This is a genomic window from Mucilaginibacter sp. PAMB04274 (genome assembly GCF_039634385.2).
GTDB lineage: Bacteria > Bacteroidota > Bacteroidia > Sphingobacteriales > Sphingobacteriaceae > Mucilaginibacter.
The window spans coordinates 980,131-1,095,473 of sequence record NZ_CP155081.2 but is presented as its reverse complement, the minus strand read 5'-3'; the positions used below and the strand labels follow the sequence as shown (position 1 = coordinate 1,095,473).

72 protein-coding genes (2 of these 72 only partly in view) are annotated in these 115,343 nt (G+C 44.8%); 16 read left to right on the top strand and 56 right to left on the bottom strand.

All coding sequences use genetic code 11. The features are described 5' to 3' along the window. From ABDD95_RS04445 to ABDD95_RS04410, 8 genes are all read right to left on the bottom strand, one after another. On the bottom strand, nt 1-253 hold the beginning of the coding sequence (locus tag ABDD95_RS04445) for a Gfo/Idh/MocA family oxidoreductase (protein WP_345950700.1). It extends 827 nt beyond the left edge of the window; 253 of the gene's 1,080 nt are visible here — the first part of the coding sequence; the start codon lies at nt 251-253; the stop codon falls past the left edge of the window. A 1-nt stretch (nt 254) separates the two neighbouring features. After that, nucleotides 255-1,493 (bottom strand): extracellular solute-binding protein, encoded by a 1,239-nt coding sequence (locus ABDD95_RS04440; RefSeq protein ID WP_345950699.1) that lies wholly within the window; start codon nt 1,491-1,493, stop codon nt 255-257. Further along, complete coding sequence (locus tag ABDD95_RS04435; protein ID WP_345950698.1) at nt 1,490-2,626, bottom strand: CaiB/BaiF CoA-transferase family protein; 1,137 nt, start codon at nt 2,624-2,626, stop codon at nt 1,490-1,492. Before ABDD95_RS04435 ends, ABDD95_RS04440 begins: the two co-directional genes overlap by 4 nt. After that, a complete protein-coding gene (locus ABDD95_RS04430) occupies nt 2,623-3,777 on the bottom strand; it encodes a CaiB/BaiF CoA-transferase family protein (protein ID WP_345950697.1) in 1,155 nt (384 codons plus the stop codon). The genes ABDD95_RS04435 and ABDD95_RS04430 overlap by 4 nt, the downstream gene beginning before the upstream one ends. Next, nucleotides 3,770-4,933, bottom strand: a complete 1,164-nt coding sequence (locus ABDD95_RS04425; RefSeq protein WP_345950696.1) for an extracellular solute-binding protein — start codon at nt 4,931-4,933, stop codon at nt 3,770-3,772. Before ABDD95_RS04425 ends, ABDD95_RS04430 begins: the two co-directional genes overlap by 8 nt. A gap of 305 nt (nt 4,934-5,238) precedes the next feature. After that, a complete protein-coding gene (gene glgB / locus ABDD95_RS04420) occupies nt 5,239-7,206 on the bottom strand; it encodes a 1,4-alpha-glucan branching protein GlgB (protein ID WP_345950695.1) in 1,968 nt (655 codons plus the stop codon). Nucleotides 7,207-7,208: 2 nt separating this feature from the next. After that, nucleotides 7,209-10,553 (bottom strand): maltose alpha-D-glucosyltransferase, encoded by a 3,345-nt coding sequence (treS, locus tag ABDD95_RS04415; protein ID WP_345950694.1) that lies wholly within the window; start codon nt 10,551-10,553, stop codon nt 7,209-7,211. A gap of 2 nt (nt 10,554-10,555) precedes the next feature. Next, nucleotides 10,556-12,511, bottom strand: a complete 1,956-nt coding sequence (locus ABDD95_RS04410; RefSeq protein WP_345950693.1) for an alpha-1,4-glucan--maltose-1-phosphate maltosyltransferase — start codon at nt 12,509-12,511, stop codon at nt 10,556-10,558. A gap of 403 nt (nt 12,512-12,914) precedes the next feature. Here ABDD95_RS04410 and ABDD95_RS04405 point away from each other — a divergent pair, with 403 nt between their 5' ends. Then, nucleotides 12,915-13,727 (top strand): hypothetical protein, encoded by an 813-nt coding sequence (locus ABDD95_RS04405; protein ID WP_345950692.1) that lies wholly within the window; start codon nt 12,915-12,917, stop codon nt 13,725-13,727. Between the two features lie 65 nt (nt 13,728-13,792). On the opposite strand, the gene ABDD95_RS04400 is transcribed toward ABDD95_RS04405, so the two are convergent. After that, nucleotides 13,793-14,554, bottom strand: a complete 762-nt coding sequence (locus tag ABDD95_RS04400; RefSeq protein ID WP_345950691.1) for a DUF72 domain-containing protein — start codon at nt 14,552-14,554, stop codon at nt 13,793-13,795. Between the two features lie 369 nt (nt 14,555-14,923). On the opposite strand from ABDD95_RS04400, the gene ABDD95_RS04395 reads away from it, so the two are divergent. Together ABDD95_RS04395 and ABDD95_RS04390 are read left to right on the top strand one after the other, a co-directional pair. Continuing rightward, nucleotides 14,924-19,237, top strand: coding sequence for a two-component regulator propeller domain-containing protein (locus tag ABDD95_RS04395; RefSeq protein ID WP_345950690.1), 4,314 nt, complete (start codon nt 14,924-14,926; stop codon nt 19,235-19,237). A 59-nt stretch (nt 19,238-19,296) separates the two neighbouring features. Then, entirely contained in the window at nt 19,297-21,678 is a 2,382-nt protein-coding gene (locus ABDD95_RS04390; RefSeq protein WP_345950689.1) for a TonB-dependent receptor, read from the top strand. A gap of 5 nt (nt 21,679-21,683) precedes the next feature. Here ABDD95_RS04390 and ABDD95_RS04385 read toward each other — a convergent pair whose 3' ends face one another. From ABDD95_RS04385 to ABDD95_RS04365, 5 genes are all read right to left on the bottom strand, one after another. Further along, the gene (locus ABDD95_RS04385; RefSeq protein WP_345950688.1) at nt 21,684-22,718 is read right to left on the bottom strand and encodes an arabinan endo-1,5-alpha-L-arabinosidase; all 1,035 of its coding nucleotides are present in this window, start codon (nt 22,716-22,718) and stop codon (nt 21,684-21,686) included. Nucleotides 22,719-22,728: 10 nt separating this feature from the next. Continuing rightward, nucleotides 22,729-24,306 carry a glycoside hydrolase 43 family protein gene (locus ABDD95_RS04380; RefSeq protein WP_345950687.1) on the bottom strand — a complete coding sequence of 526 codons (1,578 nt, stop codon included), beginning with the start codon at nt 24,304-24,306 and terminating at the stop codon, nt 22,729-22,731. A 136-nt stretch (nt 24,307-24,442) separates the two neighbouring features. Beyond that, a complete protein-coding gene (locus tag ABDD95_RS04375; RefSeq protein WP_345950686.1) occupies nt 24,443-24,880 on the bottom strand; it encodes a hypothetical protein in 438 nt (145 codons plus the stop codon). 11 nt (nt 24,881-24,891) lie between these two features. Then, entirely contained in the window at nt 24,892-25,752 is an 861-nt protein-coding gene (locus ABDD95_RS04370; RefSeq protein ID WP_345950685.1) for a transporter, read from the bottom strand. A gap of 21 nt (nt 25,753-25,773) precedes the next feature. Next, entirely contained in the window at nt 25,774-26,445 is a 672-nt protein-coding gene (locus tag ABDD95_RS04365; RefSeq protein WP_345950684.1) for a DUF6766 family protein, read from the bottom strand. A 229-nt stretch (nt 26,446-26,674) separates the two neighbouring features. Between ABDD95_RS04365 and ABDD95_RS04360 the strand changes: the two genes are divergently transcribed. From ABDD95_RS04360 to ABDD95_RS04350, 3 genes are read left to right on the top strand one after another with little or no spacing between them, the layout of a single operon-like run. Then, nucleotides 26,675-27,379, top strand: a complete 705-nt coding sequence (locus ABDD95_RS04360) for a YetF domain-containing protein (protein ID WP_345950683.1) — start codon at nt 26,675-26,677, stop codon at nt 27,377-27,379. A gap of 8 nt (nt 27,380-27,387) precedes the next feature. Then, on the top strand, nt 27,388-28,077 hold the full coding sequence (locus ABDD95_RS04355; protein WP_345950682.1) for a YetF domain-containing protein: 690 nt from the start codon (nt 27,388-27,390) through the stop codon (nt 28,075-28,077). Between the two features lie 31 nt (nt 28,078-28,108). Further along, a complete protein-coding gene (locus ABDD95_RS04350; RefSeq protein ID WP_345950681.1) occupies nt 28,109-28,339 on the top strand; it encodes a hypothetical protein in 231 nt (76 codons plus the stop codon). Between the two features lie 77 nt (nt 28,340-28,416). Here the strand turns inward: ABDD95_RS04350 and ABDD95_RS04345 are convergent, their stop codons facing one another. From ABDD95_RS04345 to ABDD95_RS04335, 3 genes are all read right to left on the bottom strand, one after another. Beyond that, a complete protein-coding gene (locus ABDD95_RS04345; RefSeq protein ID WP_345950680.1) occupies nt 28,417-28,653 on the bottom strand; it encodes a hypothetical protein in 237 nt (78 codons plus the stop codon). Nucleotides 28,654-28,714: 61 nt separating this feature from the next. Further along, a complete protein-coding gene (locus ABDD95_RS04340) occupies nt 28,715-29,869 on the bottom strand; it encodes a hypothetical protein (protein WP_345950679.1) in 1,155 nt (384 codons plus the stop codon). A gap of 15 nt (nt 29,870-29,884) precedes the next feature. Next, the gene (locus tag ABDD95_RS04335) at nt 29,885-30,130 is read right to left on the bottom strand and encodes a hypothetical protein (protein ID WP_345950678.1); all 246 of its coding nucleotides are present in this window, start codon (nt 30,128-30,130) and stop codon (nt 29,885-29,887) included. A gap of 380 nt (nt 30,131-30,510) precedes the next feature. On the opposite strand from ABDD95_RS04335, the gene ABDD95_RS04330 reads away from it, so the two are divergent. The 3 genes from ABDD95_RS04330 to ABDD95_RS04320 are packed head-to-tail and all read left to right on the top strand — an operon-like array spanning nt 30,511 to nt 31,376. After that, the gene (locus ABDD95_RS04330) at nt 30,511-30,834 is read left to right on the top strand and encodes an SPW repeat protein (protein ID WP_345950677.1); all 324 of its coding nucleotides are present in this window, start codon (nt 30,511-30,513) and stop codon (nt 30,832-30,834) included. A 27-nt stretch (nt 30,835-30,861) separates the two neighbouring features. Continuing rightward, on the top strand, nt 30,862-31,203 hold the full coding sequence (locus ABDD95_RS04325) for a hypothetical protein (RefSeq protein ID WP_345950676.1): 342 nt from the start codon (nt 30,862-30,864) through the stop codon (nt 31,201-31,203). Nucleotides 31,204-31,226: 23 nt separating this feature from the next. After that, nucleotides 31,227-31,376, top strand: coding sequence for a 2Fe-2S iron-sulfur cluster-binding protein (locus ABDD95_RS04320; RefSeq protein ID WP_345950675.1), 150 nt, complete (start codon nt 31,227-31,229; stop codon nt 31,374-31,376). Nucleotides 31,377-31,513: 137 nt separating this feature from the next. Here ABDD95_RS04320 and ABDD95_RS04315 read toward each other — a convergent pair whose 3' ends face one another. Beyond that, on the bottom strand, nt 31,514-32,380 hold the full coding sequence (locus ABDD95_RS04315) for a cyanophycinase (RefSeq protein WP_345950674.1): 867 nt from the start codon (nt 32,378-32,380) through the stop codon (nt 31,514-31,516). Nucleotides 32,381-32,657: 277 nt separating this feature from the next. Here ABDD95_RS04315 and ABDD95_RS04310 point away from each other — a divergent pair, with 277 nt between their 5' ends. The 4 genes from ABDD95_RS04310 (at nt 32,658) to ABDD95_RS04295 (ending at nt 38,057) form a co-directional block, all read left to right on the top strand. After that, nucleotides 32,658-33,806, top strand: coding sequence for a glycosyltransferase family 1 protein (locus ABDD95_RS04310; RefSeq protein ID WP_345950673.1), 1,149 nt, complete (start codon nt 32,658-32,660; stop codon nt 33,804-33,806). 111 nt (nt 33,807-33,917) lie between these two features. After that, complete coding sequence (locus ABDD95_RS04305) at nt 33,918-36,068, top strand: family 1 glycosylhydrolase (RefSeq protein WP_345950672.1); 2,151 nt, start codon at nt 33,918-33,920, stop codon at nt 36,066-36,068. Between the two features lie 66 nt (nt 36,069-36,134). After that, nucleotides 36,135-37,319 (top strand): nicotinate phosphoribosyltransferase, encoded by a 1,185-nt coding sequence (pncB, locus tag ABDD95_RS04300; RefSeq protein ID WP_345950671.1) that lies wholly within the window; start codon nt 36,135-36,137, stop codon nt 37,317-37,319. A gap of 12 nt (nt 37,320-37,331) precedes the next feature. Beyond that, a complete protein-coding gene (locus tag ABDD95_RS04295) occupies nt 37,332-38,057 on the top strand; it encodes an FRG domain-containing protein (RefSeq protein WP_345950670.1) in 726 nt (241 codons plus the stop codon). Between the two features lie 242 nt (nt 38,058-38,299). On the opposite strand, the gene ABDD95_RS04290 is transcribed toward ABDD95_RS04295, so the two are convergent. From ABDD95_RS04290 to rhaT, 7 genes are all read right to left on the bottom strand, one after another. After that, on the bottom strand, nt 38,300-38,902 hold the full coding sequence (locus tag ABDD95_RS04290) for an LUD domain-containing protein (protein WP_345950669.1): 603 nt from the start codon (nt 38,900-38,902) through the stop codon (nt 38,300-38,302). Between the two features lie 112 nt (nt 38,903-39,014). Further along, nucleotides 39,015-40,394 (bottom strand): lactate utilization protein B, encoded by a 1,380-nt coding sequence (locus ABDD95_RS04285; RefSeq protein WP_345950668.1) that lies wholly within the window; start codon nt 40,392-40,394, stop codon nt 39,015-39,017. Nucleotides 40,395-40,489: 95 nt separating this feature from the next. Further along, nucleotides 40,490-41,227 (bottom strand): (Fe-S)-binding protein, encoded by a 738-nt coding sequence (locus ABDD95_RS04280; protein WP_345950667.1) that lies wholly within the window; start codon nt 41,225-41,227, stop codon nt 40,490-40,492. Continuing rightward, nucleotides 41,224-42,618 (bottom strand): FGGY family carbohydrate kinase, encoded by a 1,395-nt coding sequence (locus ABDD95_RS04275; RefSeq protein WP_345950666.1) that lies wholly within the window; start codon nt 42,616-42,618, stop codon nt 41,224-41,226. Before ABDD95_RS04275 ends, ABDD95_RS04280 begins: the two co-directional genes overlap by 4 nt. A 2-nt stretch (nt 42,619-42,620) precedes the next feature. Next, a complete protein-coding gene (locus ABDD95_RS04270; RefSeq protein ID WP_345950665.1) occupies nt 42,621-43,895 on the bottom strand; it encodes a TIM barrel protein in 1,275 nt (424 codons plus the stop codon). A 110-nt stretch (nt 43,896-44,005) separates the two neighbouring features. Next, complete coding sequence (locus tag ABDD95_RS04265; protein WP_345950664.1) at nt 44,006-46,126, bottom strand: bifunctional aldolase/short-chain dehydrogenase; 2,121 nt, start codon at nt 46,124-46,126, stop codon at nt 44,006-44,008. Nucleotides 46,127-46,154: 28 nt separating this feature from the next. Continuing rightward, entirely contained in the window at nt 46,155-47,234 is a 1,080-nt protein-coding gene (rhaT, locus tag ABDD95_RS04260) for an L-rhamnose/proton symporter RhaT (protein ID WP_345950663.1), read from the bottom strand. Between the two features lie 366 nt (nt 47,235-47,600). Here rhaT and ABDD95_RS04255 point away from each other — a divergent pair, with 366 nt between their 5' ends. From ABDD95_RS04255 to ABDD95_RS04245, 3 genes are read left to right on the top strand one after another with little or no spacing between them, the layout of a single operon-like run. Next, the gene (locus tag ABDD95_RS04255) at nt 47,601-48,632 is read left to right on the top strand and encodes a GntR family transcriptional regulator (protein ID WP_345950662.1); all 1,032 of its coding nucleotides are present in this window, start codon (nt 47,601-47,603) and stop codon (nt 48,630-48,632) included. Nucleotides 48,633-48,650: 18 nt separating this feature from the next. After that, nucleotides 48,651-50,090 (top strand): sialate O-acetylesterase, encoded by a 1,440-nt coding sequence (locus ABDD95_RS04250; protein WP_345950661.1) that lies wholly within the window; start codon nt 48,651-48,653, stop codon nt 50,088-50,090. Next, entirely contained in the window at nt 50,090-52,405 is a 2,316-nt protein-coding gene (locus tag ABDD95_RS04245; RefSeq protein WP_345950660.1) for a DUF5703 domain-containing protein, read from the top strand. Before ABDD95_RS04250 ends, ABDD95_RS04245 begins: the two co-directional genes overlap by 1 nt. A 263-nt stretch (nt 52,406-52,668) precedes the next feature. Here ABDD95_RS04245 and ABDD95_RS04240 read toward each other — a convergent pair whose 3' ends face one another. The 31 genes from ABDD95_RS04240 to ABDD95_RS04090 all read right to left on the bottom strand — a co-directional run. Next, on the bottom strand, nt 52,669-54,708 hold the full coding sequence (locus tag ABDD95_RS04240; RefSeq protein ID WP_345950659.1) for a glycoside hydrolase family 127 protein: 2,040 nt from the start codon (nt 54,706-54,708) through the stop codon (nt 52,669-52,671). A 109-nt stretch (nt 54,709-54,817) separates the two neighbouring features. After that, nucleotides 54,818-58,186, bottom strand: a complete 3,369-nt coding sequence (locus ABDD95_RS04235) for a glycosyl hydrolase (RefSeq protein WP_345950658.1) — start codon at nt 58,184-58,186, stop codon at nt 54,818-54,820. A 122-nt stretch (nt 58,187-58,308) separates the two neighbouring features. Further along, the gene (locus tag ABDD95_RS04230; protein ID WP_345950657.1) at nt 58,309-61,551 is read right to left on the bottom strand and encodes a glycoside hydrolase family 2 TIM barrel-domain containing protein; all 3,243 of its coding nucleotides are present in this window, start codon (nt 61,549-61,551) and stop codon (nt 58,309-58,311) included. A 141-nt stretch (nt 61,552-61,692) separates the two neighbouring features. Next, entirely contained in the window at nt 61,693-63,906 is a 2,214-nt protein-coding gene (locus ABDD95_RS04225) for an alpha-L-rhamnosidase C-terminal domain-containing protein (RefSeq protein WP_345950656.1), read from the bottom strand. A 1-nt stretch (nt 63,907) separates the two neighbouring features. Further along, entirely contained in the window at nt 63,908-65,497 is a 1,590-nt protein-coding gene (locus tag ABDD95_RS04220) for a sodium/solute symporter (RefSeq protein WP_345950655.1), read from the bottom strand. Between the two features lie 5 nt (nt 65,498-65,502). After that, nucleotides 65,503-66,588 carry a Gfo/Idh/MocA family oxidoreductase gene (locus ABDD95_RS04215; RefSeq protein WP_345950654.1) on the bottom strand — a complete coding sequence of 362 codons (1,086 nt, stop codon included), beginning with the start codon at nt 66,586-66,588 and terminating at the stop codon, nt 65,503-65,505. 24 nt (nt 66,589-66,612) lie between these two features. Beyond that, on the bottom strand, nt 66,613-69,168 hold the full coding sequence (locus ABDD95_RS04210; protein ID WP_345950653.1) for an L-rhamnose mutarotase: 2,556 nt from the start codon (nt 69,166-69,168) through the stop codon (nt 66,613-66,615). Nucleotides 69,169-69,288: 120 nt separating this feature from the next. After that, complete coding sequence (locus ABDD95_RS04205; protein WP_345950652.1) at nt 69,289-70,197, bottom strand: sugar phosphate isomerase/epimerase family protein; 909 nt, start codon at nt 70,195-70,197, stop codon at nt 69,289-69,291. Between the two features lie 184 nt (nt 70,198-70,381). Beyond that, entirely contained in the window at nt 70,382-71,785 is a 1,404-nt protein-coding gene (locus tag ABDD95_RS04200) for an acetylxylan esterase (RefSeq protein ID WP_345950651.1), read from the bottom strand. 127 nt (nt 71,786-71,912) lie between these two features. Next, the gene (locus ABDD95_RS04195; protein WP_345950650.1) at nt 71,913-73,064 is read right to left on the bottom strand and encodes a sialidase family protein; all 1,152 of its coding nucleotides are present in this window, start codon (nt 73,062-73,064) and stop codon (nt 71,913-71,915) included. Nucleotides 73,065-73,075: 11 nt separating this feature from the next. Then, complete coding sequence (locus tag ABDD95_RS04190; protein WP_345950649.1) at nt 73,076-73,807, bottom strand: DUF3826 domain-containing protein; 732 nt, start codon at nt 73,805-73,807, stop codon at nt 73,076-73,078. 37 nt (nt 73,808-73,844) lie between these two features. Next, the gene (locus ABDD95_RS04185; RefSeq protein WP_345950648.1) at nt 73,845-76,604 is read right to left on the bottom strand and encodes a family 78 glycoside hydrolase catalytic domain; all 2,760 of its coding nucleotides are present in this window, start codon (nt 76,602-76,604) and stop codon (nt 73,845-73,847) included. Further along, entirely contained in the window at nt 76,601-79,387 is a 2,787-nt protein-coding gene (locus ABDD95_RS04180) for a glycoside hydrolase family 2 TIM barrel-domain containing protein (protein ID WP_345950647.1), read from the bottom strand. The genes ABDD95_RS04185 and ABDD95_RS04180 overlap by 4 nt, the downstream gene beginning before the upstream one ends. Before the next feature lie 9 nt (nt 79,388-79,396). Then, nucleotides 79,397-80,836 carry a sialate O-acetylesterase gene (locus tag ABDD95_RS04175; RefSeq protein WP_345950646.1) on the bottom strand — a complete coding sequence of 480 codons (1,440 nt, stop codon included), beginning with the start codon at nt 80,834-80,836 and terminating at the stop codon, nt 79,397-79,399. Continuing rightward, nucleotides 80,836-82,686, bottom strand: coding sequence for a six-hairpin glycosidase (locus ABDD95_RS04170; RefSeq protein ID WP_345950645.1), 1,851 nt, complete (start codon nt 82,684-82,686; stop codon nt 80,836-80,838). The genes ABDD95_RS04175 and ABDD95_RS04170 overlap by 1 nt, the downstream gene beginning before the upstream one ends. A 19-nt stretch (nt 82,687-82,705) precedes the next feature. Beyond that, on the bottom strand, nt 82,706-83,692 hold the full coding sequence (locus ABDD95_RS04165; protein WP_345950644.1) for a glycoside hydrolase family 43 protein: 987 nt from the start codon (nt 83,690-83,692) through the stop codon (nt 82,706-82,708). Nucleotides 83,693-83,755: 63 nt separating this feature from the next. After that, nucleotides 83,756-85,153: a glycoside hydrolase family 140 protein gene (locus ABDD95_RS04160; protein ID WP_345950643.1), complete on the bottom strand. Its 1,398-nt coding sequence runs from the start codon at nt 85,151-85,153 to the stop codon at nt 83,756-83,758. A 4-nt stretch (nt 85,154-85,157) separates the two neighbouring features. After that, complete coding sequence (locus ABDD95_RS04155; protein ID WP_345950642.1) at nt 85,158-88,316, bottom strand: DUF6298 domain-containing protein; 3,159 nt, start codon at nt 88,314-88,316, stop codon at nt 85,158-85,160. After that, nucleotides 88,300-89,922: a polysaccharide lyase gene (locus ABDD95_RS04150; protein ID WP_345952093.1), complete on the bottom strand. Its 1,623-nt coding sequence runs from the start codon at nt 89,920-89,922 to the stop codon at nt 88,300-88,302. The genes ABDD95_RS04155 and ABDD95_RS04150 overlap by 17 nt, the downstream gene beginning before the upstream one ends. A 436-nt stretch (nt 89,923-90,358) precedes the next feature. Continuing rightward, a complete protein-coding gene (locus tag ABDD95_RS04145) occupies nt 90,359-92,173 on the bottom strand; it encodes a RagB/SusD family nutrient uptake outer membrane protein (protein WP_345950641.1) in 1,815 nt (604 codons plus the stop codon). Between the two features lie 11 nt (nt 92,174-92,184). Continuing rightward, a complete protein-coding gene (locus tag ABDD95_RS04140) occupies nt 92,185-95,376 on the bottom strand; it encodes a SusC/RagA family TonB-linked outer membrane protein (protein ID WP_345950640.1) in 3,192 nt (1,063 codons plus the stop codon). Between the two features lie 138 nt (nt 95,377-95,514). Continuing rightward, the gene (locus tag ABDD95_RS04135; protein ID WP_345950639.1) at nt 95,515-96,207 is read right to left on the bottom strand and encodes a DUF3826 domain-containing protein; all 693 of its coding nucleotides are present in this window, start codon (nt 96,205-96,207) and stop codon (nt 95,515-95,517) included. Nucleotides 96,208-96,221: 14 nt separating this feature from the next. Continuing rightward, nucleotides 96,222-97,856: a fucose isomerase gene (locus ABDD95_RS04130; protein ID WP_345950638.1), complete on the bottom strand. Its 1,635-nt coding sequence runs from the start codon at nt 97,854-97,856 to the stop codon at nt 96,222-96,224. A 495-nt stretch (nt 97,857-98,351) separates the two neighbouring features. Next, nucleotides 98,352-99,299 carry a dihydrodipicolinate synthase family protein gene (locus ABDD95_RS04125; protein WP_345950637.1) on the bottom strand — a complete coding sequence of 316 codons (948 nt, stop codon included), beginning with the start codon at nt 99,297-99,299 and terminating at the stop codon, nt 98,352-98,354. A 22-nt stretch (nt 99,300-99,321) separates the two neighbouring features. Beyond that, on the bottom strand, nt 99,322-100,899 hold the full coding sequence (locus ABDD95_RS04120; protein ID WP_345950636.1) for a sodium:solute symporter: 1,578 nt from the start codon (nt 100,897-100,899) through the stop codon (nt 99,322-99,324). Between the two features lie 137 nt (nt 100,900-101,036). Continuing rightward, the gene (locus ABDD95_RS04115) at nt 101,037-103,445 is read right to left on the bottom strand and encodes a sugar-binding domain-containing protein (RefSeq protein WP_345950635.1); all 2,409 of its coding nucleotides are present in this window, start codon (nt 103,443-103,445) and stop codon (nt 101,037-101,039) included. Between the two features lie 40 nt (nt 103,446-103,485). Next, entirely contained in the window at nt 103,486-104,622 is a 1,137-nt protein-coding gene (locus ABDD95_RS04110) for a glycosylase (RefSeq protein ID WP_345950634.1), read from the bottom strand. A 221-nt stretch (nt 104,623-104,843) separates the two neighbouring features. Next, the gene (locus ABDD95_RS04105; protein ID WP_345950633.1) at nt 104,844-107,642 is read right to left on the bottom strand and encodes a family 78 glycoside hydrolase catalytic domain; all 2,799 of its coding nucleotides are present in this window, start codon (nt 107,640-107,642) and stop codon (nt 104,844-104,846) included. Between the two features lie 20 nt (nt 107,643-107,662). Continuing rightward, entirely contained in the window at nt 107,663-111,286 is a 3,624-nt protein-coding gene (locus ABDD95_RS04100) for a malectin domain-containing carbohydrate-binding protein (protein ID WP_345950632.1), read from the bottom strand. A gap of 3 nt (nt 111,287-111,289) precedes the next feature. Beyond that, entirely contained in the window at nt 111,290-114,187 is a 2,898-nt protein-coding gene (locus ABDD95_RS04095) for a glycoside hydrolase N-terminal domain-containing protein (RefSeq protein WP_345950631.1), read from the bottom strand. A 302-nt stretch (nt 114,188-114,489) separates the two neighbouring features. Then, on the bottom strand, nt 114,490-115,343 hold the 3' portion of the coding sequence (locus ABDD95_RS04090; protein WP_345950630.1) for an alpha-glucuronidase family glycosyl hydrolase. The gene runs 1,927 nt beyond the window's last position; only the last 854 of its 2,781 coding nucleotides appear in the window; its start codon lies off the right edge, out of view; the stop codon is at nt 114,490-114,492.

The following is a 115,343-nucleotide window of genomic DNA, read 5'->3' as shown; positions in this document are numbered from 1 at the left end:
TAATAGTAACATCGTATACAGTACCGGCAGGAGCATGCGCTACAGCATCAGCTACGGTATCAAAAACGTTTGGTATATTCCAGTCGGTAGCCAGTTTTTCGGCCTTGGCGCGCGTACGGTTGGTAATGCCAAAAACCTGAAAACCTGCTTTTTTGTAGGCAGGCAGGTGTGCATCGCCCACAATGCCGCCGGCACCTATTATGATGATAGGTTGCGGGTTTTGCGGCAGTATGGGTTTATAAGGTATTTGCATGTTAGTCTTTACTTAATTGGTTTATCTTTTGCTGGCCTTGCTGCAGTAAGCGTTCAGCCGGTATTTGCGTATTAACAGCAGCTAATACTACCTCATCAATAATGTGTGCTATCTGAGCCCAGTTACGTTTTTGAGGAAGCGAACGAGCTACCTCATGCAGCATGCCCAGCTTGTGGTAGTAAGGTATGGTATGATTTATATCTGCATCGTTCCAGGTAGAAAGCCGACAACCTATGCCACCTTCAAGTGTTAGCAGCTTATCATTTTGCCGGTTAGTGGCAAAGCGCAGAAAATCGTAAGCTTTTTGTTTATGCCGGCTACCTGAACCTATTGTATAAAGCCAGTAAACATTTAATGATGCCGGTTGGCTACCCAGTTCAGCAGGTATGTTTGCTATATCTACCTTGCCTTTAACGTTCGACTCAGCTACTACCTCACACATAGAGGCAAAACCAAACCAATTCACCATCATAGCCGCCTCGCCACGGGCAAAGGCCATGCCCATAGCTACCGATTCGTATTGTGATGATTGCGGGTGAATAGCGGTATCATCATTCAGAATATTACGGTAGAACTCAAGAGCTTTTACAGCCTGCGGGGTGTCAATATTTACCCTACCGCTGGCATCGGTCAGTTCTCCACCGCGTGTCCACAGTTGGAGCACAAAATCAAATACGGTATTGTGTCCGTCGGGATAACCTGCAAAGATGGTTCCGTACAGGTTTTGCTCAGGCCGGTTAAAAAACCGGGCAACGGCTAAGAAGTCATCCCAGGTTTGAGGCACCTGCAACGGCCTGCCATATTGAGCTTGAAATGCTTGTTGTTCGTTTAGGTCTTCAAACAAATCTTTACGGTAGATGAAACATTCAGGGCCATCATGAAACGGCAAGCCCGCAACGGATTCGCCGTATTGCTGCGCAGACAGTAATGAAGAGCTCCATCCATCAGGATACCCTTCAGGCGGGTTCCGTTTTATATAAGGCGTTAAGTCTTCCAGTAAGCCATCAGTCCAGGCTTCGTACAGCCAATCGGTTACCACGTGTGCTATATCCCAGTCGCCGTTTTGCAAGCCTTTGTTTTGTATGATGGTTTCATAAAGCAGATCCAGGTCCATGGGCACCATTTCGGCTTTTAAGGTACAGCCGGTTTCGGCACAGTAACTATCCCAAAGCTTTTGCAGGGCACTTTCAAAAGGACCAAACTTACGTACAGCTATTCTTATCGTATCGGGGGTGCTCATTTACTCATCTCATTTAATATAGCTTGAGTATCCTGCCCTAAAGCAGGCGATCCTTTGAATGACGTAAGTATTTCACCATCTATGCGTATAGGGCATCGAGTGGTACGGTACTGGTAGCCATCGTTCATGGTTACTTCCTGTATCATATCTAGTGCCTTAAAGCCTTCCTGCTGCATGAGGGTTTTCCAATCCAGCACCTCTGCACACCATATATCGGCAGGTTGTAAAACAGCCAGCCAGCTTTCGGTGGTGTTAGTTTGCAAGTGATCGGCCAGTAGAGTCTTAATTTCGTCACGCTGATGAAACGCCTGTGCTACCTCGGTATAGGGCAAAAGCGCATCGCATTGGAGTAATTGTGCCAGTTGAGGTATAGAGCCCATTGCCAAAGCCATATAACCGTTGGCTGTTTTATATACCCCATAAGGTGCCCCTAAATAAGCATGCGCGTTGTTTTTGGCAGAACGCTCAGGCAGCAGGCCATCATAGTAATAGGTGGTTATGGCCTCAAACTGTAAGTCATAAGCCGACTCCAGCATACTTACCTGCACCAATGCGCCTTCATTCTTTAATGTGCGCCTAACCAGACAGGCTAAAATGCCTTGCGTTAAATGCGTACCGGCCAGCATATCTATAATGGACAAACCCATAGGCACCGGGCCACCAGCATTGCCAGTTAGCCAGGTTAAACCCGTTAGTGACTGCAACAGCAAATCCTGCCCTGGCTTATCCTTCCACGGACCAACATTGCCGTAGCCTGAAATTTCGCCATAAATAACGGTTGGGTTCACGGCTTTTACACTTTCATAATCAAAACCTAAACGTTCCATTACGCCAGGGCGGTAATTATGCATTACCACGTCAGCTTTTTTTACCAGCTCCCAAACGTTTTGTACGTCATCATCATTTTTCAAATCAGCCGTAAAGCTTTCTTTATTACGGTTAATGGCATGAAATACCGACGACTCGCCATTCATAATGACGTTTGACGTATATAAATGCCGGCAAATATCGCCGGTATCAGGTCGTTCTATTTTGATAACGCGCGCGCCTAAATCTGCCAACCGTAAACCTGCCGATGGGCCGGATAGAAACTGGCTAAAATCTACCACTAAATAATCTTCTAAAGGCCTCATGCTTTGGTTAAATTAAATTGTTGGTTGATAATTTCGGTTTGAGCGCCTGGTCGTGGGGCGGCTACGGATGAGTATAATCTTGTATGATCAATGCGGATAGGGCAACGTGTGGTACTTAGTTGCTTGCCATCGGGTAGCATAACATGCTGCTGTATGCCCATCGCTTCGAAAGCCTCATGGTGCAGGCTTTGTGCATAGTTTAATACATCAGAACACCATATGTTTAACGGCTCCAGTAAAGCCAGCCATTCAGCAGTATTTCTATTTTGTAATTGCCCGGCCAACAACTGCATAATCTCATCACGCTGTTCAAACCAGGATGCTTTTTCGGCGTAGGCTGTTAAATCTATGTCAACAGCCTCTCCTATCTTATGCAAATTGCCCATGGCTAATGAAACGTAACCATCGGCCGTACGGTAAATGCCGTAAGGTGCGCTTAGATAGGGATGACCGGTACCTTTTATGCGACTGCGTTGCGGCAGCTTTTCGCCATCGTTCAGATGCGTTGTGAGGAACTCGAATTGCAAGTCAAGTACTGATTCGAGCAAACTTACCTCAACTAATACACTTTTTTGTGTTTTATGGCGCTTAATTAAAGCAGCCAGAATGCCCTGTACAAAGTGTGCACCGCACATAATATCAGCAACGGCCAAGCCAAACGGCACCGGACCAGCATCCTGCGTGTCTGACAGATAAGTTAAACCAGATAATGATTGGATGAGCAAATCCTGCCCTGGCCTTGATGCCCAAGGGCCTTTGCTGCCATAACCGGTAACTACGCCATATATAATTTTAGGATTTATGGCTTGTACAGCCCCGTAATCCAACCCAATCTTTTCCATTACACCCGGACGGAAGTTATGGGTCATTACATCAGCCTGTGCAATCAGTTTCTTTACGCGCTCTAAATCCTCCGGATCTTTCAAGTCGGCCGCGTATGATTCTTTGTTACGGTTAATGGTATGAAAAACCAGGCTGTCACCATTTACAAAGATGTTGCGGATAGCAATTTGCCGACCTGCCTCACCTTTTACCGGACGCTCAATCTTAATAACGCGCGCACCCAAGTCGGCCAGGCGCAGACCCGCTGTTGGTCCGGCCATAAACTGGCTGAACTCCAGCACCAATAATCCTTCTAAGGGCTTAACCATGCTGCACATTTTCTCTTGAAGTTTGATACAATTTATCCAGATCAGCCAACACCTGCATTTCGCTACCACCATTCATGAGGTAGTTGCGCACTACATCGCCGCCATGATCCTGAAAATACATAGAGCCATTGTATCGCGGTCGCAAAAATGCGCGTTGTAAGGCGGGCAATGTATTTGAGAAGTAGTTGTGCGTTTTACTGTTGGTTGCGCTGCTCGTCCAGGCACTTAAGTGGCCGGGCTGCCCGCCATTATCGGTGTACAAACCTTGCTGACAAGCCGGCGAGGCTACATACTCCGCATACTTCATAGCCACATCAATGTGCTGGCATTGCGATGAAACGGCTAACCCTGTACCGCCCAATGTGGAACGCAGATTGGTTTTGCCGTTTAGCGTTACCATATCATGAAAATGCAGTACACGGCGAGCATAACCCTCACGTGAGTAGTTAGAATAGCCGTAAGCAAACGGGCAGTAGGCAATATCATCAGTAAGCGTCATGCGCTCATATACTTTAATGGGATTGTAACCGAAGCAAGCCGGATCAACAAGTTGCGCCAGCTGGCGGTACATCTGCAGGGCTTGTATGCCTGTCTCACGACTTACCACCTCGCCTTCCTGCTGAAAAGGATCTTCACCTAATGAACAGCAGAAGGTGTAGAAAGTCATCAGTGAATCTATTGGTATAAGTGGACAAGCAACCAACCCGCGTTTAGCCAGGTCAATCAGTTCATCATAAGTTGATGGCTTGTCGGTACCGTGTGCAGTCAATAAATCAGGGCGACTTGCAGCCACCGGTGTGGCGGCATCAATAGGCAAAGCCCATTGCTGGCCATGAAAGTTATAGCTGATGTAAGATTCGCCAACTGTATTTACTTCCTGATCTTTCAAAAATTCTGGCGATAAAAACTCATCAAAAGGCAATATAGTACGGGTGTTAGCCGCAAAACCAGCCCAAGGGTGATCAATTACCAGCAGATCATAACGGGCAGCTAACTGCTCGATAGACAGATCGGCAAATTGTTGCAGGGAGCGTTTTTCCCATATAATTTCCACACCGGGATTTAATTCAGAAAAACGCTGGGCAGTCGCTGTCATGGGTACAAAACCACGACTATGGTTCCAGGTAATTCCCTTTAATATAATTTGATCAGACATATAGGTAACAAGCATCGCAGTACATCAGTTTATCTGTATTTTATCCTTCCGGATATCGTACTATACTTTGATGTATACTATGCGGTATGTTAATTGGTAAGATAGCAAATGTATTGCCCTAAGCCTATTATTGTTTATACAATATATGCAAGGAATTATGACATCTTACCATCAAGCAATAGCATGCTGTTGAAATATATGCTAAGAAGGTAGCCAAGTATGTTTATTATTTGGCTATCTCAATGGCACAAGAAAAAAGCCGCCCGTAAATTGGGGCGGCTTTAGTACCTATTTCCTAATTCGTATTATGCGGTATAAAGCCAATCAAAAGAAGTATCATATTTTAATATAGTTATACCCAATGGCGGCAAGGTCAGCAACAGCGAATGTTGTTTACCATGCATAGGAATGGGGTAAGTTTCCAAATTACCCGAATTAAGTACGTCGCTACCGCCATAACTCAGGTTATCCGAGTTAAGTATCTCTTGGTATACACCCAATTGTGGCACACCAATACGATAATTGTGCCTTACTACTGGTGTAAAGTTTGCTACAAACAGCAGCCTGTCTTGTTCATTAAAACCCTTACGCACCCATGATAGCACACTATTTACACTATCATTCATATCAATCCACTCAAAGCCATCGGGCGAGTAACTGTTTTCATAAAAAGCAGGATACTGCTTGTATAGTGTGTTTAGCTGTTTAAGCCACTGCTGTACACCCTTGTGCAGCGGATCATGTGTTTCGTGCCAGTCCATGCTATAATCATGCGCCCACTCATGTCGCTGAGCGAAATCACCGCCCATGAAGATCATTTTTGCTCCTGGGTGTCCGTACATGTAGCCGTAAAGCAATCTGAGGTTGGCAAACTGCTGCCAGTTATCACCCGGCATTTTGTTAATTAATGAATGCTTGCCGTACACCACTTCGTCATGTGAAAGCGGCAGTACAAATTTTTCGGTAAAGGCATAAACCAAGCTAAAAGTTAATTGGCCCTGGTGATAGCTACGGTACAAAGGCTCATTTTCAAAATAGCTTAAGGTATCATGCATCCAGCCCATCATCCACTTCAAATCAAACCCTAAGCCACCCCAGCTGGTTGGTTGGGTAACGCCTGGCCATGCGGTCGATTCTTCGGCAATGGTAATTACATCAGGGTGATGTTGATGAACAGCGTCATTAAATTCCTGTAGAAAGCTGATAGCCTCCAGGTTCTCCCGCCCACCATGTTCATTAGGTATCCACTCCCCTTCTTTGCGAGAGTAATCTAAATAAAGCATTGAAGCTACGGCGTCAACACGTAAACCATCTATATGATATTTATCAAGCCAATACAGGGCATTTGATATTAAGAATGCTCTAACCTCGTTACGGCAAAAATTGAATATTAAACTTTTCCAATCGGGATGAAAACCCTTCCGAGGATCGGCATACTCATACAGGTGGGTGCCGTCAAAATAACCCAGGCCATGTTCATCAGTGGGAAAGTGCGATGGAACCCAATCCAATATTACACCAATACCTGCCTGATGCAACTGGTCAATTAGATACATGAAATCCTGCGCATTGCCGTACCGACTTGACGGCGCAAAGTAGCCGGTTAACTGGTAACCCCAGGAGCCATAGAATGGATGCTCCATAACGGGCATGAACTCCACATGCGTAAAATTCATGTCCTTACAATATGCAGTCAACTCAACGGCCATTTCCCTATAGGTCATAAACCGGCTTTCGGGATCGAGCACACGGCGCCATGAACCCAAATGCACTTCGTAAACAGATAAGGGCTTTTGTAATGGCTTTGACTGGTGCCTGTTGGTCATCCATTGCTCATCGGCCCAGGCATAGCTTAAATCGGAAGTTATGGTGGCCGTATGCGGAGGCGTTTCCCAATGATAAGCGTATGGGTCGCCTTTTTCTACCTTATAACCGTTGTGCGATTCGATAAAGTATTTATAACACTCGCCCACTGCCACTTCCGGAATAAAAAGCTCCCATATACCCGAATGGTCCCAGCGTACATGCATGGCATGTGCGGTGCGGTTCCAGCCATTAAAGTTACCAATCACCGATACATTTTTGGCGTTAGGTGCCCAGACGGCAAAATAAGTACCTGTTTTACCCAAGTGTTGTACCTGATGCGAACCTAACTTATTGTATAGCTGATAATGCTTACCCGCTTTAAACAAGCTTATATCAAACTCGCTGAATAACGAGAACCATGGTAATGTTTCTTGTGTAGGGGCGGTATCTTCCACTGTATATTCCATGCTTATACTATTGTTGCTCCTGCGAGTCTGTTTTTCATTACTATTGATTTAATGCCTCTTAAAGGCACTACCACCCAGTCGGGCCGGTTATTAAGCTCATAGTTTAACTCATACACTGCCTTTTGCAGCAGGAAGGTTTGTAACATGATCTCCAGATCTTCAACTTGTTTTGGCACAAAGGATGAACCTTTAACGGTGTCGAGGTACGATCTCATGAAGAAGCCCGACATGTAATGATACCATTGTTCCACATGCGGAATCAATTGCTCAATATCTTCAGGCCTGATCTGATTATCCAAGAACAAACTGCCAAATGCAGCATAATGGAAAGACCGTATCATGCCTGCCACATCACGTAATGGCGAATATTTTAGTCTGCGCTCGCTGTAACTGCGTGCCGGTTCACCTTCAAAGTCTAGTATAATAAAGTCCTTTCCCGTAAACAGCACCTGCCCCAGGTGGTAATCGCCATGTATGCGTATCTTGGTTACATCAATCTTGCGGCTATATATCTTTTTAAGGATAGTTAGTATCTCTTCTTTCATGCCGAGTACCTCTTCGGCCTCTTTCCGGACACTGTCGGGCAGCTTTTTCAAATTTCTGCTGAGGCTTTGGAATGCTACTCTTACAGAAGATTGCAGTCCCGAAAATAAAGAACGCTGGTAATGCAAAGAATACTCCTCTGGCTTAAATGCCGGATTATTTTGCTCTGATGCCAAAGCCAGGTGCATTTCACCGGTCCTTTCGCCTAATAGCCTAACCTGTTCTGCTACGGTTGCATCAAACTTAGCCTTTAGCGTTTCGGGAATCTGCTCGTAAGCTACGGGCTGTGTTAAACTGCCAACTACTTCAACATTGGTTTGGTTAGGGTTAGTATTAGTAAGTAACTCGTCGTTGTAGTCATTCAAACGATCGAGCATGTACTCCCAGCTATCACTGTTGGCTTTTACAATTTCCTGCATCATACCCAAAACCATGGTACCTTTGCCAAAATCCCATTCAATGGCGCCCACAAAACCCGGTATATTTTTGAACTGAGCCTCGTTACTCAAAAACTTGGTCAGTTCCATATCGGGGTTAATGGCCCTGTCAACCTTACGGTAAATTTTAAGATAAAAAGCGTTATCGTAAGTGATGGAAGTATTGCTTTGCTCAGCCGAAAGCATTTTCGGCTTAGTTTCCGGATGCTCCGTTATGTGCGCTTTCAATTCGCGGTTGCCGCTAAATACCAGTTCGCCGCGCGATTGTGGTATAGTATGACGGTGGCCCATATTAGTTATAATGGCCTGCTGAAAATCAATGCCGTATATCGCATCGTACAACACCCCGTCCTCTCCATTAACAGTAACATTAGCTATAATGGCTTGCGGATATTCGGTTTGCAGCTTACGCGCCTGCTGATCTGTAGCAAAAGCAACCGATAATTGGTACAGGTCTGGTAGTCCCTCGCGGTAAGACACTTCCATTAACAAAGTGTAAGCACTGCCTTGTGCAAGTGGAATATTAGCTGCATCAACAATGGCTACAGTTTCCATTCCACGCGCCTTGCCGCCAAACCACCGCATACGCATGAGGTATTCTGGCAGTATGGCGTTGCTTAATCCCTCAAACAATTCACGGCTAATCAGATCTTTCCAGCGCTGCAGGGTAAGGTTACGTAATTGCTGATCTTCCCCTATTTCGGGATTGACCTTTTCTAAAACAAAAGCCTGCGTACCGTATGAACCAAGCGTTACAAAGTATGGTGCATCCTCTTTAATAATAGGGAAACGGTTACGGCTCAATATCTCAACCGGAACATAGCCTTTATACTCGGCCAGTTCCAGCTCAAGCGGCTGCGGAAAACGCGACAGGTTACAGATAATAAGCATGGTTTGATCCTCATAAGTACGGGTAAAGGCCAGTACTTTTGAGTTTTCGCTCTGCACAAACTTCATATCACCCCGACTGAAGGCTTTGTACTTTTTGCGTGTAGCAATGATGCGCTTCATCCACCATAGCAATGATGATGTGTTACGTGATTGCAGATCAACATTTACTGCTTCATAATGAAACTGCGGATCCAGGATCATTGGCAGGTACAAACGTTGCGGGTTTGCTTCTGAGAAACCGCCATTACGATCGGAATCCCATTGCATAGGCGTACGTACACCATCGCGGTCGCCCAGGTAAAAATTGTCGCCCATGCCTATTTCATCGCCATAATACATCACCGGTGTACCCGGAAGTGAAAACAACAGCACGTTTAACAACTCTATCTTCCGGCGGTTATTTTCCAGCAGTGGCGCCAGGCGGTGCCTTATACCTAAGTTGATACGGGCTTTGGGATCTTTAACATATACTTTGTACATGTAATCGCGTTCTTCATCAGTCACCATCTCCAGCGTCAGCTCATCATGGTTACGCAGAAAGATTGCCCATTGACAGGTATTGGGTATTTCGGGGGTTTGGTCAAAAATATCGGTAATAGGATATTTGTCTTCCATTTGTAAGGCCATAAACATACGCGGCATTACCGGGAAGTGATAATTCATCTGACACTCATCACCATCACCAAAGTAGGCGGCCGAATCCTCCGGCCACATATTAGCCTCGGCTAATAACAAAGTGCCCGGATAACGGTCATCTATATATTTACGAAGGCTTTTTAGAAAATCGTGTGTCTCGGGAAGGTTTTCACAATTGGTGCCGTCTCGCTCAAATAAATAAGGTACGGCATCGAGCCTGAAGCCGTCTACCCCCATTTTACACCAGTAATCCAATATCTTAAATATTTCCTGCTGTACCTGCGGGTTATCGTAGTTCAGATCGGGCTGGTGGTGAAAGAAACGGTGCCAGTAGTATTGTTGCGCCACAGGGTCCCAGGTCCAGTTCGAGGCTTCGTAATCCTGAAATATAATACGGGCATCTTTAAATTGCTGCGGATCATCGGTCCAAACGTAATAATTACGCTTATCAGAACCCTTAGGCGCTTTACGCGCACGCTGAAACCAAGGGTGCTGATCGGATGTGTGATTAATAACAAGCTCAGTAATCACCTTTAACCCCCTTTTATGGGCCTCCTTTAAAAACAGCCTAAATTCTTTTATATCACCGTATGAAGGATTGATGTTATAGTAGTCAGAAATATCATACCCATCATCACGCAAAGGCGATGGATAAAAGGGTAGCAGCCAAATAGCAGTTATACCTAAATCCTGCAGGTAATCCAGCTTTTCCATAAGGCCTTTAAAATCGCCTATACCGTCGCAGTTACCATCGCGGAACGCCTTAATATGCAGTTCGTAAATGATGGCATCTTTATACCAGTGTAATTTGTCGTCTAATTGGTTTATATCCTGAGGCATGGTTAGTAAATTTTTTCAACTTTAAAAATGTGGGCAGGCATTTGGTACGGGTTCAGTTCCACGTAATTGTAATCGCCGGTCCATTGATAGGTGCTACCGCTTAAAAGGTCGGTTACCTGGTAAGGCTCATCATAACCAATACCCAGTTTGGGTAGAGGTATTTTTACATGTGCGCCCTGTGTGTTAAATACATCAAGATTTACAGCTATAACGAGGTTATTATGGGTTGCCTTGTCAGTTTTAACGTAACAGATAATCTGTTCGTTACTGGTAGTGGCAAACTCGATGTTCCAGGTAGTTTGCAATGCAGGGTTTTGTTTCCGGATGCGGTTTACACGGGTAATGATATCGCCTATGCGGGTATACCGGTTCCAGTCCCAATTCTTGATCTCGTATTTTTCGTTATCAATGTATTCTTCCTTAGCACCATGAGGCGCATTGATACCAAACTCATAAACCGGGCCGTATAAGCCATAATTGGATGAAAGCGTTGCTGCCAGAATAACCCGCGTAATATGGGCATTGTCGCCACCTTGCGTTAAGGCCGGTGGCAGGATGTCAGGCGTATTGGGCCAAAAGTTAGGACGGTAGAAATACCGCATTTCTGTTTTGGTCAGTTCCGTTAGATACTCTTCCAATTCTTGCTTGGTGTTACGCCAGGTAAAGTAACTGTAAGATTGATTGAACCCAGCTTTGCCTAACCGCTCCATAATACGCGGACGGGTAAAGGCTTCGGCCAAAAAGATAACTTCAGGATTTTTTGTCCGTACTTCGCCAATCATCCACTGCCAAAAACCAAACGCCTTGGTGTGCGGATTATCAATACGAAATACCCGTATACCGGCATCTACCCAGTAATCGATCACGCTTTTTAGCTCTTGCCATAAATTCTCCCAATCTTCGGTTTCGAAGTTAAAGGGTAGTATATCTTCATATTTTTTAGGCGGATTTTCGGCATACTGTACAGTACCATCAGGCCGCCACTTAAACCACTGCGGGTGTTCTTTCACATATGGGTGATCGGGCGCACACTGGTAAGCGATATCCATGGCAATTTCAACACCCAGCTTTTCTGCTTCCTTAATTAAGCTTTTAAAATCTTTTAAAGTTCCCAGCTGCGGATGAATGGCTTTGTGGCCGCCCAAACGGTTACCTATTGCCCAAGGCGATCCGGGATCATCAGGTCCGGCGGTTAAAGAATTGTTCTTGCCCTTACGGTTCTTCTCTCCTATTGGATGAATAGGCGGAAAGTAAAGCACGTCAAAACCCATTTTGGCTACCCGTGGCAGAAGCCTTACCACATCTTTAAACGTACCATGCTTTCCGGGCCCATCAGCAGCCGAACGGGGGAACAGTTCATACCAGGTACTAAAAGCGGCTTTAAGACGCTCAACCTCTATACGGTAAGTAACCGGGAATTGCGTAACCAATTCGGGGTGCCGGTGCTTGTACATCACACCAGCTATATCGGGGCTTAAAGCCAATGCAACTGCTTCTTTCGGATCTGTTAGCCGCTTAATTTGACTAGCCCAAGATAATAGCGACGCTTTATCATCAACGTTATGAGCAGCAGCTTCTTCCAGTAACTCGATACCTATCAGCAGCTCCACAGCTATATCCTGCCCAGCGTCAAACTTCTTTTTTAAACCTTTTTTCCAGGTGGTATAATGGTCTACCCAACCTTCAATCTTAAAATCATAAAAGCCCAGCTTTCCAGTTTTTAAGATGGCCTCCCAGTGGTCGTTTATCACAAAGGTCATGGGAATTTCAGACCATGCTGTATCATCTGCGTGTTTAATATAGGCGCTGGCAGCAATTTCATCATGGCCATCACTAAAAATATCGGCAGATAAGGTGACGTCTTCATTCACTACAACTTTGGCAGGAAATCGTCCTTCCTCAACACGGGGAGATACGTTGGTAATGATAACTCTTTTTTGGCCGCTCGATTGGATCATTAACTTGTATTTTATGTATGGCTTGGCTACTTGTACTGTAACCGAAGGTACTTTAATAGTTTCCGTATATGCTAACCTATGAGCTGCATAAAATGTTTAACAGATCATGAAATTAGGACTATTAAGATTTACAAATAAGAAATATTGCTAATAGCGAAGACGATATAAATCTCTCAAGAGTATACTTTAAACTCTAAGTGCTAGATTTTCTGCTGTTTAAATAACATAATAATAGCCAACGCTCAAATTGTTTGAAAAATCTGAAAAAAGTGGCGTTTTCTGTAAACCATTTCCCATCACAGATTGTTAACTAATCATTAACCACAACAATCATTCTAACTACTGACCCCCGTCATTCATTATAATGATTTGTTTCACTGACCATTATGGTCGAAGCAACTGCATGAAAAACATTTTATTATTAAACGATTTTTCGCCTGAGGCAGCGCATGCGCTTGCTTATGGCCAACTGCTGGCCGCCCACCTGCAAGTAAATTTGCTGGTGTGGGATATAGATGAACCCAAAAAAGCAACAACTGCAAAAGTATTGGTTCATGTGGCCGCTAAAAACTCTACTACCCACCACCCTACGTCTGCTGCAACATCCAAGAGTGTGCAGCACTCGCCTGTACCAGCTACAAACGCAAAAACTTTGCAGCTTATGGAAACGGTAAATAAAACGGTACACGAAATTGTGCTTGAACAAAATGTGCAACTAATAATTAAAGGCACTAAAAGTATTTTTTCGGAAGTGGATGAATTTGCTTCACGGGTTTTATGCACCACCTATTGCCCGGTGTTGCTTGTACCAAAGGATGCCGCGTTTAGGCCATTAAAACGTATGGTGTACATGGCCGATTTGAGATACTGCCGTTACCAGATAAGCAGTTATCTAAGAAGTATGGCGCATGTATTTAAATCGAGTTACAGCATAGCGCACATTTCGGCTTCGGGTTTGCCTGAGCCTGAGGAAAACTACGCTATATCTCTTTTTCAAAATATTGCAGGACGCAGAAACGACGGTATAAAGATTACTTTTAATCACATTAAAGAAAGAAATGTTAAAAAGGCTGCCGACGTTTTAATAAACACTATGCATAACGATTTAATCGCCATGGCTTATCGCCGCTTCCACTTTAAGTCGCTTACCGATCAGCAAGTTCAGGTGGCCGGAACAGACGCCTTGCCTGTGCCTTTGTTATTGTTTCCTTCATAAGCAAAGCTATAATCAAAAAAGCCCTTGCATGTTTATGCAAGGGCTTTTTTGATTATAGCAGTTTTTCAATACGCTTCTTTAACAAAGTCATTCAACGTTATCAGGTTCTGTACAGCAGCGCCCATGGTGTTGTTAAAGTAAGCATAAACGGCTTTGCCGTCCTCCAGCCATTCTTTTACGTAAGAGGCATACTCACTTAAAAAATCGTCGGTGTAACTGCCTCTATAACCACCCTCGGGGCCGTGAAAACGTAGATAAACAAAATCAGCCTCCCCTACCTGTAATGGCGCCGCCGATGCTGGCATATCATGCAACACTATACCAGCCTTGTACTGGTCTAACAGTTCAAAAACAGTATCATTATACCATGACTTGTTCCTGAACTCGACTGCTACGTGCCATAATTCACCAGGATCAGCCAACCTTATTTGCGATAAAATACCGGTAAGTGTTACTATACTAATGGTTACACTGGGCGGGAACTGGATAAGCAAACTGCCTTTCTTTTCGCCTGCATGATTAACAATATGCATAAAACGGTCAATGTTCTCCGGATCAAAGACCCTCCCTTTACAGTGCGTTACTTCCTGCCAAAGCTTAAAAGTAAATTTGAAATTATCGGGCACTTCGGTCGCCCATCGCTCAATAGTACGGGCCAGGGGCAATTTATAAAAGGTACTATTTACCTCTACACTATTAAACAGGGAGCCGTAATAGCATAACCTGCTCTTGCTTTTAAACTCCTCAGGAAAACATTCTTTATTGGGTACTGGCAACACCACGTTGCTGGTGCCTGCATAAAATGGAACGGAGTTGATAAAGCTCATGATTTTTCTATTACCTGTTAGTAACAAGTTTGCCGTAATGTTGTTCAAGGGTCTCCATACGGCTTATCTAATAGTGTGCTTATAGTTACCACATTTCCAATCTCATCAAGCGCCTTTCAAATTGAAGTTAGCGTAATTGATTAGAAGTAGTTTTGTAAAATTTTTATAACAAATTCATTAATGCTTAATTAGACTAATTGTGCATAACAAACATTTCTTCCACTTAGTCTATAATTTCTATAGGTTTGCTAAGCAGTAAGTTGCCGTTCAGATCTTATGGAACGCCTTGTGAGGCAAATCTGCTTTCAACCTAACCCCCGTCCTATAACTTTAAGGCGTTACTTTCGTATACCAATTTTTACCTTATAAATGAGCAAATTATACAATTTTGTATTATTACTTCTTGCTGTCTACTTTGCTCATCTAACCGGTGTATATGCCCAACAATCGCAAATAAGCTTAACTACATTTAATAGTTACAACGGCTTATCACAAAATACCATAAATTGCTGCTTTAAAGACCGTTATGGGTTCATGTGGTTTGGCACACAGGATGGCTTGAATAAATATGATGGTTATAACGTAACTGTATACAAGCACCACAGTGAGGATAAAAAAACATTGCCGGCTAATCACATCACTTCTTTGGGTGAAGATGCAGACGGAAATTTGTGGATAGGGACACGCTTAGGAGGACTTAGTAAGTATGACCGCTCACTCGACTCATTTGTTAATTATAAGTACGCTTCAGCCAACCCCTACTCGCTCAGCAATAATACCGTTAATTGCATATATAAAGACAAAAGCGCCAACTTATGGATAGGTACCGAAAACGGCCTTAATCTATTTAATAAAAAAGCAAATAATTTCGAGCATTTCCTGCCCAGTGCAAATGAATCGGCAACCATCAGTCATGCAAATGTGTATGCTGTTTTTGAAGGGGCTGATAAACAGCTTTGGGTTGGCACCGCCAACGGTTTAAACCTGCTTAACAAGCGCACACATCGCTTTGAGCGAATTTTAGATACAGGCGCCAATCGGCAATCGGGTCACCAATTAATTTATGTTATAGCCGAAGATGTTAAACATAATTTATGGATGGGTACTGGTGCAGGCCTAAAGGTGCTTAACCGACAAAAGAAAACGTTTACCTATTATGCAACAGAACCAGACCACAACTCTGTTGACGGCACCAATCCGGTATTTTGTATTGCTCAAGCCAATGGTAATCAATTTTGGTTGGGGACGAATACGACGTTGCAGCTGTTTGATGTAGACTCGAGAAGGTTATTACCCGTAAGTGATAGAACTGCTGACAACAACCTAATGCCCAATGATGCCGTTTATTCTCTTTTGCAGGATAATACAGGCACTTTATGGATAGGTACATCAAGCCAGGGCATACTTAAGTATGATAAACATCTGACTATATTTCCATTTTACAGATCTGCCCTGGGCAGCATTCCATCAGCCAAAAACATTATCCGGTCGGTAGCTGAAGATAAAGCAGGGAATCTATACCTGGCGACTGATGCAGGACTGGAGTATTTTGACTTTACCAAAAAGAACTCCTTATTATATCAGCACAAAAGTAATTCTAGTAACAGCCTTTCTAGTAATTATACCACCGATGTATTAGTTACCCGTGATAACAAAGGCGTATGGATTGGTACATCGAGCAGTGGTCTTGATTATTTGGACCTTAAGTCGGGGAAATTTAAACACTATTCAACCGGCAACGGCCCGCAGCAGTTAAATTGCGGTTCCATTTGCATGCTAATGGAAGACAAAGAGGGCAATATATGGGTAGCTACCAATTACGGTGGCGTAAACGTGTTTAATACAAAAACTCAAACATTCATCAAAATTACCCATAACCCTAAAAACCCCAATAGTTTATGTGATAATGTGGTGCAAACACTATACGAAGATCATTTGGGTAACATCTGGATCGGCGGTTATTCTAATGGGATAAGTATTTATAATCGGGGCTCAAAATCATTTTCGCACCTTAATACGCGCAACAGCAACCTAAACAGCGATGTAATCAGCGATTTTTATGAGGACCCGAAGGGCAATATGTGGGTAGCTACAATGGAAGGCGGCTTAAATTGCTACAATGCTCGGACTAAAAGATTCACAGCTCTAACAGAAGAGCGGGGGTTGATTGATAACACCGTCAATTCAGTTTTAGGAGATATGCATGGTTTTTTATGGCTAAGCACAAACCAGGGCATTACCCGTTTTGATCCTGTTAAAAATACGCTTAAAAGCTTTGGTCTCTATAACGGCCTAAACAGTTTAGAATTTAATATTGGTTCGGGCATTACCATGCGCAATGGCAATTTGGTTATGGGTAGCATCAACGGCTTTACCATTATTAACCCCAACACCATCCCCTTTAATGCCAACAAGCCAATTGTTGTGCTATCAGGCTTTGATCTCTTTAACAAGCCGGTTAAAATCGGTGATAAGAAATCACCTTTAAAGCGTTCCATAATATCGTCTAATCAGGTAGAGCTCAATTACAGGCAATCAGTTTTTAGTATTCATTTTGCTGCACTTAATTACACCGTTCCTGAAAAAAACCAGTATGCCTATATGCTCGAAGGTTTCGATAAAGAATGGCGGCAGGCAGGCAGTTTACGACGGGCTACCTATACTAATTTGGACCCTGGCACCTACACTTTTAGAGTTAAAGCAGCTAATAACGATGGTGTTTGGAACAATACTCCCACAACACTTACCATCATCATTAAACCGCCGTATTGGAAAACGTGGTGGTTCCGCACTTTAGCTATAATGTTTGTTATTGGTTTAAGTTATGCCTTGTACCGGCAACGGGTAAGCTTTCTGCATCAGCAAAGGGTTCAGTTAAAGAAACAGGTAAGACAACGTACGCGGGAGATCAGGAAACAGTCGGAAGAGTTGAAGATGTTGAACAATGATCTGCAGTCGCAGGCTGAAGAGTTACAGGTGCAGTCTGAGGAACTACAGGCCCAGTCTGAAGAACTACAATCGCAAGCGGAAGAGCTGTTGTCTAAAACCAACACCCTCGAAGCGCTTAATGACCAGCTGAAAGCACAAAAAGATCAGGAAGAAAGAGCAAGGGTAATGGCCGAACAGGCCAAATTGGAGGCAGATAAAGCTAATAAAGCAAAGAGTACATTCCTGGCTACTATGAGCCATGAAATCCGGACACCCATGAACGGTGTTTTAGGAATGGCCTCTCTGTTATCAGAAACAGAACTGGATACAGAGCAGCGTGAATACACAGAGGCTATACTGAATAGCGGCGAAGCCTTGTTGAATGTCATTAATGATGTGCTCGACTTCTCAAAAATTGAATCGGGTAATATGGAACTCGACCCGCACGATTTTGAGCTACGCAAATGCGTTGAGGATGTTTTAGATTTATTTAGCTCCAAGATTGCCGAAACCGGTATAGACCTATTATATCATATAGCAGATGATATACCGCAGCATATCTATACGGATAGCTTCAGGTTACGCCAGGTGCTCATAAATTTAGTGGGTAATGCCGTAAAGTTTACGCACAAGGGTGAGGTGTATGTTGACATATTTAAAGAAAAGACCAGCGGAGATTGCATTACCCTGCGCTTCGACGTACGTGACACTGGGATTGGCATACCAGAGCATCAACTTAAAAACCTTTTTCAAGCCTTTAACCAGATCGATTCTTCCGTTACGCGTAGATATGGCGGCTCGGGCTTAGGCTTGGCTATATGCGAGCGGCTGGTAAAACTTTTAAGCGGCACCATACAGGTAAAAAGCAAAGCAGGTGAGGGTAGTGCGTTTACGTTTACTTTAGCTTGTAAAGAAGGCGTTAAGCCTCATAGCAATGCTGCTGATACCGATACGGCACTTTGTGCGGGCAAAAAGGTTGTTATTGTTGATGATAACGCCACCAATTTGCGTATTTTACAAACGCAGTTGCATAAGCGCAAAATGATGGTAAATGCAGTATCATCGGGCAAAGATGCTTTAGATCTGCTACGCAGCAAACCTGACATTGATCTAATCATAACCGACATGCAAATGCCTGATATGGATGGCATTAGCCTGAGCAAACATATCAGGGACATTAATCAAAGTACACCTATTATCTTGCTCAGTTCAACCGGCGACCACAGAAGCAATGCACCAAAAGACTTATTTTCCTCTATCTTAACAAAGCCTGTAAAGCAGCAACATTTATTTGAGGTTGTTGAGTCGGCATTGAAACATAACCCTGATGTTCATGATGGCAAAAAAAAGAACATCCTGTCGGAACACTTTGCAGCCACCTATCCTTTCAGTATACTGGTTGCCGAAGACAATTTAATGAACCAAAAACTCATCTTGAGAGTACTGCACAAGCTTGGTTACGAGCCAGACCTGGCTAATGATGGCAGGGAGGTACTTGAAAAAGTGCGTGAAAATACGTATGATATTATATTAATGGACGTTCAAATGCCACACCTGGATGGTTTGGAAGCTACACGACAAATAAGGCAGTTGTATGGAAGCAAACCTGCAATTTTAGCTATGACTGCCAATGCGCTAAGCGAAGATAAAGATAGCTGTTTTATAGCCGGTATGGATGGCTACCTTTCTAAGCCAATTAATTTGGAACTGTTAGTAAGTGAGTTAAAAGAAATGTATCTCAAAATTCAGTCCTGACAGCTTCAACCCAATTTTCACTACTAAAATCAATCTTATTAGCAATCTCTACTTATTTCATGAAGCCTTTACTAACTGCAATTGCGGTAATACTTTTAAATTCTTTTGTCCATGCCCAAGATCACAAAGGTTTAATATCAGGTAAAATCACCGATGCTCAAAACCAACCGTTATCCTATGTTGTCTTATCGCTAAAAGGCACACCTTATGAGACTACCACCAACGAAAAGGGCAACTATCTCTTAAAAATCCCTACGAGTAGATACACCGTTTTAGCCAAGCTCATGGGTTATTTACCAGTGGAGCGGAATATAAATGTGACTGACGGCAAGTCTATCAATATACCTTTTACCCTACTGCGCGATAGCAGCCTGTTAAAGGAGGTTATTGTATCAGGTGTAAAAGTAAAAAGTGCTACTGCCACACGCATGGTTACACAAATACAGGATATACCACAAGCTATAACAGTAATTGGGCAAAAAACCATTAACCAGCAAGCAGCTTTTGATTTACCTACCATTACCCGCAATATAAGCGGACTAAATTTTACCGGCAGCTATGCTGGTACCGGCTCCTCGCAGTTCTTTAATGCCCGTGGCTTTGATTTAAACGATGCGCAGAATTACAGGCTTAACGGGTCAATGATATGGAACTGGGGTAATAACTATGCCGATAATATTGAGCAGGTGGAGTTTTTAAAGGGGCCCACGTCAATCCTCTTTGGTGATGTTGCCCCCGGTGGTGTGCTAAACTTTGTAACCAAAAAACCACTGGCTACCTTCATGGCCAATTTAAATTTCAAAACAGGCTCCTGGGGGCTTTTAAGGCCAGCTTTAGACATAACCGGTCCACTCAATAGCGCACGCTCACTTCGCTTCCGTTTAAATACATCTTTTGAACGCAGCGACAGTTTCAGGGACTTTGTATCATCTGAACGCGCATTTATTGCACCTGCCCTGGCATGGGATATTACGCCCAAGCTGTCTGTAAACGTAGAAGCTGTATTCAAAAAATCTAAGTCTACAGATGATGCTGGACTAGTGTCTCCTGATGGCACCATTGAAGGTTTAAAGAAGCTAAGCTCGTCACTTTACCTGGGGGAACCATCGCGTAAATATTTATATAATGATCAAAGTTATTTAACTACCATTAGTTACGAACTGGGTAAAACATGGCGCTTAAAGGCTACCGGCTTTTACGGCCACAGCACAAACCGCCCGTTCGGTATGTGGTTTGACCAGCCCGATGAAAACGGAGATTTTCAGCGCCGGGAATATGATTTCTATCAAAAAGCCAACAACGGCACAATATCTGCCGATGTAAACGGCACTTTTTATACCGGAACACTAAAGCATAACTTATTAGTGGGTTTTGAATATCAATCTACTCATTACCGTTACACGTACGCCGGCGCATTAATCCCTTTTGATATAAACAATATTTACGCACCTGTTTACGGCGTAACGCCAAGCCCCGAGCCTGCAACATTTCCTTACCGCCCCTACGAGTCAATAATAGCGCGGTCAGGTATCTATTTGCAGGATCAGGTAATGTTTTTCAATGAAAAGCTGCATCTCCTTTTAGGGTTGCGCGCCGGAAAAACACGGCAAGGCAACCACTATTACCAGGATGAACTGCCCGGAACGGTGTATGAGGGTTATACTGATAATATTATCTCCAAAAACGTATTAACGCCACGTGTGGGTTTAGTTTATAAGCCGCAAACCTGGATCTCGTATTACGGTTCTTATTCCAAGGGCTTTGAGATAAACTCACCTGATATTTTTGCGACAAACTTTGAACAATATGCCACACCACCTGCTACCAGCAGTACCCAGGTCGAATTCGGCACCAAAGCAAACCTGCTTAACAACAGTCTGGGAGTAACGCTCAGTATTTACGAAATAAACAAGCATAACCCATACGGCTATGTATACCTTGATGCGGTTAATCCTAATTACGATGAATATAACGTTTACTACCAGGGCCATCATCGCAGCTGCGGAGTAGAACTGGATATGGATGGTAAACTGTCTCCGGCATTGTCAATAACGGCCGGCGCGGCCTATACGCAAACCCGGGTAATTGAAGACCCAGGCTATCCTACCGGAAACAGGCTGCCCAATGCACCTAAGTACACTGCTAACGGTTGGTTAAATTATGAGCCTGTGAAGTTGCTTAAGGGATTCAACTTTGGCGCCGGCGTGTTCTATAAAGACAGCTTCTTTTCCAGTTTAACCAATGATGCTAATTTAAAGATACCAGCCAGTTATACCGTCGATGTTGCAGCGGGCTACAAATTTAAACAGATTAGTGCCCAGTTAAATGTAATGAATTTAACCAACCAGGTAAGCTATCTTAATCCGTGGCAGTTTAACCTGTTTGATGTAAGGCCCCTCAGGCAGTTTGTGGTTACTTTAAATTACCGGATATCTAAATAAAGCGCCTAATTAACAATTGGTATTTTAGCCTCGGGCCAGCCATTGAGCCAGGTTATCTTACTAATGAGGAGCTTTGACCGACCTTTATCGGCAGCATCATAACCATGATAAACCAAGTAATCGGCGCCGTCAAATTTGCAGACGGCGTTGTGCCCTACGCCGTACCAATTCTGGTCCCCTTCAAGCAACAGGGTGCCGCCACCCTTGTCCATCCGCTCTCCGCTCTTGTCTAAATAAGGGCCGGCTAACTTTTTAGACCGGCCTACAATCATCTTATAAGTACTTTTAGGACCTTTACAGCAATAATCGGCCGAGGCAAAAAGGTAAAAGTACTTACCTTTCTTAAATATAAACGGCGCTTCTATGGCGTTACCACCTGCATCTTTAGGGTTGTCATCAATGGCTGCTGGATTATTGCCTTGCTTAATCCTTATCCTTGAAGCAATGGTTGGCAGGTTATCTGTATTTTGCGCTAATGATAACCGGTTCTTAGTTAGTTTTACCATTTTTAAACCGGCCCAAAAGGATCCGAAAGCCAGGTAGGCGGCACCTTTTTTGTCAATGGCTAAATTCGGGTCTATCGCATTCCAATTGGTTTTTCCGGGTATAGATTGTATAACCTTTCCGTGATCGATCCATTGGTATTCAACGTTTGACGTATTCAAGGTTTTATTAGTGGCTACTCCAATACAAGAAGTATTCTTGCCAAAAGCCGAAACCGAATAGTAAAGGTAGTACAAGCCATTATAAAATGATATGTCGGGCGCCCATATATGCCCTTTAAAGGAGGGTACAGCTTCGATTGCCCATGCAGGCGGCTTGTCAAACACCGGCTTTTCGGCTCTCCAGTGCACCATATCTATCGACGACCAGTGCGCTATGCCCTGCCCTGTACAAAATAAGTGATAAACCGAATCCTGCTTTATCATCACCGGATCATGAACAGATATGCCGGTTTTTATATCCTGCCCAAGCCCTTTGGTAATCATCATTACCATTACGGCTAATAGCAATAAGGCACTCCGAAGTGGGTATTTCATATTCAATGTGTCAGGGATTTACTTTAAAGAAATCGAAATCTGCATAGCCTGCTGATCGCACCAAACTTGGGGATAAACATACAACACCAACCTTAGCGCCAATCCAGGTACCTTTTTCGGCCTGGTAAGTTTGCCCGATACTTTCATAGGCTTTGCCATCCAGGCTATAAGCATATTGATATTTAGCATCATCGTTCACTGTAACTTTAAACCATACGGTTCGCTTGTTAACAGGAAGTGCAACCAATTTTACAGGCATCAAAAACTTACGATTTTCACGCTTACCACTATAAATAACCAAGCTATTGCCAGTGGCCAGCTTTTCGATACAGAGCAAAGTATAAGCGTTGCCGGTTATTGTAAGGCCCGCCCTATCTCCTACCATTTGCGGGTTAAACTGCAGTTTGGTAGTAACGCTAAATGAAGGAGCCATAAACTTTTGCAACAATATACCAGGCGTATAAAACAAACTGCCGCTATCTGTAGGATTAGCAACAGCGCTTAAGCGCATAAAGCCTCTACGCACGGTCAAGCTATACCAATTACTTTGCGGCGCTGCCTGCCATTGCCATTGTAGGCCCATCTTTGGTAATGAAAACTCATCAGATTCCTGCATATTTACCTGCACATGAGCATCGCCAACATCGGGCTTTTTGTGTACTAAGACAGGTTCGCCGGTTCCATCGCCATCCGCATCACTGCCTATAACGGGCCAGCCATCTTTCCATATTGCTGGCTGCAGATGCACTATGCGACCGTATGCATCTTTATCCTGAAAATGAATAAACCACCACTGTCCGGTTTGCGTTTGTACCAGCCCACCCTGATGTGGCCCATTCACTATTGTATTTCCTTGCTGCAAAACAACCTTATCGTCATAAGGCCCGTAAATATTCTTTGAGCGAAAAACAGATTGCCAGCCCGTGGCTACACCGCCTGCCGGCGCCGAAAAATAGTAGTAGCCATTACGTTTATCCATAAACTTAAACCCTTCCAATACCGGTTGCTTTTTATCATTGCGATAAATTATCTGGCCATTGTCAAGCAGATGCTTACCATCAGCCGACATTTTATGCAGAACGGCCGGACCTGCCCCTACCACACCATGTAACAAATAAGCCTGCCCATCATCATCCCAAAACGGACAAGGATCTTCCCAATTACCTACCTGCTGTACCAGTTGCATGGTCCACTTACCGGCAGGGTTTGTGGCTGTAGCCATAAATAAGCCATCTTCGGGTGTGCAGAAATAAACGTAATATAAGCCATTATGATAACGAATGGATGGAGCCCATGAGCCTTGCCCTGGCTGCATTTTATTATATCGCTGCAACGGCAGGCGATTATAAACATGGTTAATGATGTGCCAGTTTACCAAGTCTTTAGAATGCAAAACCGGCACACCGGGCTGGCAATTAAAACTGGATGCCACCATGTAATAATCATTGTGCACCCTTATTACATCCGGGTCGGAGTAGTCGGCATAGATGATCGGATTTTTATAAGTTCCATCACCCTTATCGGCTTTCCATACCTGGGCAGCAGCGCTTGTACAAAGGCATACAAAAACGAAGATGATTTTATACATGGTTGCTTATAGGTAAGCCAATTGCTCCGGAAAGCACTTACAATTGGTTACCTAAGTAAACAACAAATACTCAAATTTACAAATTACGTGGCAGGTATAAACAGTTAATAAATTATGTACATTAACCAGCTACTGTTCATTTTTCCAGCTTTTTTAAAACCACCGCGGCCGATAAGCCAAACACAATATGGGCTAACACAAGCTGTTTATAATAGGTTTTCAGGTTAACGCCGGGCGGGTTAGGGTGCGCCTTAAATGTGGCATGCCATATGAATGCACCTGCTAATCCACTTAAAGCACCATAAGCTAATCCGTTTACCAAGGTTGGCTTTGCTTTTGCCTTTTCCAGATAGGCGGCATAAACGCCTGCAAAGCCAACACCTACACTGTAATGCCCAATCCAACCCGCTATTTGTGCTTGCCGCTTATTTAACGGTGTAATACGATTTAATAACTCGCCCAATATCTTAGCCTCGTTATAGGTATTGCCATCTGCCTTAGACACCGCCTCACTAAAAAGTGTCATTAGCGTAGTACTTACAAGGTTGGCCGTTAAAACGTCTTTTATTTTCATAACAATAAGTGCTAATACCTGAATGCCAGCCCCACAAAGTAATCCTTATGTGCCGATTTTTGAATACCGTAGTTTAGACCTGCATCTACCTTAAAGTCGGGGGTTATTTCTAATTCCAGAGCAGTGTTAATAAAGTTGTTCATTTTATGCTCTTTAAAGTTGTAGGTATAAAACGTCTCTCCGAATACCTCCAGCTTTTTAAAAAGTACATGGCTTATCACGAACGATTGCAGTAGCTCGGCATGGCGGGCCTGCTCGTCCTCGTCATTCATGTAGTCGCCCTCTACCTGTAGTCCAATCTTCCAATCGTGAGGTAGTTTTATCAGCATAGGCACCAGCAAACCTTCTTCATATTTTTGCTGGTCTGAATAACGGTTAGTAGGAAATTTAACGTAAGGCATAAGCGCCATGCTGAACGTACCTTCATAATTGTTAAATAAACATTGCTTTAGGCGCACCGTTATGTTGCCGAAACCCGACATTGTTTCTTTATCACCGCCTATTAGTTCTGTGTTTGTTTCCTTACCATAACTTTGTACAATCACCTGCAAGGCTGTGTTCTTCAGTAGGCCAAATTTTAAATTAGCCTGGTTTACCAACCAGCGGCGTTGCTTACTCTCTTCCGTAGTTTCGCGTGTAAGCTTAACCAAATCGGTTTCATACTGGAAATGGCCCGCATCAACAGTATGGGGCGTTTCGGTTACGTTCGGTCTGTCAGTTTCCATTTCTTCCCGCTCTAATTGCTTAGGCATGGGTTTAAAAATAGAATATGACTTACGGGTAGTATCAAGTGCTTGCGCGTTAGCTGTACTTACAAAGCTTGCACAGCACAAGCTAAGTACTAAGAATGGAAAAAAGTACGTTTGATTCATAGTTTATACAATAGTTATTGGTTATTTACCTGTTTTCATATGTGGTGCATCAACCGGTTTCGACTCTGACGACCCCTTCTGACGCAGGTAAATGGTTAGGAATACGATAGAAACAATAGATAAAAATTCACTTTGCCAGTTTTGGAAAGTCTCAAACCAAAAGGTAGGCTCTGTCAAAAACTTGGCTAAACTGTCCTGCGGTTTATGCATTAGCAATTGGTGATCGTTGTGGTCAACCCAACTGCCGTACAAATGCAGCGCCCAACTTATCAGGAACAGTATCAGAAAGCATAGTGATAAAGAGTTGCTATAGAGCTTTAGAATAAATCCGCCCTTTTTGACCGGTCCGGGCGCATCGGGCGCTGGTTGTGGCTCCTTATCTACATCTTCCTCCTCATCCAAGCTTTTAGATTCGGCCGAGCCTATCTGCCTTAGGCTAACAGTCAATAGCACATACATCCCCATCTGCAAAAATTCACTCTGGAAATTTTCGAACGTGGCCGACAGGAAATGGCCGGTTCCTAAGTAAGAAACGAACCCGATTTCTTGTCCGCCTATATCTTTCATTTCCTGATTGTTCTCCTTCCAGCCTGTTAAGGCCTGCGCCCCTAAGGTGACAATAAACAGCGCCATAAAAAATAAGGTTAAGCCGTTGCGGTATAGGAACGAGTGTTTGGTTTTATTAGTTGGCATAGGTATGTTAATTGGTAATTGACTTGAATTATAAGTCAACTTTTAATCGTCTCAAATTGTTTCATTCCTTAGGGTTGTATTCAACACCATTCCTGAATTAATAAGAAACTTAATAGTTTAATTATTAAGAAACCATAACAAATCACTGTTGTTAATCTTACACGTCTCTTATCGATCCTTTTTCATACTTACTGCAATTTAAATAGCCCGTTACGAGAATAAGTGTTATATGAAAAAAGAGGAAATACATCTGGCAGACATTCAGCGTATCCTTTTTGGGCAGGCACCTCCTGAGTTTTTGCTGGAAGTATTTATCCGTACGCTGGTTATATACATTGTACTGTTGTTTATTGTACGGTGGCTGGGTAAGCGCATGAGCGGACAACTGACCATTATGGAAATGTCGGTAATGCTCACATTGGGTGCCATTGTATCGGTACCGATGCAAATGCCCGACCGTGGTATAATACAGGGCGTGGTATTGCTATTGTGTGCTGTGGGCTTTCAACGAGGTATTAGCCTGCTGGGTTTCAGGAACGGGAGAATAGAAGATATACTACAAGGTAAAAGCAGCTTGCTGGTTAAAGATGGCGTTATGCAAATTGACCAGATGGCGAAAGACAGGGTATCAAAACAGCAGCTATTTTCTGAACTCAGGCAGCAGGAAATATTTAACCTGGGCATTGTTGATCGAATTTACCTGGAAGCGTGTGGCCTGTTCAGCATTATTAAATCAGATGGACCACGGCCAGGCTTACCTGTGTTACCACCAGACGATCAGGATATTTTAAAAAGTACAAACCAGGCTACAACAGCAACACCACAACAGGTTATGCTATTAGCCTGTGTAAACTGCGGCTACGTTAAGCCAAAAGACTCAGCTGCTCCATGTGAAGATTGCGGGCATGATGAATGGGTTAATGCTGTAAACTGACATTTAAAATGAACTCTCAAGATTTTAAATTAACAGACTGGACCCGCATACTGGTAGGCGATGTGCCGGCAGGATTTTATATTGAGCTGGTTATTAGGGCCGCTTTTTTCTATTTGTTGTTGATGGTGTGCATGCGCCTGCTGGGCAAGCGTATGTCATCACAGCTTGGGCGAGTTGAACTAGCTGCTATGGTTACACTTGCTGCAGGCATTGGTGTACCACTGCAAGCACCCGACCGCGGATTGCTGCCAGCGCTCGTGATAGGCATTGTGGTGGTATATATTGGCCGTTGGGTGGCGGGTAAGGCGTTTAATAATCAGGAATTTGAGCAGTTTACAAATGGTAATATCGACGTTGTGGTTAAGGATTCGGTGATGGATTTAAAGACTATGAAAAAAGTGCGGTTAACCCGCGAACGTTTGGTAGCTCAGCTGCGCTCATCCGGAATTAAACATTTAGGTAAGGTAAAAAGACTTTATATTGAAGCTAATGGTGCCTTTACGCTAATACAGGAGGCCAATGCTAAGCCTGGCCTATCTATCATACCCAGATGGGATGAAGACTTTAACAAGCTTTTTAAAAAGCATGATGAGATACTGGTTTGCCAAACCTGTGGTTTAACACAAAACAAGCCTTTTGATGAAAAAGCTGAATGCCCAAATTGCCACGACTGTAAATGGACTAACGCGGTTGAATAACATTAATAAAAGTTTAAATAAGTAATATTACATGAAGCATAAATTAAACATTGATATTAACGGCGCAATTAAGGCCATTACTATAGAGCCCAGTATTTACCAGGGCAAGCACTTATATGAAATAGGTATTGACGGCAAATACGCAGTTTTTTACGAACAAGACGGAGAGTGGAAACAAGATGCCGACGAAAAGCTGGACGACGATGTACTGCCGCAAATTGTTGATGCAATTGACCAATTAAACAGAAAGCTACAAGCGTAACGAACAATAAGCCTCCCAAAAAAAGGACCAGAGCGAATGTGCTCTAGTCCTTTACGTTATATGGATCTACTTCCCAACTACTCTTCCGGGTTCTCTTCAGAAGACAGGTACGTATTAGGTGGCGTGCCGGCCTGTTGCTCCGGATAAGCATCGCGCCCGCCTTTAGGCACCGATGCTTTTATCTTATCTAACTGGTCTTCATTGCGTGCACCGTCTCTAATTTCCTGCCCGCTTTGATGGGCGTCCTGCAAACCTTCCTTTTCATTATAAGGGTTGGCACCTTGCTCGTTTAATTGATCGTTTTCTTGTTCCACAATTCCTCTCCTTTCATTTAAATAAAAAGGCGGTAATATACCGCCTTTTTAACCTATCAAATTAGTACCGCATAAAGGCTGCTATAATGCTTTCTTTAGGCATTTGTTCTCTCTCTAATAAATATACCGAGCCACCATTGGCATACGTTTTCGCAGCGGCCTGGTTTATCAAACACTCATCGCCATCTTGCTTTTCGGCATGAATTTCCAGTTGGTTATCGACCTCATTAAACCTTCCCCAAATATGCTCGCCTTTACATATAAACAGGTCAGACACCTGCGCATAAAAACTTGCGGGAATAACCTTATCGGGCATTGACGAAGTAAGCGGTGTTGCGATCTGGTTATAGTAGTTCTCGAGCCGTTTTTTTGTTTCCTGTTCAAAATAGGGCTCCAAAATTTCGCGCACCTTAGTAAACAGTACATGCGGACTTTCGTGCTCCTGGCTGCCGGTTATAGCCTCATTGGCTATATTGTTATATTTGCTTACCCCTTTATATATAGGTATCAGGTATTCTACACCAGCAAGTACCAAAGGTACATGTTTATCATGCAGCACTTCAGTAAACAGCGTTTTATCCACTTCCTGAAAGTAAATGCCTAGATTAGCCTTATCATCAAGCTGCCCCTCGCCGTGGCCGTGGAAGCTTGCACTGCCTGTGCCTCCTTTACCGCCTTGCCTAAATAATTGTTGATCTTCTTTTTCTTCAAAGTGCACTACATCATCCATGCCGTTTGGCAGGCCTTCTACTTCTAAACGCTGCAAGCCAAAGGCGTTACCCTGAAAAAAGATAGCGTCGCTTTTACTCAGCACCAGTAAATAAAACTCCTCATTATTAGTTATGGCCGGCAAAAGCGGACTAATATAAAACGAGTTGTTCAGATAGGATTCTTCGTTTACTGCAAATGGCAATTGTATAACCTTAAAAAAGTCATCGGCCATAAACACCGCCAACCCATCGAGCTGGCTGTTCCAGAAAATTTCGTTGTTATACAACTCAAAGCCCGGTTTTAACAGTTGCTCAATAGTTTGTGAATTAAGCCCTTTCTTTTGCAAATCGGCATTCACTGCCTGCAATGCATTCTTTAAAACAATAGCATCTTGTTTTTCATTCACCTCAACACCTGCCCGGTGTGTGGGTATATAAATGGAGATGCAATTATTACCATGATAATTTATCAGCTCTTTGAACTCTTCTTTTGATATTAATTCCATCTGTTTTTGATATGGTTATCCGTTGTTACTGTTATTGTTTTCTCCTAAATCCTCACCTTTGTGCAGGTTTCGGTTTACATGCCTTACATGTACTCCGTTAGCCAGTTCATCGGTATGGTCATTAGTGTATTTAGCTGCTATTTCGTTCTCGGTTTCCGGATCAATTGCTGCAAATGCGTCTTTTAATCCATGTGTCTCTCTACCACTTCCGGATGGTTTACCTTTTGGTGGAACGTATCCGCCGTTCTTATCTTTTCCCATAAGTTGTGTGTTAATATTGCTGAAAACTATTTATATAATAGTTAATACAACAATAACTTTAAGAAACAACAAAGGGTTTTAAAAATTAGCAGAAAACAGAATTCTTACCTGTGAGGTGCTATAGCTGGCGGCAAAACCCCAATAATCAGATTTTCAAAACAAAACCTATTAACCTTTGATTAACATTTGAATACATCAACAATCTTTATGGTACGCACCCTTGCTCTGCTGTAAATGATTTCGTCATCACGCCTTCTACAATCTTTTGGCGATGAAATATACTAGCCGGACTAATAAGGCGATTGACATCGCAAATAGTAAACTAAAAGAAAGGTAGTATGAGAGTAATTTCAACAAAAGTGCACGGTATAACAGATTATATGAGCGGAATACTCTTTGTTGCCTCGCCATGGTTATTTAAATATAATAACGGCACGGCAGCCCAATGGGTGATCATAATCATGGGATGTTTGCTGCTATTAATGGCCATATTCACTAACTATGAGGCTGGCGTTGTTAAGCAGATTTCAATTCCTACGCACTTAACACTGGATGTATATACAGGCGCTTTCCTGATCATAACGCCTTGGCTGTTCGGATTCTCTGACAGCACGCGATGGCCATACCTGGCATTCGGTTTATTTGAAGTTTTTGCAGGACGTCTGACTAAGAAATTTCAAGATGCCCGCACATCCTTCTCGTGAAATGCACTTTAAATTAAAGCATAGCTCATGATAAAGACAGATATCTGCATAATTGGCGCCGGTCCTGTTGGCTTATTTGCGGTTTTTGAAGCTGGATTGCTTAAAATGCGTTGCCATCTTATAGATGCACTCCCTCAAGTCGGCGGCCGGTTGGCAGAGATCTATCCACATAAGCCGATTTATGACATACCCGGATACCCGGTTATTAAAGCACAGGAGTTAGTAGAAAAGCTTATTGAGCAAATTGATTCGTTCCATCCCGGTTTTACATTGGGCGAACGGGTTGAATCATTGCGTTGTGAAGAGTACGGCTCTTCTGTGGTTACCACTAATGAGGGTACAGCTATTACTTGCAAAGTGGTGGCCTAAATACAAATAGCCTGGATAATCTTATGGAAATCATTAAAGCTTCGGGGTATGATATTCTGGCCACCTGCGGCGGTAAGGGCCTATGCGCCACGTGCCATGTACAGGTTGTACAGGTACTAAACTTGTTACCGCTCCCTAATCCAAACGAAATGCAAACGCTTGACATTTTATAAGATGCCGAGCCCGACAGTCGCCTGGCTTGCCAGTTAAAAAACATTTCAAATACCTGAGGAAGCCATATTTAAAATAAAGCAAGATGATTATTAGGGCGGCGTAACAACGCTTTATTACACCGCCCTATATCTCCAAATTACTTATGTGGGGGGTTAAGCTCAGGGATAATAAATTTCTCGCCTTTAGATAGGATATCAACATTAAGCCCGCGTATGGTTAAAGGCTCGTCATCGCCATGATTATGAATGTTTGTACCATGGCTTTCGTAACCATTTATAACAATAAGAACGCCGCAGCCAACTACTTCGGCCTCCTTGCCATTCCTTACAATCATAGCGGTATCTTCTTCAATACCTACACCAATAGAGGTTGGATTAGTAGCAATAACCTGCGACATACGTACAAAGCGCCCACGGTTTACAAAGTGGGTATCAATACATACGTCACGCAAAAACTCCAGCCCGGTTGTAATTTTCACATTGCCGGCAATCATTTCATCCCGGCCAACGCCTTGGTATATCATCGGGGTGGACATAGCCATGGCGCCGGCGCTTGTACCCGCAATGATCAACCTATCGTGTATGTACCGCTGTTTTAACAATAATAGTACATCAGTACCACCATATACAGCCGTTAATTTCAACTGATCACCACCGGCAATAAAAACGCCGTGTGCGGCAGTAAGCCTTTCTTCAAGCTCATCTAACTTAACATCTGCCCTGTTATCATGATGTATGTGATTTATCTGGTAAACACCCAAATCCTTGAAAGAACGTTCATAGTTCTTAAATGACTCTTCCGGTTCAGAAGATGATGCCGAAGTTATTACCTCAACAATAGCATGCTCAGCTTCAAGCAAGTTTACAAAGCAAGATAATACTTCCATGCCTATACTATACCGGCTGTCGTTTTTCTCGGCTTCCTGATTATCTTCTTTGGCTTCGGCTCCACCTATTATAAGTAATGTACCATTTGGCACCGGACAGGTGTTATTTTCTTCCATAACTATCAAAAACTAATTATTGTTATTAAATATTATTTAGGATGTAGCTATTTCTCGACATTAACTAACATTATTTACTTCAGATTAGTTTAATTTTTATACAATTAGGATACAAATTGCGTATTGACACGTGCATGCCGGACTACGTATAAACACCTGTTTATCAAATTTTTTTACGTGTTTATTTGCGTAAATTGATATTCCTTTAAGTTTTAAGTAAACATGGGCATACCAATTGCTATTAAAAATGTAAAGTTATAATACCCTTTATCTATCTATGAAAAACATAATAAATACATTACCAACTAACCTGCTATGCTTTTCACATTTGCGCTGGGACTTTGTGTACCAGCGTCCACAACATTTGCTGAGCCGTTTTGCTGCCTACTTTAAAGTTTACTTTTTAGAAGAGCCGCTTTTTGAGGACTGCTCCGAGGCCAGCCTTTCTTTTTCACCACGCGAGGGCAACATTTTTGTAGGCGTACCTCACCTGCCGCACGGCCTTTCTGAACAGGAAGTGACCAGCACCGTGGGCAGCCTGCTTAATCAGTTTTTACAGGACAAGGACTTAGAAGACTTTGCCTTCTGGTACTACTCACCCATGGCCATGTCTTTCTCCGAAAAACATACGCCTAAGGTGACCATATACGATTGCATGGACGAGCTCTCTGCCTTTAAGAATGCTCCTAAAGCGCTTAAAGACATGGAAAAGAAGCTCATGAAGTATGCTGATGTAGTCTTTACCGGTGGTCACTCACTGTACGAGGCTAAAAAAAATCAGCATGCCAACATCTACCCCTTCCCTTCCAGCATTGAAAAGGAACACTTTGCCAAGGCCCGCAAAGCCAAAGCAGAGCCGCAAGATCAGGCAGGGATTAAAGGTCCCAAGCTTGGCTTTTACGGGGTGATCGATGAGCGCTTTGACATTGAACTCATTCGCGGTATTGCTGATGCCAGACCCGATTGGCAGATCATGCTGATAGGCCCGGTTGTAAAGATCGACCCGGCTACTTTGCCCAAGAATGCTAATATCCATTATCTGGGACAAAAGACCTACAAGGAACTGCCAGCTTACCTGTCGGGCTGGGATGTAGCCCTGATTCCTTTTGCGCTAAATGAGTCCACCCGCTTTATCAGTCCAACTAAAACGCCTGAGTACCTGGCAGCAGGCATACCGGTGGTATCCACCCCTATCAAAGATGTGGTGAACCCTTATGGCACCAAAAACCTGGTGCACATCGGCGTAACGGCTCAGGAGTTTGTGCTGGCTATTGATCAGGAACTGGCCGTTGCTGACAGAAAACAATGGCTCAAAAAAGTCGATACTTTCCTTGCCCTTAACTCCTGGGATATGACGCATCAGCAAATGCAAAAACACATTCTAAATGTTGCCCGTAGTAAGAACAACATTTCTGTAGCCAGTTAAAAGATTACATTTTAACAAAAACGCTTACAAGTACGCTTGTAAATAAACTAATTCGCTACATAGCTGTAGTTGTTATAGCTATGTAGCTATTGTTTAACTTAGTTCTTATATATGAAAATTTGGGGTGGTATCGAGTGTACGATCAACCGTGTCAGTGATAGTTATATTGATCAACTGACCTATTCGGGGCACTACAACAGACCTGAAGACATTAAACTATTTGCCGAACTGGGCGTTGAAAAATTAAGATACCCAGTATTATGGGAAAAACACCAGCCAGATAGTAATATAAAAATCGACTGGACAGACACTAAAAATAAGCTAAACCTACTAAAAGAGCATAACATAGATCCTATTGCAGGATTAGTACACCACGGCAGCGGCCCCGCTTACGTAAATATGCTCGAAGACTCCTTTGTATACGGACTTGCAGAATATGCTGGAAAAGTTGCCGAAGAATTTCCTTGGATAAATTATTACACACCTGTAAACGAACCATTAACAACCGCGCGCTTTTGCGGGCTATATGGTATATGGCATCCGCACGGAACCGGCGACAAAAGCTTTCTAAAAATTCTTATTAATGAATGCAAAGCTACTACCTTGGCAATGCGGGCTATACGTAAGGTAAATCCGAACGCCAAACTGGTGCAAACCGAAGATTTGGGTAAGATACATAGCACACCACTGCTTAAATACCAAGCCGACTTTGAGAACCACCGCCGGTGGTTAAGTTTTGATTTGTTGTGTGGAAAGGTTACACCGTCGCACGCACTGTACAGGTATATTATTGATAGCGGCATAAATGCTGAAGAATTAACATTCTTTACTGAGAACCCTTGCACACCGGATATTTTTGGATTCAACTATTACCTTACATCAGAGCGTTATCTGGATGAAAATATAGATCGTTTTCCGGAACATACGCACGGCAGCAACGGCCGCCACACCTATGCCGACGTAGAAGTACTGCGCGTTGGCAATGCACAGGCTTCCGGAATTTATGCGCTGCTTAGAGAGGCTTGGGAGCGGTATCATCAGCCAATGGCCATAACCGAGGTACACCTGCACTGTACACGTGAAGAACAATTGCGCTGGATTAAAACGATTTGGGATGCAGCAGTAAAACTCGAAAATGAAAAAGTAGATGTTAGGGGCATAACTGCTTGGGCCCTTTTAGGTTCATTCGGCTGGAACAGGCTGCTTACCCAGCCCAACGGCGATTATGAACCTGGCGTTTTTGATGTGCTATCGGGCTATCCACGCGCTACCGCATTAACGCAGATGCTTCAATGTCTTTCAAAAGGTGAAGATTTCAATCATCCGGTAATGAATGGCAAGGGATGGTGGGAAAGAGAAATAAGGGTGCTATATAACCATTCGGCTCATCAGCTTATCAAAAGCACCGAACCGGTCGCTTCACCATTATTAATCGTAGGCAAATCAAACTCACTGGCTTATGCATTCGCACGGGTATGTAAGCTAAGAAACATCAGGTTTAAAATGCTCAGTAAAACAGAGCTTGATATCACTAACCGCGACCAAATTGAACGGGTTATAAAGGACGTTAAGCCATGGGCTATTATTAACACGGCCGACTTTTTGCAGATCGACCATGCCGAAATTGCGTGTAACAGCTGCTATGAGTTAAATACTCAGGGTGCCGAAAACTTATCTTATTTTACCGGGAAGTACGGCATTAAATTAGTCAACTTTTCAACCGATTTAGTTTTCGATGGCGAAAAGAACGAACACTATCTGGAAAATGACCTGGTTAAACCACTTAACATTTACGGCCAAAGCAAAGCCCTGGCAGAGGAGTGTGTATTAAAAAATGATCCGTCGGCTTTAGTTGTACGCACCGGCGCTTTGTTTAGTGCATGGGATTCAAACAATTATGTAATCAGTGTACTCAACAATTTAAAGAGCCGTACATCCATTATGGCTGAGCATGATGTTTTTGTTTCGCCAACTTATGTGCCCGATCTGGTAAATGCCGCACTTAACTTATTAATTGACGGCGAATACGGCATTTGGCATCTGGCCAATCACGGCAGCGAAAGCTGGGCTAATTTTGCTACTGAACTGGCTCAACGGGCTGGTTACAGTGCTCATTTAATAACCCCGGTACCCCTGCACTCAATGGATTACCGGGCGGTAAGACCGAAGTACAGCGCACTAAAAAGCCAGCGCGGAATGCTTCTGCCATCGTTAGATAAAGCCTTAAACAGCTTTTTTGACGAATTGCGCTTAACAGCATAAATCTTAATTATTAACCCATTCTGCAACACTCTTGCAGAATGGGTTTTCTTTTAAATGTAAACCTTTATGCCTACACACCCAATGGTTTCATTACCATCACTTTTAGATAACGATTTCTACAAGTTCACAATGCAACAGGGTGTTATTCGATTATTTCCGTACGCCAAGGCTCGTTACCAGTTCATTAACCGCGGCAAGCACAGCTTTCCGCCGGGGTTTGCACAAGCCCTGCGTGAGGCTGTAAATGATATGGCCCACCTACAGCTCACCCGCGAAGAAAAAAACTTTCTACGTGTTAGCTGCCCTTACCTCGATCCGCTTTATCTGGATTTTTTGGAAGGCTACCGTTACAATCCCGAAGAGGTACAGATAGAGCAGCATGACAACGAGCTTCAGGTATACATTGAAGGTTTATGGTACCGCACCATCTTATGGGAAGTGCCCATTATGTCGCTCATATGCGAGTTGTATTACAAGCTCAATCATACCGAACGGATCAGCAATGAAGAGGTTACAGAGCGCACTAAGGAAAAGATTGATAGGTATACTGCTCTGGGTGTTAACGTGGCCGAATTTGGCACCAGGCGCAGGCACTCCTACCAAGTGCAACGCATGGTTGTACAAGCATTGAGGCAGTACGGAACAGACAGCTTTGTGGGCACCAGCAACGTACACATGGCCATGCTTCATCAAACCAAGCCTATCGGTACGCATGCACACGAATGGTTTATGTTCCATGCGGCCCGTTATGGTTTTAAAATGGCTAATGCCCTGGGGCTTGAGCATTGGGTACAGGTATACCGGGGCGATTTAGGTATTGCTTTATCAGACACGTATACGACCGGCGTATTCTTTAAGCAATTTGATAAAATGTTCTCTAAGCTTTTTGATGGCGTACGACATGACAGCGGCGACCCTTTGCAATTTGCAGATCAGGTAATTGCACATTATAACAGTTTAGGCATCGATCCTTTAACCAAAACTATCATCTTTTCAGATGCTTTAAATTATGATAAGGTAGCGCGTATTGCCGGACACTGCCGCAACCGCGTGGGCATATCATTTGGTATTGGTACAAACTTTACTAATGATGTTGGGCCACAGGCAATGAACATTGTGATAAAAATGACCGAGGCTTGTCCGCATAATGGCGAATGGACAGAGGTGGTAAAACTTTCAGACGAATATGGCAAATACACCGGCAGCGAGCACATGATTGGTTTGGCAAAAACAATATTAGGCATTGTGTAATCTGGCATAATTATGAGGGAAGTAGAGGTTGATAACATTGAAGATTATCTGAAGCTAATTAAGTTAAGCAAGGAAGAAAATATAAGCGATGGTAACTTTGAAGATTTTTTATTCAGGGGACAAACGGCCGACTATCCGCTCATTCCCAAAATTTGCCGGTTAAAAGCTAAAGGCGAACTGCTACAGGTAGAACAGCTACTTTTGCATGAATTTAAACGAACCAATCCATTACTTATTGAAGGGCATAGCCCAATGGATGACTGGGATTATTTAACCTTGGGGCAGCACTTTGGTTTACCAACCCGCTTGCTCGATTGGTCTAACAATGCACTAACAGCCCTTTGGTTTGCTACAGGTGAAAGCTACGGCGACGAAGAAAACAGTACCTATTCAGTAGTGTGGATACTAATGGCCCACCAGAAAGACTTTGATTTGAACATAGAAAAAGTAAGCCCTTTTGATGTGAAGCAAACGAAGATTTTCAGGCCGCGCATTATCAAACAACGGATCAACAATCAATCCGGCGTGTTCAGTGTTCCTTCATCGGAAGAATTGTTACATAAACGCTATATGAATGAGAGTGACAGTTATGCCGATAAGCTTATTAAAGTTAAGATTCCGGCCGACAAGCTGGTTGATATCAGAACAGACCTTAATACCGTAGGTGTAAACGCATTTACCATTTTCCCTGAACTTGAAGGGCTGTGCACCTACCTGCAATGGCGGTACTTCGAATAGATTAAATTAACCTAGGCTATCTGGTTGAGCCTCTTCCGCTGCCTGTCAGCATCATATAATTAAACGCAAAATCATATCCGCAAGGTAAACTTAAATGGGTGTTTGATAAGTATCACCTTAACGTATTACGAGGCGCTCTTTTAAGGCAGGAAAGCAGGTAACTTGAAGCCCATACTAAAGAAACGTTGCCTGTAATACCGTAAATAAACCAATCTATCCGCGGTATACAGGCAACGCTTGTATTAATTTTGTTGATCCAGCACAAATACGGTCATGGAGCGTGGTCCGTGAGCGCCAAGCACCAGTGATTGCTCAATGTCGGCGGTTTTAGAAGGGCCTGCTATAAATGCACCCCATCCGTACTGAGTATCTGCTATACGCATATAAGCACGGTGCATGGTATCTACCATATTGTCGGCCGTTATTACCGCGGCTAAGTGCTGACAAATAAAAGGTACTGCCCGGTGGCCCAACAATTCTTCGGTTACCCAAACAGAACCGTTTTCAGCAACACCAAAATGCGCTTTGATAACTGCCAGTTCTACGTCGGCCAGTTGGTGGGCGGCAGGGTTTATTTCATAAGCAGAAGTCGCTACTTCATCAAGCTCCGGAACTAAACTTAGTACCCGCACATGTTGGGAGTCATACTTTTCTTTAACAATAGTCTTAATTTCGTCCCAATTGCTCACACGGTGAACAGCGCCCCCAATGGCGGTAAGCACCATTTCGTACTGTGCCAGCACATCATCGTAACCAATATGCTTAAAGCGTTCAATATCCGGAATAGGCATTGTCTCAGGCTTATTACTTGCTACCGCTGCTAAAATTGTATCTCTGCTGCTCATAGGTTAATGAGTGAGTTATTGATTGAGTGTTTGATGATCTAATTCAAATCGTTGCATCAATTCTATTATCCTTACTCCTGTTGTATATTTTAATTATACTGATCTTTGTTTCTTACTTCTTGCTTCTGTTTTTACCGTACCACTCGCCAAATGATTCTTTTGGAGATTCGGGCATATCACGTTGTTTATACCACGGGTTAAGCTTGTTGTTTACCGCAAATGGTGCATACTTAATAGTAGCTCTGCCCATTTTACCGGCTGCATGGTATAAAGTTGGGGACGCCAGCGTAGCTGCCATAACCTGCATGGCTATCTTTTTACCCGTTGGCGCATAACCTTCCTTCACCAGCACCTGCCGCCATTTATAAAGCTGATCGTGTATATCAATCTTAACCGGACATACGTTTGAGCACGAGCCGCAAAGCGTAGAAGCAAACGGCAAGTCGGCATACTTTTTCATATCCAGGTTTGGTGCCAGGATAGAACCTATAGGCCCTGCCACAGCGGTATGATAACTGTGCCCACCGCTTCTTCGATACACCGGACAAGTGTTCATGCAAGCACCGCAACGTATACATTTTAACGAGTTGCGGAAATCTTTCCGGCCCAGTTGCACACTACGGCCGTTATCTACCAGTACCAGGTGCATTTGCTGCCCTGCCCTTGGTTTACTAAAGTGGCTGCTGTAAGTGGTAATAGGCTGGCCGGTAGCACTACGGGTTAGTAATCTTAAAAACACACCCAAATGCTCCCGTTTAGGAATCAGTTTTTCGATACCCATACAAGCAATATGTACATCGGCCAGGTGGGCGCCCATATCGGCGTTACCCTCGTTGGTACACACTACAAACTCACCAGTTTCGGCCACGGCAAAGTTTACCCCGGTTAGGGCCACTTTACGGGTCAGGAAAGTTTCCCGCAGGCTTCCGCGTGCTGTTTCGGTCAGGAACTGCGGGTCTGACATATTAGATGGCGTACCCAAGTACATGTGAAAAAGGTCGCCTATTTCTTCTTTCTTTTTATGGATGCAGGGCAGTACGATGTGGCTGGGCGCTTCGCCAGCCAACTGCACAATCCGCTCACCCAGGTCGGAGTCGATCACCTCAATGCCATGCGTGGCCAGGTAATCGTTCAAATGGCACTCCTCGGTAAGCATGCTCTTGCTTTTAACCATTTGTGTTACCTTGTTCTCGGTAAGCAAACCATGCACAATCTGGTTATGCTCCTGAGCATCGGCAGCCCAATGCACAGTAATGCCATTGGCCTTGGCCGCAGCCTCAAATGCTGTAAGGTACGTATCGAGGTTACTTAGTACGTTAAACTTAATATTAGACGCGGCCTCACGCAAAGCTTCCCACTCGGGCAGCTGGTGCACGCTTTTATCGCGCTTGGCACGTATCCACCATAAGGTCTCATCATGCCAGTCAACACGCTCCTCGTCTTTATTGAATATATCGGCCAGTTCGGCGTGGTCTTTTGTTGTTGTAGTCATGGCTCTTTTGTTTTAAGCCCATGGACAATAGACCATAGTCCATGGTTTTTGTTTGAAGTTAGTCTTTCCATGGTCTTTAGGCCATGGCCTATAACTTACCCTTCGCTATTCAAAATCTCGGCAATGTGTAGCACTTTAACTTTACTACCCTGACGTTTTAAAATGCCTTCCATGTGCATAAGGCATGACATATCAGCACCGGTAATATATTCGGCACCATGTTTTAGGTGATCGGCAACACGGTCTTTCCCCATTTTGGCCGACACTGCTTCTTCGGCTACGCAAAACGTACCGCCAAAGCCACAGCATTCGTCTTTGCGATCCAGCTCAATCAGTTCCAGGCCTTTCACCATGTTTAAAAGTGAGCCCGGCTTAGAGAAACTCGGCGCGACCAGTTCGGTCATCGAGCTCAGGTGCAGTCCGCGCTGGCCGTGGCAACTTTGGTGTACACCAACCTTGTGCGGAAAACGCGAAGGCAGGCTTTCCACTTTCAGCACATCGGTTAAAAACGATGTAAGTTCCCAAACCTTATGGCTAACCTCTTTGGCTTCTGCCGGGCGCTTATCATCGTGTAAATGCTCCCTTATGTGCAGCACACAACTGCCCGAGGGCGACACGATATAGTCAAAACCCGAAAAATTATCGATAAATAACCGGTTACAGCCACCCGTTAAATGCTCAAAACCCGAATTAGCCATAGGCTGGCCGCAACAGGTTTGGTTAGGCGGATACACAACATTTACCCCCAGCTTTTCTAACAGCTGTAGGGTGGCTATGGCCGCCCCCGGGTAAAACTGATCAACGTAACACGGTATAAATAGTCCTACAGTCATATATGTACAGTATTCGATGCTGTATTATAACGTTTAAGTTGAATTAAATTATTAGGCAAAGCTTTATTATTCCATGATTTATGGATAGCCAGCGCAGTACCTACAGCAGTAGCCTGCGCTACAGAAGCGGCCCATACCTTAACATCCGGAAACAAATCAGCCAAAAGATTCATAAAGATCTCATTCTTACCAAAACCTCCGTCTACATAAATATCTTTTACGCTGGTTCCTTGCAGCACAAGTTGAGTTGATTGATATTGCAGCGAAGCCAGGTCAAGCATCAGTTGATGATAAGCCTCAATATCTGTTGCAAATGCAGCAAGGTCCCTTTTCGAGAAGCCCGAAGTGATTAGACCTGTACTATCTTTAACAGTACTTGCCGGTGGCTGCTCTGCTTTCAGCTTAGCAATAATTTCGGGTTGATAAGGCATTGTACGGTATTTTACAACACTTTGCTTAAACCAGGCCGCTATGCGCTTAACCTCCTGCTCATGCTCATTGCCCGAAAATACGCGCGATGCCTTTACCGGTTTACCCTGGTATTGCAGGTAGGCCAAACAGTCTTTACTTAACTCTTCAGGTGTTAGGGGCTGGTTATTGAACGGATTAAGGCTTATGCACCAGGTACCGGTAGATAAAAGCACAAAAGGCTCGGTAAAGCTCACCAGGTAAGGAATAAGCGCGGCGGAACTATCGTGCAAGCCAATACCAACAGCACAGCTCCTGCCTTCAATAATCATAGCCAAAGCCTGATTTGACGGAAATATAGGAGCCAGCTTTTTACGAAGATGCTCTGCTTTAACCCACGAATGGTAATCCTGCTGGTTAAAATCCCAAAGCTGCGTATGGCAGCCTATACTGGTAATATCAGAATAGGCCGCACCCGATACCAATAAACTCAAATACTGCGGCAGGTGTAAGGCATATTTAACCTGGTTAAACAAATCAGGCTTCTGGTGTTTAATGCGGTACAACTGCATCCCCGAATTTAGGTTGCCCAATACCGGCGATGCCGTTTCAGCAGCTATTTTTTCGGGCGAGCCATACTCCTGGTAAAACTTCCTGCTTATTTCTTCGGGGTAAGCTTTAAGGTAATTATAGAGGGGGGCTAATGGCTCCCCCTGTTCATTAATGTATACCAGGCTTGCTCCGTACGATGAAAAGTTAATGGCCCTGATCTCAAACTGATCGAGACGGTAAATTTCATGCAAAGAATCAAAAATAGACAGCTGCAAACTTTCCAGATTTTCGCAGGCGTCGCCGTCCTCGTCTAACGTTTCAATAAACCTTGCCGACTTTTCGTAAACGATGTTATAGTCTTCATCCAGCAAAAATAATTTCTTGTTGGTTTTGCCTACATCAAATACTGCTATTACGGGTGTTGGCGTCATGCTTATAATCCTGTGGCTACAGTTTTTTCGCCACGTTCTTTAATTAAATTTTTACGTACATCAAAGCTGCGGTAAGCGGCCAGCGGGCTTAAAGCACCACCGGTTCTTAAACGCGCCTCGGCCACTAACGGGCGAACATCAGTACGGTAAGCGGTTTGCAGAATTTCCTGTGCCTGGGCAACATCATTTGACAGCTGCGCTTGTTTTAAAGCCTCTGTATCAACAATTAAAGCCTGTGCATAGGCAATTTTAATAGCCTCAACCGATTGGATCAGATCTTCGATAGGGTCTTTCACGTTGTGTGAAGCGTCTATCATCCAGCCCAAATCTTTAGAGTGTGTCATACCACGGGCGTCCATACCTTCAACAAGTTCGTTAAAAATCAGGAACAATTGGTAAGGGTTAATGCTACCTACGGTTAAATCGTCATCTCCGTATTTCGAATCGTTGAAGTGGAAACCGGCCAGTCTGCCTTCCATCAGTAACAATGATACGATCTGTTCAATGTTAGTATTAGGTAAATGGTGACCCAAATCAACCAAAGTTGATGCTTTTGGGCCTAATTTGGTAGCGAGTAATAAGGATTGGCCCCAATCACCAATTGTAGTTGAGTAAAAGTTTGGCTCGTATGGTTTGTACTCCACCCAAACTTTCCAATCATCCGGCAGTGCCTCGTAAATCTCCTGCAAACTTTCCAACGTGTTTTGGAATGCGTTACGGAAGTTTAACTGGCCCGGAAAGTTGGAACCATCAGCCAACCAAACCGATAAAGCATTGGAGCCTAACTCCACACCGTATTTGATTACCTCAATGTTATGTTCAACTGCCTGTTTGCGCACAGCCTTGTCAACATGGTGCAAAGAGCCGTATTTGTAGCTCAGTTGCTGATCTTTCTGGTCTTGAAAGGTGTTAGAGTTTACCGCATCGAAACGTAATCCGTTTTGTGCAGCTAAAGCTTTTATATCATTCGCATTTTTTGGGATATCCCATGGAATGTGCAGAGAAATAGAATCACTTGATTTATTCAGGGCATGAATAACGCCTACATCTTCAATTTTTTCTTCGAGGCTGCGTGGCTCGCCACCGCCAGAGAAACGGCCAAAACGAGTACCACCGGTTCCTAAAGCCCAGCTGGGGATGGTGATGTTAAAAGCCGAAAGCTTTTGCATAACCTCATCCAAATTCTTTACATCGGCAGCTACATAATCAAACTGGCGCTGATGCTTGCTGCTTAACTGATGATTGGCTTCATCAATTTTATATTTCTCTATTTGCATAATTGGTTATAATTAGAAGCCCCTCCCAAACCCTCCCCGAAAGGGAGGGCTTTTAGGAGCTTGATTAATAATTTTTAAGTCTCCCCTACCGGGCGAGATTTAGAGGGAGCTTATCGTACGAAGCCGGCAGCAACGCCACCATCAACGTTAATAACGTTACCGGTTGATTTGGCCAGTAAGCCGCCGGTTAAGGCAAAGCAAGCGTTGGCAATATCAATAGGTAAAATAATCTCGTTTAATAACGTACGTTTAGCGTAGTAGGCAGGCAGTTCGGCTACGGTAATACCGTAAGCTTTTGCACGGCCCTCGGCCCAGCCACCAGCCCAGATATTGCTATCACTGATAACGGCATCAGGGTTTACCACGTTAACACGAATTTTATCGGGACCTAACTCGGCTGCGTTTAAGCGGCTTAAATGCAATTGTGCAGCTTTAGCGCTACCGTAACCGGCATTGTTTGGTCCGCTAACCAAGGCATTCTTACTTACAATATTAATTACATCGCCACCAATGGCTTGTTTTTTCATTACCGCAACAGCAGCCTGGGTAACAAAGAACTGGCCTTTCACCAATACATCATATAACAGGTCCCAGTCTTTTTCGGTATGATCGCCAATGGTTTTGGATATAGATAAGCCTGCGTTGTTTACAATCAAATCAACACCGCCAAAGTTTAAGGCGGCAACATCCATAGCCGCCTGAATTTGATCGGCGCTGGTTACGTCCATAACGGCAGTAGCGTATGAATCTTTACCGTAAGCAGCTTTAAATTCTTCGCCAGTACCTTCTAAACGCTCAGCGTTCATATCATTCAAGATAACAACGGCACCTTCTTCAACAAACTTTTTAGCAATAGCTTTACCAATACCACCGGCACTACCGGTAATTAAAGCAATACGGCCGCTTAAAGCTTTGGGCTTAGGCATACGCTGTAACTTGGCTTCTTCCAGTAACCAATACTCAATATCAAAAGCTTCCTGACGTGGTAACGAAGTGTACTCGGAGATAGCCTCAGCACCTTTCATTACGTTGATAGCGTTGGTATAGAACTCGGCGGCTACACGGGCAGTTTGCTTGTCTTTAGAGAAGCTGAACATACCTACACCAGGGTATAAAATAATAACCGGGTTGGTATCGCGTATAGCAGGGCTGTTATCGTGTTTGCAGGTGTTGTAATAATCGGTATACATTTGGCGGTAAGCCTCAAATGCAGGAGCCAGTTTAGCTTTCAAGCCTTCTACATCACTTAAATCAGCATCAGGTGTTAAGTCCAGCACTAACGGACTGATCTTGGTGCGCAGGAAGTGATCCGGGCAGCTGGTACCCATAGGTGCCAAACGCTCTAAATCGTTAGAGTTAATGTATTCCAACACACGGGCATCATCAGTAAAGTGACCAATCATGTTGCGCTCGCTTGAGCAAAAACCGCGCAGTATTGGCGCTAATGCAACCGCTTGCTTTTTACGGTTAGCCTCATCCAGGCTTTGTATTTTCTGACCGCCAAAAACAGGGCCTTTTTTGCCATAGTTTTGCTCCAGGTACTCTGCACATTTTTCAATTACCTCTAACGTATTGATGTAGCTTTCATAAGCGGTATCGCCCCAGGTAAATAAACCGTGTGAGCCTAACATAATACCACGTATGCCAGGGTTTGCATCTAAACAGGCTTTTAGCTGTAAGCCTAGTTCAAATCCTGGTTTTTTCCATTCAACCCAACCAATGGTACCGCCAAATAACTCTTCAGTAATTTGTTTACCGTCTTTAGCCGCAGCAATGGCTATGGCCGCATCAGGGTGCAGGTGATCGATGTGTGCAAACGGCAGGAAACCGTGTAAAGGCGTATCAATAGATGGCGCTTTTGAGGCTAAATCAAAAATGCTGTGGTTAAACAGTTCAACCATTTCGTCTTCAAACTCTACACCACGGTAAACGTTTTTAAGACTACGTAAACGATCAACATATAAAGCAGCAAGGCCACTTTTTTTCAGGGTGCCAATATCGCCGCCCGAACCTTTAATCCACATTACCTCTACCTCCTGACCGGTAAGCGGATCCTTTTGCATCAATTTGCACGAGGTGTTACCGCCGCCATAGTTGGTAAGGCGTAAATCGGCTCCTAATAAGTTGGAGCGGTATATTAATAAAGCTACCTCATCACCAGCCAGTTCGGCTGCTTTGGCATCATCCCATAGATAGCTTACGTGCTTGAATTCGGTTGTGTTGACAGACATATTGAATTTTTACTTATTACTTTTAAATTTATTTTAATGAATTTCCATAACCCACTATCAGTACTGATAGTATGATAGTAGCTATGCCCGCAATAACGGTGGTAAATGCTTTGCGGCTTACGCCTTTCCATTCTTTTAATACTAAGCCCCAAATGTTAGCTATGAGTATAATGAAGGCCATGTGCAGTATCCAAGAGCTAGGGCCGTTACCTAAGCGGCTTTCGCCCATACCATAGAAAAAGAACTGTAAGAACCAGGTTGTACCGGCCAGCGCCGAGAACAGGTAATTGGCTAATAGTGGCGTTTTCTTATCTGTATAATTACCAAATGTTTTATTACGTGCATTCAGTATCATACAGTATATAAGGTTGGTAGTTAAACCACCCCAAAGTATTACAATGTAGGTTACGTTGTTTTGGTACAAAAAATTGCCCTGGCCTGGGTTTTTTGCCATCCATAAATTATTAGCAGTTTCCGCCATGGTATGACCGGCCTCAATACCAAAATTAAAGCAAGCGCTCAGTACCCCAGATATAATGGCTAAAGTAATACCTAAGCCAAACTTATAATCGGAATTGTTATTGGCTGCCTCCTGGTCTTTAGATAATTCCCGCTCCTTCATCACACCGGCCTTGCCGCATATAAAAATGCCAATAACACAAACCAAAATACCCAAAAGCACCATTTGACCCCAATGGGTATTCATTAGTGTTGAGATGGTGTCTTTTTTAGGTTCCGGATTGAATTCATAATAAATGGACGGTATAAGCGACCCGAATATAGAACACAAACCCAGTATAACCGAACTACCCAAAGCTACGCCTAAATAACGTACACCCAGGCCATATGTTAAACCACCTATGCCCCAAAGCACACCAAAAATATAGGTTAACTGTAATATGCTAAAACTGGTATTCTTTATAATTTCGGTAAAGTTCGGTATAGTTAGCCAGGCTGCCAGCGGTGGTACAATTAACCACGAAAAAAGTCCGCCTACTATCCAGAAACTTTCCCAAGCCCAGCCTTTTACCTTTTTATAAGGTATGTAGAAGCTCCCGGATGCAAAACCTCCGATGAAGTGAAAAATAACCCCTAATATTGCCTGCATTCTCTAAAATATTTTATAATTGGTGATAGCGAAAGTAGAAAAGCTGGGTAATACAGCTATCATGCACTGTCATGGTTAAATTATATAAATTACTCAAATACGCCGGTAAAAATTAACACTTGCAATAATACTTTATTACCAGACCAATTCACAAAGTGAATAACAAACTGGATAATTTTGTACAACAAAATGTAAATATTAGCAAATAAAATTTTCACATGGCAACACGAGCCAACTCACACGTAATTACCGGTGCAATCGCTTGCCTAATGTAACATTGGGCAATACTTTAGGCAAATGGTTGGGTTAACTAATTATTTGTTCTACATTTATTTTTTAGTGCAAGTGATGACCAATTGATACTTCATGAAACCTATTTCTTTTTTAGAATATATTGAGATTGATTACTACTCCTCAACACCAAAATACCTGCAACTGGCCAATTCTATTGCAAAGGCTGTACGGGATGGCCGCTTGAACAAGAACGACACCCTGCCCTCTATAAATGAACTAAACTATAACTTCGAAATATCTCGCGATACGGCAGAAAAAGCCTATAAGCATTTAAAATCTATAGGCATTTTAGGCTCGGTGCCTGGCAAAGGTTATTACATTAAAAGCAGCGAAACACTCCAGCGTTTTAAGGTGTTTTTGATGTTCAACAAGTTAAGTACGCATAAAAAACTTATTTATGATGCTATTATAGCCGGATTGGATAACCAGGCTGCCGTAGACTTTTACATCTATAACAATGATTTTTCGCTCTTCAAAAAAATGCTCGAAAATGCCAGCGAAGATTATACCCATTTTGTAATCATCGGGCACTTTTTGGAGGGTGGCGACACCGCACATGAGGTGATCAATAAAATACCGAAAGAGAAACTAATATTGCTGGATAAATTGGTTAAGGGAGTTGAAGGCGAGTATGCCGCAGTATATGAAAACTTTGAGCAAGATATTTTCCATGCCCTTGAACAGGCCCTTAAACCACTAAGTAAGTACCATACCATTAAAATAACTTTTCCGGAACACACTTACCACTCTAACGAAATATTAAAAGGCTTTTTTAGTTTTTGTACGCAGTACGCCTTCAACTACAAGGTAGTGCATGATATACAAAGCGAGCCCTTGCATAGCGGCGAGGTATATATTACACTGATGGAAAACGACGTAGTGGTTTTAATTGAACGCCTGCTGCAAACCAAATACAAAATAGGCGAAGATATCGGCGTTATATCCTACAATGAAACGCCGTTAAAAAAAATCATTTTGAATGGCTTAACCACGATATCGACCGATTTTCAAAAGATGGGTGAGATTGTAGCGCAAATGATCATTAACAACCAGCGCGAACACGTGGAAAATCCTTTTTACCTTACTTTGCGCGCCTCATTGTAATCTACTATCTTTGGTAACATGAGAATAAGTGTTATTAAGACAATTGTTGCTTTCCTGATGGTGATGGGTGCCATTCAATCCAAAGCGCAAGTAAAGCTGGCTTCTTTATTTACCAGCAATATGGTACTGCAACAGCAAATGGATGTGCCCATATGGGGATGGGATACACCCGGAAAAGCCATTACGATTATCACATCATGGAATAAGAAATTATATAAAGCGGCAGCCGACCAAACCGGTAAATGGAAAATAAAAATAAGCACCCCTGCAGCCGGCGGCCCTTACACAATTACCATTAGTAACGGGCAGATAACCAAGCTTGACAATGTGTTAATTGGTGAAGTTTGGGTACTGGGCGGTCAATCGAACATGGAAATGCCCATGAAAGGGTTCAAAGGCCAGCCCATTACAGCGTCAAATGAGGCTATCCTAAAATCTAAAAATAACAATGTCAGATTGTATACGGTGCCCCGTTCATCAGTAACAGAAGTACAGCAAAACAGCAAACCATCCGAGTGGCGGGTTGCCAGCCCGGAGTTTGTGAGCAATTTTAGTGCAACCGGTTATTACTTTGGCCGCCTGCTTAATGACATGCTTAATGTGCCTGTCGGTTTAATTAATTGCAGTTACAGTGGATCGTTTGCTGAGGCATGGGTAGATGCGGATGTGTTGAAAGCTTTCCCAACAGTTAAAATACCGGCCAAAACCGACACCATAAAACAAGTAAGCCGTACGGCTACTACTTTATATAACGGCATGCTGCACCCTATTTTAGGTTACGGCATTAAAGGCGCTATATGGTACCAGGGCGAATCTAACTATGACAATCCCGACCAGTATGAAAAGCTTTTCCCGGCGCTTGTTGCCCGCTGGCGTGAGCTGTGGGCACAGGGAGATTTCCCTTTCTACTTTGCACAAATAGCGCCTTACGATTATGCCCAGCTACCACCCTACAACAAAGGCGGCAAATACAACTCGGCCTACCTGCGCGATGCACAGCGCAAATCACAAAAAACCATACCTAACAGTGCCATGGCCGTGCTGATGGATATTGGCGAGCAGGCGAGCATTCACCCGGCTCATAAGGAACCGGGCGGAACCCGTTTGGCTTACCTTGCCTTGGGTAAAACCTATGGGATAAAAGGATTTGGTTTTACCAGTCCGGAGTATGAATCTATTACCGTAAAGGATATGGCCGCCGTAATAAGGTTTGTTAATGCCAACAACGGTCTAACATCGTACAGTAAGCCTTTAACGCAATTTGAAATAGCGGGCGATGATCAGAAATTTTACCCGGCTAAGGCAGTTATCAATGGCAGCTCCGTTACGGTATCGGCTCCACAGGTTAAAAAACCAGTTGCGGTACGGTACGCCTTCCGCGATTTTATTGTAGGCGAATTGTATGGAACCGACGGCCTCCCGGTATCTTCTTTCAGAACAGATAACTGGCCGATGTAATGAGACGCATTAGCCACCTGATCTATTTTATATTGCTGTTGTGCTGTTATGCTGCACAAGCACAAACAACTGAGTTAAGGCAGAACCATGTTATATGGACTAGCCAAAGCCAAAATTCGGGCGAATCTATGCCTTGTGGAGGTGGCGATATTGGGCTTAACGTTTGGGTTGAAAAGGGTGAACTGTTTTTTTACATTTCAAGAAGCGGCACTTTTGATGAGAATAACACCATGCTCAAGCTGGGCCGTGTACGGGTGAAGCTGTCACCCAACCCGTTCGAAGGGAAAGATTTTAAGCAGGAACTATCCTTACAAACAGGCGCTGTACATATTGAAGGCAGCAATACCGGCTTGAAGGCTGATATTAAAATTTGGGTGGACGTTTTTAACCCGGTAATACACGTTGAGGTAAAAGCCAGTAAACCGGTAATAGTGCAAGCTGCCTACGAAAACTGGCGTTTTAAAGACCGTTTTACCAGCGGTAAGGAGAACAATCAAAGTTCCTGGAAATGGGCTAAGAATCTGGATATAAGAACAGCTAAGGATCAGGTTAATTTTACCAGTAATGGAATTCAGTTTTACCACCAAAACACCGGCAAAACCATTTTTGATACCACAGTGGTACATGAGGGCATGGCCGCTGTAAAATCTCAACTCTATAATCCACTCTCCTACTTAACATTTGGCGGACGTATGCAGGGCAATGGCATGTTGCCCGGGGGCACTTATGAGGGTACGTATGCAGGCACGCCTTTTAAGGGCTTAAGTTTAAAGAGCCAATCGGCCACCAAAACGCAAAGCTTTGAGGTTTACTTACACACCGAGCAAACCCCATCCGTAAGCACCTGGCAAGCGAGCCTACAAAAAACGATATCAAAAGCTGTACAATCCTCACACAAAGCCCTTGCAACTACGCAAAATTGGTGGAAACAATACTGGAATCGCAGCTTTATACATATCAATACCGATTCGGTACAAACGGAAGCCTGGCAGGTAGGGCGCAATTACCAACTGTTCCGTTACATGCTGGGGTGCAATGCGTTTGGCCAGTTCCCTAGTAAATCAAACGGCGGACTTTTTACTTACGATCCCAATTTTATTGACACGGCCATTAAGCTTACCCCCGATTTTCGTCTTTGGGGAGGTGGTTTAATTACGGCACAAAACCAGCGACTGGTCTATTTCCCCATGCTTAAAAACGGCGACTGGGACTTGATGAAACCACAGTTTGACTTTTATCTGCGAATTTTAAAAAATGCTGAATTGCGCTCACAAACCTACTGGGGGCACCCGGGCGCCAGCTTTACTGAACAGCTGGAAAACTTTGGCCTTCCTAACATATCTGAATACGGCTGGAAACGTCCGGCCAGTTTTGATAAGGGAGTAGAATACAATGCCTGGCTCGAATATGAGTGGGATACCGTACTGGAGTTTTGTTACATGATGCTGGAGACTGAACGCTATACAGGTAGAAACATTAAACCGTATATCCCTTTTATTGAAAGCTGCCTTACTTTTTTTGATGAGCATTACCAATACATAGCCCGTAACCGGGGCAGCAAGGTGTTTGATGCAGCCGGACATTTAGTTTTATATCCCGGATCGGCAGGTGAGACGTTTAAAATGACTTACAATTCTACCTCCACTATAGCCGCCTTAAAAACAGTGCTCACCCGTTTGCTGGAACTACCTGATGAATATCTTAGTACCGAAAAACGCACCGCTTGGGAAACCATGCTTAAGCGCATTCCGCCAATCAGCTTCAGAGAATTTAACGGCCATAAAACCATTGCACCAGCGCAAAGCTGGGAGCGGGTGAACAATGTAGAGACCATGCAACTTTACCCGGTTTACCCGTGGGGCATTTATGGCATAGGCAAACCCGATTTGGACGTAGCACTAAATACCTGGAAATATGATACCCTGGCCGTAAAATTCAGAAGCGGCATTGGCTGGAAGCAAGATAACATTTTTGCGGCTCGGCTGGGTTTAACAGATGAAGCCACAAAGCTTACACTCGTTAAGCTAAAAGACTCCGGCCGGCGCTTCCCGGCGTTTTGGGGACCGGGTTTTGATTGGACGCCCGACCATAACTGGGGAGGCTCTGGCATGATTGGCTTGCAGGAAATGCTGCTGCAAACCGATGACAGAAAAATATACCTGCTACCTGCCTGGCCAAAAAAATGGGATGTACACTTTAAATTGCACGCCCCTTATGAAACTACCATCGAAGTTAAAGTAAAACATGGCAAGCTTACTTATTTAAATGTATGGCCGGAGAGCAGAAGGGCTGATGTGGTTAATATGTTGAAATAACTCCTAAATGAAATTTGTAGTTTCGAACGGCGATAAGACGTCCTTTGAGGTTAATAAGCTAGTCGCTTAAAAAGATTCTCGCATACGCTCGAAAATGACAACAGTACATTTATAGTAAAAGAGCCTGGCAAATGCCAGGCTCTTTTACTATAAATGTATAATCTCGAACGAGAGAGATTTTCGAACCGATCAGATTATTGCTCAGATAATATCTCTCTTTGTACTCGAAATGAGCTTTAAATTTATTTGTTAAACTGTTGAGTCTATCTATCCACCGGCATCCAGGTTTCCATATCAACATGTCCGCGGTTTCCCCAGGCGTAGTAAGGTATTAACCGGATGCTTATTTTTGATGATTCAGTACTGGCTACCTCACGGTAAAGCGTATTTTGCCAGCTACCTCCATTTTTAACATCCGCCTTGCCGGTTAAGCTCATGATAGGGCTATTTTGGATGCGGATCAACTCCGGCTTTAAATCATTTTTTACCGGAATAGCAATGTTAAATACCTTTTGTCCCTTGGGTAAATCGGCCGATTCCAGGCAATATACTACCGGTCCGCGTTTTACCGCTACCTGGTTGCGGGTTTCTTCAACCAATGGGTTTGCTTCCAACAATTTTACCGGCATAGGCAGGTTTAATTCTATTTTGTCTCCGGCTTTCCACTGGCGGTTAACCTCCGCATACTGGCCCGATGTGATTGGCGTATTTACGGCTTGTCCATTAACTGTTAAAGTTGCACCATCACACCAGCCAGGTATTCTCAAAAACAACGAGTAAGCGCTGGCTGGCGCTTGCTGCAATACAATGCTTACTTTACCATCCCAGGGGTATTCTGTAGTTTGTGTTAACTTAATTTTAGCGCCATTTTTAGTGGAAGTGTTCAATGCATTACCGCCATATAAATTAAAATACAACCCTTTGTCTGATACACTATAAGCATAATTACCCACCTCCGCAATGGTACGTACCACATTGGGCGGGCAGCAGTTAGATAACTTGATATATCCCACTCTATCCTTTGACCACCGCTGACTAAACGGCAAATCGTCCGAATAGCTCATGGGATTAGTATATAAAAAGTTCTTACCATTAAGGCTAATGCCCGATAATACGCTGTTATATAAAGCCAGTTCCATTACATCAGCATATTGTGCTTTGCCGGTGGTTTGCAGCATACGCCAGTTCCATAATACGTTACCAATATTGGCGCAGGTTTCGTTGTGCGAAGTAAAATTAGGTAGCTGGTAATCACGCCCGTACGCCTGATGTACCTTCTGTACATCAACCGGGTTATAAGAAGTACCGTCGGGCGACACGCCATCGTACAAGGCCCCTGTACCACCGGTTACGTACATTTTGCGGTTCACCACATCGTTCCACATCAGGTTAAGCGTATGCATTAACGTACTATCTCCGGTTTCGGCGTACACATCCGCAGCGCCGGCAAACAGGTAATTAGCCCTTACTGCATGGCCCATAGCTTTGGTTTGCTGGCGGAATGGAATGCGATCCTGGTTGTCATCCGTTCCGTCTTTCATTAAGCCGCGTATATCAATCAGGTTTTTGGATAGCTCCAGGTATTTGGGATCGCGGGTAGTGCGGTACATCTCAACCACTCCCATATAGTGCGAAGGGCAGATAGCATTTCGCGCCAGCTCGGGCGATGCGGTTTTATAGAATTTATACAAATAATCGGTAGCTTTAATAGCCACGTTAAGCAGCGTTTTTTTACCAGTAGCGCGGTAATGTACACAGCCTGCAGTCATCAAATGCCCAAGATTATAAGTCTCAAAGTTCAGCCTGTCGGCAAAGGCCTTTGCATTTTTAGGATCGTTGTGCTGAGCAATAATAGTAGGTGTATGTATGTAACCGTCGGCCCGTTGCGCTTTAGCTATCACCGCTATGGTCTTATCCATTAAGGCATCAAGCTTGGGGTCGCGTGTTACGCTATACATGCTTGCCACAGCCTCAAACAACTTGTAAAAGTCACCATCATGAAACGGCGGACCAGAATGCGAACCGGTATCAAGCCCCGCTGCTATTTCAAAATTCTTGAACGCATGGCTAACTTTAGGATCGGTATACACCGCCCACAAATTCGGGATCATGGTGTCGCGGCAAACCTGAAAACGGTCGGCCCAAAAACCTTTTGTCCAGGTTACATTACCCATATCAACACTACCTAGCTTGGCGTACGGGCTGGCCGAGGTATTGACCAAGGCTTTGCTTTGAGCAAAGGCGGTGGCGCTAATGGTGGTTAGGGCCCCAATACATAAAATCTTAACTACACTTCTCATCATATCTTATTAAACTGTCATTTCGAGTGTTAAGAGAACTCTTTTCCAAGCGATTCGCTCACTATTGGAAAAGATTCATCACTATTGTTCGATATGGCAATATTGGTTTATATTATTGTTCTATCAACTTTTCAATCACCACCGGCCCCATTAATCCTGCTGGTAACAAAGGTTTACCTTCCAGGCGATAAGGTGCATTAGTCCAGGTTATTTGTTTCTCTTTAGGTAAGCGGTGGTCGCCCATCAAACGGTTGGCCCAGGTGTTAGTTACCTCAATTCTGATTTGGTTAATACCCGGTTTTAACGCATTACTAATGTTAACACGGTAAGGCGCTGTCCAGGCTACACCACATGGAACGTTGTTCACAAACACCTCAGCTATGTTATTCACCCTACCCAGGCTTAACCAAACACCTTGTACTTTAGCAATACCCTTATAAGTAAACGTTTGATTGTAAACCGCAGTACCCGAATAATACTTTATTGTCGTATCTGCCGATTTGCTCCAATCCTGCAATGCGCTCCATTGCACAGGCGCGTTTGGTCCGCCCATTTTAGTATCAAAAGTTACCGTCCATGCAGGCTGCAGGGTTTGCATAAATTGCGTTACCGGTTCCTTTTTATAGTTGGTAAGTACAGGTGCTGTACCTGGCTTTCTAAATATAATGAACACTGATCCGCTTGCCTCTAATTTAACAGGCAGCACTGTTCGTTCATTTTGTACCTGCCAATTATTAGCTTGCTTAAACTCACCGGTTAAGGCATTGCCCAACTCCGGCACACGGCCAGTTATACGTAGTGATACCTGTACATCACGCGCCAGGCTATCCTGGTTAGAAATAAAGTAGATATCAAAATCGGCCGAGCTACGATGTGTCCAGGCTATGTTTTTAGAATCATTGCCGGTAGCATCCTTTACTATAAAATCTTTGGTTAAACCAATACCGTTTAGATCCGGCTGCTTATATGGTGCGGTTATGACTTTACCCTTGCCTGTTTGCTTCAAGGCAGGGCCTGCGTTAGGGTGGTAAATGATGGTTGCTCCGGCTGCTACCAGCTCATTTAGCCGGTTCACTACCCGTTGCGACATCACAGCACCATTGGGCAACATTTGGGTATTACCCGGCACAACCAGCACTTTGTAACTGGCGCCACCAGGTAACTCTATGCGGCCATTGTTTACTTTGGCCAGCCGCATCAGGGCATCCAGGTTAAACGAGTCATATTTATAACCGTTCAACGGATCTGTTAGGGCATCAGCATCAAGCGTATTAGCGCTACTGTTTACACCAATTGGCATGGTACGCATGGGCAACCCTTTATTAGCTAACCGTTCTTTTTCGCGTTCCACCCGTTCAGCGCCGAACAAGCCGGGCAAGGTTGGGATCAGCCTATCGGGTAGCATGGCCCTGCGCGGCGTTTCCTCGCCGGTGAACACCGCTATATCGGTAACCGGATTGCCTTGCTGGAGGAGCGCTTGGCAGCGTTCCAGATATTCAATCCATGCACGGCCTGGTTTAAACCAGGTTTGGTCGCGTTGCATAAACACACCAATGCCATCCAGTGTTAAGCCCGGCTTGCGATCCATCCAGGGGTTATGCGTATTGACATGGAAAACCAGCCTATTCACACCTAAGGCCAGGTTACGATCACCAAGTGCTTTCAACATTGCAGGATGCTCATCCCACATGGTACGCAGTTCGGTAAATGATTCGGCCTGTATAATATTTTTGCCATAAATGTGCCCGCCCGATATGGCATCCAGCATGTCGTTTGGCTTATCATGCGTAGGGCTGCGCAGCCAAAATTCGCCCATGGCTATATCAGCTTTGCTGTAGTGCAGCAGGCCGTCGCTTGTCATGGTTGGGGCAACGGCTTCGGCTGTAAAAATACAGCCCTTTTCATGCGCTAACTGAGCCATGGTGGTATAAAATTTATCAACCACCAACTCGGCAATGGTTTGCCTTACATCGGCCAGTACTTTTTCTGATTGTGCTGCGCTTTGTATAGGCACGCCTGCCATTACCGGTAGGTATGCCATCAAATCATACCCTCTGCGTTGCTTAAATTCCTGCGCAAATCCGGCCGACCAATTCTGACTGCTACATTCCCAACTATCTACATGGAAAACTTTTAACACACGTTTGGCCAGGTCGGGTCCAATTTGTTTAATGGCTTCGCCAAACCAGCTGTCGAACTGTAGCTTAATAGCCTGCGGGTTGAACTTATCGCATTCCAGCCCGGCTCCCTTACCGCCGGTAGCATTGGTGTAACCGGTTGATGTATGCCCTACGCGTAAAATAGTCCAGTTGCCTGCCGGGGCATCCCACTGCAAACGGCCGCTTGCATCCAGCTTACTGGTTAAGTTAATGATCTTATCTTTCGGGATACACAAATTATCAGGCAGTTGCTCTGTAGTAGTATGATTGCTAATGCGCCAAACTTCGCCGGTTTTGCCTTCGTATTGATGAATGCTCGGCTCGGCCGATAATTCGATACCCGATATTTTGAGCGATTGCTTCCACTTGGCAAAATCCAAATCTTCGGCACCCGGCTCCGAGCCCTCTTTATTATAAATGAAACGGAAATATTTGGCCGTAGTTGGTATTATCGACTGGGTAATAAACGTGTCATTATCCTGCCAGCCGTGGCGCGGTGCCTGCAAACGGGTTAAAGGACGAAAGCTTTTTCCATCATCACTAACGGCAATAAGCAACCGCTCGGCCTGATAATTTGGAGCATTGGTACGCACTATTAACGACCGACAAGTAAACGGCGAGGCAAACTCCAGCTGTATCCAGCAAGAATCAGCGCTGGTAAAGGTCTTTTTGTTGGTTGGATCAGCTAAAAACTGGACATCTGTTCCCGAAACACTGCTAATAACCTTGGGAATAATTTGTTTGGATGTAATGCCTGCACCTATCGGCGAAGGGTAAGCTAGCACCGCAATGTCTTTGTAATAGCCTTTGTAGCTTTCAGGCCGGGTTAGCGTGTCGTTAAAGCGTTGCCCACCTTTCAATTGTGTTTTTGTCCATACCACTTTTTGCATGGATAATTCGGGTGTAATCCAGGGGCCGCCGGCAAGGGCAAAACCATCACTATCATGCATGGCCATTTGCAGGCCCAGGCGATCTGCTTCCTGCATGGCAAACTTTACCATTGCCCACCACTCGGGCGTTAACTGCTCAACCGGAGGCGTTATCCACGCCGGGTTAGCAACACCTTTGATGGGCATTAAATAAGCGCCACCCATACCGGCCTGCTTCATGGCTTCCAGATCGGCGGTAATGCCGGCCTTGGTAACAGCAGCTTGCATCCAATACCAAAACACCCAGGGTTTGGCCGATTGTGGTGGATTCTTAAAAAGACGTTCCAAATCGGTTTGGGCCAGTACTTTGCCTCGTACCTGTGCCCGGGCATGGTTCACCGAAGAACCCAAGCAAACAATGCAAAGCAATATGTACAGTATGAGTTTCTTCATGTTTTAAATCTTTCCTCCTTTGTATTTTGAGTACTAATGAGAAGTCCTTGCAAAGCGATTAGCTAATCAATTTGAAAAGATCGCTCACTTCGGTTCGGGTTGACAATACTCTTTGTAATGTCTTAATTCCTTACTTTATTGACCACACTACGCACACTTCCTACATTTCCTTTATAAGGATAAAGGTAGAAGCTGTACTTATACGGCTTAGCCGGTATCTGGTAGATATCCAATGGTGCGGCCACGTCCGACCAGCTATCATTGCCGCCCAGGCCCATTTGTATCAAATCAATGTTCAGCGTTATAAAGCCGGCATCTTGCAGCTTATTGGTATGTTTAGCAGCCACAATGTTGGCTTCGGTGTAAGGCCAGGCGCTCATGCTCAACAAGCTATCAGCCACTACCAGTAAGCCGTTCGATTGCTTATCTGCCAGGAGCATCCAACGTACATCCGTACGGTTGCCGTTTTCCTGAGGCACGGCGTAAGGCTCCATAAAATCTTGTATGGGCTGCGTGTAAATAGCCGACTCAAAGCCGCTCCTGCGGTCAATGTAGTTTTCCATTGGGCCACGGCCATACCAGCTAATATTATCGTAACTACGCTTAATGCCGCCCTGCATGCCCACTTTAGGCAAGTTAGGCAAGCCGTTAACTTTTGGGGTAAGCTGTTGTTCTACCCTAACTGCGCCCATTCCGTTAATAGTATAAGTTACCTTAACTTCGGCACTATCATTAATTAGGCTGTAATTGCTAATTACCGCAACCGCACCATTGCCCAACTTATTAGCGGTAATATTTTTAAGTACCGGTATGGCTTTAAACCATGGCTTTAGCTTACGGTCGGCTTTCCAGCCGCGGTGATCGTTATCGGTAACCGGGCGACTAAAATGCGGCAGCAACGGCGCAAATATCTGCTCCTGATTATTGTATAGGTACGAGGTTAAAGCACCATTTTTCTTACTGATGCTCACCTTAAATCCCTTGCCTGATAATGTATAAGCGTCCGCCCTATCATCCAACGTAACGGCACCACTGTTTTTAGCTGGAATTTTAACCACAGGCAAACCGGTTAATGCTAATTGGTCGGCAGCTATTTCGTAACCTTTGGCCGCCCATAATTCATCATGTGCTAAGCTAAAACGGATAGCCGCCAAGTATCCATACCCAGCTTTTAACGCTGGCAGGTATGATTTAATACTGATGACCGTATCCTTGCCTGCAGCCAGGTTCATAACGGGCAATGCCTTTTGCAGAATTAAACGACCATCCTCCCGAACTTGCAACATTACACTATATCCAGCTAATGTTTGTACAGCACTACGGTTGGTTATTTTAACTAATCCCTTTGCGGCATCAACCAATTCGCTCACTACCGGCTGGAAAATATGCTTGCACTCAAACATGGCGGCCTTAGGCCTGCCATCCGAAGCTACAGTTCCTTTGATGGTGAAGTTATCGAAATATTTTTCGCCGTAATCGCCACCGTAAGCAAAAAACGGCGTACCAACTGAGTCTTTTTTCAATAAGCCCTGATCCTTAAACTCCCAGATAGCGCCGCCAATTACGCGCTTGCTGGAACGCCATTGGTCCCAAAGCTCTTTTAAATTACCATTGGAGTTACCCATAGCATGTGAGTACTCCACAAAAAAGATGGGCCGCGTATCGCCGTTTTGCTGGTTAACCAGCAACGGAGCAGTATATAATGCCGGGTACATACGGCTTACGATATCTACATAAGGCTCGTCAATAGGATTTTGCAGGCGGTGAGAGTGATCATTAGGCTTTAAATACCGTGGGTCGGTAACGTCTACGTAGCCTTCGGCCTGCGGGGTTCCCTGTGCAGGTTCATAATGCACAGGCCGGGTAATATCAAAGTCGTGTATCCAGGCGGCCATAGCAGCATGATTCGGTCCCCGACCGGCCTCGTTACCCAGGCTCCAGATGATGATGCTGGGATGATTTTTATCACGCATTACCATACGGGTAGCACGCTCCAGGTAAGCGCCGGTCCACTGTGGATCGTTACTCAGCTTGGAGCCAAGGCCATGAGTTTCCAGGTTTGCCTCATCTATCACCAGGATACCGTACTGATCGCATAAATCATACAGGTAAGGATCCATAGGATAATGGCTTGTACGGATGCAATTGAAGTTAAAACGCTTAATGGTGCGCACATCCTCTAAAATATCTTCGCGCGAGAGCGCCTTGCCTTTAACCGCATGATGATCGGGCCGGTTAATGCCATACAGGTAAGTTACTTTACCATTGATGAGCAGCTTACTGTCTGTTTTTGAAAACTCGATACTGCGGAAACCTAAGCGGCAGCTTTTCACTTCCAGCACACGGCCGGTGCTGTCTTCTAACGATAGGGTGAGCGTGTACAAATTAGGTTGCTCATTGCTCCATTTATCAGGATTGCTTACCTTAGTTTCCAGCAGGCCAAATTTAACATTATCCAAACGCGGATAAATCTCATTGACAATACTTTCTACGCTACGCGCCAGCGGCTTTTCTAAAACTTCTTTTTTATCCTTATCAAACAAGCGGGCTTTAAGCTGGTAACCGGCAATTGCTTTGCCGGTTAAATTTTCGATACGCGGACGGATGCTGAGCACGGCATCTTTATACTGCTTATCGAGCTTGGTTTGATAAAAGAAATCGGCTATGCGCAGTTTGGGTTCGGCCAGCAGCATTACCTCACGGTGGATACCACTCAAACGCCACTGATCCTGATCTTCCAGAAAAGAACCATCGCTCCAACGAATATTCTGTACAGATACTATATTTTCGCCGGCTTTCAGGTAAGGCGTGATATTGAACTCCGACGACAGGAAGCTATCCTCGCCATAACCTAAAAACTTGCCATTGAGCCATACTTTAAAGCCCGAACTTACACCACCAAAATGCAGGGTAACATTCATATCTTTCCAGTTGGCTGGCAGGGTAAAAGTGCGCTGGTAGCTGCCAACGCCGTTCATGTCAAGCGGTACATGTGGCGGGTTAACCGGCCTAAACGGGTAAACGGCACTTTTATAAATAGGTTTGCCATAGCCAAGCATCTCCACGCTTGATGGCACGGTAATCTTTTTCCAGCCACTCACCCGGCTCTTGTAAAAGTCTTTGGGTGCATCGGCAGGTTTCTCAGCAAAAGCAAAATCCCATTGGCCGTTTAAAGAAAGCATACGGCCCGATTTTTCGCGGTCGCCCTGCAAGGCATCGGCTACGCTGCCAAAAGAGTAAGCCGTAGCACGTGAGGCATCGCGGTTAATACCGTTTACCAACGGGTCTTCCCAAGGCTCAGTATTAAAAACTACAGGTGCGTTAGGTACTGCGGCAGGCGTTTTATCTACAAGTTGAGCAAACACATGAAGAGGTAAAAGCAACAAGAGCCCTACCCAAACCCTCCCCGGGGGGGATGGCTTTAAATACTTTCTGAATATTGTTGTATACATTAAATTACAATCGGTTAGCCATTTCGGCCTAAGCTAGACGAACACGCAAATTGCCTAAATTGCGGTGTAATTTATTGTATAATCTTTTCCTTTTTGTATACTAATTTCGTACGCGCCGTTAGCTATGGTTTTGATGGTTGCATCATTACAAACCGGCTTGGTTTTGCTTTTAATACGTAACGTACCCGTACCCGTTTGGGCACTTACTTTAATTTGCTGTGTGGTTACATTAACTTTTATATCACCATTGGGCGTAGGTACGGCACCTTCCATCCACTGCAGGCCACCCAGTTGCGGCTCAATAACATAAGTTTGATAGGCCGGTGCTGTTGGCTTTACACCCAGGTAATACTTACCCAACAAATAAATAGGACTGGCGCCCCAGGCATGGCATAAACTTTTACCAAACGGCCTGCCGTACATGGCGTAATGTTCAGCTCCTTTTTTGTCCGGATTGTACTCTTCCCAAAATGATGTTGCACCCAAGTTGAGCATACCGCCCCAGTAATCTTTCATCTGCTTTAAAACATAACCCTGCTCGCCCATAGCGCATAAGGCTTCCAGCTCATAAAAGCGCATGTAAGGCGTGGTTATTTTTTGTACCTTATCGTTCATCAAAACATATTTTTTTACATCCTGCTTTTGCGCCTCGTTAAAGTAGTTGAAGAAGATGCCAAACATGTTGGCATAGCGGGTAACATTATCCGTTTGCTTACCATTAACACGGCTATGTACCAGGGCGTGCTTTTGGGCATTCCAGTAGTAGGTAAATAGCTTTGCTTTTAAATCCTTAGCCAGCGCGCTGTATTTGGCAGCGGCTTTAGGGTCTTTCATAATGTTGGCACAAAGCGCCATAGTTTCCAAACTGCGACACAGCAGTAGTTGCTCAAAACTTACTTCGCCTTGTTTGCTCAGGCCATCGGCCCAGTCAATAAATACCCAGTCGCCGGCCTGGCCCTGCATTAGTCCGTTAGCGTTACGGCGCGAAAGGCAATAGTTCATCATGCTTTGCATACCGGGGTACGATTGTTTGATGAACGCCTGATCGCCCGAATGCTGGTAGTAATCATAAATACTGATAAACCAGTAAAAGGTATAATCCATAATAGTATTGATGTGGCTGGTAACCGGATCTTTACCGCGCAGGGCGCTGATGGTGCGCTTTACCGTAGGCGAATCAAAGTACAGGTAATAGTTCATCAGGTAACTTTGCGCTGCATCGCCCGACCATACCCAGCGGTCGCGCTTAATACCATCAATAAAAAACTCGCGGGTATTAAGCTGCATGGTATAGGCTGCCACATCCCATATTTTATTTATTTGCTCGTCTGAACAACGGAAGCTGCCGCGTTGCTCTACCGGCGAGTATTCATACAGCATTGATACGTCATTGATATTGACGTCATCATCATACTGCACATTCACATACCGGAAAGCCCTTGAGCCGTTAATGGTAATATCGCCTGTTTGGGATTGGTCGGCCTCAATTTTATCCAGCAACTCGCCGCCTTGGGTATCCAACGCTTCCTCCTTAGACTCGCCGTAGTAAAGCGTAATTTTACCTTTGCCTTTTACGCCATGCAGTTTAACATAGCCAAAGGTTTCTTTACCAAAATCAACCAGTATGGAGTGCCCTTTTTTATCCAGGCTAACGGCTTTTTGCGGTATGGTAGGCAGATGGAACTGAGATGGCAAAGAAGCCGCCTCGTTAAAGTTCCAGGCGCCAGCAGGCACATACTGCGTAGCCGATACATCCGAGGTTTTGCCCGAAGCATCAATCCATTCCTTATCCTCAAAAGTTACCAGCCAGGTGCTATCGGTTGCTATATGCGGGCTTTTCACAAATACCGCAGGCACGCTGCCCTGGTTGTAAACCTTAAGGCTGATACGGTGCTTGCCTGCAGGAAGGGTAATTGATTTGGGATAACCAGTAAAGGCTTTACCATCTATCTTCAAATTGTACTGACCTTCCACGGCAATCTCAGCTTCCTCGGCAGCAGCCAGGTTGTAGTCTTTATGAAAATCAATGAGGGCATAATGACTATCCAGTTTCCAAAATGGCGGAAAAAATGAACCACGCTCGGTACGGCGATTCTGCATTTTATTGCTTAACCATATTTCGTAATCGCCGGGGTACCATATCCAGGTGGCTTTAGCAGTTGGTGCTTGTGCATGCCCAATCGCAGGCACTATAGTTAAAAGAGCAAACATTACTGCCGATGCAGAACACAAAGCGGTTAAACATTTATCCAGTATACTTTTTTTCATATTAATGTCCGTTAAAAATGATGTATAATCCTATCATCACTATGGTTAACAATATCCAGGCAATTTTTACGCGTGATGTGGCCTTAGGCAAATCACGTATTTCGTTTTCGGCCGGCGTGTAAATTTCCGGCGATGTATCCAGCAGCGAGATTAAAACGGCCACTATAAGCAGAAACGCAAAAATTAAAAATGAAAGCAACAGGTAATGCGGCCAAAAATTATACCGGCTGGGTGGTAACACCCACAAATAAGTTATGCCTACCAGTAAACTAAACGCCGACCCTGCAGACAGCGTAACATTAACCGCCTTGCGTGTGGTGCGTTTCCAAAAAACAGTGAGCAAAAACACTACCGACAATGGCGGAGCGATGAAGCCCAATACCGATTGAAACACATCAAACAAATTAAGCCCTTTAATGCTGTCAATAGCCAGCGCCATTACAATGGCAAACAGGCAGCCCACTACTACGGTAATACGCCCTACTCTGATCTTATCTGCAGTTGTGGCGTTAGGGTTGATGCTTTCGGCATAAACATCCGTTGTAAATACGGTACTTAACGCATTAAGTGATGAGCCAATAGTGCCTACCAGTACAGCAATCAACACTACAATAACCAGCCCATTCATACCCGGAGGGAATAAGTTGGTTACCATGGTCATGTAAGCTTCGGCCGGATCTTTTAAGTGCGGGAAGAGGATGTAACACAAAATGCCGGTCAGGATAAATAAAGGCAGCGATAATATTTTAAGCCAGCCAATAAAGTTTACGCCCAGTTGCCCCTGCTCCAGGTTTTTGGCACCAAGTACCGATTGCACCATAGCCTGATCGGTACAAAAGAAAGCCACAGCGGCCACAGGATAACCCAATAAAATAGCATACCAGGGGTATTTTGGATCACTGGCGGGGTGTACAAGGTTCCAGTAATCGGCAGGTACGCTGTGGTAAACTGCCGAGAGGCCGCCTACCTTATTTACGCCTAAAATGGTTAAGGTTAACGATACGGCAATAAGCAACAGCATCTGAAAAACGTTTACCTTGGCTATTGCTTTTAATCCACCCGCAAAAGCAAACAGGCCGGCAAATGATACCAGTGCAATTACGGATTGCCACATGGGTATACCCAGTATCTGACGCACCAAAAAGCCACCGGCAAATAAGCCCAATGACAGCCAGGAGATCAGTATTTTAATGAGTGCATACCAGGCCAGGATAGTGCGTGTTGAATCGCCGTAACGGTTGCCCATAAACTCGGGCATGGTACTTACCCGGGCGGCAAGGTAGCGCGGAGCAAATACCAACGCCAGCAGCATGAGAAATACAAATGCATACCAGTCGAAATTTACGGCCACAATACCGGTGCTATAGCCGATACTGGCAAAAGCCAGCAGCATAGAGGGCCCTACATTGGTGCCCCACATGTTGAAACCAATGCTGCTCCAGCCTAATGACTTATCGGCCAGAAACAATGTTTCGTCTGTTTTCTTTTTGTTGCCAAAGCTTGCGCGGTATCCTATTACAATTAATATAATGAGGTATACGGCCACAATGGCATAATCTAATCCGGTTAAGCGCTCTATAATGTTGCCCATTCTGGTTAGGCTTTAAGTGTTTCAGCAGTGATATTATATTCGGCCAGTATATCGGCCACCTTTACAGGCGCGCCGGTTTTTAGAGTGCGATCCATAGCCTGTAGTAAGGCAACGGTGCCTATGCCCTCTTTTACGTCGGGGTATGGGGTTTGCTCGGTTTCTAAACAATCAGCCACATATTCCAGGTAATTCTGGTACTCGCCAGCGTGGTGGCTTTGCCCTTCAAACCGAAAGTAATGCTTCAAGGTTGCGTCACCCCAATGGATGATCTTTTCCTCACCTGTTTTATCGGTTACGGCATAGCGCAGCTCATGATAATCGGCTTGCGATGCACCTTCGGTGCCGCGCAGTATGGTGCTCATGCCGCTATCGCGCTGGGCAGGTTGTGTAGGACCGGTATAAGCACCACTTACACGGGCAATACGGCCATCCGTAGCCTTAAAAATAAAGTGCATCGTATCTTCATTTTTCAGTCCGGCTTTTTTACCGTTACTACTAATCATGCCGTACCCCATCACTTCTTCTACATTAGGCAGGTACCAGCGCACAAAGTCAACCGGGTGGCTCAATCCGCCATAAAGCCATTTAAAAGCCGGTTCAAGCGCCCAGGGCTTCTCTAAAAACCAGCGATGATCGGCATGATACTCGGCTTCAATGGTAATAAGATCGCCAATTAATCCGGCCTCGAAATCTTTACGTTGCCTTTTGGCAGGTTCAAAAAAACGTGAGCTTTGACCAACAAACACCTTTTTACCGGTTGATTCAGCCAAACTAATCAGTTCGTTAGCGTCTTTTAAATCATCAATAAACGGTTTGGTACACACCACGTGTTTACCTGCCAGCAGTGCCTGTTTTACATGTTCGGCATGCAAATGATCGGGCGTATAAATAGCAATCAGATCAATCTCCGCATCGTTCAGCATATCCTGGTATTCGGTGGTATAGCTGTGAAAATCGAACTCTTTAGCCCGATGCTTACATACGTCCTGGCTGCGGTCACATACCATTTTCAGTTCAAGCTTATCACTCCCTAATGCAGCCGACATGGTGCTACGCCCCTCTCCTAATCCTAATATTCCTATTTTTAACATTGTTGTTCCTTATTGCTGTTATTATTACTTAACCGGCTCCATAAAAACCCAAACCTTGCCTGGCTTGGTACCTGTAATACCTTCCTGATAATTTTTCATAATGGCGTTCCAGTCATCCACCCGAGGGTTATTTTCGGTAGTTTTCGGGTTTAGCTTATCCAGGCTTTCACCTTTGGGTATGCTGATGACCAGCATTAATTGCCTGCCATTTTTATAAACCAATAGTTGCTGAAAACTTGCCTTGCAAAAGCCTCTGCTTACTTCAGGCCACTTCTGGAATTGTGTAGCATGGTAATTAATATACTCCTGTTGTTTTTTAGAGTCATTCACCAAATTGGCAGTAAGGATAATGTTATCCCATTGATTAGCCACCGTGGCATCTTTACAGTGCTTTTTATTATTGAAAGTGTATACCTTATCGATATAGTTTTTTACCTCGGCATCCGGAAACGCTTTTTTAAGCAGCTCGCGAATTTTTTCGGCGCCTGGTATGTAACCAAACAGTACCAGCCTGTTTTTCCACTGGTAAACAGATGAAGCCGGTATGCCGTGGCGCATGCATATATCTCTCACCTTATCGGCATCTAAGCCGCCGTTGCTAGCCCCTACTACTTCAATTATCTGCGGTTCATCTGCATAAGCATCATAGCCTACATAATTAATGGTTGACGGCCTGCCTACAGCAGACTGGTATTTTAATAGCTGACGATAAGCCGGCTCCAGACCCGCATTGGCACGTATGGCTGCATCTACCTGCGGACCATTGTTCGTCCATTTATTATCGGGCCCGTTGGCATTTTGCAGAAACTTATCGGCAGGGCACCAGTTGTCTTTTACAGTAAACCCGGACGAGCCTTCGTCGCAGTACAAGTAAAACCAGTGATGCAGATCATGCGCATAAGGCACTTTGTATATGCTATCAACCATGTTTTGGCTAATAACTGAACCGGGCTGTGCTGATAGGGTATAAATGCCCGCTACATCGTACAAGTGCTTGCCATAATGATGTATCTTATTGGCAGTTATTTTGTTGCCGCTCATAACGTTACTGAGTTTACTCCATCCCCAGCCCATACTAATTCCAGAATACGAAACCTCGCTTATCTCGTTATGCGCAATGTTGATGTTTTTAACGTAGCCAGCGCCAATGCCCACACAGCCCCAATCCTCATTGGTTACATCGGTTACCAGGTTGTTTACTACTTGCTCGTTGGTACAAACTTCTCGTTCATCTTTGGGATTGTAGGGCAGGTGCACCTCAATTGCCTCGTCTGAAAAAATGCCCACCTGTATGCCCGTACCGCCAATGTCTTTGAATAGATTACCTTTTATCTCATTATTATGCGTGCCCCGCTGATAATCAAGCCCGGTAGAAGCCAGGTGCTCAAAACGGCAGCTCTCGAAACCGGTGTGATTAGCAAAAGCTACCTTAACGGCTGCCTCCGGACGACCAACCCAGGCCTGGTTTTCAAGCCCTTGTTTCTCCGGCGTACCGGCAATTTTCAACTTGTAGGCATCTATCATGTACATGCCGGCCTGGTGCGGCACATGCCCTTGCTGCGATGGGCGCAGCCAGGTAGCGTGCTCAAAACCAATGCCTTTTACATACACATTGCTCACAGGTCTGTCAATAGTACCGGCTATCGTTAACAAAGTTTCTAAAGCGGGAGCTACCACCCGTGCCTGGGGCATATCCTCCCCTGTACGTGGCCAATAATATAGTTTATTGGTTTTTAGGTCGGCATACCACTCACCCGGCTCATCTAAAAACTCAATGGCGTTAGTAAGGTAAAACGCCGAATTGCCGTTCATCTTATTGTCCTTATCAATAACTGCTTGCGGCCAGGGGTGTTCAAATTGTATACGACTTTCGGGTTGTTGAAAGGTAAGCTTGGTTTGCTTGCCTTGTACTGTAACGGTTTTTACCCGCAGATTGGCAATAGCCCACATCTGGTGAATCACCATTTCCATTTGCCCCGCATTGGCAGGCAATTTTACCGTTGGCGTAGGTATCCATATTTCTTGTTTAGCCTTATCCAGCGACAGGATTCGAGCCATTTGATTATCTCTGTCTGTTTCACGTGCACGAACAGCCTTGTGGCCGTTTATCCAGATTTGCCTGAATTGGAAGGGCTGGCCTTCAAATGCAGGCAAATCACTCACCCAAATTTTACCCTTAGCTGCTGCTGAAAGTCCGGAAACGGGAGTATTTAATTTTTTCCAACCTTTTATGGCAATGCCGCCATCCAGTACAGGTTGTTGGTTAGGTGCTGCTTCGATATAGGTAGGTGACTGCTCGGTGCCTGAATCTTCGGGGCGGATAAATACTGGTTCGGTAAGTCCATAAGTACCGCCTAACATTATAATATGGATACCGCCTTTAACCGATGCATCATCCAGCCGCCGCAGCTCACGTGCCTGACGCAAGGCCGCATGCAGTGTAGCTTTGGGCGCTACTTTAGTACCCGAGTTGCTATCGGCGCCTGTAGGCGATAAATAAATATCTGCAGCTTGTACGCTTACCGAAAGGCAGGCCATCGAAAGGATGCAGATTATTTGGCGTAAGGTTTTATCCATCATTTAATTTTAATCACTCAAGTTATTGCGACCATTATAGTGGCAATCTTTGCGTGCAATGCTGTTAACCGCTCAGAGAAGATTGCCACGTCATTATCGCTCCTCGCAATGACATAATTGTTTTTACTCTTGAAACACCGATTTCACAAAAGCCGTATTGGCACTGAAATTCCACTTTACGTTGCGAGGATCCTTCACATCGCGTGAGCGTTCTATCACTAGCCAGCCTTCCCACTTCATCTTATCCAGGGTTTTCTTAACTTTTTTCAGATCAACTTTAGGGTCATTCTGCAGCCATGCGCCGTCGGTGTTGGTGCAATGGATCTGGCAAATGCGTTTTTTTCCTAGTATCTTCAATTCTTCGTTCACATCGCGCCCATTATCCCAGGCATTAGAAAAATTGAAGTAACTTTTAATAGCCTTTGAGCCTACTTCATCCAGCAGCTTAGCTTCGTCGGTAGCATTCAGCGATGTTTCTATCCCAATAACCACCCCTACTTCTTCGGCTTTGGGCGCAATCAGTTTCAGGCGCTCTATCACAGCCGGACGAAGTTCAGGATTCTTGGTCAGGTCACTGTTTACGCCTAATGGCAAAAATGCCACTTTAACGTTCATGGCCTTCATGGTATCGATACAATCCTGCACCATGCGGTCCACCCCATCACGCTTGGCAAACGACTGGGCGAAAAAGCCGGTCATGGCCAGCGAGCATATTTCCAAGTTCAGTTCTTTAGCCTTATCTAAAAACTGCTGGCGTATTTCGGGCTGGGCCAGCTGGTTTTCGAACGTAGGGCGATTACCTAAACCTCCCATATCCACCTCTACCCCATCTGCGCCAATATCTTTAGCTAGCTGGAAGGCACCAAGCTTTTGCCTTTTTAAGATCATCAGATCAACCACAGCAACTTTATAACGCTGACCTTTAGCCATATTAGTAAACGTAGATGCCCAGCTGCTTTGCAACAGTGCAACACTTGCTGTTAACATAGCTCCCTGGGCAAGGAAATTACGCCTGGTTGATGTAGTTTTCATCGTTTTGTACGTTTCCGCTTTAATAAAAAGCTTTTTATTTTTGGTTTATATTGGCGTTCCTTACAGGCTGGGCTATCCGCTCATACGCTTGCAGGCGTTAGCCACCAGCCTTTATCCGCTATTCCTAACGCATTTATTTTTTCAACACTCCACGCCATTACGGCAAAAGAGGGTTTCGTTTAGCTTACTTGTTAAACAGTTTCTCTAACTGATCAAACCCGTGTATGGCATTGGCCGGCAGGTTTTCACCTTTAGGACCAAAAACGTATTGAGCCGGGTATTTTTCTATAGTAACTTTCGATTCGTCAACTTTACCGTCTGCACCTTTTACGGCGTTAAGGTTCAGGTTAAAATGCTTAGCTACAAAATCGTACATGGCTAAACGTTTTGATTTGCCGTAGTCATGTCCTTCTTTTGGAAAGTGGGCATTTTGCACCATCTCGGGTTTACCATAGTATCCGTATATTTTTTGCAGGTAAGGCAAATCGGTATCGGGCACATTGGCAGACCAGTCGCCACCATCTGATATCACCAGTTGCGGGCGTGGCGCAGCCATAGCAGCCAGTTCATCATTATTGGTGCCGCCACCGCACAAATGCACCGGTTGCCCGCTTTCGCAAGGACATCCACCCGAAAAATAGCTGGATAGCATTACCACAGGTACACTTAACTTAATACGGTCATCCAAAGCCGTAATCAACATAGTTTGGCTGCCGCCGCCTGATGCGCCAGTAATAGCAACACGGTTTGGATCAGCTTCTTTAAGCGTTAATAAATAATCCAGTATGCGGAAACTGTTTAACGCTTGTACCGTCATAGCCAAACTACGGCGGTGGTCTTCGCCCTTAAATTGCAGCAAAGATTCGCCCCAGGCAAACAGGTCATAACTAATAGCCATGGCACCCATACGAGCCAGCGTGGCATAACGGTATTGCCCGTCGGCACGGTAGCGGCCATCGCCAAAGTGCCCGTCTGGGCAAAGTACAACCGGTATTTTACCTTTAATTTTTAAAGGCTTATATAACGACCCGCTTACATAAACGCCGGGTAATGTTTCAATAGCAATATTCTCGATGGTATAGCCATCCATTACCCGTTTATTGGTAATGATAGGTTTTGATTTAGGCCGGGCGGGCATGGGCGATAACTGCAAAGCCTGCAACATGCAGGGGCGCAAATCGTACTTCCGTTTCTCCCAGCTGGTTTTGTCGTTATAACGTGATGAAAGGTAAGCCAGCTTTTCTCGTCCTTCCTCAACTGTTATGCGCGAGTATTCATAATATTTTAGCTTGAAAGCATTGTGGCCTTCCTCATTTACCTTCATATCCAGCGGTGCCAATACCGAAGCGAGTGTTGCTGCAGCTGTGGTTTTGTAGCGCCAGTCGGCATAGGGTACGAAGCGGTCTTTCACCATATCTTCCGAGTACTTGATCTTTACATGAAAACGATCCTGAATTTCGGTAAGCACCTGCTTCAGGGGTTTCTTGTACTCGTTATCGGAATTGTTGGTTTGGGCATAGGAAGCGCTCACACTGAATATCACTATCCAAAGTAATCCTGCCACGCACTTTTTAAGTATTTTTTTCAATGTTATTTTATATTAATACGTTCATTACAGGGAACGAAGCAATCTCCATATACAAGGCTATTGACCAAGCTTGAGGAGATCGCCACGTTGTTATCGCTCCTTGCAACAACATTGGTATAGTTTAGCTTTATAAATCCTTACTATCCGCTTTTATCTCCGGCAACGTATAACCGGCTACCTTAGGCCACTCACCATTTTTAATCTCAACCAGTTTCAACTTTTTAGGATCCACTGCCACGTGCTTAATACGCAGGCGACGCCAGGTGTACACAAAGTGCACCATACCATCGCTGCTTTGTATAACCGACGGATAGGAATATTGGCTGATGGGTGAATCTTCTAAGATTAAAGCTGCATACCAGGTTTTGCCGTTTTTGCTTACTGCTACATTCAGTGGTGTGCGCGGACCTTTGGCTAATGTTCCGGGTGGCAGCACGTGGTTATAAACCAATAACTGGCGGCCATCCTTTAACGTCACCGCGTCGGTACCCGAATTATTATTCGGCAAATTGGTTTTAGCCAGCGGCGACCAGGTCATACCCTGATCTGATGACCAGGACTCCAGCACCGCACGGTTACGGCTACGGGCCAGTATTTGCAAGCGGCCATCTTTATGTTTTAAAATGCTTGGCTGTATAGCTTCTAAAGAATCAGGCCCTTTAGCAACTGTTACTTTTTTCCAGGTTTTGCCAAAATCTGGAGTTATCTCAAAATGTACGCGCCAGCCGCCTTTACCTTCCGTACTGGTTGGGCAAATTAAATTTTTACCTACTAATACCGGCTTGTTTTTAATAGGACCTAAATACCCTTCGGGTAAAGCCTTTTGTCCCGACCAGGTCATACCACCATCTTTAGAAGTTTTAAAATACCCTTTCCAGGTGGATGGGCTGGGGCCAATTTTGTAAAACAGCATCAGCTCGCCGCCCGGTATCTGGTATAATACGGGGTTCCAGGTTGGATAGCGTAACGTATCGTTTTGTATGCCGTTGGCTACATTTACCCCTTCGGTCCATTTACCCTTAACCAGGCGGCTTACCCAAATACAAACATCGGGGTTACGCTCTTTGGTACCACCAAACCAGGCAGCTACCAAGCCTTTAGGCGTTTCAACAACGGTTGATGAATGGCACTCTTTGTAAGGCGCTTTCTCATAAATAAACTCATCGTTAACGATGCCGCTACGCCAGGGGTTACTTATAGTTTGGGCGCTACCTATTCCTGCCATGGCAGAAAACAACAGTGCTATAATTCCTTTTTTTGCAATTGAGGTGTACTTCATTTTGGTAGTATTTATTGGGCAGGTTTACCCTCAGCAGCCGCTTTAGCAGCCGCCTTTTTAGCCTTAACCGCATCGGTATAGGCTTTAAACATATCGTGCCAGTTACGGCCGTGGGTATTCAGGTATTGCTCGTTATAGGTTTTGTATATCTCAAATATGGCCGATATCTGGGTCATGTTCTTAAAGTCAACTGCTTGTTCGCGGGCTTTTTTCAGGTTATCGGTCAGTACCTTTTCCTCCTGCTCCGTCAGATTTGGAACAATGCTCTTGTAGCCATTTAAGGTAAATGCTACCTTGCCAATGGTGTACTTATCCAGTATCGCTTCTACCTGCGGCTCAGTAAGGTTTTGGCGCAGGCCGCTCATCAGGTTCTCATGCACCGATTTGGGCATGGCCGAAATGGCGATGATCTGCCTGTCCATGGTGCTTAATGGCTTGCCAGTATAAGGGTTGATACCTGCCGGAACGGTAGTATACGGATGATCGTTGTTCCAGTCGCGTATGGTTTTAAGATGTGTAGCTATAACCTCTTTCAACGCGGTTTCTTTTTTGGTGTCGTTTAGGGTTAATGCTGCAACCCATTCTGCCGCTTTTTTATTGGAGTCTTCGTCAGACTTGGCGCGCTGTTCGGCAGTCATGGCGGGTTTGGCATCGGCCGCAGATGTACCCTGCTGGGCATAAGCATTTACGGTAAAAAGCAATGCTGCCGCTCCGCTGATGAATAATGGTTTAAAGCTTTTCATAATTGGTTATTGAAATTTCTTCTCTTAATAAACTTGACTATAAATCCGATTTAAAGCTGTAAGTACCTGAACCGGCCTCAAATACTGCCATACCTGCATCCATTTTCACAAACTTTAATCCATCAGCCTCTGCAGCTTTTTTTCCGCCCTCAGTTACCGCATCAACCGATTTTGCGGGAATAGAAATCAAAGCTGTTGCGTTTGCCGGAACGGTAATATTCCAATCGAAATTATTACCTTTTTTCCACTCGCTTTTTACCAGGCCGTACGGCGTTTTGTAAGATGCATTAACGAAACTTAAACCATCGGTAAGCATTGGTTTCATAACCACCTGTTTAAAGCCAGGTTGGTTAATACCTGCTTTAATAGCCGCCAGATTTTGGTAGTACCATACTATCAAATCGCCCAGCAGCATCACATGGTTGCCCGAATTCATGCTAGGGTTAGCCGTATCGCCGTTCCACAACTCCCATATGGTGGTAGCACCGCGCTCGGCCATGTAGCCCCAGCTGGGGTAATCTTTATTAGTAGCAATTTTATAAGCGAGGTCGGGACGGCCGTACTCGGTTAGTCCGCGCATGAGCCATTGCGTACCAATAACACCGGTGGCTATATGGCTGTTATCGGTAGTGGTTACCCGTTTAACAATGTTGGCAAATACGGCCTTGCGGTTAGCAACAGGCGTAATATCAAAATATAAAGGCAGCAGGTTGGCTGTTACGGTGCCATTGTCATACTGCTGCGTTTGTGCATTATAAAATTTAGCGTTAAAGGCATCAGCAATCTTTACTGATAACGCCGAAAACGCTTGCGCATCCTGTGGTTTGTTCAGCAGCTTTGCGAATCGCTTCATCAGGAACAGCATGCGGTGGTAGTAGGCTGTTGCAATCAACTGACCGTTTGTGGTACGGGTGCTATCCTTAGCGTGAATTAATTCTGGCGATTCGGGCGGTACACACCAGTCGCCGTACTTGTCTTTAGTAAGGATGTAATCTTTCATGTATTTGCCCTGCATGTAACTGAGCCATTTTTTCATGGAGGCATAGTGCTTCTCTGCCGGGCGCAGGTCGCCGTATTGCTTGTACAGCATATCGGCAATCAAGATATAGGTGCCGGGCCAGGTCATGTTATCACTGTAGTAGTTCCAGTAAGCCGGGGCTACGTCAGGGATGGCACCTTCAGGTGTTTGCGCTTCCTCAATATCATCCAGCCATTTGGAGTATAGCTTATGGTTATCAAAAATAAAGCTCTCGCCCAATGAACCGGTAGCGCGGTCGCCCAGCCACGGCATACGCTCGTTGCGTTGCGGACAATCAACCGGCATGCCTTTGTAATTACCAGCCACGCCCCACCAGGTATTTTTATAGACCTGGTTAATTATATCGTTTGATGTTTCGAAACTTCCAATAGTAGCCAGCGCATCATATACCACATCACCTGTAAAATCACTCTCTTTAGGTTTGCCCGGATAACCGGTAACTTCTACATATCTAAAACCATGATACACAAACACTGGGTGCCAGGTTTCTTCGGTGCTGCCCTTTAAAGTGTAAACGTCGGTCACCTTTGCGTCGCGCAAGTTGGCTATGTACAGGCTTCCGTCTTTTTGCAGTGTTTCGGCAAAGCGGAGCGTTACTTTATCACCGCGTTTGCCCTTTACTTTAAACTTGATCCAGCCGGTCATGTTCTGGCCCATATCCATAATATAGGTGCCCGATTTTAACTCGTTCAGCTTTTTTGGTTTAAGCGTTTGCATCACCTTAATAGGTTCGCTCATTTGGGCTACCAGTTTACCGGTAGGCACCGGCGTAAGTTGTGGCTTTAGCCATTTAGTATCATTATAGCCTGCTTTATTCCAGCCTCCCAATTCTTTGGTGGCATCATATTCTTCGCCATCATATTCGTTATTGGTGCGTATAGGGCCATCGGCAGTCATGCGCCAGGTTTGGTCGCTTACTACCAGTTGGTGATGACCGTCCTGATACTCAATATCCAGTTGCAACAGCATTTTTGGAAAGCCGAACTCCTTTATCTTTTTAGGCTTGTACTTAGGACGCATAGTAAAATACCGCCCGTTGCCTAATACGGTTGCAACAGCATTCTTACCTGGCTTTACCTCAGCTGTAACATCATAAGTGGTGTACTGTACCGATTTGTTATAATCGGTAGGCATTTGTGCCAATACCTGGTTACCAATGTATTTGCCATTGATATATAACTCATAATGCCCAAGGCCAGAGATATAAGCCGTTGCCCGTTTCACCTTCGTTGCCGAAGCAAACTCCTTACGGAAATACCGGGCCGATAAACGTGAAAACTTAGAAACGCTATCCCATGCAAACCCTTTTTCATATCCTATCCATTTGGCTTTCCAGTTGGCAGGCAGCAATAAACCCATGCTCCATTTAGCCGGGCTGCTCCAGGCACTTTCGCCGTTGTTGGTGTACACTTTCACCTTCCAATAACAGGCAGTACCACTTTTAAGGGCCTTGCCTTTGTAGGTAACCATGATCGATTCATTGGAGGCCGTTTTGCCCGAAGTCCACAAATCACCCTGGTTGGCGGCCAGCTTAGCCTGAGTGGATGCCACTAGAACTTCATAAGCCATTTGCTGAACGTTACGGCCACTACTTTGTATTTGCCAGCTTAAGCGCGGCTGGGTTACATCGATACCTTGTGGGTTTACCAGCATCTCTGTACGCAAATTTTGCAGTTGGATATCGGCTGCAAAGGTAGAGGCGCTCATGAGGCACAAGCCAATAAGCATACCCATATATATTTTTAAAGTCCTTCTCATCTTCCTGAAAAATCAAAATAGAGGTTCAATTCTTTGGCCCGTTTAGGCTCCTTCTCGTAATCGTAAAAAATGTGTTTCATGCCCATCGGCCCGGTATCTTCGGCTCCCAGTGTTTTGTTACCTATAGCGCCTATGCCCTGCATAAACGATATATCGCCCGACGGGAATTTAACCACATAGTTATGCCACTGGTCGTCTCTTGCCGTTGGGGTGAACAGGCGCAAAAACGTATCCTCGTCCTCGGCCACAACCGTAAACGGCTGACCTGTGGTTATAAATTTACACCAGTACAAATTTGCATGATAGCCTTTAAATTCAGGATATACCCAGCTTTCGCCGGTCTCAGTATCATTGTAATCTTTTTTCCATACACCCAGCTGAGTACCCTTCATGCGGTTTTTCCAAACCCGGTACGGTCCACTACCCATGTACTCTACAGACTTTATTTGCTTTTCGGGGAAGGAAAAGTTTACACCTACAAAATTGGTGAAGTAGTCGCCGGGAAAATAGCGTACTTTCATCTTTACCCAGCCCGATGGGTAAATGGTCCACTGTAGGGTATTATAGCTGGCCTTACGGTCGTAAGTAGATTCAATAACCAAGTTCCTGCCATCCATTTTCTGCGTAAAACCTTTAAAGTTAGTTAAGCCTTCTTGCAGGATAGGCCCGTTTGTGAATGGAATGGCACCCTTAGCATTTTCGACGGCCCGAAGCATACCATTATTTTTGCTAAAACTCAGCTTAATTCCATTAGCCGTAACACGGTAAAGCGAATCGGCCTCTGTTACAATAACCTCACCTTTGGCATCTTTTACCACCAGTTTACGGGCCGCTCTTTCCGGACGGGTAATTGGCCAGCTCCAGGTAAACAGTTCGCGATTGTGGTTGTCGGTTACGGTGATGTATAAAAAGTCGTAGCCTTTATAATCGGAGGGCAGATTAAGCTTAAGTTCGCCTTTCTCGAATGGTTTGATGTTAGGTGAAGTAATAGCAAAACTTTGCTCGGCGGCTTTAGCCTTGCCATAAGTATCTGCAACCCGCACCAATTTACCGGTAAAGCTGCACTGGTTAAGGTTTGTAAAGTTATAGCGGTTCTCCAGCTCAAAAGTACCGTCAAATCCCGAAGCTATTTCGCGGCGCTCGAAATGCACCGGCGACCATACCTCTTTTACTGTGAAAAAACTGCCTTCTTTTTCATGATACGGGCCCACAATACCATCGGCACCATGGTCTTTATCAGTATCAATAGCGCCGTTCTTATCGGTACGCACTACGCCCTGGTCTGCAAAATCCCACAAGAAGCCGCCGGCCGACAGCGGGTTGTGCCACATGGCTTCCCAATAATCTTGTATGCCTGCGCCATGTCCACCATCATACATACCATGTAAAAATTCGGTAGGCATAACAATGCTGTGGCCGTTATCATAATTGCCTATGCCATAGTTAAAATCGCGGTAGTGCTGGGTATCAAACCCACCAAAATCTTCCCAGGCATGTATAACCGGGCGGTGCTGTATATCCAGTTTTCGAAATAGTGGATCGAGCTCATAGTTATGACCACCTTCGTTACCATTAATCCAAAATACAACCGACGGATGATTTTCATCATGCTGCAGCAACGCTTGCGTTAGCCTGGTACCGGTAGGCGTATCATAATGGCCGTGCCAGCCGGCCAGTTCATCCATTACAAACAAGCCCAGCGAGTCGCATACATCCAAAAAATGATCATCTGGCGGGTAATGCGACATACGCACAGCATTCAGATTTAAATCCTTCATCAGGTTTACATCGGCTATGCTGCGCGCTTTGCTCAATGCCCTGCCCGTTGTTGGCCAAAACGAGTGACGGTTAATGCCTTTAAATTTAATTTTGCTTCCGTTTACATAAACACCATCACGTTGTTTTACTTCAATGGTTCTGAACCCAAAGCGCTTAGTGAGTGTATGTATTACCTTGCCATTTTGCGTGAGGTTGAACACTACTTTATATAGGTTGGGAGCCTCGGGCGACCATAGCTTAAGGCTCTCAAATTTGCTTTGCATATGTACCAGCGTATCTGTTGCGTTCAGCTTTATAGATGCACCTACTGGTTGGCCGGTTATGGTATAAACTTGTGCGGATACCAAACTGTTAGCCAATACATTTTTCAAATATATATCGGCCTTAAAATCTCCGCTGGCCTGTGCATCCAGTGAAGCACGACTAATATGCTGTACTGGCAATGCCTCCAGATATACCGGGCGGAATATGCCGCCAAATATCCAGAAATCGCCTTTACGCTCGGCTTCGTTTACCGATTGATTGGCCGAGTGCTTGGCTACAGTAGCTTCGAGTAAATTTTCGCCGTTATAATTTATTAGCAGGCTGATGTCATACTTAAAGGCGTAGTACGAACCCTGATAAACAGGGCCGGCCGACTTACCATTGATTTTAACCTCGGTATCAGTCATGGCGCCTTCAAATACAATTTGTATGGTTTTACCTTTAAAAGATGCCGGTACTTTAAACCTGTACTTGTACTGTCCTACTTCTTTACCGCGGGCCGTATCTTTAGCCCAACCGTAATTGTATTTACCAAAACCCTGTAGCTCCCAATTAGAGGGAACCGGAATAGTAGTCCATTTACCTGAATTGCGCCCGGCTGAGCAGTAAAATTGCCATTTAACCGTATGATCACTACCGGTACCGGACAGATACATTTTTTGCGTTTGCTGGGCATGGGCATTTAACCCGGTTGAAAACAGCAGGCAAAAAAATAGTATACGCAGGTAGATAGTTTTCATTAAAAACACTTAATTATTTGGATTAAAATTCAGCGGATTATCAGTACGAAATGGTGCAGCGGGCAACCCGGCTTTGTTGTAAAAGTTAGGTTGAGCAGCTTCATCCCAAGCAAAACGTACGGCAACCGGCTTTTTAACAGACGGTGCCGAAAGCAGTAACTGATTGTCCTTAATCATTACATTGGCAGGCACAAACTTATTATCGGCACCCGCAATTGTAAAATGTGTTAGCGGCTTACCGTCCTGGCTAATCAGGCCACCACCTAAATGGGTAAAGCTTAAAATGGCCTGGTCGCGGTCTACTTTCATGTTGCTAAACACTGGACCTAAATACTCAGCTTTTGAAGCATATGTTTTACCTAAGGCAACCAACGCCAGCCTCCGACCCACTTCCCACTTAAATGGTGGATGAATGTTTTTTACGTTATCATTTAAATCGGTAGTAATGATCATACCTGTGTTTGGTATTTTCAGCACTTGCTCCTGCGCTTCTCTAAACTCAGGCAGTGTTTCTGTAGTAAACTTTTTGTCTTGCGAGTTGAGGAAGGGTGCCAACTGCACATAATAAAAAGGCATGGCTGCATTCTGGAACACTTTACGCCAGCTCTCCATTAGCGCCTTCATTTTGTAAATATAGCTGGTGGTTTCGCCCACATTGCTTTCGCCCTGGTACCATAGTACACCTTTAATTGCATAAGGCGCCAAGGTCTTAATCATGGAGTAATAAAACTTACCATGATCGGCAGGTACTTTTATGGTTTTAAAGTAGGGCTCTTTATCGTACGCGGTGGTATCTATCCAAGGCTCAATACGGCTGCCGCTTACTGCTGATGAGATTACACCAACGGGCACTTTTAACTCCTGTTGCAACTTTTTAGCAAAGAAATACCCTACCGCCGAAAAATTACGCAAGGCTGAATCCTGCGCTATGCTCCAGCCACTATGAGTTGAATCGGGTTTCACCTGACGTTTGCGGTCTACCAGAAAAATGCGGATAGCCGGGTTATGCGCCCGTTCTAACTCATCAATAGGCGATGCAGCCGTGCTGGTATCGGGCCTGGCCACTTTGCTGTTCTTGCGCATTTCATACTGCATGTTGCTTTGGCCCGAGCATAGCCATACCTCTCCTACCAATACATCAGTAAGCGTAATTTTATTTGTGCCGGTTATGATCAGGCTCTCGCCTTTTGCCGATGCTGGCATGGCGCTTAACAGAACTTTCCAATTGCCATCAGCACCGGCAACGGTAGTTTTGAGTTGCTTGCCGAATTTAACCGTAACCTTTTCGCCAGCTGCGGCTGTGCCCCATATGGGTACCGGTCGGTTACGCTGTAAAACCATACCATTGCCTAAAATATTGGGCAGCACCACTTGGGCTTTGCTGCTTAGCGGTTTTAACTCGCAAATAGCCAGTGCAAAAAGAGCGATATGGAAACTACGTTTCAACATTAATAAGGCTTTGTAGTAAACGATTTGATATAGAATGCGGCCTGTTTAACCGGTTCGCCAGCTTTAGGCAAGTCGTAACTCTGGTCTGTTGGGGTATCGGCATCCGGGAAACGGCGTACATCACCCGTGCGGAATACTACGCGGCTGATGCTGTTAACAGGCGCAAAAAACAACGACGGAGAGAGGTCTTTACCATTTACATTCACATAGTAGAAACGGGTATCTACATTAAACTTCAGCTTAATGGTGTAGGCCTTACCAGCCTCGTATTTCATAAAGTTTTTATAGCGGTACCCTGCCTTTGCCCGGAAGTTGCCCGTTGAGTCGAAACTTAGGCGGATAGCCGCCTGGCCTTTCTCATCCTGAAACTCGATATCGAGCATACCGGTATTGTTTTGCGCCGGTGTAACGGTAAACTCTGTTTCCAGCTTTTTAGATACTGGTACCACCCGCTCAGCCTTGGCATAGTCAAAACGGTCCCCATCTTTCAGCGAAAGGCTTTTGGTACCGTCAGGCGCTTTTTCGATACCCACAGGCGACCATTGCGGACTAAAGGTGTTCCATTTATCCAGTTCATGGCCAGCAGGTAACTTGTTAAAATCTTCATTAGCATGTTCGGAAACCGTACTGGCAATCGGCACCGGAATAAATGAAACCCAGATATCTTCCTTATTCATGCTATAGGTTACCCACATTTTACCATCGGGCGGGGTTCCGTTACCTTCAATAATACCACGCACATACTGCGGACCGTATGATTTGTAGTTACCGCCGTAACGCATGGTAGAAATTTCGCCGTTCACTACCAGCAGGTTTTTATAATCTAACCCATCATCACTTACCGATAAGGCCAGCGGCCATCTAAATTCGGATGGATTGTACACCGTAGCATACTTACCATCGCTGGTACGCTGCCCCCATATTTTGGCGGTAGCGTTTACAAAGCGCGGTGCACGTGCAGCATTCTGTGGCCATGTTTTACCATTATCGGTACTAATGGCGGTTAAGGCATTTTTCCATAAGCCAACTACACGGCCATCAGGCAGGTGATAATAGTTGAATGCCTTGTACTCTTTATGTAATGGAATAAGCGGGTCTTTACGGTCGGTTTCTTCTACCCATTGCATCATCATGAGCGGGTTAGCCATCAGCTCATCACAAGCCTGTACAAAACCTTTGTCTTTGCTTTTTTTATAGAAAGGGTATGACGTGTTGCTCTCATTCCATTTAGGATTGTAATGTATAAAATAGATAGGGCCATATTTACCATTAGGCAACACCTCGCGTACCACGCGGCCAATACCCAGGCCATCATTTGGATCGTCGTGCGCATCCAGCACAATACCATAAAAGCCCAGTACCAGCAAGCGGTTCAATTTGGAGGTATAAAAACCCATACGCTGGTGCATCACCGACATTAAATCTTTAGCAACGCCCGGGTTACCGGGTTTGGTAGTACCATCGGGTATTTTGTACTGTGGAAAAACAACTGTTGGTTTAGACCAGGTATTGCCATCCTTAGAGGTAATTACTAACGTTTGGCCTGGTGGCACACTCTCGCCCACTTTATCGCTCAGGTACTCTACATAAAAAGTATTTTTCCAGTAAGCCAGCATGGGTGCGTGATTATAGGTAAACCCAAAGCCCTCGGCCTGCTCGGGGTGTTCGCGGTTGGCCCTGAATATTTGCTGACTATGTACACCTACCACCGGCGTTAGCTGGCCATGATGGTAATCAACATTAACCACCGTATTACCGCTATAGTGTACCGTATCCTGCGCATAAGTAATGGTTGCCACACTTATAGCAGTAACTACAGTTAACAAATATTTAAATTTCAATATCTTCATAGGTTTTATAATGCCTGCATTACTGCTGGCCTATCTCTTTCTTAATATTATTTAACGTTTTTTTACTTGCTTTAAATATAGTGCCGTGCTTGTGGCCTTCGGGTACTTTTACCTGGTTTGATATATCGGTAAATGTTTTAAAGTCGGTGGTTTGCATAGCGCCGTAACGTTTCAGGCGATAAGAATCATAGTAAATGAGCCATTTATCGCCTGCCTTGGTCGCATTAGGGCCTTCAGAAAACAATTCAGTAAAACGCTTTGAGTAGTCATGGTATGGCCCTAAGGGGTTATTGGCAAAAGCCACCAATATATTACGGTTAGGCCGCGTGTTATCTTTCATCACCAGTACATAATCCTGATGGCCTCTCTTTAAAATTTGCGCATCAATTACACTGAAGCCTGGATCAAGGAAAAGCTTGGCTGGCGTGAAGGTTTTAAAATCTGTTGTGGCAGTATAGTAAAGGCGGTGGTTGTTATTCTCATCCTCCTGCCCTTTGGGAAAGCGGAAAGGGATGGTTGATGCCCATACAATGATAAAGCGCTTAGCTTCATCGTCATAAAATATTTCCGGCGCCCACACATTAACGGTAGTCGGCTCATTAGCCATAATATTAATATGCTGCTGTGCCGACCAATGAATCAAATCTTTAGAGCTGGCATAGCCGAAACCTTGATCGGCCTTCCAGCCGGTAGTCCACACCAAATGAAAGGTACCATCCGGCCCCTTAGCAATGGAAGGATCGCGCATTATTTTGGCATCACCAACCTCTGGCTTGATAAAAACATGGTTTAAGTCGGTCCAGTTGTAAGCATCGGTGCTGTACAGCAAACGCAAACCTGCCGAGGCCGGCTCATTAAATGACGTGAACATATACACGTCTTTTTTGGATGCGCATGATGTGATGAGCATTAAGCTGCCCAGCAACCAAACAAGCTTTATCGTCTTAAACGATAGTAAGAGATCTTTCGGAACGGACGGACTTTTCGCTTTAAGAAGATTCTTCAAATATGCGCGAAATGACAGTCCACTTTTTGAATTCAAACTTTTCATCAGACCTATCTCCTTCCCTTAAACTACATCCAGTATCAGCACCCAATCGTTGCCGTAAGCGGGCTGGCCGGGCGGATTAAAGTTCATGGTAGCCGTTTTGGTTTGCGTGCCCGCCAGGGTGGTTTGCCCGGTGCGAGGGTTGAACCAAGAAGCTTTTATTTTAGCGCCTTTTAACTTAGCAGTATTCACCGCTATGTTTTTACCTGTATAAGTGTATACCATAGCGTAGTTGCTGCCACGGGTAGCCAGCAAGTAATTATAGCGTGTGCCTTGTTTACCTGCAATCAAAGACTGATCGGGTACACGGTCGAAATACGAGCGCGAAAGCATCAGTTTTTTCACATACTGCATTTGCAGCGCACCCGGATCGTTAATGGATTGGTACCAGTATTCCTTGGAGCCGTAAGCACTGCCTTTATCAGTAGGCTTATGCATTTGCATTACATCATTATTGCCATACGTGTAACCGCAAGCACCTGCAAATACCGACCAGTAGGCATAGCGACGAACATCGGCAGCTTTCCAACGCGGCAGTTTAACGTTATGTAAACCGTAAGGTATTTTTTCGTACGATGGCTCGGCATCCAGCGTAGGCTTAACTGGCGTTTTGTTGTAATCAACTTTTACGTATTTCCAGTTATCCTCGCCATACTTTAAGTCTTTGGCAGAGGTATCTTGTGCATAAGTACGGTGGCCAGATTGGAAGCAATTAAAGTCCAGCCAGTTTTCGTTATGAAACCAGGTGGATGATTGCGTACGGCCACGGGGGTGATAAGTGATCAGTTTGTCGGGATTACCGGTGCGCAGGGTGCTGCCAATGGTGTTCCATACCTGTGTTGAATCGCTGCCGGCAATATCGCCGCCATTCATCCAAATTACGTTGCTTCGGTTTTTATAACGTTCGGCCAAAAAATCAGCATAAACTTTAGCATTAGCCGAATTAACATGACCGGTTTTTGATTTGACAACCGATCCCCAAACAGGTACCAAAGCCATGTACAAACCCTTTTCGGCTGCACGGTCTACAATCCAGTCTACATGGTCCCAATAATCGTATTCTGTAGTATTAGCCGGATTACTGCCCTGGGTAATTTTAGGCTTGGTAATGTTGGCCGAAACTAAAGCCGAATCGCCGTAAATGTTCACTTCATTAATGTCGTGAATAACCATTACTTGTATTACGTTATATCCTTGCTTGCGGCGGGCTTCCAGGTACTTTTCTGCCTCATCACGATTGAGTTTAGAGAACAGCAGCCAGCCTGTATCACCCAGCCAAAAGAACGGCTTTTCGTTATCGGTAGTGAAATAGCGTTTGTTAGATGATACTTTAAGCTGGGGCAGTTGTGCAGGCTCTTTCACTATAAAAGCAAAGCCTATAACCGCCAAAAATAATATGCAGATGATTTTTTTTGACATAACTTTAAATACGTTTTAACCACAATACCGCAGCGCCGTTAGCCGGGCTTTGCAAACCGACAAGTTTAGCGCCTTTCATTTGCTTAGGTGCCGATAAGTTATTGCCTGTTCTGGGATCTATCCAATTAACCTGGTAATTGGCATTTGCATCCGTTGCAACCGGAGCTACAGCTCCGGTATTGCTGTAAATAATAAAACCTTTAGCCGGATTGCCCAGTGCCCATTGATCCTTAGGATTGCCGGTTAGCTCTAAGGCTTTCATACCTATAGCATCGGCCAACAGCTGCTGATTAACACCTGCAGGTAAATTTGGTAATGAACCACCGGCTATAAAAGCAGCCCAACCAAATTTATCGAAGCTATCGCCCGAGTAGATGACTGCCTTTTCGGGATACTTTTGTCGGTACTCTTTTACTGCACGGTAAACCTGCTCGAACGATGTTGCCTTGGGCTTTAGTAAACGGGCATGCTGACGAGGCGCAAGGTTCAGGCCGCCAGCAGGTGCATAAGCGCTGCCATCGGCCTGATAGTGCCAGTAACGGATATCGATCACATCAATAGCTGAGGAACGGACAGGATCGGCCAGGATAGCGTCTTGCACGTCTTTAGTAGTGCTTAAGCCAATAATGGCCTTCTTGCCTTTTTCTTTCTCCCACTGTTGTATGGTTTCTACCCAAAACTGAACAAAGTGCAGCGGACCGGTAAACTCAGCGCCAATCATTTGTATGACGCCGTTGTTGCCGGTAAAATTATCAAGGTTTTGGCGGATGAAAGCCTGATGCAGCTTGCGGCGTACCGGATGGTTTACATCGTAAAACTGCTCAGACATAAACACACGTTTATCACCTGCGTAAGGTACTGGCTCAGGGAAACCGGTATTGTTAATATTGTTAACAGGTCGCCAAGGGAAATCGGCATAATGGGCACCGGCCTCAATAATATTATGCTGAAAATAATTTTGGTTTATAAGTACCAAGCCCTTTTGATCGGCCAGGGTGGCAAACTGTTTCAGGCGGCTCCAGTACCACTTATTGTATTGCGTAATATCGTACTTGCTCAGGCCATCCCATGCGGTTTCTTTACCGCTACGGGCAAAGGGTAATTCATAAAAGGGAGCCCAAACATCGCCATCTATACGGCGTATGCGCTCGTGGTCGTCGCGGCGGCGTTCATACCACAAAGCGTAGTTTTGTTCAAAACCTATCAGGTGCTGCTTTTGCATCCAGTTAGCAACTTCGTTCAAATCATCAGTCAAACCGGTGCCTGTACGGCCAGGTACCCAACGGGTAAGAGCTGGCTTTGCTCCTTTTTTAAGATACACCGGATCGATAGAACCATTCCACCAGGGGGCATCCATGCGCATGCCACTCAGTACCGAATTTCCTCTAACTAACCAGCCATTACTTACCTGCATTACTCCTGCCATAGCTGGGGCAACAGGTTGTTTATAACCAATTTGGTCTATAGTTTTTACACCTTGTGCATTAACCGGTATAGCGTAGCGCTGCGGTACCTGGTCAATCCAATCGCTAATAGTTACTGCAGGTTTTACCGAATTAGCCGTGAGCTGAGCAGCTACCTTTACAGATGGACTGCTCGATGCCTCGGTCTCAATGTCTAAAATATCGGCTTGTTTGCTGATATCCCGTTCTAAACGCTGTTTTAGCTGCGTGTAGTAAAAGCTGCGCGGACTAAGCGTATTATTTGAATCGCCCCAGTAGCCATCGCCTGCAAATTGTGCCCAGGTACCAAATGCCCAGTTTTGAGCGCCTGGTGGCTGGTAGCAATCTACACGTGCTGCACTACAATTCCAGAAAAGGCTGTTTGCGGCATTCCAGCCGGCACCTTGACCATCCTGGCCGCGATTCATTAAACTTAAGGCCTGTCCATCTATATTCATCACATCATATAGCACGCCCGAAGCCCAGCTATCAATTGGACCGCTAAAACTGTACGGCTGCAAAGCCTGGCATTGCACAAATGCTGTTGGTCCGGGCGCACAATAGCCCACAGCAAAATCATGAAAGCCCTGCTCGGCGTATAAACGCTGAAACAAGGTTTGCCCGCCCATGGTCCAAAATGTATTGCGGCGATAGCCACCTATTTCTGAAACCGGAGCTAGTGATTTACAATCCTGAACAGTGATACGATTGCCGCTTTCGAGCACAAACACGGCCGAACCGGCAAAATGCTCAAAAGTTACCTGCCGTACCCAGGCATCGCGCACATTTTCGAGCGTAATGGCCATCCATCGGTGGGCCTCATCTTTAGGATTAGCTGCGTTATAAGCAGATTGCAGGCGTAGGTTTTCGACACCAATATTTTCAATTCGGCCAGCCCAGGCGTAATGACTTACCAGACCACCACCATAAGCAGAGTCAAGCGCTGTTGTTAACGGCGCATCAACAGTAATGGTGTTACCGTTTACAGCAGTTACTTTTCTGTCCCAAACAATATCACGCTCGCCCGGCTTCCAGCCCAGGGTGGTAATGCCGCCACCAAAGTGATCAGTTTTAAGAAAGTCAATCCAGTTCTTGGTGCTTGGCCTGCGAATGAGTATCTCATCACCTGCTTTAAACTTACCCGATGCTACCTTTAAAGACGTTGCATTAACCGGTACATAGGCTTCGGTAATTTTCAGCGTATCGCTTACCATGCGGTTGCCTTGCCCGGCTACCCGAATAAAAGTTTCACGATCGGTACCTGCCGCAATAAGTGTTGTGCCGCCATTCCTCATGCCACTGCCACGCAGCACCACGCCCGATGCATTTATTTTTAAGCTACCGCCTACCTCGTATGTTCCTTTACTAAGTAACACAGCTCCCCTAAAACCATCCTTACCAATGGGTAGCGATGCTACATAATCCAGTGCAGCTTGTATACGCAAAGTAGCGTCACCTGCTTTTACGGGCACCACTACTTTAACAGCCACATCGGGTATGGCCTGCTCTGAGGCTTTATAGCCGGCGTACGAATAATCGGGTATGCGATCTCCTTTGGCATCAACCGCATAAACAAGTTTGCCGCTCTTGTCAGCGGCTACTGGTGGTTGGGGCTTAGCTTTAGGCGGCGCCTTTTGGCTCCATGCGGGCGCATGTATAAACATGCACCCTAACATGCAACCAACCAAAAATCTTATGTTCTTGTTAAAACTTACTGTCATTTAAATTATTTAGCTGATGCTGTGCTCTTTCGCCTTTTTTAGCTAACTCATTTAAGTATACTTCGATGTTGCTGTAACCTCCGCCATTTTTAGCAAGGGCTGGTGAATCTGCCGCATTTTTAGGATTTAACCCATGCGCTGTTTCCCAGGCATCAGGTAAACCATCGTTATCACTGTCTTTATAAGGCGTACCTTTATAATCAGGATAACCACCTACCTGGCTTGGATCAGTTATGATTCCAATCTTGTACGAGTCAATTGGCAGGCGGCGATGTTTAAATTGTGTATCAGGCAGTTTAACGCCTTCTTTGTATTCAATTTTACCGGTAGCCACTTGTTTGATAATGCGCGCATCCACAGCATCACGCACGGGTAGGGTTGCACCTGCATTGGTTAACACGAATTGGCGGGCAGCATGAGCTGACGATATTTTAACAGCCGGCATAGGGAAAGGCTTGTTCCATTTCATGTAATCGGTATACTGACCGGCGTCGGCCATCTCTTTACCGCCCTCACCTTCTACCTGAACGCCGCCAGCCCAGTTATCAGCAGTAATTTTAGGATAGCCTTCCATTACGTTACCATTCACATAAGCCATACCAAATACACGCTCTTTTAATTTAGAACGGCCTGATTCGGGTTTCAAAATACGGTGACCAACCGGCTCGTTTTTAGGCGTGGCCGGGCCTGGTTGAAAATAATTGTTGATGATGTTAAATTTAGCTGTGTAATCGCCGCCATCCATTGAGCGGTGTACCCAGTTAAATACTACGTTGTTTACAAAGTTGTAAATGCCGTTCCAGCCAATTGATGGGTTACGGCCGGTATTATCGGCCCATAAGTTGCGTACAAGCAAGCTATTTTCGCCACCGGTAGTACTGCCAAAAGCATGGTTCCAGGTATCTAACGATTCTGAGTAGATACAGTTGGAAATGGTTACGTTAACCGTACCCAGCTTTTCTTCTTTTGAGCCATCGCCCGGATCGAACATGTGACGGTAGATGGACATATTTTCATCCAATCCCCAGCTGGTTGAACAATGGTCGATAATGATATTACCTACCGGGTTGCCGCCTAGCGAATCATCACGGCGGCCCACATTCGTTTCGCCACGGCGGAAACGCATATAGCGCAGCACTACATCGTGCGTGTTAATCCAAACTGATTCGCCTGCCACACAGATACCACTGCCCGGGGCCGACTGGCCTTCGATAGTAATATATGGTGCCCGGATGATGAGCGGGCTTTTAATGCGGATGATACCTGAAACGTTAAAAACGATTATACGTGCACCACCCTGCTCACATGCCCAGCGCAAAGTGCCGGGGCCGCTATCGGCCAGGCTGGTTACCACATATACCTTACCACCACGACCGCCAAATGAGTGTGCACCGCCACCTTCTGCTCCTGGGAAAGCCAGTAGATCTGCCTGCGGTAAATCATTTGGACGCGCAGCCCATGGAATATAAGGTTTGCCATGGCGCATATCATAATCAACAGCTGTGTAAGCAATCTTCCAGGCCGAGTCTGACTTGCGTGTTGCCTCCTTCATCATGGCATTGCTGGCGGCGGCAACATCGGCCGGAATTTGAGGGTATTGGGCCATCACTGGTTTGGCAAAAAATGCAGCCGAACACAGCGATAGCAGGAAAAAGCTTTTTCTCATTATATAGCGGTTTTAAATATGTACTTAATCGTGTTTCTAATTAGTAAGCCTCAAGCAGACTACCAATTAAAACAAGTTACAAATACAGTAAAGGAAACTTAGGTAATTCTTGGTTTCTAAAATTTAACTATTTCAAATATGCACTGTACGGCTTGGCATTTTATATAAAATCTTAACAAACTCTTGTAACATATTAGCATAACCACTTCTCAAGTGTTTAAAGGCTAATGATAGCAAAGTTGTTACAAAGGCACATAAATGAGTGTTAAGTCAATTTAAGCACCTTTTACAAACCACTACCGTCTGTTAATATCATACAATACTATAATAAAAAAGGGAAGTACATGTACTTCCCTTTTTTATTATAGTAGCCCAACTATTGAAGCGGATCGAAATTACCACCCCAACCCTTATTTTGCTGTATTTTAGGATTATTAGTCATTGTAGCCTGGGGTATCCCGAAGAAATAGTATTCATCTTTCCAGGCAATGGTGTATCCATTATCCAGGTTTTTTGGAAGAATAGTAAAGAATGCATACGCCTGATCATTTGTCAATGCATCGCGACCTACGTAAGGTGATGTTGAAAGGCTTGCAGGTGCTCCGGCATTCAGGTTGATTTGTTTACCTGTACGTACTTTACCGTTTAATACCGATGCAAATAATTTGCGGCGGCGTAAATCCCAGAAGCGTTTACCTTCAAAAGCAAATTCAATCTGGCGCTCATACATTACAGCATTAATAAGTGCAGCTCCACTTAAACCTGCTGATAAACCGTATAAATTATCCGCCCCTTTTTCAATACCAGCCCTTGCACGTACCAAAATCAAGTTGTCATAAGCTTCTTGAGGGCGGTTAGTGGCAGCGGCCGCCTCCGCAAGATTTAATAATACTTCGGCATAACGTATCTCCATCCAGTCGGTTCCAACAAACTGCACGTTACTTTGCAGTACACTTGGATCAACCGCCTTGCGGCAATAAAAACCTGTTGTACTGGCTGTGCCTGGTTCAACAGTTTTGTTGCTAACAAAATAAGTCCATAAACGGTAGTTTTGATTTCCTATGAGTGGCCACACGGCGCCATTGTAGGCTATAGTTGCATTGAAGCGCGGATCACGGTTTTGATAAAAATTCTGATCGTTGTAAGTGTACTTTGTTGATGTGCCGGGTGCCTTACCGTCAAGCATTGGGTAGGCCTTTACCATTTCCCAGGTTGGCTGATAAGTACTGCTGCTACCTGTTCCCATATAAGCAGGACGGGCCTGATTATCATAGGTGTTCGGTTTGCGGGTTTCTGTTGTAAGATTATTATAACCGGTCACCATTACGGCTTCGGGATTGCTAACTTCTGAAAACCACATATTTTGGTAAGAAGTATTAAGTTTCCAATCGGTACCTAAAAGTGTTACCGCTTGCTTGCAGGTATTATAAGCTGCTTCCCACCTTTCAGGGATGCTTGCTGGTGCATTTGGATCACTCACACCTTCGGTAACAAATTGCGGACTAGCCCAGGTAATTAATACACGACCTTTAAAGGCTGCTGCTGCGCCAGCAGTAAAACGTCCCCAATCAGCAGATGATGCCCATTTTTTTGGCAGGTACTTAATCGCGGTATCTAAATCGGCAGTTATTTGCTTAATACAATCTGAAGTTTTGCTACGGGGAACCAATGCGGCCTCCTTGGCCTCATCGCCAACTGCCTCTAAAGGTGTTAACACCAACGGTACACCGCCATAAAGGCGAACCAGGTCAAAATATCTGAAAGCGCGCAAAAACAACGCCTGAGATATTAAGCGATTTTTAGTACCTGCTGGCAGCGAGCCTGCTTTAACATCTCTGATGAATGTGTTGATAAAACGTATCTTTCCATAATTATTGGTTACGTTTACACCGGTTGCAATATCACCCACTTCAGAAACACCTAAAGTTCCTCTAAAAAACTTCACATCTGCATATCCTTCATCAGAAATACCTGTGGGGTTTGAGATAGCGCTACTTGGGCTAATGCCTGCCCAGCCTGGTAAATTCTGCTCGTAAATATAATTAAGATTTAATACCGCTAATGTTGAGTCGTTAAATATCTGACTGGCCACTGAGTAGTTTTCGTCAACATTATCTAATGCTTTCTTACAACTTGTAAGCAGCATTGGCACACATAAAGCCGCTATTATTACTGTATATAATTTTTTCATTTTGTTACTGATTAAAAACCAACATTTAAACCAAACGATATCGATTTTAAGTTTGGATATACGTTATACGGCGAGGCATTATCCCGGTAGGTGAACGGGTTGTAGAAGTTTAAAGGATTGGTTGCTACTGCAAATGCACGCAAGCTGCCAATGCCCATCTTCTTGGTTAAAGATGCCGGGAAAGCATAACCTAAATTAACGTTTGATACTCTGAAAGTATAGGAACTAACGAACCAGAAGTCTGATGGAAGATCATAAGTATCTTTATAGTATGGACTTGGGTATTTTGCGTTAGGATTTTCTGGTGTCCAGTGATCTGACCAAAACTCCGGACGATTAATGGTAGCAGTTGCCTGTTTACGTGCATCGCCTTCAATTGCACCCTGCCCACCAAAGCTCATACCCATAGTTACCGCCAACGTTATACCTTTATAACCAGCGCCAAAGTTTAAACCAAGGCTATAGTGATTGTCAGCTTTGTTAGTGAGGTAATCCATGTCCTCATCATTAATCTTACCATCAGGAGCGGTATAGCGGCCTGAAGCATCCATCGGGCCCCTAACGTCTTGGTAGTATAACATACCCGCCATTGGCTTTTGACCTTTAATAGTGTAACCAGGATGAGCTACAACATAGGCATCAGCCTCTGCCTGTGACCTGAACATGCCCAAAGTATGGTAAGCCAGCGTTCCTTTATCGCTTGAAAAACCATTAGCTTCAAGATAGGTACCAACATTGCCCAGTGGTTGGTCAACAACTAAATTCCTGTCATCACTCCATGCAAAGAATGGACTAAAGTTATAAGTGAAATCTTTACCTATTCTATCTCTCCATCCCAGTGATATTTCGTAACCAAAGGTATTAACTGAAGCAAAGTTTTCTGTCGGTGGAGCTGTTCCAATAGTTGCAGGTACCGAAGAAGTTAATGCCGAAAGCATATTATATCTGTGCGAAAAGTACCCATCAGCTGTTAACGACAGTCTGTTGCTGAAAAGTTGTGCATCAATACCAAAGTTTGTAGTCAAATTACTATCCCAAGTAGTATTTGCATTTGCAATAACAACGTTAGGTGCGTAAGTTAAACCTCGGTCATTGTTACCGCCAAACACGGCCGCTTTTGAGGTTTCGAGTTTGTAGTTTTCCTGATATAAGAAAGGTTTGGAACTATCGTTACCCAATAAACCAACTGACCCTCTAACTTTCAGGAAGTCGACAAATTTTACTTTATTTTTAAAGAACCCTTCTTCAGATATTACCCATCCTAATGAGCCTGACGGGAAGAAACCATATTGTTTACCAGGGGCAAAATTATTGTTAGCATCTGTACGTAAAGATACTTCTACCAGATATTTGCTGTCATAAGCATAGTTTACACGAGTGGCATATGCAAGGCGTCCAAAATTCTTTATCTGCCCATTGGCTTGGTCGGTCGCTTGTGCGCCGGTTGCAAAGTTCATATTATCAAACCCGCCAACTAAAGTGCCTTCGCGTAACGCTACCAGTGTTTCACCGTGTGTATCGCGCTGTTCAAATAATGCAATTGCTGAGATATCATGTTTACCGAATTTATTGGCATAGTTTAAGATACCATTAAACTGATACACGTCTAAAAAGCCCGGATTAAATCTTACGATATCGCCATTTTTGGCAGACACAACATTTACAAGGTTACCACCAACAATATGCTTGTTGTCACCTGTTCCCTCAAAATTGTACAGGTTATAGCGTGTACCGTATTGTTTGCTAAAATCGTTATTGATGTTACGGTTATAGCTCAAACTGGCTTTTAACCCCTTAATAAACGGAACCTCATAGTCAGCATTCAACTGCACGTTCAGCATCGTACTTCTTTGCAACGTGTAGTTATCTAACCGTTGTACTTCAAAAAAGTGAGCTCCTTCTGTTGAACCTGTATTGGTAGCCTGCAATACAGGCAAACCATTATAGTACATAGGCCTGAATTGCGGGATAGCTAACAATGAGATAAAATCGTTATTCAAACTTTCAGAGCCTTGCTTAAAATAATACCTTTTATTATTACCAAATGCACCACTTACCGATGCGGCTACTTTTAAACCATTTGCTACCCTTACATCAGCACTCGATCTGAACGTTAGCTTATCCGTACTTACACCTGCAAAATTTGAGTTCTGTTTGGTATAAGTTGTTCCTGCAAAATAGGTTGCCTTATCACTGCCACCACTAACATTTACTGCATGGCGCATAATGTATGATGATTGCCACGCTTCTTTAATATGATCGTAGTTATTTTTGGAGAAATAATCAAGCTCATCAGGCGTGTAATAGCCGGTTATGCGGGTTGTAACGCCAGTGGTAGGATTAGTATAATCGCCGTTAGGCTTTATTAAAAAGTTGTTTTGAACCTGCAATACATCGTTCAGGTAGGTTGCCTGCTGTAATCCATTCATCATTGTGGGCAGCATCGTTGCATCGGTTATACCGTACGAGCCACTGTAGCTGATTTTAGGAGCACCGGCTTTGCCTCGTTTTGTTTTTACGATTACAACACCGTTAGCACCCAAAATACCGTATATGGCTGCAGCTGCATCTTTCAGGATAGTTACACTTTCAACCTCACTAGCATCCAGCAGGTTAAAATCATTTAACGTACGCTGAACGTCATCAATAATATACAGCGGATCTGTTGCACCGTCTTTAGCAAAAAACTTAGGGTTACGAATGGTAATGCTGGCATTATTACCCGGACGATCAACACCACCTGATATGCTAACATTTGGTAGTTGGCCACGTAAAGTAGCTGCAAGATTGGTTGAAGGTATATCTTCAACGGCTTTCATATTAATTTGAGCTACGGCTCCAGTAAGTGAGGCCTTTCTTTGCGTACCGTAACCAACAACAACTACATCTTCCAGGTTGGTTGCGGCAGATGGCACAAGCTTTACATCCAGGTTGTTTTCACCAACTCTCAGCGTATGCTCCTGGTAAGCATAGCCTACATATTTTACAGTTAAAACAACGTTTTGCTGGTTGGTTACTTTTAATGAGTACCTACCGTTAACGTCTGTTTGTGCAGCTGTGGTATTGCCTTTTACTTGTATGGTTACGCCAACAAGCGGCTCGTTTTTATCACTGCTAACAACACTACCGGTTATAGTGCGCGTTTGTGCGAACACCGTTCCGGCAAATACAGAGAGCAGTAAGAATAGTAAAAATTTCTTCATTTCTAATTTTTGTGGTTCAATAATTGGGTTTAATCTTCTTTTCGGGGATTAGATACAGCTTTTTAAATCATATTAAATTATTAGGGTTCTTTATCTTTATATAAGAAAAGGCAAAGGCGTAAGCATGTGCCTTCTTCATTATTGTTTCGAGGTTTTCTCTTTCTCTTCCTTAATGCGGGCCATCCAGGCTGCTTCTTCTTTTTTCATATCAATACCGGCAGCAGAGAGGTAGTTGTTGATACGGCCTTTATATTTTCCAAACCAAGCATGTTTTTTTTCAGACGATTCAGCATCCATGGCATGTTCGCGGGCCTCGGTTAACCAGGTCATAATCTGCGTTTTTTGCGCCTCGGTAAGGTTAGGCAGCATTTTTTGGTAAGCATCCCAGGTTACGTTTAAAACGTTATAGGTCATACCGTTTTTGATCTGGTCAATCTGCTGCGCGGTTAAGCCAGCCTTTGACAAGTTTTTTAAATATTGCGGGTGCAGCTTATCAATACTGGCAGTCACTTCCTCTTCAACGGCTTTCAGCTTAACAGTTGCGGCTTCTTTGTTGTCGCCCGTTTCAGTTTTGATGACTGACTTTTTATTATCGCGCAGCACATAAATATCATTCAGGTCCTGGTACTGTTTGGCAACAATGTTGGTTATTTTAAGCGCCTGTACTGAATCGGGTAAGTTAAGGGCCTTTACAATTTTTGCCGAACGTTGAAACACCGTTTTGCGGTAAGCAATCTCTTTTTCAACTGCCGTAGTATTGTCTTGCGCCAGCGCCGGTAATACCTGCACTAACAGCAGCAACATCAATACATTGAATACAATCCTTTTCATCTATATCTATCTTTTTAATTAGCAGAGTTTGTAAAATTCACATCGCCACAGAAGTGCACTTTTATGCCCAGTTCCTGCAAGGCAGCCGCTTTTATACGGCAGGCCCTATGCGCTTGTTGCTCATCAGTAGCGTATACTACTTGTATGTGGTTGGCTTTATGGCGCCCCATTAACTGGTTTTGCGTTACGCCTTTAAGCGTTGCGTTCATAATGGGCCATTGTGGTGTGGTAAGCTCCCAGCGGCGATGGGTTTCGGCATCGGGCAGTAAAACAGATTCGCCTACGCCAATATCGCAGTGCAACTGGTTATCCATTACATAAATGCGGCTCCAAACCAGGAAACCTGGTTTGCTAATACCCTTTAGGCTTCCACCACCTAAACGGAAATACATGGCAGGCTGTCTGTCGCTCGATGCACCCTCGTAGCCGCCAATAAAGTGAGCAGGTGGTGCAGCGCCCGATATCAGGAACACCCAAACAAAATCATCAATACCATCGCCTTTAAAATGTTCGCCCCAGCGTAAATCGTGCAGGGTGGTTTCACCAGGCATGCCCAGCTCTTTCCACAAGTGGTAAGTTACCAGTGCGTCAATACCGGCGCATTCGTCTACCTCATTAAAGTGTGGCAGTGCATCGCCTGCATAAAGTTCTTTACCTTCGGTTGAAAAAACAGGGGGGCGATCCTGATTATTCAGTAAGCCTTCTACCAGATCACTGGCAGCGGTAAGATCTTTTAAGCCTTGCTGGTATTGAATACCTATGGTATCGCAACCAAAATTATCAGCAATACGGGTGGCAGCAATGTACATTTTGCATTGCTCCAACGTTTGCGCCTCGGTAAGTTCTGTTTCGGGATTGGTGCCCCAGTTAAACTGCATGCCTTTGTTTAAAAGCCAATTTAATACCTCGCGGGCCTCTTCGTCTTTAACCTCGCGCATGGCGGCGTATAACGATGATTGACTTAAACGTTCCTTAAATATACCGGTCGCATGCAGCAGGTCATCCGGAACAATGGCATTGAACATGCCCATGCAACCCTCGTCAAACACGCCCATAATAGCTTTATTATGCTTAAGCTTTTGAGCAAAGTTGCGCCCGGTAGCTTCATCCTCCAGCGGGATGCTTACCAGATCATAGCTTTTAACATGAGTTTGATCGTGTTTAATTTTACCGGTTTGCAGCCACTCCTGAAGCTTATGGGTAAAAAAAGCGTCTGTAAAGTCTTCGCTCCAAAGGGTGCTATAGTTTACACCGGCCTTGGTTAAAGAACCATTCAGATTTAGCATACCTACCAGGCCCGGCCAGGTACCGCTCCAGTTAGCTAAAGTTAATACAGGGCCTTTATGCGTGGTTAAGCCGGCTAGTACGTGATGTGTATATTGCCAAACGCTTTCGGCTACAATAATAGGCTGATTAGGGTCAAGGCTGCGAAAAACTTCGATACCCATTTTTTGAGAATCGATAAAACCATGCTGCTTTACTTCGTCATAAACGTGGGCGCGTTGTACGGTCCAACCTTGTTTTTGAATTGCAGCAGTTAACAAGCTTTCCATCTCCTGCTGGGCAGCCCAACAGTTTTGATTTGCCGACAGCCTTAAATCACCACTGGCTACTAATAGAACTTGCTTTTGATTACTTGGATTTATCATATTATTAAAGTAACCAGCGAAGCCAATGATATAAATTGAACCCTAACAAACGACTTTATACAAACCGCCATTAATTACACTAAGCCTTAGTGTAAACAAAACACAATAAACTGATTTTTAGCAGCTTATAAGACCAATTAGGTTATGATTTATAATTTTTGTTTGCTTTACAAACTGGTTAGCTTTACAAATATGCTGTATAGGCGGTCGGTTTTTTTACAGTTTTTTATCTATTTACTATAGGATGTTATCATAAGGCTTTTCTAACAAAACAAACTTTCATCAAGCTTTTTGATAGCATTTATTGTAGTGAACCAATCCTGTACATTATTTTGACGCCAGTTAAATAACAGGCTCATAAAAACAACATATATATTTTAAGAAAATATATAACAATAATAAGAAATGATGTGAAATTGTTAACTACGCGGTACTATATCCTAATGATTGCACCGAATCAAATAAACAGACATGCTATTACATGCCAATTTTTAGCTATAATACACTTGTAAGACCTATTTGCTGTTGTAAACGTTCGTAATTATGAAATAACAACTCTACTTCCTGCTTATTTTGACTGGTAAACGGGCCAACATCACGCCTGGTGAACGTTGAAATATTTACGCCACGCTGCTGCAGATAATATTTTGATACCGTAGGGTAAACATTGTGCATTACGTCCATATTACTTGTTAAAAATTGTTGTACCAATTGAACCTGCTCAACAAGTGCCTGATTGTTGTAGTTATTGCATAACCATACAATAAGCTCCGGAAAATAGTTGCCTTGTATGCATGATAAGCCTGCCGAACCAGCCTTTAATGATTCCACAGCATGCACCAGGTAGGCATCATACAGGCCGAAGGCGGGGTAATTTTGTGTAGCAGCAATTTTTGCTTTCACTTGCTCTATGTCCAAACAGGTATCTTTATGGTAAATTACCCTTCCGCTGGCTACAAATTGCTTTAGCTGTTCGGCGCCAAGCAGGCGCTTGTAAGGTACCGGGCACTCATAAAAGCCAAGCGGAACATTATCGGTTAGCTGTAAAAGTTGCTCAACACGGTTGTTAAAAATAGCATTGGGTTCATCACTGCCGGCCAGCAAACCAGTTATGGCAATTACAGCCTGCACACCGGTATCATAAACCTCTTTTACAAAATCTGCCTGTTCTTCAATAGGCCCGCCAAAGGTTCCCGTTGCTACTACCGGCACCACACCATTGGTTACCTTAACAACCTGGTTAATAATCTGTATGCGCTCATCTTCCTCGAGTTCAAACATTTCGCTGGATAGGCAGTTAGCAAAAAGGCCGGCGGCCCCTGCCTCCAGATAAAACTCGGTAAGGGAGGCCAGCGCATCAAAGTCTACAGCGCCACTGTTGGTAAAGGGCGTTAGCATAACCGGAATAAAACCTTTTTTGTTATTGTCAGGACTGTTAGTCATGGTATGATAGATAAATACAATATTATTTGTTTACAGGTGAGGATAAGATGCCTGCCTTACGCAGTTTAGTTGCTAGCAACCCAACCAAAAAAATCGCAAGCGTGCCAACCACAATTACCATGTTTTGATGCAGCGAGTTGCGTAACCATCCGTATTCGGCAGGTAATAAGGGGGAGAGCGTCATCCAGATGATTACCACTATGCCAATGGTAATGGCCAGAATAGCCTCATGGTTGCGGGTTTGTTTACTGATAATGCCCAGTAAAAACAGCCCTAACATGCCACCGGCAAATATGCCCGATAACTGCCACCATACGTCCAGCACGCTTTTTACGCCAATCATCGCTATACCGGCTGCTACGCCGGCTACACCTACTACAATAGTAGCCACGTGCAGTAAGGTCATGGTTTGTTTTTCGGTAATACCCGGCTTAAAGTATCGCTTGTAAATATCTTCTGAAAACACCGTTGCAGAGGCATTCATGCCCGAACTAATGGTGCTCATGGCAGCCGAGAGAATAGCAGAGACAATTAGCCCTACCAGGCCGGCGGGTATTTTGGTAACCATAAAGTTGGGCATTACCTTATCGCCGTAATCTTCGGGCTTAAGGCTGGCAATCGTTTTTGCGATGTCTATGGCAGAGGCCCCCTGCGGCAAACGTTCCACCGCTACTTGATGGCGTATTGCCTCTGTTAGCTCGGGATGAACCTGGTAATAGGCGTATAAACTTGAGCCTATGATGCAAAACAGCAGCGATACCGGCACATACAGCACCACACACAACCATATTGATTTGACAGCCTGCTTTGAAGACGTAGCCGTATGATAGCGTTGTACATAATTTTGGTCCATGCCAAAATTATTAAGATTAATAAAAAAGCCGTACAACAGCACAACCCAAAAAGTAGACTGCTTAAAATCGGGCATGTAACTTCCCAAACTAAATTTGCTGTCAGTATGCCCTATATCTACAATCTTGCTTACGCCACCCGGCATATTTGTTATAATAATGTACAGAATTAGCAATGCACCAAAAGTTTTAACAATGCCCTGTACAACTTCTGTCCATATTACGGCTTCAATACCTCCGAGTACAGTATAAATGATGATACAAATACCCATAGACAGGATGATAAGCTTCATACTGAATCCTGTAAGGGCCTGTAAGCTGAGTGCTATACCAAAAAAAATAGACCCCATGCGGGCTAATTGCGTAAGCAAAAAACACACAACAGCATAAGTACGTGCCCATGCCCCAAAACGGTGCTCAAGGTGCGTGTAAGCCGATACTTCACCCGTGTGGCGGTAAAATGGCACAAAATATTTGGCGGCAATCCAGGCGGCCAGTGGCATGGAAATACTGAATACAAAGGCATTCCAATTGGTGCCGAAGGTTTTGCCCGGCACGCCTAAAAACGTATTACTGCTCAGAAAGGTAGCGTATATGGAAATACCTAATGCCCAGCCCGGTATACTGCCCGATGCCTTGGTAAACTGTTCTGAATTCTTGTTTTTGCGCGAAAAGTAGAAGCCTACCAGTAGCATAGCAAGCAGGTAAATGGCAATAACGGCAAGATCAAGCGTGGGCAAGCTTCTCATCCTTACAAAAATTCGTCTTTTGGTTTAATTGGCGGCAATTGTGGTTGCCCGAATGACAAATCTATTGGATAGACAACTTGCTATTTTATAACATGTTTGCTACCTGTTATAGCATATTATCCTGAAGCAGCATTTAGCTATCTTACACGAATAACAACGCTTGCCGGTAGCAAACCATCTGCCCTTGCTGTAATTGTAACCACACCAGAACTTTGAGCAGCCTGCACAATAGCGAGGCACATGCCATGAAATGCTTTACGCTGCGATGCTTTGAACGGCTCCATGCTGCTCTGTGCACCATTATCAACCCCGGCCAATGCGCCTTTTCCGGTTACGGTAAAGTTGATCTGATTATCAGCATCAGGAACTAAATTCCCATTTTTGTCTAATACACGTACGGTAACAAACGATAAATCCGTACCGTTGCTCTTAAGTAACTTACGGTCGGCAAGCAGTTCGATACGCGCCGGCTCAGCAGCGGTTCTTATTTCTTTAGTAAGCACAATGCGGCCATTTTTGCGTGATACTGCCCTTAAAGTACCCGGTTCAAACGGAACTTTCCAGCTTATATGCAAATCTTCCCCCTGTTTTTTCTGAACACCTAATGAACGCCCGTTCAGGTACAGCTCCACTTCGTCGGCGTTATTATAGTAAGCCCAAACATCAACCGTTTTACCGGGTTGCCAGTTCCAGTGAGGCAATATATGTAAAACCGGCTTATCGGTCCATTCGCTCTGGTACATGTAGTAAACGTCCTTCGGAAATCCGGCCAGATCAATTATACCGTAATAGGAACTACGCGCCGGCCATGGATAAGGCACCGGCTCACCTATAAAATCAAAACCCGACCATACAAACTCGCCCGATAAGTAATCGTACTTTTTGATGATCTTCCAGGTTTCCTCATGCGTTGAACCCCAGTAAGCTGCCACATTATCGTATGCCGTAACGGCAAACTCGGGGTTACCTTGTGTAAATTTTTCTTTAGAACTGGTAGGCCAGTGGCGGGTACTATCAGTTGGCGTATCATAAAAACCCCTGGTGGCATAACCCGATATGGTCTCTGTAGCCAGGAACTTTTGCCCAGGGTATATCTTCGGAAAATTGGCATAAGTTTCAGGATGATAGTTAAAGCCCAGTATATCCAAAGCCCCCGATTGATAGATAAAGTTCTTTTTCGGGTCGGCCTCGCTTAAGGCAGAGGTAACATAACGGGTGCCGTCCAGCCCTTTCACAATACCTACCAACTCACGGGTAATACTGATGCCGGTACTATCAAACTGTTCGCGTATCTCGTTGCCAATGCTCCATATAATGATAGAGGGATGGTTCCGGTCGCGTTTTACCTGGTCTTCCAAGTCGCGTTTGTGCCATTTGTCAAAATGCTGGTAATAATCCTGCTTATTTTTCTTTTTGCGCCACATGTCAAAGGCTTCATCCATTACCAGGAAGCCCATGCGGTCGCACAAGTCCAAAAACTCAGGTGCAGGCGGATTGTGGGCCGTGCGGATGGCATTACAGCCCATCGCCTTCAGTATTTCGAGCTGGCGTTCCATTGCCCGCACATTAATGGCCGCGCCTAAAGCGCCCAAATCGTGGTGCATACATACACCTTTTATTTTCATCGGCTCATCATTTAAAGAAAAGCCTTCGTCGTTATCAAAATCAAAGGTGCGTATACCAATATAGGTTTGGTATTTATCAACAACCTGCTTGCCAGCCAGTACCTGTAATACCACCTTATACAGATTAGGATTGTCAACCGACCAGAGTTTAGGCTGGCCAACAACAATATTCTGATTAATGGTTACAGCCGTATCGTTACTTTCAACAGGTGTAGTAATAGAATTAACCAATTGCCCGGCCGGTGTGTAAACCGCAGCTTTTAAGTATAACCCTTCCTGATGTTTAACAATCTGTGTTTGCATACGTACTATGGCGTTGGCTTTGTTGACCTGTGTGGTAACAAAACTCCCCCATTGTGGTATGTAAGATTTAGCCACAGTACTTAACCACACATTACGGTAAATACCCGAACCGGTATACCAGCGCGAGTTAGGCTGTGCCGAATTATCTACTTTCACCGCAATTACATTGGCCTGCGTTCCGTAATGCAGGTAAGGTGTTAAATCGTACTGAAATGATATATAGCCGTTGGGACGCTTACCCAGGTAATGGTCATTTATCCAGACTTCGCTGTTGCAGTAAACGCCATCAAAGTCAATAAACACGTTTTTACCCTGTGCCGATGCCGGCACCACAAAGTTCTTGCGGTACCAGCCTATGCCAGCTGGTAAGCCCCCACCCGCCTGTGTGGTTGGGTTCTTCTCGTTAAAGGCACCTTCAATACTCCAGTCATGTGGTAAGCTAAGCTGCCGCCATGCGTTATCGTTATAAACTTCGTTCTTTGCGGCGTTATCATCACCTAAGTAAAACCGCCAGTTGCTGTTAAAAAGCTCCACCTTGCGCGGGTTGATCTGCCCTTGGGCCTCAACCATACCAAACAACAACAACAATACGATAACGCTATACCACTTAAACTGCATGTATCAACTTTTTGTAATCACACTAACCGTGCAATTTGTTCTAATTCTTTTTTGCTTTGGATGGCGGCGGTGCTATAAAGCCGACCGTGCTTTTGCCCATATCTTTAGAAGTAGCCACTGCTATACCCCGCTGATCGGCCTTATTAACCGCACAGTAGAAATGATAAACTACGCCCTTGTACTTTACCACAAATGATTTATGCGCAAACATGTTATCATAAGGCTCTGATGATTGGATCAGGTCATCGCCTTTCCACTCCGTCCAGTTCGCTAAATCATAGGAGCAGGCAAAACGGTTAAATGCCCCGCCTTTGTCTTTCCAGAATGCGCCAAAATAGAACATTACCCACACATCTCCTATCTTTTGAATATATGGATCGCCGGTGATGCCTACATTATGATTAAGGATGGGGTTGTTGGCCGCCCGTTTCCAGGTTACCATATCATCAGAAAAAGCCATGCCTATACGCTCGGCACCACGTTTTTTGTTTACGCTGTCGCCGTTGGCGTTGTAGTACATAATAAAAGGATGTCCGAGTGATTTCTTTTTATCCCATATTACCGTTTCTTTATACAAGGTGTGGTTATCCCACCATTGCACATTACTGTCGGTAGCCATGAGTACCGGTTTACCTAAGCGTTGCCATTCATGCGGAGTGGTTGGATCATTATCTGTATAAGCCATACTGATAGACAGCAACCCTTTTTCATAGCCCTTGCTCGAACCACCGAAGTAAGACATCCAGTACTTGTTGTTGTATTTTTCCAATTGGTATGAACCGCCCCACTTGGTATCCTGCAAGGAAAGATAGCCGGCTTTCTGGTTGCTATCCCAATCGGTAGTATCACTGAAAGACATGATGCGACCGGTGGTTTTCCAGTTGAGCAGGTCTTTACTTTTAGCCAGCCAGGTTTCGTAACCCCGGCCATCAAAAATAATATACACCATATACCATTGGTTACCCTTACGGAAAACGGTTGGACAATCCATTTTGCGGTTGTTACTATCGGGAGTAAGCACCAAGCCATACTTGAAAGGTGTTTTTATCTCCTGGTAAACTTCTTGCATCACTTTATCGGACACTGTTTTATTGCCCGACTGCCCCCATGCCGTTGTACCCGCCAGCAGCATAATGCCCAGCAGTAGTTTAGTGCTTATATGTCGAATTATATTCATATTCTAGTTTTAATCGTATTGTTATTACTGTGTTTCAGTTGTTCCATCTGGCGTGCACACTTTATGAAACATTTTGTATCAGCACTATTAAGTTAGTGACGAATTTTGTGCAGTGAGGTGAACACTGTTAATGTTTGGCATCTAGCATATTACTTTTTAAGGAGTGTTTCAAAGTGTTCCGTAAAAAAGTTATTGAAACACTTACAACATCATGTTAGTACTTATTTAGCCGTAAAACTATATTTTCCCGATCCTATTTTCACCATTGCCTTACCCTTGTTATAACTTTGCGCTTTAACACTTTTACCATTCATAGTTATTTTAGCCGTTTGACTAACCGGCAGGTAAACCGCTGCACCGGTATTAACCGGCACTTCCACCTCCATCACAAACGCCCCGTTCTTCTTCTCCCATTTGGTGCTGATGGTACCATAAGGCGACTCATGGCTGGCCTGTGCGGATGTCACGTCGCCTACCGGCTCGGGGCGTATCTCAATATACTTGAACGCCACACCGCCGCCCGGACGAATGCCAGCCAGCGCACTGTAAAACCATTCGGCTATATGCCCCAGCATGAGGTGATTGTTTGACACACCGGCCAGCGCCTGCCATGATTCGGTCAAAGCCGTAGCGCCTTTAGCCAGCTGGTAGCCGTAACCCGGCACATCATCGCGGTTGTTCATCTCAAATATCACGTCAGACCGGCCCGCATCATCCAGCACACGCAGCAAATAGCGGAAGCCAATATCGCCGGCGGTAAGACTGTTGTTACGGTTGCGGATATCTTTAATCAGATTGGCAATTACGGCATCCTTGTACTGCGGCTCTACCAAACCACAATAAACGGCCATAGCATTGGAGGTTTGACTGCCCGTAGCATATTGCCTGGTTTGCACATTAAAAAAGGTATGGTTGAAAGATTTTTTTACCTCTACAGCCAATTTATCAAACTTTACGGCATCAGCAGGTTTGCCCAGCAAACGGGCTATCTGGCTCATAATCTGCAAATCATAATGATAAATAGCCGTTGCGGTAACGCCTTTGGTGGTATGCTGAGATAAACCTGGCGAATTTGGACCCAGATCATACCAATCACCCAAACCCTGCGTTAAAATGTGATCTTTGGCCATACCGGCTAAGTAATCCAAGTATTTGAGCATTACCGGGTAACCATCAGTCAGCACTTTTTTATCGCCATACCATTGGTACACATACCAGGGCAATATAATAGCATTACTACCCCACTCAGGCGAATCGCGGAACATGCCGCCAAAGTTGGTAAACTCCGGGGCAATCTCGGGCACCAGGCCTTCGGGTGTTTGCGAGTACCGCATATCATCAATGCACTTGCGGCTCAGGTTGGCAATATCATATGTGTAACGAATGGAGCTGCCTACCAGGTGTGCCTCTTCCAGCCAGCCCAGCTTTTCGCGGTGAGGGCAATCGGTAAACACGCTGGCCATGTTGCTGCGTATGGCCCAGTCAATTAATGTAAAGGTTTTATTAAAAAGCTCATTTGAGCAGGCAAACCGGCCCACTTCGGGTGCTGCATTGCGGGTGTGCAGGCTTTTAATAGCAGTTACTACAGGCAGATTATGCGGGTTAGCCTCATCCTTCGCTACGGCATTTTCCACCTGCGCATACCTAAAACCGTAATAAGTAAAACGTGGCTGCCAGGTTTCTTCACCACTGCCTTTTAACACATAATCGTAATAATGCGGGTTGCCCGAACCTTTTTGGTTAATGGTGCCCTCGGTGGCTAGTAGCTCGGCAGGGTAAATGCGTACCGTATCGCCTTTTTTGCCTTTCACGGTGATTTGAACAATGCCCGATAAGTTCTGTCCAAAATCATACAGCACCCGGTTGTTCATAACCTGTTGCTTTACGGTGGTATCTTTTGATTTGATGTACTGGCCGGTAACGCCTGCACCCAATGATTTTACGCTTTTAGGGTTAAACTGCTGAAACACTTTTAGCGGCTCGGCAATCTGCGCATCCAGCCGGGGCGAACCGGTTACGGTAATTACCTTTTTCCAACCCGCATCGTTAAAGCCGGGTTTATCCCAACCGGGTTGTTCTTTGTTGGCGTCGTAATCTTCGCCACCGTAAATACTGGTATAGGTAATGGGGCCGGCAGTGGTCTTCCAGCTTTGGTCACTCACAACACTTTCGGTAGTGCCATCGGCATACTCGGTAACCAGGCGGCATATCATCTTTGGGTGCCCGTAAGCGCCGGTTAACTTGCGGTAGCGCTTATCGCGCGGAATAAAGTAGAACCCGTTGCCCAGCATTACGCCTATGGCATTGCCGCCCTGCTTAAGTTGGCTGGTTACAACAAAAGGCACATACAGTGCCTGGTCGTCATAATCGGTCCATCCGGGGTCCAGGAAGTGGTCGCCCGTTTTTGTGCCGTTAATGCTCAGCTCAAAATGCCCAAGTCCGCATATGTATAGGGTAGCCTTTTTTACCGGCTTATTAATGGTAAATGTTTTACGCAATAGCGGCAATACATCATTAGCCTCGCCCAACTTTTTTGGTCCGCGCAGGTGGATAAGCGGTGTGATGCGTGAACTGTCAGGCAGTTGGTCATAAGCAATCCACTGTGCGCCTTTCCAGTCGGCCTTGGTGAGCAGGCCCATTTGCCATTGCGCCGGCTTGCTCCAGCCTGAGGTATGCTGCTGGTTATCCCAAACTTTTACTTTCCAGTAATAGGTTTTGGCCGATTGCAAGGGCTTGCCCCGGTACAAAACCTGTATGGAGGCAGATGAAGCCACTTTTTTAGAATCCCAAACGTTACCGGTGTTCTTCTCCAAAGCGTCGGCATTATCAGCTACCAACACCTGGTAAGAGGTTTGGGTGACATTATAACCGCTGCTTTGCAGTTGCCAGCTTAATTTGGGTGCGGGTACATCCACTCCTTGTGCATTGGCTTTATACTCGCATTGCAGGTTAGCCACCTTTAGGTTTTGTGCTAAAGCCTGCAAGGGGAGCAATAAACACCACAGGTAAAATTTCTTCATCACTCTTTTATTTATAAGGGCTACTGCATTTCAATGCCCGAAAGGTTCAAGTCCTGCGCATCAAGAGCGGTTATTACCACCCTATAGTTACCGGCATTTATACTGGTGCCGGTAGTAGTTGCAATAGTACCCGATTTACCTTTGGCTATGATTTTAAACGTCAGCGTTTCTTCTTTCATCAAAGTACCGTCGGCCGCCAGCAACTGCATTTTAGCGGTTAAGGGCTTATCGGTGAAGTTGTAATATTTTATCCGAAGCGCGTACAAATCGGCCACGCCGGGGGTAATGGCAAACGTTGCGCTACTACCTGCAGGCTGCGTAAAGCGTACCACCTTGCGGCCGCTCAGGGTATCGAGCACTGCGCCGTTACCTTGCACCAATGCATTATCGGCACGGTAGGTTACGGTTTTGCGCAGATCGGTTGCCGGCTCCAGCGTTACCACCGGCATTACCGCTACGGTATACACAGCCGTGCCCGAAGCTTCACCAAGTGTAACTGTTTCACCTTTTTTAAACGCCTTGCGGTACAAGGCCATGCCCTGCTCACCGTTCGCATCTGATTTTATTTGTAAACCGGTAACCTCATAGCTTTTGAGCCAGGCCGGAGTACCGGCACCTGCTATGTTCGCAGCTACATAAACACTGCCATCGGCATTCATTACAAAAGTTGCTGTACCGGGGCGGGTAGTTGTTTGTATCCGATCGGCACCGTATAAAACCGGCGGTAGTTGGTTAATGGTAATGTTTCGGTCATCCGCATAAAGCTGGTCGCCTACGTCCAGCCATGATTTTTGCTTCCATGCCTGCGGCGCTTTTAAATTTTGGATAATGCCGGCCGATGGCGCAGCAGCTACCGCTTTGGTGTTAGCAGTACTAATAGCAATAGCCGATACAATAGCCTGCCCCGCCGTTACGTTAGGGAAGGAAATTATTAGTTTACCCCCTGTTACCTTTGCAGTAACAGTCTTTTTTAGTACTTGATTGGTTCCGGCTTCTTTCCAAATATCGAGGTTGTGCAGAACGGTTTTGTTGTTGACTGCCACATCAAACAAACGCCAACCTGCACAGTTGCCGCCGCCTATGCCATACCATGGCTCGTTAAAGTAAAGCTCTACCTGGTACTGTCCATCGGGCACCGGAAACTCATAGCGCAGCTTATCCATACCATAACGAAAAGTTTGGAACAATGTGCCATCGGCCGTGCCTTTTACCACATCAAACGTGCGTTGCTGACTGGCGAAGAATGCAGGCATTCCCTCAAAATCATCGGTCCATGATTTAGAGCCCCAGGTGTTGGCGCCGATTTGGTGACGGTCGGCAAGCCACAGGTTGCCCTGCTTGTCGGTATAATCTGGTCCGCCGCAATTAATGCGGTATAGGTAGTTGAGGTCTTGTCTGTTGTCTGTTGCCTGTGGTCTGCTGCCAGTTAATTGAGCAAGATGCGGTGCTTTGGGCAAGTGGTTGAGCACTATGTAATCTTGGGTTACGGCCTTGCCGTTTACGTAGCCTACGGCATATAGTACGTTATATTGTATGTTGGCGCCATCCCACTGGAAGTGGGTACCGATACCGCCCTGGCGTTTGCGCTTGCCCAGCGATACGGTTTTTACATCATTGAAAAGCTCCACCTCATCGCAGTTAGCGTATACAGTTATACTATCCTTTTTACCGGGCTTAAGCCAGCGGTTAGGCCAGGTGTGCGATACAATGTACACCATAGGGTCGTTATCCTTTGGTGCGTAGTTGGAGCGGAACATGTAATACACATCAAGCGGCTGTCCCCAGGGGGTAAACAAGCCTTTGTAGTTGATTGGCCCTACCCTGTCCAGTTCTCGTAATCCCTCGCCGCCTTGTATACGACCGGGATTCTCATGCGAGTACAGCAGCCAGTGGTACTGACCGGCAACCTCATTACGTACGGATTCGGCCAGGCGTACTTTGGTTTCCATAAGCTGCGCCATGCGGTCTTCACTTACCGGTCCGTTGGCAACGAAAGGCCCTTCGGTATGCAGTTCGAGGCTGCGCCAGGCGCCGTATTCGCCTACTAGCACTTGCTTTTTCAGGTCTTCGCCATAAGTAAGCGGGTTGCCACCATAGGTACCGGTCCAGTTTTGGGGCACGTCCCAGTCGGTACCTTTACCGCCGTTACAGGTAGTTACCTTGCGTTGCGATGAGGCCGTATGATCGAGCGAGCGGATCAGTTCGGTACACTCGCGGGCAAAAGCTTCGGGCAGTTTGCTCTCGTTTTCTAAACCCCACAGCGTAACCGACGGACTATTACGCCGTTCCTTAATCCAGTCAACAATTAGCTTTTTATAGTTTTCCTTAAACTCGGGCGTATCATACCAGATATGTGCCGAAAATTGCGGCCACCATAGCATGCCCAACTTATCCCAATATTGCTGATACTCCAGGTTGTGCGGCTGGTGCGCATCGCGGAATGCGTTAAACCCTGAAGCTTGCAATTGCATCACCCGGGCTTTAATTTCTTCGGACGTAAAGGCATGGCTACGGCCCATCAGGTGCTCATACTCGCCCATGCCATTGATGAACACGGGTTTACCATTTACATAAAACCGGCCATCGCCATTGATGCCCATTCCCCATTTTATCCAACGGATGCCGTATGGGGTGTTTACCTCGTCAACAATTTTTCCGTTTTGAACAATCTGTGTATGCAGGGTGTACAGATAAGGCTTATCGGGCGACCATAGCTGTACGTTTTTGATATTAGCTAACTGCTGCAACACTACGGCTTTTGTACCCGGTTGCAGTATTTTTTGTACTTGAGCGGTAACGATAGCTTTGCCTTGTGCGTCGGTTAGTTTATTAACTACGGTAATGATGCCGGTTTGAGCGCTGTAGTTCTTAACTTCAGTTTCTAGATTTAGCGTTGCTGATTTCTTGGTTACCGTCGTGTCGTTCCAGATGTAAACGCCGAACGGCTCTACCCTTACGGGGTTGGTAGCAATTAAATGCACAGGTCTGAAAATACCCATTGGCTGCGAACCTTCTGAAAAGCCTGTTTCGTCTGAACAGCCACCACATACCCAGGGCAGGTTTCGAATATGCGCAGGATGGTCGGCACGCACGGCCAGCAAGTTAGGTTGATTTAGTTTAATGGCTTTGGTAACATCCAGTGTAAAAGAAGTACGGCCACCGGCATGTGTGCCTACTTTTTTGCCGTTAAGCCAAACGGTAGCATAAGAGCTTATCCCTTCAAACCACAAAAAATAACGTTGACCAGCCTTCAACTGCTCAGCCGAAAACACTTTACGATACCAGGCATAACCATGCTTGTTGCCATGTTTTAAGCGGCGATACCCTTCGTACTGGTCCCAGTTATGTGGAACCGTTACCGCTTTCCAGTTTTTAGTTTTAAATGCGGCTTGCTCAAAGCCGTTGTAAGCCTGTGCATTGTTATCATCGGCAACGCTTTGCCAGTTGCTATTGAGTGATACTTGCTGCCGGGTTTGTGCCAATGCCGTTAGCACACCGAAAATTGTAACTGCAAGAAGCAACAACACACTCCTCACATAAACTTTTACAAAACGTACCAGCAGTGCTCTCCCCTCCCGAGGGGGAAAATGCAGGGCCGTGGTTTGAGCACGAGTTAGAGTTAAGTTATGTGTTTGGTAAGCCATTATTTATATTTTCTTTAGTTCGCTGCTTAACTTGTAGGTTTTCCCTTTTTGCGTATCGAACTTTATTTCTTTTTCTTTATATTTTACAGTACAAGGGGCGCCTGTTTCCGATAATATTTCAGCTTGCTGTAGCGCACCGTTTTGCCATCTTAAATTGAGAACGAAACCACCACGGGCACGGATGCCTTTTACCTCGCCGTTTGGCAAAGCTGAGGGCAGAGCAGGTAATAACTCCAGCTTGCCGAACTGGCTTTGCAGCAACATTTCGGCTACACCTGCAGCACCGCCAAAGTTACCATCAATCTGGAACGGCGGGTGGGCGTCAAACATATTGTGGTAAATGCCACCTTTCTCGTGGTTTGGCACGGCATCAGCTGGCGACAACAGCATGGTGAGCATTTTGTAGGCATGGTCGCCGTCACGCATACGTGCCCAAATGTTGATCTTCCAGGCCAGGCTCCAACCGGTACCTTCGTCGCCCCGATATTTCATAGATTTTTTGGCGGCGTCCATCAGGTTTACATCGGCGGGGGTAATATCGGTACCCGGGTGTATACCCCACATATGTGATACGTGGCGGTGGGTATCGGTGGTATCATCCTTATCCACAATCCACTCCTGTAGCTGGCCATACTTGCCAATCATATTAGGTGCTATCTGCTTGTATTTTTCTTCTAACACTTTACTAAAAGCCTCATCGGTACCTAATATTTTTGCCGCTGCTACGGTATTCTTAAATATTTCGCGGATGATCTGGTGATCCATGGTCGGTCCGGCCACCAATCCGCCATGCTCGGGTGAGTTGGATGGCGTGCTAATGAGGTAACCGGTTTTAGGATCCTTAACCAGGTAGTTCACAAAAAACTCAGCCGCCCCTTTCATCACCGGGTAAGCACGGGTTTGCAAAAAGGCCTTATCCTGTGTAAACTGGTAATGCTCCCACAAGCTTTCGCTTAACCAAGCCGCACCCGTTACCCAAATGCCGTGATTAGCCGCATTAACCGGGGCCGTACCACGCCACAGGTCAGTGTTATGGTGCAGTACCCAGCCGGGCATGTTGTAATGTGCTTTGGCGGTTAGTTTACCCGTTTGCACCAGGTCATCTACCATGTTGAACAATGGTTGCGTGCAGGCCGAAAGGTTAAGCACCTCGGCAGGCCAGTAGTTCATTTGCAGATTAATATTGGTGGTAAACTTGCTGCCCCAGGGCGGTGTAAGCAGATCATTCCATAAACCCTGTAAATTTGCCGGACCACCGCCTAGCCTCGATGTAGAGATGAGCAAATAACGGCTGTATTGCATAAACAGGCTCACCAGCGCGGGGTCATCAGTGCTGTTGTATTTCAAGATGCGCTCATCGGTTGGCAGGTGCTGGTTTTTACCGGTGCCTAGGTTAAGGGCAAACTTGTTAAAGTATTGTTGATAGTCGGCTATGTGTTTGGCCTTAACCGCCGCATAAGCTTTGCCACGAACAGCTTGCATAGCTTTTTGGCAAAGCGCCTCGGGATTGCCAGATACGTCTTTATAATTTTTAAAGTTGGTTGCCGCTGTTAAGTACAATGTCGCCTCGTTAGCACCGGTTATAGTGATGCCCTGATTGGTTACGGCTAGCTTGCCGCCCTTAGCATCGGCATACAGGTAGCTTACACCCCGCAATACGCCGTTACGCACTTTAAATGATAAAGCCAGCGTGTGTGCATCCACTTTACGAATAGCAACTCCCTGATGTAAGGTTTTTAACAGTGCGTTAAAGGTTATTTTGCCCGGTTTATCAGCCGTTAAATGTACGGCCAGTACCTGCGCCGGATTGCTGGCCAGAAACTCGCGGGCGTAATTAACGCCCGATGCCGTGTAGCTCACATGTGCAGTTGAATTGCTGATATCCAGATCGCGGCGATAGTTGCTGACGTTGCCTTGTTTAAAAAATTGCAAGTATAAATCTGCAAAGGGCTGGTAATCGGCATTGTAGCGGGGGAACTGCGGTGGATTATCATCCTGTATCCAGTATTTCCAGTTGCCGTTTAGTTTAACTACTTTGATGGTTTCGCCGGTTGTGGCATTTATGGCTTCGTCGTACTTACCGCTGGCCCGGGCTGCTTTTTCGTCAACCAGTTGGTAACCCTCAGGGTAAACGGCCAGCTCACGGGCGTTGCTGGTTAGGCCGCCTTTATCCCAGTAGTTGATCACTTGTATGGCTATTTGGTTGGTACCAGCATGCAGCAGTTTAGCGGGGATAGTGTACCTCCGGTAATCAGGACCATCCACTGAGCCTACTTGTTCACCATTTATAAAAGTAAAATCCCGGTCACGAATGCGGCCGAGGCTCAACACCACGTTTTTACCCACCCAGTTAGCAGGCAGCTCAAAGGCGGTACAAAACCAAACAGCGCCATCCACCCCCTCAAACCCAGGCACTATTTCCCATCCCTTTTCGGTTGGGAGGGTTACCGTTTTCCATTTACTGTCGTCGTACTGAGCGGTAGCCGGTGCTTTTACGCTGCTGGCGGTTTTGAACCAGGAGGTTTTTTGAGCCTCATAGGTATCCTCGTTGCTTTTGCGGCCCATAAAGTGTGCTTCGGCCATGGCTTCAGCTTCCTTTTGTTTGCCATCAAATATAAGCTGTCGGATGGGCTGCAGGTATTTATAGGCACCTTCGCGCTGATAATCACGTGGTGCACCCGTCCATAAGGTTTGTTCGTTAAATTGCACGCGCTCGGTATCAATACCGCCATAGATCATGCCACCCATGCGGCCATTACCAATTGGCAGAGCATCAGTCCACTTTTGGGAGGGTTTATTGTACCAGAGTTTAAGGGGTTGAGTTTGGGTATAAGCAGATGTGAATGATAAAGCAGCAAGGCTTAATGTTATTAGTTTTGAAAAGGTTACCGTTTTTTTCATTTCTGCTGTTTGACTTATGCTTGTACTTATTTCAGTGCTCCGTTAGGCTTGGTAATGTGTTTGTACCATCGCCTGTGGATGTACTTTTTCTTTTGTACAAAAGAAAAAAGTACTAAAAAGAAAACCTGCGGCTAAGTGCTGCGGCTACCTCGGCTCGTGCTTCTACTTAAGTTTATGCAAGCCGCAACAGCCCTGATGCCGCGTGAAGAATAAGGTGTTCTGCCTGTGTTTACATTTATTAGAACTTTCTCTGTCAACCTTCAGATACAACCGTTCCGCTTTAAACTTTTACCTTTCAACTCTTAATTAAACAACCATCTTAAATCTTTGATGTTGCCTACGTTGCTGAAACCGGCATCATACACAGGTACAACCTGGCTTTCTGTCACAAAACCCAGCACCAGGGCTATACCTTTAGGTAAAGTGAGGGTATTTGTGCCGGCTTTAAAGCTATAGGTATGTATGCTTACAGATGGCTGCCCGGGAATCAATATGCCATTAGACAGCTTTACATCGGCCTGGCCATAATCATTGGCGCTGGCATCAATTTCCAACTGGGGGGCCAAGGCGTAGCGCCAAGTATCAGGATTAATAAAACCTCCTTTGTTGAAATAGCCTACCAGTACTTTAACCGGTTGTGCGTTATTAAACTTAATAGCGGTGCCTTCTTTGAATTGCTTGGTACGATCCAGCTGTACGCCTTTTAGGCCTTGCAGTTCTTTGGCAAATTCAGTTATAGTGGCGGCCGTATCTGCAAATGGCCGGGCACCGGCGCCAATGGTGTAGGTGCCAGCTCCACCGCTTATAAGGTTTATCTGTGCGTTTACCAACGCTGTTTGCTGTCCCTTCTTTGCTTTAGACTCCGGCGATTTCAATGAGTCAATATTCTTTTTGAAATTAGCCAATTCCTGCTCATAAACGGGCAGCAGTTCGGCCCAGGTTTTCATTTTACCATCAGTACCCGGTACCGGGATTTTACGCTGGCGGGTTTGCATACTGTTGGCGTACAAGTAGCTATCCTTGGTCAGTTTAACGAGTTCTCTGAAATGGTTTAAGCTCAGCTCCATATCGGGCAGGGCTTTGTCCAGATCAGTTACATCGTCAGAATATTTGTACCTCAGGATAGATATAGCTGCCCGTATTTTATGCGAATAGC

Bases quoted from the DNA above. Each gene is read 5' to 3' on its own strand.
- ABDD95_RS04440 (WP_345950699.1), bottom strand. From the start codon at position 1,493: ATGAGCACCCCCGATACGATAAGAATAGCTGTACGTAAGTTTGGTCCT.
- ABDD95_RS04435 (WP_345950698.1), bottom strand. From the start codon at position 2,626: ATGAGGCCTTTAGAAGATTATTTAGTGGTAGATTTTAGCCAGTTTCTA.
- ABDD95_RS04430 (WP_345950697.1), bottom strand. From the start codon at position 3,777: ATGGTTAAGCCCTTAGAAGGATTATTGGTGCTGGAGTTCAGCCAGTTT.
- ABDD95_RS04425 (WP_345950696.1), bottom strand. From the start codon at position 4,933: ATGTCTGATCAAATTATATTAAAGGGAATTACCTGGAACCATAGTCGT.
- glgB (WP_345950695.1), bottom strand. From the start codon at position 7,206: ATGGAATATACAGTGGAAGATACCGCCCCTACACAAGAAACATTACCA.
- treS (WP_345950694.1), bottom strand. From the start codon at position 10,553: ATGCCTCAGGATATAAACCAATTAGACGACAAATTACACTGGTATAAA.
- ABDD95_RS04410 (WP_345950693.1), bottom strand. From the start codon at position 12,511: ATGATCCAATCGAGCGGCCAAAAAAGAGTTATCATTACCAACGTATCT.
- ABDD95_RS04405 (WP_345950692.1), top strand. From the start codon at position 12,915: ATGAAAAACATTTTATTATTAAACGATTTTTCGCCTGAGGCAGCGCAT.
- ABDD95_RS04400 (WP_345950691.1), bottom strand. From the start codon at position 14,554: ATGAGCTTTATCAACTCCGTTCCATTTTATGCAGGCACCAGCAACGTG.
- ABDD95_RS04395 (WP_345950690.1), top strand. From the start codon at position 14,924: ATGAGCAAATTATACAATTTTGTATTATTACTTCTTGCTGTCTACTTT.
- ABDD95_RS04390 (WP_345950689.1), top strand. From the start codon at position 19,297: ATGAAGCCTTTACTAACTGCAATTGCGGTAATACTTTTAAATTCTTTT.
- ABDD95_RS04385 (WP_345950688.1), bottom strand. From the start codon at position 22,718: ATGAAATACCCACTTCGGAGTGCCTTATTGCTATTAGCCGTAATGGTA.
- ABDD95_RS04380 (WP_345950687.1), bottom strand. From the start codon at position 24,306: ATGTATAAAATCATCTTCGTTTTTGTATGCCTTTGTACAAGCGCTGCT.
- ABDD95_RS04375 (WP_345950686.1), bottom strand. From the start codon at position 24,880: ATGAAAATAAAAGACGTTTTAACGGCCAACCTTGTAAGTACTACGCTA.
- ABDD95_RS04370 (WP_345950685.1), bottom strand. From the start codon at position 25,752: ATGAATCAAACGTACTTTTTTCCATTCTTAGTACTTAGCTTGTGCTGT.
- ABDD95_RS04365 (WP_345950684.1), bottom strand. From the start codon at position 26,445: ATGCCAACTAATAAAACCAAACACTCGTTCCTATACCGCAACGGCTTA.
- ABDD95_RS04360 (WP_345950683.1), top strand. From the start codon at position 26,675: ATGAAAAAAGAGGAAATACATCTGGCAGACATTCAGCGTATCCTTTTT.
- ABDD95_RS04355 (WP_345950682.1), top strand. From the start codon at position 27,388: ATGAACTCTCAAGATTTTAAATTAACAGACTGGACCCGCATACTGGTA.
- ABDD95_RS04350 (WP_345950681.1), top strand. From the start codon at position 28,109: ATGAAGCATAAATTAAACATTGATATTAACGGCGCAATTAAGGCCATT.
- ABDD95_RS04340 (WP_345950679.1), bottom strand. From the start codon at position 29,869: ATGGAATTAATATCAAAAGAAGAGTTCAAAGAGCTGATAAATTATCAT.
- ABDD95_RS04335 (WP_345950678.1), bottom strand. From the start codon at position 30,130: ATGGGAAAAGATAAGAACGGCGGATACGTTCCACCAAAAGGTAAACCA.
- ABDD95_RS04330 (WP_345950677.1), top strand. From the start codon at position 30,511: ATGAGCGGAATACTCTTTGTTGCCTCGCCATGGTTATTTAAATATAAT.
- ABDD95_RS04325 (WP_345950676.1), top strand. From the start codon at position 30,862: ATGATAAAGACAGATATCTGCATAATTGGCGCCGGTCCTGTTGGCTTA.
- ABDD95_RS04320 (WP_345950675.1), top strand. From the start codon at position 31,227: ATGGAAATCATTAAAGCTTCGGGGTATGATATTCTGGCCACCTGCGGC.
- ABDD95_RS04315 (WP_345950674.1), bottom strand. From the start codon at position 32,380: ATGGAAGAAAATAACACCTGTCCGGTGCCAAATGGTACATTACTTATA.
- ABDD95_RS04310 (WP_345950673.1), top strand. From the start codon at position 32,658: ATGAAAAACATAATAAATACATTACCAACTAACCTGCTATGCTTTTCA.
- ABDD95_RS04305 (WP_345950672.1), top strand. From the start codon at position 33,918: ATGAAAATTTGGGGTGGTATCGAGTGTACGATCAACCGTGTCAGTGAT.
- pncB (WP_345950671.1), top strand. From the start codon at position 36,135: ATGCCTACACACCCAATGGTTTCATTACCATCACTTTTAGATAACGAT.
- ABDD95_RS04295 (WP_345950670.1), top strand. From the start codon at position 37,332: ATGAGGGAAGTAGAGGTTGATAACATTGAAGATTATCTGAAGCTAATT.
- ABDD95_RS04290 (WP_345950669.1), bottom strand. From the start codon at position 38,902: ATGAGCAGCAGAGATACAATTTTAGCAGCGGTAGCAAGTAATAAGCCT.
- ABDD95_RS04285 (WP_345950668.1), bottom strand. From the start codon at position 40,394: ATGACTACAACAACAAAAGACCACGCCGAACTGGCCGATATATTCAAT.
- ABDD95_RS04280 (WP_345950667.1), bottom strand. From the start codon at position 41,227: ATGACTGTAGGACTATTTATACCGTGTTACGTTGATCAGTTTTACCCG.
- ABDD95_RS04275 (WP_345950666.1), bottom strand. From the start codon at position 42,618: ATGACGCCAACACCCGTAATAGCAGTATTTGATGTAGGCAAAACCAAC.
- ABDD95_RS04270 (WP_345950665.1), bottom strand. From the start codon at position 43,895: ATGCAAATAGAGAAATATAAAATTGATGAAGCCAATCATCAGTTAAGC.
- ABDD95_RS04265 (WP_345950664.1), bottom strand. From the start codon at position 46,126: ATGTCTGTCAACACAACCGAATTCAAGCACGTAAGCTATCTATGGGAT.
- rhaT (WP_345950663.1), bottom strand. From the start codon at position 47,234: ATGCAGGCAATATTAGGGGTTATTTTTCACTTCATCGGAGGTTTTGCA.
- ABDD95_RS04255 (WP_345950662.1), top strand. From the start codon at position 47,601: ATGAAACCTATTTCTTTTTTAGAATATATTGAGATTGATTACTACTCC.
- ABDD95_RS04250 (WP_345950661.1), top strand. From the start codon at position 48,651: ATGAGAATAAGTGTTATTAAGACAATTGTTGCTTTCCTGATGGTGATG.
- ABDD95_RS04245 (WP_345950660.1), top strand. From the start codon at position 50,090: ATGAGACGCATTAGCCACCTGATCTATTTTATATTGCTGTTGTGCTGT.
- ABDD95_RS04240 (WP_345950659.1), bottom strand. From the start codon at position 54,708: ATGATGAGAAGTGTAGTTAAGATTTTATGTATTGGGGCCCTAACCACC.
- ABDD95_RS04235 (WP_345950658.1), bottom strand. From the start codon at position 58,186: ATGAAGAAACTCATACTGTACATATTGCTTTGCATTGTTTGCTTGGGT.
- ABDD95_RS04225 (WP_345950656.1), bottom strand. From the start codon at position 63,906: ATGAAAAAAAGTATACTGGATAAATGTTTAACCGCTTTGTGTTCTGCA.
- ABDD95_RS04220 (WP_345950655.1), bottom strand. From the start codon at position 65,497: ATGGGCAACATTATAGAGCGCTTAACCGGATTAGATTATGCCATTGTG.
- ABDD95_RS04215 (WP_345950654.1), bottom strand. From the start codon at position 66,588: ATGTTAAAAATAGGAATATTAGGATTAGGAGAGGGGCGTAGCACCATG.
- ABDD95_RS04210 (WP_345950653.1), bottom strand. From the start codon at position 69,168: ATGATGGATAAAACCTTACGCCAAATAATCTGCATCCTTTCGATGGCC.
- ABDD95_RS04205 (WP_345950652.1), bottom strand. From the start codon at position 70,197: ATGAAAACTACATCAACCAGGCGTAATTTCCTTGCCCAGGGAGCTATG.
- ABDD95_RS04195 (WP_345950650.1), bottom strand. From the start codon at position 73,064: ATGAAGTACACCTCAATTGCAAAAAAAGGAATTATAGCACTGTTGTTT.
- ABDD95_RS04190 (WP_345950649.1), bottom strand. From the start codon at position 73,807: ATGAAAAGCTTTAAACCATTATTCATCAGCGGAGCGGCAGCATTGCTT.
- ABDD95_RS04185 (WP_345950648.1), bottom strand. From the start codon at position 76,604: ATGAGAAGGACTTTAAAAATATATATGGGTATGCTTATTGGCTTGTGC.
- ABDD95_RS04180 (WP_345950647.1), bottom strand. From the start codon at position 79,387: ATGAAAACTATCTACCTGCGTATACTATTTTTTTGCCTGCTGTTTTCA.
- ABDD95_RS04175 (WP_345950646.1), bottom strand. From the start codon at position 80,836: ATGTTGAAACGTAGTTTCCATATCGCTCTTTTTGCACTGGCTATTTGC.
- ABDD95_RS04170 (WP_345950645.1), bottom strand. From the start codon at position 82,686: ATGAAGATATTGAAATTTAAATATTTGTTAACTGTAGTTACTGCTATA.
- ABDD95_RS04160 (WP_345950643.1), bottom strand. From the start codon at position 85,153: ATGTCAAAAAAAATCATCTGCATATTATTTTTGGCGGTTATAGGCTTT.
- ABDD95_RS04155 (WP_345950642.1), bottom strand. From the start codon at position 88,316: ATGACAGTAAGTTTTAACAAGAACATAAGATTTTTGGTTGGTTGCATG.
- ABDD95_RS04150 (WP_345952093.1), bottom strand. From the start codon at position 89,922: ATGGCCCAATACCCTCAAATTCCGGCCGATGTTGCCGCCGCCAGCAAT.
- ABDD95_RS04145 (WP_345950641.1), bottom strand. From the start codon at position 92,173: ATGAAAAAATTATATACAGTAATAATAGCGGCTTTATGTGTGCCAATG.
- ABDD95_RS04140 (WP_345950640.1), bottom strand. From the start codon at position 95,376: ATGAAGAAATTTTTACTATTCTTACTGCTCTCTGTATTTGCCGGAACG.
- ABDD95_RS04135 (WP_345950639.1), bottom strand. From the start codon at position 96,207: ATGAAAAGGATTGTATTCAATGTATTGATGTTGCTGCTGTTAGTGCAG.
- ABDD95_RS04130 (WP_345950638.1), bottom strand. From the start codon at position 97,856: ATGATAAATCCAAGTAATCAAAAGCAAGTTCTATTAGTAGCCAGTGGT.
- ABDD95_RS04125 (WP_345950637.1), bottom strand. From the start codon at position 99,299: ATGACTAACAGTCCTGACAATAACAAAAAAGGTTTTATTCCGGTTATG.
- ABDD95_RS04120 (WP_345950636.1), bottom strand. From the start codon at position 100,899: ATGAGAAGCTTGCCCACGCTTGATCTTGCCGTTATTGCCATTTACCTG.
- ABDD95_RS04115 (WP_345950635.1), bottom strand. From the start codon at position 103,445: ATGCAGTTTAAGTGGTATAGCGTTATCGTATTGTTGTTGTTGTTTGGT.
- ABDD95_RS04110 (WP_345950634.1), bottom strand. From the start codon at position 104,622: ATGAATATAATTCGACATATAAGCACTAAACTACTGCTGGGCATTATG.
- ABDD95_RS04105 (WP_345950633.1), bottom strand. From the start codon at position 107,642: ATGAAGAAATTTTACCTGTGGTGTTTATTGCTCCCCTTGCAGGCTTTA.
- ABDD95_RS04100 (WP_345950632.1), bottom strand. From the start codon at position 111,286: ATGGCTTACCAAACACATAACTTAACTCTAACTCGTGCTCAAACCACG.
- ABDD95_RS04095 (WP_345950631.1), bottom strand. From the start codon at position 114,187: ATGAAAAAAACGGTAACCTTTTCAAAACTAATAACATTAAGCCTTGCT.